Annotated in this window: 101 protein-coding genes, 1 tRNA gene and 1 pseudogene (1 of these 103 only partly in view); 37 read left to right on the top strand and 66 right to left on the bottom strand. The window is 68.5% G+C overall.

The window, feature by feature from the left end:
• From MUG78_RS06580 to MUG78_RS06500, 17 genes and pseudogenes are all read right to left on the bottom strand, one after another.
• A protein-coding gene (locus MUG78_RS06580) for a hypothetical protein (protein WP_246993375.1) crosses the window boundary here: on the bottom strand, nt 1-511 show its 5' portion. The gene continues 26 nt to the left of window position 1, outside the view; 511 of the gene's 537 nt are visible here — the first part of the coding sequence; the start codon lies at nt 509-511; the stop codon falls past the left edge of the window.
• Nucleotides 512-619: 108 nt separating this feature from the next.
• Nucleotides 620-2,089, bottom strand: a complete 1,470-nt coding sequence (locus tag MUG78_RS06575) for an alpha/beta hydrolase-fold protein (protein ID WP_372493283.1) — start codon at nt 2,087-2,089, stop codon at nt 620-622.
• 185 nt (nt 2,090-2,274) lie between these two features.
• Nucleotides 2,275-3,282 (bottom strand): alpha/beta hydrolase, encoded by a 1,008-nt coding sequence (locus MUG78_RS06570; RefSeq protein WP_246993373.1) that lies wholly within the window; start codon nt 3,280-3,282, stop codon nt 2,275-2,277.
• Between the two features lie 305 nt (nt 3,283-3,587).
• Complete coding sequence (locus MUG78_RS06565; protein ID WP_246993371.1) at nt 3,588-5,612, bottom strand: arabinofuranosyltransferase AftB family protein; 2,025 nt, start codon at nt 5,610-5,612, stop codon at nt 3,588-3,590.
• Entirely contained in the window at nt 5,605-6,516 is a 912-nt protein-coding gene (locus MUG78_RS06560) for a decaprenyl-phosphate phosphoribosyltransferase (protein WP_246993369.1), read from the bottom strand. The genes MUG78_RS06565 and MUG78_RS06560 overlap by 8 nt, the downstream gene beginning before the upstream one ends.
• A gap of 10 nt (nt 6,517-6,526) precedes the next feature.
• Nucleotides 6,527-7,129, bottom strand: coding sequence for a phosphatase PAP2 family protein (locus MUG78_RS06555; RefSeq protein WP_246993367.1), 603 nt, complete (start codon nt 7,127-7,129; stop codon nt 6,527-6,529).
• Nucleotides 7,110-9,026, bottom strand: a complete 1,917-nt coding sequence (locus tag MUG78_RS06550) for a glycosyltransferase (protein ID WP_246993365.1) — start codon at nt 9,024-9,026, stop codon at nt 7,110-7,112. The genes MUG78_RS06555 and MUG78_RS06550 overlap by 20 nt, the downstream gene beginning before the upstream one ends.
• Before the next feature lie 28 nt (nt 9,027-9,054).
• Nucleotides 9,055-10,245 (bottom strand): UDP-galactopyranose mutase, encoded by a 1,191-nt coding sequence (gene glf / locus MUG78_RS06545; protein ID WP_246993363.1) that lies wholly within the window; start codon nt 10,243-10,245, stop codon nt 9,055-9,057.
• A gap of 126 nt (nt 10,246-10,371) precedes the next feature.
• Nucleotides 10,372-12,075 (bottom strand): SpoIID/LytB domain-containing protein, encoded by a 1,704-nt coding sequence (locus MUG78_RS06540; protein WP_246993361.1) that lies wholly within the window; start codon nt 12,073-12,075, stop codon nt 10,372-10,374.
• 293 nt (nt 12,076-12,368) lie between these two features.
• Nucleotides 12,369-13,211 (bottom strand): annotated as a pseudogene (locus MUG78_RS06535) (HAD family hydrolase); the annotation flags it as partial.
• Nucleotides 13,208-13,987: a lysophospholipid acyltransferase family protein gene (locus tag MUG78_RS06530; protein WP_246993359.1), complete on the bottom strand. Its 780-nt coding sequence runs from the start codon at nt 13,985-13,987 to the stop codon at nt 13,208-13,210. The pseudogene MUG78_RS06535 and the gene MUG78_RS06530, both read right to left, overlap by 4 nt.
• 14 nt (nt 13,988-14,001) lie before the next feature.
• Entirely contained in the window at nt 14,002-14,784 is a 783-nt protein-coding gene (locus tag MUG78_RS06525) for a lysophospholipid acyltransferase family protein (RefSeq protein WP_246993357.1), read from the bottom strand.
• 34 nt (nt 14,785-14,818) lie between these two features.
• Nucleotides 14,819-15,538 carry an anti-sigma factor gene (locus MUG78_RS06520; protein WP_246993355.1) on the bottom strand — a complete coding sequence of 240 codons (720 nt, stop codon included), beginning with the start codon at nt 15,536-15,538 and terminating at the stop codon, nt 14,819-14,821.
• Entirely contained in the window at nt 15,528-16,085 is a 558-nt protein-coding gene (gene sigK / locus MUG78_RS06515) for an ECF RNA polymerase sigma factor SigK (protein ID WP_246993353.1), read from the bottom strand. Before sigK ends, MUG78_RS06520 begins: the two co-directional genes overlap by 11 nt.
• Nucleotides 16,086-16,174: 89 nt before the next feature.
• Nucleotides 16,175-17,482 carry an SAM-dependent methyltransferase gene (locus MUG78_RS06510; protein ID WP_246993351.1) on the bottom strand — a complete coding sequence of 436 codons (1,308 nt, stop codon included), beginning with the start codon at nt 17,480-17,482 and terminating at the stop codon, nt 16,175-16,177.
• Entirely contained in the window at nt 17,479-18,252 is a 774-nt protein-coding gene (locus MUG78_RS06505; RefSeq protein ID WP_246993349.1) for a DUF1365 domain-containing protein, read from the bottom strand. The genes MUG78_RS06510 and MUG78_RS06505 overlap by 4 nt, the downstream gene beginning before the upstream one ends.
• Nucleotides 18,249-19,583 carry an NAD(P)/FAD-dependent oxidoreductase gene (locus MUG78_RS06500; RefSeq protein WP_246996875.1) on the bottom strand — a complete coding sequence of 445 codons (1,335 nt, stop codon included), beginning with the start codon at nt 19,581-19,583 and terminating at the stop codon, nt 18,249-18,251. Before MUG78_RS06500 ends, MUG78_RS06505 begins: the two co-directional genes overlap by 4 nt.
• A 112-nt stretch (nt 19,584-19,695) precedes the next feature.
• Between MUG78_RS06500 and MUG78_RS06495 the strand changes: the two genes are divergently transcribed.
• A complete protein-coding gene (locus tag MUG78_RS06495; protein WP_246993347.1) occupies nt 19,696-21,042 on the top strand; it encodes a TIGR01777 family oxidoreductase in 1,347 nt (448 codons plus the stop codon).
• Between the two features lie 45 nt (nt 21,043-21,087).
• On the opposite strand, the gene MUG78_RS06490 is transcribed toward MUG78_RS06495, so the two are convergent.
• From MUG78_RS06490 to MUG78_RS06475, 4 genes are all read right to left on the bottom strand, one after another.
• Nucleotides 21,088-21,684 (bottom strand): lipocalin family protein, encoded by a 597-nt coding sequence (locus MUG78_RS06490; RefSeq protein ID WP_246993345.1) that lies wholly within the window; start codon nt 21,682-21,684, stop codon nt 21,088-21,090.
• Between the two features lie 89 nt (nt 21,685-21,773).
• Nucleotides 21,774-22,439 carry a fasciclin domain-containing protein gene (locus tag MUG78_RS06485; protein WP_246993343.1) on the bottom strand — a complete coding sequence of 222 codons (666 nt, stop codon included), beginning with the start codon at nt 22,437-22,439 and terminating at the stop codon, nt 21,774-21,776.
• A gap of 262 nt (nt 22,440-22,701) precedes the next feature.
• A complete protein-coding gene (locus tag MUG78_RS06480; RefSeq protein WP_246996873.1) occupies nt 22,702-23,406 on the bottom strand; it encodes an SDR family NAD(P)-dependent oxidoreductase in 705 nt (234 codons plus the stop codon).
• Complete coding sequence (locus tag MUG78_RS06475; RefSeq protein ID WP_246997168.1) at nt 23,376-23,573, bottom strand: SDR family NAD(P)-dependent oxidoreductase; 198 nt, start codon at nt 23,571-23,573, stop codon at nt 23,376-23,378. Before MUG78_RS06475 ends, MUG78_RS06480 begins: the two co-directional genes overlap by 31 nt.
• Before the next feature lie 266 nt (nt 23,574-23,839).
• Between MUG78_RS06475 and MUG78_RS06470 the strand changes: the two genes are divergently transcribed.
• Both MUG78_RS06470 and MUG78_RS06465 read left to right on the top strand, forming a co-directional pair.
• Nucleotides 23,840-25,426: a Rieske 2Fe-2S domain-containing protein gene (locus MUG78_RS06470; protein WP_246993341.1), complete on the top strand. Its 1,587-nt coding sequence runs from the start codon at nt 23,840-23,842 to the stop codon at nt 25,424-25,426.
• 1 nt (nt 25,427) lies between these two features.
• Nucleotides 25,428-26,612: a CaiB/BaiF CoA transferase family protein gene (locus MUG78_RS06465; protein WP_246993339.1), complete on the top strand. Its 1,185-nt coding sequence runs from the start codon at nt 25,428-25,430 to the stop codon at nt 26,610-26,612.
• A 9-nt stretch (nt 26,613-26,621) separates the two neighbouring features.
• Here the strand turns inward: MUG78_RS06465 and MUG78_RS06460 are convergent, their stop codons facing one another.
• From MUG78_RS06460 to MUG78_RS06445, 4 genes are all read right to left on the bottom strand, one after another.
• Nucleotides 26,622-27,278 carry an AMIN-like domain-containing (lipo)protein gene (locus MUG78_RS06460; protein WP_246993337.1) on the bottom strand — a complete coding sequence of 219 codons (657 nt, stop codon included), beginning with the start codon at nt 27,276-27,278 and terminating at the stop codon, nt 26,622-26,624.
• A 75-nt stretch (nt 27,279-27,353) separates the two neighbouring features.
• On the bottom strand, nt 27,354-28,190 hold the full coding sequence (locus MUG78_RS06455; RefSeq protein ID WP_246993335.1) for an MBL fold metallo-hydrolase: 837 nt from the start codon (nt 28,188-28,190) through the stop codon (nt 27,354-27,356).
• A gap of 9 nt (nt 28,191-28,199) precedes the next feature.
• The gene (locus MUG78_RS06450; protein WP_246993333.1) at nt 28,200-29,003 is read right to left on the bottom strand and encodes a CPBP family intramembrane glutamic endopeptidase; all 804 of its coding nucleotides are present in this window, start codon (nt 29,001-29,003) and stop codon (nt 28,200-28,202) included.
• Nucleotides 29,004-29,041: 38 nt separating this feature from the next.
• Nucleotides 29,042-29,767, bottom strand: a complete 726-nt coding sequence (locus tag MUG78_RS06445) for a DUF2470 domain-containing protein (RefSeq protein ID WP_246993331.1) — start codon at nt 29,765-29,767, stop codon at nt 29,042-29,044.
• Between the two features lie 111 nt (nt 29,768-29,878).
• Between MUG78_RS06445 and pheA the strand changes: the two genes are divergently transcribed.
• From pheA to MUG78_RS06430, 3 genes are all read left to right on the top strand, one after another.
• Nucleotides 29,879-30,811, top strand: coding sequence for a prephenate dehydratase (gene pheA / locus MUG78_RS06440; protein ID WP_246993329.1), 933 nt, complete (start codon nt 29,879-29,881; stop codon nt 30,809-30,811).
• A 1-nt stretch (nt 30,812) separates the two neighbouring features.
• On the top strand, nt 30,813-31,454 hold the full coding sequence (locus tag MUG78_RS06435; RefSeq protein WP_246993327.1) for a histidine phosphatase family protein: 642 nt from the start codon (nt 30,813-30,815) through the stop codon (nt 31,452-31,454).
• A 152-nt stretch (nt 31,455-31,606) separates the two neighbouring features.
• A complete protein-coding gene (locus tag MUG78_RS06430) occupies nt 31,607-32,533 on the top strand; it encodes a hypothetical protein (protein WP_246993325.1) in 927 nt (308 codons plus the stop codon).
• 133 nt (nt 32,534-32,666) lie between these two features.
• On the opposite strand, the gene MUG78_RS06425 is transcribed toward MUG78_RS06430, so the two are convergent.
• Together MUG78_RS06425 and MUG78_RS06420 are read right to left on the bottom strand one after the other, a co-directional pair.
• Entirely contained in the window at nt 32,667-33,014 is a 348-nt protein-coding gene (locus tag MUG78_RS06425; protein WP_246993323.1) for a metallopeptidase family protein, read from the bottom strand.
• A gap of 2 nt (nt 33,015-33,016) precedes the next feature.
• Nucleotides 33,017-34,132 (bottom strand): septum formation family protein, encoded by a 1,116-nt coding sequence (locus MUG78_RS06420; protein ID WP_246993321.1) that lies wholly within the window; start codon nt 34,130-34,132, stop codon nt 33,017-33,019.
• 56 nt (nt 34,133-34,188) lie between these two features.
• Here MUG78_RS06420 and serS point away from each other — a divergent pair, with 56 nt between their 5' ends.
• Both serS and MUG78_RS06410 read left to right on the top strand, forming a co-directional pair.
• Complete coding sequence (gene serS / locus MUG78_RS06415; RefSeq protein WP_246993319.1) at nt 34,189-35,445, top strand: serine--tRNA ligase; 1,257 nt, start codon at nt 34,189-34,191, stop codon at nt 35,443-35,445.
• Nucleotides 35,446-35,868: 423 nt separating this feature from the next.
• Entirely contained in the window at nt 35,869-36,960 is a 1,092-nt protein-coding gene (locus MUG78_RS06410; protein WP_246993317.1) for an LCP family protein, read from the top strand.
• Between the two features lie 16 nt (nt 36,961-36,976).
• Here MUG78_RS06410 and MUG78_RS06405 read toward each other — a convergent pair whose 3' ends face one another.
• The 6 genes from MUG78_RS06405 to msrA all read right to left on the bottom strand — a co-directional run bounded on the left by MUG78_RS06405 (nt 36,977) and on the right by msrA (nt 42,449).
• The gene (locus MUG78_RS06405; protein WP_246993315.1) at nt 36,977-37,942 is read right to left on the bottom strand and encodes a DUF5926 family protein; all 966 of its coding nucleotides are present in this window, start codon (nt 37,940-37,942) and stop codon (nt 36,977-36,979) included.
• A 38-nt stretch (nt 37,943-37,980) separates the two neighbouring features.
• Nucleotides 37,981-38,766 carry a glycerophosphodiester phosphodiesterase family protein gene (locus tag MUG78_RS06400; protein ID WP_246993313.1) on the bottom strand — a complete coding sequence of 262 codons (786 nt, stop codon included), beginning with the start codon at nt 38,764-38,766 and terminating at the stop codon, nt 37,981-37,983.
• A complete protein-coding gene (locus tag MUG78_RS06395) occupies nt 38,763-39,815 on the bottom strand; it encodes a DUF4328 domain-containing protein (protein ID WP_246993311.1) in 1,053 nt (350 codons plus the stop codon). Before MUG78_RS06395 ends, MUG78_RS06400 begins: the two co-directional genes overlap by 4 nt.
• Nucleotides 39,815-40,147 carry a rhodanese-like domain-containing protein gene (locus tag MUG78_RS06390; protein WP_372493281.1) on the bottom strand — a complete coding sequence of 111 codons (333 nt, stop codon included), beginning with the start codon at nt 40,145-40,147 and terminating at the stop codon, nt 39,815-39,817. The genes MUG78_RS06395 and MUG78_RS06390 overlap by 1 nt, the downstream gene beginning before the upstream one ends.
• A gap of 492 nt (nt 40,148-40,639) precedes the next feature.
• Nucleotides 40,640-41,719 carry a winged helix DNA-binding domain-containing protein gene (locus tag MUG78_RS06385; RefSeq protein WP_246993307.1) on the bottom strand — a complete coding sequence of 360 codons (1,080 nt, stop codon included), beginning with the start codon at nt 41,717-41,719 and terminating at the stop codon, nt 40,640-40,642.
• Nucleotides 41,720-41,729: 10 nt separating this feature from the next.
• Nucleotides 41,730-42,449 carry a peptide-methionine (S)-S-oxide reductase MsrA gene (gene msrA / locus MUG78_RS06380; protein WP_246993305.1) on the bottom strand — a complete coding sequence of 240 codons (720 nt, stop codon included), beginning with the start codon at nt 42,447-42,449 and terminating at the stop codon, nt 41,730-41,732.
• A gap of 151 nt (nt 42,450-42,600) precedes the next feature.
• On the opposite strand from msrA, the gene MUG78_RS06375 reads away from it, so the two are divergent.
• Both MUG78_RS06375 and MUG78_RS06370 read left to right on the top strand, forming a co-directional pair.
• A complete protein-coding gene (locus tag MUG78_RS06375) occupies nt 42,601-42,753 on the top strand; it encodes a hypothetical protein (protein ID WP_246993303.1) in 153 nt (50 codons plus the stop codon).
• Nucleotides 42,754-42,855: 102 nt separating this feature from the next.
• Nucleotides 42,856-43,485 carry a superoxide dismutase gene (locus MUG78_RS06370; RefSeq protein WP_246993301.1) on the top strand — a complete coding sequence of 210 codons (630 nt, stop codon included), beginning with the start codon at nt 42,856-42,858 and terminating at the stop codon, nt 43,483-43,485.
• 77 nt (nt 43,486-43,562) lie between these two features.
• Here MUG78_RS06370 and MUG78_RS06365 read toward each other — a convergent pair whose 3' ends face one another.
• The 3 genes from MUG78_RS06365 to MUG78_RS06355 all read right to left on the bottom strand — a co-directional run bounded on the left by MUG78_RS06365 (nt 43,563) and on the right by MUG78_RS06355 (nt 46,897).
• Nucleotides 43,563-44,039, bottom strand: a complete 477-nt coding sequence (locus MUG78_RS06365; protein ID WP_246993299.1) for an ABZJ_00895 family protein — start codon at nt 44,037-44,039, stop codon at nt 43,563-43,565.
• Between the two features lie 66 nt (nt 44,040-44,105).
• Nucleotides 44,106-44,858 carry an energy-coupling factor transporter transmembrane component T family protein gene (locus MUG78_RS06360; protein ID WP_246993297.1) on the bottom strand — a complete coding sequence of 251 codons (753 nt, stop codon included), beginning with the start codon at nt 44,856-44,858 and terminating at the stop codon, nt 44,106-44,108.
• Entirely contained in the window at nt 44,855-46,897 is a 2,043-nt protein-coding gene (locus MUG78_RS06355) for an ABC transporter ATP-binding protein (protein ID WP_246993295.1), read from the bottom strand. The genes MUG78_RS06360 and MUG78_RS06355 overlap by 4 nt, the downstream gene beginning before the upstream one ends.
• A gap of 162 nt (nt 46,898-47,059) precedes the next feature.
• Here MUG78_RS06355 and MUG78_RS06350 point away from each other — a divergent pair, with 162 nt between their 5' ends.
• On the top strand, nt 47,060-47,776 hold the full coding sequence (locus tag MUG78_RS06350) for a TMEM165/GDT1 family protein (RefSeq protein ID WP_246993293.1): 717 nt from the start codon (nt 47,060-47,062) through the stop codon (nt 47,774-47,776).
• Nucleotides 47,777-47,805: 29 nt separating this feature from the next.
• On the opposite strand, the gene MUG78_RS06345 is transcribed toward MUG78_RS06350, so the two are convergent.
• The gene (locus tag MUG78_RS06345) at nt 47,806-49,446 is read right to left on the bottom strand and encodes a TM0106 family RecB-like putative nuclease (protein ID WP_246993291.1); all 1,641 of its coding nucleotides are present in this window, start codon (nt 49,444-49,446) and stop codon (nt 47,806-47,808) included.
• 131 nt (nt 49,447-49,577) lie between these two features.
• On the opposite strand from MUG78_RS06345, the gene MUG78_RS06340 reads away from it, so the two are divergent.
• Together MUG78_RS06340 and MUG78_RS06335 are read left to right on the top strand one after the other, a co-directional pair.
• Nucleotides 49,578-50,291, top strand: a complete 714-nt coding sequence (locus MUG78_RS06340; protein WP_246993289.1) for a DUF6474 family protein — start codon at nt 49,578-49,580, stop codon at nt 50,289-50,291.
• Nucleotides 50,292-50,304: 13 nt separating this feature from the next.
• A complete protein-coding gene (locus tag MUG78_RS06335; RefSeq protein ID WP_246993287.1) occupies nt 50,305-50,799 on the top strand; it encodes a hypothetical protein in 495 nt (164 codons plus the stop codon).
• Between the two features lie 33 nt (nt 50,800-50,832).
• On the opposite strand, the gene MUG78_RS06330 is transcribed toward MUG78_RS06335, so the two are convergent.
• Nucleotides 50,833-52,386: a succinic semialdehyde dehydrogenase gene (locus MUG78_RS06330; protein WP_246993285.1), complete on the bottom strand. Its 1,554-nt coding sequence runs from the start codon at nt 52,384-52,386 to the stop codon at nt 50,833-50,835.
• A gap of 40 nt (nt 52,387-52,426) precedes the next feature.
• On the bottom strand, nt 52,427-52,909 hold the full coding sequence (gene rraA, locus MUG78_RS06325; RefSeq protein WP_246993283.1) for a ribonuclease E activity regulator RraA: 483 nt from the start codon (nt 52,907-52,909) through the stop codon (nt 52,427-52,429).
• 107 nt (nt 52,910-53,016) lie between these two features.
• On the opposite strand from rraA, the gene MUG78_RS06320 reads away from it, so the two are divergent.
• Nucleotides 53,017-53,247, top strand: coding sequence for an RNA-binding S4 domain-containing protein (locus MUG78_RS06320; protein ID WP_246993281.1), 231 nt, complete (start codon nt 53,017-53,019; stop codon nt 53,245-53,247).
• Here the strand turns inward: MUG78_RS06320 and MUG78_RS06315 are convergent.
• Entirely contained in the window at nt 53,244-53,765 is a 522-nt protein-coding gene (locus MUG78_RS06315) for a hypothetical protein (protein ID WP_246993280.1), read from the bottom strand. The two genes, MUG78_RS06320 and MUG78_RS06315, sit on opposite strands and share 4 nt — an antisense overlap.
• Before the next feature lie 487 nt (nt 53,766-54,252).
• Here MUG78_RS06315 and MUG78_RS06310 point away from each other — a divergent pair, with 487 nt between their 5' ends.
• Both MUG78_RS06310 and MUG78_RS06305 read left to right on the top strand, forming a co-directional pair.
• Nucleotides 54,253-54,816, top strand: coding sequence for a DUF4352 domain-containing protein (locus MUG78_RS06310; protein WP_308221338.1), 564 nt, complete (start codon nt 54,253-54,255; stop codon nt 54,814-54,816).
• A 77-nt stretch (nt 54,817-54,893) separates the two neighbouring features.
• Nucleotides 54,894-56,276 carry a serine/threonine-protein kinase gene (locus tag MUG78_RS06305; protein ID WP_246993278.1) on the top strand — a complete coding sequence of 461 codons (1,383 nt, stop codon included), beginning with the start codon at nt 54,894-54,896 and terminating at the stop codon, nt 56,274-56,276.
• An 18-nt stretch (nt 56,277-56,294) separates the two neighbouring features.
• Here MUG78_RS06305 and MUG78_RS06300 read toward each other — a convergent pair whose 3' ends face one another.
• Entirely contained in the window at nt 56,295-57,413 is a 1,119-nt protein-coding gene (locus MUG78_RS06300; protein WP_246993276.1) for a CaiB/BaiF CoA transferase family protein, read from the bottom strand.
• Nucleotides 57,410-58,597, bottom strand: a complete 1,188-nt coding sequence (locus MUG78_RS06295) for an acyl-CoA dehydrogenase family protein (RefSeq protein ID WP_246993274.1) — start codon at nt 58,595-58,597, stop codon at nt 57,410-57,412. The genes MUG78_RS06300 and MUG78_RS06295 overlap by 4 nt, the downstream gene beginning before the upstream one ends.
• A 144-nt stretch (nt 58,598-58,741) precedes the next feature.
• Between MUG78_RS06295 and MUG78_RS06290 the strand changes: the two genes are divergently transcribed.
• Nucleotides 58,742-59,770 (top strand): LacI family DNA-binding transcriptional regulator, encoded by a 1,029-nt coding sequence (locus MUG78_RS06290; RefSeq protein WP_246993272.1) that lies wholly within the window; start codon nt 58,742-58,744, stop codon nt 59,768-59,770.
• A gap of 112 nt (nt 59,771-59,882) precedes the next feature.
• On the opposite strand, the gene MUG78_RS06285 is transcribed toward MUG78_RS06290, so the two are convergent.
• Both MUG78_RS06285 and gltB read right to left on the bottom strand, forming a co-directional pair.
• On the bottom strand, nt 59,883-61,337 hold the full coding sequence (locus MUG78_RS06285) for a glutamate synthase subunit beta (RefSeq protein ID WP_246993270.1): 1,455 nt from the start codon (nt 61,335-61,337) through the stop codon (nt 59,883-59,885).
• Nucleotides 61,330-65,904 (bottom strand): glutamate synthase large subunit, encoded by a 4,575-nt coding sequence (gene gltB / locus MUG78_RS06280; RefSeq protein WP_246993268.1) that lies wholly within the window; start codon nt 65,902-65,904, stop codon nt 61,330-61,332. The genes MUG78_RS06285 and gltB overlap by 8 nt, the downstream gene beginning before the upstream one ends.
• 230 nt (nt 65,905-66,134) lie before the next feature.
• On the opposite strand from gltB, the gene MUG78_RS06275 reads away from it, so the two are divergent.
• The 4 genes from MUG78_RS06275 (at nt 66,135) to MUG78_RS06260 (ending at nt 70,428) form a co-directional block, all read left to right on the top strand.
• Nucleotides 66,135-67,139 carry an alpha/beta hydrolase gene (locus MUG78_RS06275; protein WP_246993266.1) on the top strand — a complete coding sequence of 335 codons (1,005 nt, stop codon included), beginning with the start codon at nt 66,135-66,137 and terminating at the stop codon, nt 67,137-67,139.
• A 174-nt stretch (nt 67,140-67,313) separates the two neighbouring features.
• The gene (locus MUG78_RS06270) at nt 67,314-67,913 is read left to right on the top strand and encodes a DUF937 domain-containing protein (protein WP_246993264.1); all 600 of its coding nucleotides are present in this window, start codon (nt 67,314-67,316) and stop codon (nt 67,911-67,913) included.
• Between the two features lie 50 nt (nt 67,914-67,963).
• Nucleotides 67,964-69,682 carry a DUF2207 domain-containing protein gene (locus MUG78_RS06265; RefSeq protein ID WP_246993262.1) on the top strand — a complete coding sequence of 573 codons (1,719 nt, stop codon included), beginning with the start codon at nt 67,964-67,966 and terminating at the stop codon, nt 69,680-69,682.
• A 173-nt stretch (nt 69,683-69,855) separates the two neighbouring features.
• Entirely contained in the window at nt 69,856-70,428 is a 573-nt protein-coding gene (locus MUG78_RS06260; protein ID WP_246993260.1) for a LemA family protein, read from the top strand.
• A gap of 28 nt (nt 70,429-70,456) precedes the next feature.
• Here MUG78_RS06260 and MUG78_RS06255 read toward each other — a convergent pair whose 3' ends face one another.
• A complete protein-coding gene (locus MUG78_RS06255) occupies nt 70,457-70,708 on the bottom strand; it encodes a hypothetical protein (RefSeq protein WP_246993258.1) in 252 nt (83 codons plus the stop codon).
• A gap of 60 nt (nt 70,709-70,768) precedes the next feature.
• On the opposite strand from MUG78_RS06255, the gene MUG78_RS06250 reads away from it, so the two are divergent.
• The gene (locus tag MUG78_RS06250; RefSeq protein ID WP_246993256.1) at nt 70,769-71,155 is read left to right on the top strand and encodes a YccF domain-containing protein; all 387 of its coding nucleotides are present in this window, start codon (nt 70,769-70,771) and stop codon (nt 71,153-71,155) included.
• An 18-nt stretch (nt 71,156-71,173) separates the two neighbouring features.
• Here the strand turns inward: MUG78_RS06250 and MUG78_RS06245 are convergent, their stop codons facing one another.
• A complete protein-coding gene (locus MUG78_RS06245; protein WP_246993254.1) occupies nt 71,174-71,689 on the bottom strand; it encodes a Rho termination factor N-terminal domain-containing protein in 516 nt (171 codons plus the stop codon).
• 223 nt (nt 71,690-71,912) lie between these two features.
• On the opposite strand from MUG78_RS06245, the gene MUG78_RS06240 reads away from it, so the two are divergent.
• The 4 genes from MUG78_RS06240 (at nt 71,913) to gdhA (ending at nt 75,694) form a co-directional block, all read left to right on the top strand.
• Nucleotides 71,913-73,040 (top strand): DUF6777 domain-containing protein, encoded by a 1,128-nt coding sequence (locus MUG78_RS06240; protein ID WP_246993252.1) that lies wholly within the window; start codon nt 71,913-71,915, stop codon nt 73,038-73,040.
• A gap of 114 nt (nt 73,041-73,154) precedes the next feature.
• Nucleotides 73,155-73,505 (top strand): hypothetical protein, encoded by a 351-nt coding sequence (locus MUG78_RS06235; RefSeq protein ID WP_246993250.1) that lies wholly within the window; start codon nt 73,155-73,157, stop codon nt 73,503-73,505.
• A gap of 142 nt (nt 73,506-73,647) precedes the next feature.
• A complete protein-coding gene (locus tag MUG78_RS06230) occupies nt 73,648-74,211 on the top strand; it encodes a DUF2812 domain-containing protein (protein WP_246993248.1) in 564 nt (187 codons plus the stop codon).
• Between the two features lie 139 nt (nt 74,212-74,350).
• The gene (gene gdhA, locus MUG78_RS06225; RefSeq protein ID WP_246993246.1) at nt 74,351-75,694 is read left to right on the top strand and encodes an NADP-specific glutamate dehydrogenase; all 1,344 of its coding nucleotides are present in this window, start codon (nt 74,351-74,353) and stop codon (nt 75,692-75,694) included.
• Between the two features lie 88 nt (nt 75,695-75,782).
• Here the strand turns inward: gdhA and MUG78_RS06220 are convergent, their stop codons facing one another.
• The 8 genes from MUG78_RS06220 to MUG78_RS06185 all read right to left on the bottom strand — a co-directional run bounded on the left by MUG78_RS06220 (nt 75,783) and on the right by MUG78_RS06185 (nt 85,922).
• The gene (locus MUG78_RS06220; protein ID WP_246993245.1) at nt 75,783-77,054 is read right to left on the bottom strand and encodes a PucR family transcriptional regulator; all 1,272 of its coding nucleotides are present in this window, start codon (nt 77,052-77,054) and stop codon (nt 75,783-75,785) included.
• A gap of 13 nt (nt 77,055-77,067) precedes the next feature.
• The gene (locus tag MUG78_RS06215) at nt 77,068-78,486 is read right to left on the bottom strand and encodes a phytoene desaturase family protein (RefSeq protein WP_246993243.1); all 1,419 of its coding nucleotides are present in this window, start codon (nt 78,484-78,486) and stop codon (nt 77,068-77,070) included.
• Nucleotides 78,483-80,291: a DUF3556 domain-containing protein gene (locus MUG78_RS06210; protein ID WP_246993241.1), complete on the bottom strand. Its 1,809-nt coding sequence runs from the start codon at nt 80,289-80,291 to the stop codon at nt 78,483-78,485. The genes MUG78_RS06215 and MUG78_RS06210 overlap by 4 nt, the downstream gene beginning before the upstream one ends.
• A gap of 129 nt (nt 80,292-80,420) precedes the next feature.
• Nucleotides 80,421-81,887, bottom strand: a complete 1,467-nt coding sequence (locus tag MUG78_RS06205) for a class I adenylate-forming enzyme family protein (protein ID WP_246993239.1) — start codon at nt 81,885-81,887, stop codon at nt 80,421-80,423.
• A gap of 141 nt (nt 81,888-82,028) precedes the next feature.
• Complete coding sequence (locus MUG78_RS06200; protein WP_246993236.1) at nt 82,029-82,877, bottom strand: acyl-CoA thioesterase; 849 nt, start codon at nt 82,875-82,877, stop codon at nt 82,029-82,031.
• Nucleotides 82,874-84,067, bottom strand: coding sequence for a thiolase family protein (locus MUG78_RS06195; RefSeq protein WP_246993234.1), 1,194 nt, complete (start codon nt 84,065-84,067; stop codon nt 82,874-82,876). The genes MUG78_RS06200 and MUG78_RS06195 overlap by 4 nt, the downstream gene beginning before the upstream one ends.
• A 174-nt stretch (nt 84,068-84,241) precedes the next feature.
• On the bottom strand, nt 84,242-85,009 hold the full coding sequence (locus MUG78_RS06190) for a hypothetical protein (RefSeq protein ID WP_246993232.1): 768 nt from the start codon (nt 85,007-85,009) through the stop codon (nt 84,242-84,244).
• Nucleotides 85,010-85,112: 103 nt separating this feature from the next.
• Nucleotides 85,113-85,922, bottom strand: coding sequence for a thioesterase family protein (locus tag MUG78_RS06185; protein WP_246993230.1), 810 nt, complete (start codon nt 85,920-85,922; stop codon nt 85,113-85,115).
• Nucleotides 85,923-86,168: 246 nt separating this feature from the next.
• Between MUG78_RS06185 and MUG78_RS06180 the strand changes: the two genes are divergently transcribed.
• The 3 genes from MUG78_RS06180 to MUG78_RS06170 all read left to right on the top strand — a co-directional run bounded on the left by MUG78_RS06180 (nt 86,169) and on the right by MUG78_RS06170 (nt 90,220).
• Entirely contained in the window at nt 86,169-87,482 is a 1,314-nt protein-coding gene (locus MUG78_RS06180) for a cutinase family protein (protein ID WP_246993228.1), read from the top strand.
• A 293-nt stretch (nt 87,483-87,775) separates the two neighbouring features.
• Nucleotides 87,776-88,867 carry a PE-PPE domain-containing protein gene (locus MUG78_RS06175; RefSeq protein ID WP_246993226.1) on the top strand — a complete coding sequence of 364 codons (1,092 nt, stop codon included), beginning with the start codon at nt 87,776-87,778 and terminating at the stop codon, nt 88,865-88,867.
• 267 nt (nt 88,868-89,134) lie between these two features.
• Nucleotides 89,135-90,220, top strand: a complete 1,086-nt coding sequence (locus tag MUG78_RS06170) for a cutinase family protein (protein WP_246993224.1) — start codon at nt 89,135-89,137, stop codon at nt 90,218-90,220.
• On the opposite strand, the gene MUG78_RS06165 is transcribed toward MUG78_RS06170, so the two are convergent.
• The 11 genes from MUG78_RS06165 to MUG78_RS06115 form a co-directional block, all read right to left on the bottom strand.
• Nucleotides 90,217-91,443, bottom strand: a complete 1,227-nt coding sequence (locus MUG78_RS06165) for a GNAT family N-acetyltransferase (protein ID WP_246993222.1) — start codon at nt 91,441-91,443, stop codon at nt 90,217-90,219. The two genes, MUG78_RS06170 and MUG78_RS06165, sit on opposite strands and share 4 nt — an antisense overlap.
• A gap of 571 nt (nt 91,444-92,014) precedes the next feature.
• Nucleotides 92,015-93,262 (bottom strand): IS256 family transposase, encoded by a 1,248-nt coding sequence (locus MUG78_RS06160; RefSeq protein WP_246993220.1) that lies wholly within the window; start codon nt 93,260-93,262, stop codon nt 92,015-92,017.
• A 273-nt stretch (nt 93,263-93,535) separates the two neighbouring features.
• Nucleotides 93,536-94,192 (bottom strand): DUF6308 family protein, encoded by a 657-nt coding sequence (locus MUG78_RS06155; protein WP_246993218.1) that lies wholly within the window; start codon nt 94,190-94,192, stop codon nt 93,536-93,538.
• 33 nt (nt 94,193-94,225) lie between these two features.
• Nucleotides 94,226-94,900 (bottom strand): hypothetical protein, encoded by a 675-nt coding sequence (locus MUG78_RS06150; RefSeq protein ID WP_246993216.1) that lies wholly within the window; start codon nt 94,898-94,900, stop codon nt 94,226-94,228.
• Between the two features lie 160 nt (nt 94,901-95,060).
• Nucleotides 95,061-95,780 carry a M48 family metallopeptidase gene (locus MUG78_RS06145; protein WP_246993214.1) on the bottom strand — a complete coding sequence of 240 codons (720 nt, stop codon included), beginning with the start codon at nt 95,778-95,780 and terminating at the stop codon, nt 95,061-95,063.
• The gene (locus MUG78_RS06140) at nt 95,767-98,892 is read right to left on the bottom strand and encodes a type I restriction endonuclease subunit R (RefSeq protein WP_246993212.1); all 3,126 of its coding nucleotides are present in this window, start codon (nt 98,890-98,892) and stop codon (nt 95,767-95,769) included. Before MUG78_RS06140 ends, MUG78_RS06145 begins: the two co-directional genes overlap by 14 nt.
• Nucleotides 98,885-99,829, bottom strand: coding sequence for a GIY-YIG nuclease family protein (locus MUG78_RS06135; protein WP_246993210.1), 945 nt, complete (start codon nt 99,827-99,829; stop codon nt 98,885-98,887). Before MUG78_RS06135 ends, MUG78_RS06140 begins: the two co-directional genes overlap by 8 nt.
• A complete protein-coding gene (locus MUG78_RS06130; protein WP_246993208.1) occupies nt 99,826-100,551 on the bottom strand; it encodes a TIGR02391 family protein in 726 nt (241 codons plus the stop codon). Before MUG78_RS06130 ends, MUG78_RS06135 begins: the two co-directional genes overlap by 4 nt.
• A complete protein-coding gene (locus tag MUG78_RS06125) occupies nt 100,548-101,648 on the bottom strand; it encodes a restriction endonuclease subunit S (protein WP_246993206.1) in 1,101 nt (366 codons plus the stop codon). Before MUG78_RS06125 ends, MUG78_RS06130 begins: the two co-directional genes overlap by 4 nt.
• Nucleotides 101,648-104,011, bottom strand: coding sequence for a type I restriction-modification system subunit M (locus MUG78_RS06120; protein ID WP_246993203.1), 2,364 nt, complete (start codon nt 104,009-104,011; stop codon nt 101,648-101,650). The genes MUG78_RS06125 and MUG78_RS06120 overlap by 1 nt, the downstream gene beginning before the upstream one ends.
• A gap of 354 nt (nt 104,012-104,365) precedes the next feature.
• Nucleotides 104,366-104,451, bottom strand: a tRNA-Leu gene (locus MUG78_RS06115).
• Between the two features lie 258 nt (nt 104,452-104,709).
• Here MUG78_RS06115 and MUG78_RS06110 point away from each other — a divergent pair.
• The 7 genes from MUG78_RS06110 to pknB all read left to right on the top strand — a co-directional run bounded on the left by MUG78_RS06110 (nt 104,710) and on the right by pknB (nt 114,234).
• The gene (locus MUG78_RS06110) at nt 104,710-106,089 is read left to right on the top strand and encodes an FHA domain-containing protein (protein ID WP_246993202.1); all 1,380 of its coding nucleotides are present in this window, start codon (nt 104,710-104,712) and stop codon (nt 106,087-106,089) included.
• A gap of 121 nt (nt 106,090-106,210) precedes the next feature.
• The gene (locus tag MUG78_RS06105) at nt 106,211-106,672 is read left to right on the top strand and encodes an FHA domain-containing protein FhaB/FipA (protein ID WP_246993200.1); all 462 of its coding nucleotides are present in this window, start codon (nt 106,211-106,213) and stop codon (nt 106,670-106,672) included.
• Nucleotides 106,669-108,108 carry a PP2C family protein-serine/threonine phosphatase gene (locus tag MUG78_RS06100; protein ID WP_246993198.1) on the top strand — a complete coding sequence of 480 codons (1,440 nt, stop codon included), beginning with the start codon at nt 106,669-106,671 and terminating at the stop codon, nt 108,106-108,108. The genes MUG78_RS06105 and MUG78_RS06100 overlap by 4 nt, the downstream gene beginning before the upstream one ends.
• Nucleotides 108,105-109,520 (top strand): FtsW/RodA/SpoVE family cell cycle protein, encoded by a 1,416-nt coding sequence (locus MUG78_RS06095; protein WP_246993195.1) that lies wholly within the window; start codon nt 108,105-108,107, stop codon nt 109,518-109,520. The genes MUG78_RS06100 and MUG78_RS06095 overlap by 4 nt, the downstream gene beginning before the upstream one ends.
• A complete protein-coding gene (locus MUG78_RS06090) occupies nt 109,517-111,004 on the top strand; it encodes a penicillin-binding transpeptidase domain-containing protein (RefSeq protein WP_246993193.1) in 1,488 nt (495 codons plus the stop codon). The genes MUG78_RS06095 and MUG78_RS06090 overlap by 4 nt, the downstream gene beginning before the upstream one ends.
• Complete coding sequence (locus MUG78_RS06085) at nt 111,004-112,326, top strand: serine/threonine-protein kinase (protein ID WP_246993191.1); 1,323 nt, start codon at nt 111,004-111,006, stop codon at nt 112,324-112,326. The genes MUG78_RS06090 and MUG78_RS06085 overlap by 1 nt, the downstream gene beginning before the upstream one ends.
• The gene (gene pknB / locus MUG78_RS06080; RefSeq protein WP_246993189.1) at nt 112,327-114,234 is read left to right on the top strand and encodes a Stk1 family PASTA domain-containing Ser/Thr kinase; all 1,908 of its coding nucleotides are present in this window, start codon (nt 112,327-112,329) and stop codon (nt 114,232-114,234) included.
• Between the two features lie 15 nt (nt 114,235-114,249).
• Here the strand turns inward: pknB and MUG78_RS06075 are convergent, their stop codons facing one another.
• Nucleotides 114,250-114,894, bottom strand: a complete 645-nt coding sequence (locus tag MUG78_RS06075) for an aminodeoxychorismate/anthranilate synthase component II (protein ID WP_246993188.1) — start codon at nt 114,892-114,894, stop codon at nt 114,250-114,252.
• 54 nt (nt 114,895-114,948) lie between these two features.
• Here MUG78_RS06075 and crgA point away from each other — a divergent pair, with 54 nt between their 5' ends.
• The gene (crgA, locus tag MUG78_RS06070) at nt 114,949-115,245 is read left to right on the top strand and encodes a cell division protein CrgA (RefSeq protein WP_246993186.1); all 297 of its coding nucleotides are present in this window, start codon (nt 114,949-114,951) and stop codon (nt 115,243-115,245) included.
• The last annotated feature ends 98 nt before the right edge of the window (nt 115,246-115,343 follow it).

Genomic DNA, 115,343 nt, shown 5'->3' with positions numbered 1-115,343 from the left:
CGATCAGCTTGTCCGCCTTGGCCCCCGCCTCGTTGTCGCTCTTGACCGACGGTCCGAGCCCGGCGCTCACGTAGATCTTGATCATCGCCGGGTCGGTCTTCTTGCCCTTGGCGTCGCAGACGTAGTAGCCCCAGGTGAGGGCGGCGTTGTTGTCCTCATCGCCGAGGAAGGCGACGTCGTCGCGTTTGAGCGCGGCGAGGTAGTCCTTGTCCTTCTCGCTCAGTTTCGAGTCGTCCGCCTGGCCGCCCGAGGGCTTCTCCGGCTTGGTGGCCGGGAGCGTGCTGGTCGCCTTCGACGCAGCCTCCGCCGCACTACTGGAGGCGGCGGCCTCCGACGGCGACACCGACGACGGCTCGCCCGACTCGGGCGCACTGCCCGAGATCATCGTCGTGGTGACGTCCTGATCGAGCGGAGAATTCGCCGTCGACGAATCCCCGCACGCGCTCAGCGAGATCGCCGCAGCGGCGATGGCAGCGCACCCGAGGACGCCGCGAAAGAACTTGCCAGTCATGGTGGAAAGGCTACCTTCCAAATCCGACCGCAGGTTCCCCCGAGGGGTACTCACCTGCATAAACACGGGAGAAACTCAGCGGATTATCACACTCGACGGTGAGCGGCGTCACGGCTTGGCTTCCACCCTCGCGCCGCCCTGCGGCGTCCAGGTGATCTTGCCGCGTTCGAAGGTGTTGAACTTCACCTTGCCGTCGCGCGAGGTGCGCTCGTCGCTGGTGGGCAGTCCGAGCCGATCGAAGGCCGTCACGTACGCGCCGCCGATCGCACCGGCGACTACCTTGGGACCGTCCGGTCCGGTGAAGATGCGGCCGTCGCGGAAGTCCTGCGCGTGCCCGCCGGGCACCGGGTACTGCGCCGTGAGGCACCCGCCCAGGCTGCGCAGCTGCTTGGCCTTCTTGAACGCGGGGCCCGCCTTGCAGGCCACCTTGTCGCCGGACAGCCCGAGAGCGCTCGCCGCCTGCGGCCACGCCTGCTTCATCTCGAACTCCCAGTAGGGCCAGGTGTGGGTGCCGGACGCGCGGTAGACCGCCTGCGCCGGAATGCCTTCCTTGTTCAGCTTGGTGGCGAACTGCTGGCTGGTGGAGCGGGCGAGGACCTCGAGGCCGACGCCGGAGTAGTTGGTGGCCAACAGCGGCAGTTCGCTGGGGCTGTCGTGCGGACCGACGACGCCGTTGCCGGACGAGATGTACAGGCTGGTCCCGCGCAGCTTGTCGACCAGCAGATACGGGTCGTGCTCGGCCCATGCCGGATCGCTCGGCGGACCGAACATCTTCATCGAGTCGTAGCCGCCGCCGTCCCGCAGCGCGAACTGGATGGCCTGCGGCATGCCGTACGAGGTGAGCTGCAGGATGCCGGAGTACGACGCCGCGAACTTGAAGAAGCCGGGGTTGCGCGCGGCCAGCATCATGGCCGCCGTGCCGCCCATGGACAGGCCCTGGACGCCACGAACGTCCGTGGACCGCCACTGGTCCTGCAGCAGCGGGGTGAGCTCCCTGATGAGGAAGGTCTCCCACTGGTAGTTCTTGCCGCGGTCGGGCTGCTTCCAGTCGGTGTAGAAGCTCGACTCGCCGCCGATCGGTAGCACCACGTTGACGTTCTTGTCCTGGTAGAAGCGCTGGATGTCGGTGTTGATCACCCAGCCGCTCTGATCCTCCTGCGCGCGGAGCCCGTCCAGGGTCAGCAGCTGGGGGAACTTGTCGCGCGGCTTGGCGAACCAGTCGCGGGCCAGGAGCAGCTGCACCTGGATCTCCTGCTTCATCGCCGGCGAGAAGACCCACAGCGCGACCCGGTGGCTGTCGTACCAGAAGGTCTTGGTGACCCGCGCGGCCTGGGCCGGCGCAGGTGCCGCAGGCGCGGGTGCGGCCGGGCGGTCGGCGGGCGCCGGACGATCCCCGGATCCCGGCGCGGGTGCGGCCGGACGGTCCGTCGGCGCAGCCGGAGCGGGCTGCGCAGGCTCGGCGCCGACGGGGCCGGCCACCGGCAGCAGCAGCGCCGCACTCGTCGCCGTCGCCATCAGCGCGGTTCGCAGCGTCGTACGACGACCGGTCACCGGTCGGCTCGTCGCCCTATTCCACATCGCCACGTCCCTGCTCCTTCACTGCGCCCATCACGGACCCCGATCGCTGTGCTCGCGGATCGCCCGCACACGACGATGCGAGGCGCTCCACGTGTTTTTGTACACGTGGAGCGCCTCGTTGTCCGTACGCCACGCTGTGGCGCATGTGAATTGTGTGACTAATGTTTCATAGCCACGTCACTGGATCAGTTGAAGAACCCGCGACGGTGCGCGTTCCAGACCATGTCCTGCCAGTAGCCCCACGCGTGGGTGCCGTTGGCGTAGTAGGTCATCGGGTTCAGGCCCTGCAGGCGAGCGCCACCCTCGAAAGCCAGCGCCTGCGTCAGTGCCAGGATCTCCAGCGGGGTGCCCTTGAAGAGGTCGTCGCCCACATTCTGCGGGTAGTTGTACTTGCCGAACAGACCGTTGCCCGAGCCGATGTACAGCTTGAGGCCGTGCATCCGGTTGATGAGCATGAACGGATCGTTCTGCGGCCAGCGCGGGCTCCACGGCGGGCCCCACATCGAGTCGACGTTCCACGGCGCCGGAGCGACGTCGAGCATCGCGACGCGCAGCATGGTGCGCATGCCGGGTGCGGTCAGGTAGTTGTAGCCCGAGAGCGAGGCGGCCGCGTAGAACAGGTCACGACGCTGCGCGGCGTGGGTCAGCGCGGCGTTACCGCCGGACGAGATGCCCATGATCGCGAACTTGCCGTTCTTGGTCGCGAGCTTCGGGACACCGCCGGTGCCCTTGCGCAGGTTGGTAGCGAGGCGCGTGATGACGCAGCCCCACTTATAGGTGCGCTGCTGGCCGTTGAAGTTCGACGGAGCATCCCAGTTGGTGTAGAAGCTCGCCGGGCCGCCGATGGGCTCGACGACGTTCACGCCGCGATCGGCGAGACGCTGGATGTTGGTCTGCTGCTCCCAGCCGCTGGTGCCGTACTCGGCACGCATGCCGTCGAGCATGATGACGGTGCGACGGTTACCGGGCTTGGACCAGATACGGACCTTCACCTTGCCGGGCGCCATGGACTTGTTGCCGAAGGCGCCGTTGGTCGGCATCCCGCAGGAGTCGGTCCAGTACGTCTTGCCGACGGCCGCGCTGGCTTCGCCGGTGCCAATCGTGGTGCCGATCAGGCCGACGGTGGTCGCCACGGCGATCAGGACCGCTGTCAGGCGACGGCCCCGCCACGGCTTCCTCTTAGCTTCACGCATTACTGCTCTCTTCCTTCGCTTACTCGATTGTCAGACCCTTCTCAGGTCCGACAACCGCCTCGTCCCGTGTCAGCAGTCTCCTGACTTGACACACGCCACACCCGTAACCGGATGGACGGAAGCCTATCCGCCTCGTTCCCACCACCGCAAAACAGTGACCTGGATCACAGTGTCGGTACTGGAATCAACGCCGCGGATCGCTCTCTGCATCACTGCGCACAGAGCCGTTCGCTATCAATACCATCGGGTAGCTGTGGAGCGACGTTACCGTTTCGAGATAGAAAATGCCCACTCAGTGAGCCGGATCACTTCTCATCCAGCTTGATCGGTTCCAAACCGCACCGCAAGATCTCGTACTCGGGCTGCCGCACGATCCGATAGCTGTTGAACTCGAAGGCCTGGCGCAGGTTGTGCCGGAACCGCGCGAACGACCACGTCTCCTTATAGGAGGCGAAGCGCGATTGAGTCATCGGGCACGTGAGCGCCACATTGGCCTGCCGCACCTCGATCGGGTCGATGTAGCCGGGCAGACCCGGACCACCCGCCACACCGCCGGTCTCCGCGATCACCCAGGCCGTCGGCAGATTCTTGTCGTGCCCGATACGTCCGTCCTCCAGACGCTCGGTGTGCGCGGCCAGCGGATAGGCCAGGCCCATCTGATCGATCACGCGGACGTCGAGCGGGGCGTTCATGCCCGTCATACCCAGGTTCAGGAAGTACAGGGTGGTCTGATTCCGCTTGTTCTCGGGCAGGTTCTTCCGGAGCTCGGCCACGTACCACTCGTCGTAGTTGCCGGAGGGCAGGATGATGCCGCCCTTCCCGTCGAGCTCCTCGATGCGCTCCATCATGGCGCGCATGCGCGGGTAGTCGAGATAGTCCTCGGCCGTGATCGGGTTCTCGTTGGCCATGTTCGCCACATAGAAGCGCCGCTCGTCGACGATGCCGTCGCGGCCGATGTCCATGCCGGCGTCGGAGAGGACGTTCTGCGAGATCGCCGCGGCCCACCAGACCGTGCCGCCGACCACCAGGATGATGAACGCGGCCGCGGCGAGTCGCCAGCGCGCGAGCGCCGTGCGCGCGCTCGTCGGGATGGTCGCCGGCACCACCATCAGCGGCAGCAGCAGAATGAACAGCGGGGCCAGCAGCACCCGGCCGTGCATGAAGTCGCCGCCCTGGCGCAGCCAGTACAGCGTCAGCAGGGTTCCGGCCACGGCCACGGTGATCACCACGGTGCTCGGCTGCTGCAGGCGCGCCTGGAAGTCGACCCATCGGGTGGCCCAGTTCCGGCTCTGCGAAGAGACCGGTTCCAGGATGTCCGGGATGTCGTCGGCGATGTGCGCGTGCGGGTCGATCTGCTCGGGATCGTGACTGCGCACGCGCGTGGCGATGACGACCGCGGCCACCAGCACCGCGAGGATCACCGGCAGCAGCAGGGTGTACGGACCGAACAGATTGCCCAGGTAGGTGAAGCCCTGGCCCCACTTGGCGCCGCTGGCGTCCTTGGCAATGGCCGGGTGCGGCACCAGAATCGCGTAGTAGCCCATGCGGAAGATCTGGTAGCCCACCGGCACCACCGCGGCGACGACGACCATCGACACCCGCAGCTTCCAGCCGATGGGACCGCAGAAGAGCACCAGCAGCACGAGGCCGCCGAGGATGGTGATCTCCGGACGGATCAGCGGGGCCAGGCCGGCGAAGAAGGCGAGGAACAGGAAGGCGGCGTTCGCGCGCCAGTCCGTGCGTTCGCGGTCGCGCATCGCCCAGGCCAGGAACAGACACCACAGACAGGCGATCCAGAAGATCACCAAGCCGTTCTCCAGGCCGCTGGTCGCGAAGTCGCGGGCCGGCGGCAGCGCGATGTAGACCACCGAGCCGAGCGGAAGCAGCAGCGTCAGGGTCTTGGCGCCCGCGGTCCCCGCACCGAGGAAGCGGTTGCCGTAGAGCCGCGCGGTGCCGTACATCGCGATCGGGATCGCGGCGACCGAGAGGATCAGAGCGACCCACAGGACCACGTACTCCAGCTGCGCACCGGTGACCCAGCCCCAGAACGACAGCAGATAGGTCCACGCGGTGGAGGTGTTGGCCTCCACCCGCTCGCCCGCGTTGAACACCGGACCGTTGCCGGCGTAGAGATTGCGGATGGTGCGGAGCACGATCAGACCGTCGTCGGCGATCCAGCGACGCTGCCACGCACCGATCGCGAAGAACGTCGTAACCAGAGCCGTACCGATGAGCCAGCTCAGGCCCGGGACGAGAAGACGTCGGTCAGTGCGCCACCGACGGCCGGTGCGGCTGTCGGTGGCGGTATCGGCCTCGACCTCATCAGCCATAGACGGCGACCGCCACGAAGACGATCCAGGCGATCGCCAGGAACTGCAGGATCCGGTCGCCGAGGGCGATCTCCTCCGGCTCGCCGGCCGAACCGCCGTCGACGTCGACCGCGTAGCGCAGGATCGCGACGGTGAACGGCACCATCGAGATGGCGTACCAGACGTTCTGGCTGTGCTGGCCGTCGAAGGCCCACAGTCCGTAACAGAGCACCACGGCCGTGGCCGAGAGCGTCCACACGAAACGCAGGTAGGTGGTGGTGTAGTACTCGAGCGACTTGCGGATCTTGGCGCCGGTGCGTTCGGCCAGCTGCAGCTCGGCGTAACGCTTGCCCGCCGCCATGAACAGCGAACCGAAGGCCATCACCAGCAGGAACCAGCTCGACAGATCGATGTCGGCGGCCACGCCGCCGGCGATCGCGCGCAGCAGGAAGCCCGAGGAGACGATGCAGATGTCGACCACGGCCTGGTGCTTGAGGCCGAAGCAGTAGCCCAGCTGCACCACCAGGTACACGCCGATGGTGACGGCGGTCTGCCAATTGGCGATGAAGGCGATGCCCACCGAGGCGGCCATCAGGACCACCGCCAGCACGTAGGCCAGGTTCCGCGGCACCACGCCCGCGGCGATCGGGCGGAATCGCTTGGTGGGGTGGGCGCGGTCGGCTTCCACGTCGAGCGCGTCGTTGACCAGGTAGATCGACGACGCCGCGAGGCAGAACGCCACGAACGCGATGCCGACGTTGCCCATCTTGGCGGCGTCGGTCAGCGAGTCGCTGCCCGCGGCCAGCGGTGCAGCCAGCACCAGGACGTTCTTGACCCACTGTCGGGGTCGCATCGCCTTGATCAGGCCGGTGGCCAGATTCTTCGGCGGCCCGGTGACGGCGCCCTCGATCGGCTCCTCGCTCATCTGCTGTTCCTCACTTGTTCGACGCCGACGGCGCGAGCCGATCGATGTAAAGCTTGTCTGCCGCGATGACCGCACCGGCACTCGCCGCACCGATCACTGCACCCGCCGCTACATCGGAAGGGTAGTGGACGCCGAGCACCAGACGAGAAAGCAGCATGGGGGCGACGAGGGTCGCGGGCAGCACAGCAGGCGGAAGTCCGGCGGCGCGGCCGAGCAGAATCGCGGCCGCGGTGGTCGACGTGGCGTGGCTCGACGGGAAGCTGAGCTTGCTCGGCGTACTGACGCCGACGGCGATCAGCGGGTGGTTCGGACGCTTGCGGCGGACCACGCGCTTGATGATCACCGACGCCGCGTGCGCGCCGAACGCGCCGACGCCGGCCTCGATGTACTTGCGCTTGCGGTCCTCGTCGCCGGCCCGGTGCGCGAGCAGGGCGCCGGCGGCGGCCAGCCCCATCCAGCCGAGCGCGTGCTCGCCGAGGTGGCTGAGCCCGCGCGCGGCGGGCAGCACGCCGGGGCGGCCGGACAACGCCGACTGCACGCCGATCAGCACCAGTTCTTCACCGCGCGGGGCGCGATCGGCGCCCGTCACCGGGTCAGTCGATTCCGTAGACACGTGCCCAACTCTCCTTGCTGCCCAGTTCCTCGTGTGCCGCGCGGTACTGCGCCCGCATCTCGTCGAACCGGTCGCGCAGCTGCTTCTGCAACTGCGCCGACTCCTTGGCGAGCTCGAGCATCTTGTCGCGGTCGCGTTGGCGGTAGACCACGCCGCGGCCGTCGGCGGTGGTGACGGTCACGCCGTCGACCCGGCCCAGCGAGAACCAGCGGGCCTCCACCGGCGGGTAGTTGGCCTGCGGCACCTCGTGATGACGCGGATCGGCCGGGCGGGCGTTGTTCACCACGGCGCCCAGCAGGGCCTTGACCTTGGCGACCGGGCCCTTGGGCTCGTTGACGCCGAGGTGGGTGGCCTCACCCGAGGTGCGCGGCAGATCTTCCGCCGACGGCAGAACCACCGCGTCCGGGTAGTTCTTGCGGATCCCGGCGATCTTGCCGAGCGCGGTCGGCAGGATCTCGCGAATGTGGAACGGACCGGCCAGGAAGTCGCGCATCGCCTCGTTCTGAATGGCGACCGTCGAATACTCCAGGCACAGCAGGTGCTTGGCGGTGGCCTTGGCGTGCGAGCTCAGGATCCCGGCGATCGGGCCGTCGGTGTACAGCGAGGCCACCACCAGCCGGTTGCGCAGGTGGAAGTAGGCCTGCCAGTCGATGGCGTCGTCCTTGTCCGACCAGGCCATATGCCAGATCGCGATGCCGGGGACGGTCGCCGTCGGGTAGCCGGCGCGATCCGCGCGCAACGCGTACTCCCAGTCGTCCCACTTGATGAACAGCGGCAACGGCAGGCCGATCTCCTCCGCGCACACGCGCGGGATCATGCACATCCACCAGCCGTTGCCGTCGACGTCGATCCGACGATGCAGGTTCTTGGAGTTGTCCCGGTCGCTCAGCGGGTACTTCGCGAAGTCGTGGTCGTACTCGACGAACGGCGCCGCGGTCCACATGAAGCGATGCCGGTCGATCACCTCGCCCATGCAGTGCAGGTGGCTGCGGTCCTGCAGGTTCAGCATCTGACCGCCGACCAGCATCGGCTTCTTGGCGAAGCGCGACATGGCGAGGGCGCGCAGGATCGAGTCGGGCTCGATCATGATGTCGTCGTCCATGTACAGGACGTACGGGCTGTCGGTGAGCCGCAGCGCCTCGAACATGATGCGCGAGTAGCCGCCCGAGCCGCCCAGGTTGCCCTGGTTGAAGATGTGCAGGCGATCGCCCAGGGCGGCCGCGGCCGCGGTGTAACCGGGCTCGTCGACCACCTTGCGGGTGCCCTGGTCGGGCATGATCACGGCGTCGACGACGGCGTCGACCAGCGGGTCCGACGTCAGGGCGGCCAGCGCGGCCACCGCATCGGTGGGCCGGTTGAAGGTGGGGATGCCGACGGTCACGTTGGCCGAGCCCGCACCCTCGGGCACCTCGATCGGCGCGTACCAGCCGGCCGCCACGATCTCGGTGGCGTCGGTGGTGGTGACGTCGAACCAGATCCAGCCGCCGTCCTCGAACGGGCCGAGGTCGGTCTCGTACTCGAAGACGCCGCGGCCGTTCGCGTCGACCTGGACCAGGTCGCCGCCGATGGCGATGCGCGAGCCGTCGATCTTGGACCGGTACAGGTCCACGCGGGCGTTGCCGATCACCTCGATGCGCAGCACCACCGACGTCAGCACCGTCCAGCGACGCCAGTAGGAGGCGGCGAAGGCGTTGAAGTAGGTGGCGAAGCTGACCTCGGACTCGCCGCCGAGCCGCACGCTGGTGCGGTCCGGGGCGTGCGCCCGCGCCTCGTTGCGATCGGATTCGACCAGGTACAGCGAACGCACGTCCAGCGGCTCACCCGGTCGGGGGAAGATCACGCGCTGCAGCAGCGAGGTGGCTCGGCTGTCGGTCGCGGCCAGGTCGGTTGAAGTCATCTATCGTGCTCCGTCATTCCGCATCGGGTCAGTCCGCCAGCGGTGTGCCGTCACGCAGGTGCGGGGCCAGCGTGTTGTCGAACATGGTCAGCGCACTGGCGATGGCCATGTGCATGTCGAGGTACTGGTAGGTGCCCAGACGTCCGCCGAAGAGCACGCCGTTGGCAGCCGTCTCGGCCTTGGCCAGGTCGCGGTAGGCGGCGAGGCGGTCGCGGTCCTCGGGGGTGTTGATCGGGTAGTACGGCTCGTCGCTCCCGTCCGCGAAGCGACTGAACTCGCGCATGATGACGGTCTTGTCGGTCGGGTACTCGGTGCGCTCGGGGTGGAAGTGGCGGAACTCGTGGATCCGCGTGAACGGCACGTCGGCGTCGTTGTAGTTCATCACCGGGGTGCCCTGGAAGTCGCCGGTGTCGAGCACCTCGAGTTCGAAGTCGAGGGTGCGCCAGCCCAGGTCACCCGCGGAGTAGTCGAAGTAGCGGTCCAGCGGTCCGGTGTAGACCACCGGCGCGGACGGGTTGGCCGCGCGCAGCTCGTCGCGGACGTCGAACCAGTCGGTGTTCAGGGCGACGGTGATCTTGTTGTCGGCCGCCATGTTCTCCAGCCACGCGGTGTAGCCGTCGACCGGCAGTCCCTCGTAGGTGTCGCTGAAGTAGCGGTTGTCGAAGTTGTAGCGCACCGGCAGCCGGGTGATGTTGCCCGCCGGCAGGTTCTTCGGGTCGGTCTGCCACTGCTTGGCCGTGTAGTGCTTGATGAAGGCCTCGTAGAGCGGGCGGCCGATCAGGCTGATCGCCTTCTCTTCGAGGTTGTTCGCGTCGGCGGTGTCGATCTCGCTGGCCTGCTCGGCGATCAGCGCCCGGGCCTCGTCCGGGCTGAAGTAGCGGCCGAAGAACTGCGACACCAACCCGAGGCCCATCGGGAACTGGTAGGCCTGGCCGTCGTGCATGCAGAACACGCGGTGCTGGTAGCCGGTGAACGAGGTGAACCGGTTCACGTAGTCCCACACCCGCTGGTTGGAGGTGTGGAACAGGTGCGCCCCGTACATGTGCACCTCGATGCCGGTGGTCGGCTCGGCTTCGGAGTAGGCGTTGCCACCGAGGTGGTTGCGTCGTTCGACGACGAGAACGCGCTTGCCGAGCTGGGTTGCGGCCCGCTCGGCCACGGTCAGGCCGAAGAATCCGGATCCGACCACGATCAGGTCGTAGGCACTGTTATCGGTCACAACAGACCAGGCTATCGGACGGAACCTGAGTGTTGACCAAGGCGCGGCGGCCGATGGAGGTGGAGAAAGATCACTCCCGCCGCCCGGAACGGGCGGCGGGAGTGGTCGTGCAGCGAAGAGCCGGCCTCAGCCGAGCGCGTCGGCGGTCGGGAAGCCCAGGACCGCCAGGCCACCGCGGTCGAGGTAATCGGTGAAGGCGTCACCCAGTAGCGCCTTGGCGCCGGTGAGCGGGCTGTAGTAGATCACGCCGTTCTCCAGGATCTGCACCAGGCCGTGCATGCCCTTGCCGTCGACCACGAGTTCCGGCTTGGCCACCGTGCCCGTCGATCCCTGCGAGTTGTCGCTGCGGTCCTTGGCCACCGTGCCCAGCGAACCCTGCGAGTTGTCACTGCGGTCCTTCGCGACCGTGCCCAACGAACCCTGCGAGTTGTCGCTACGATCCAACGCCACCTGCTTGGCGCCGAGGATGCCCAGACCGGCGGTGATCATCTGCTCGATGAGCGGGGTCAGCTGACCGGTCACATCGCTGAACTCGCTGAGCCCGAGGGCCGAGAGATCCGGCAGGTCACCGGACATCAGCGAGGTGAGCGGGCTCAGATCCAGGAAGTCCAGCAGGCCGCCGCCGCCCGGGTTCGTCGGGCCCACCGGTGGCTTGACGATCTTGGGCATGCTCTTCTGTCCGACCACGGAGAACCAGTCGGACTTGAGCTGCAGCTTCTGCCGCACCTCGTCGCCGGTGGCCTCCACGGTCCGGCTGCTGCCGACCACGCGGACCTTGCCCACGCGGCCGCTGCCCTCGCCGAGACCGTTGGCCTCGATCACTTCGAAGCTGCGGAGCGCGCCGACGCCGAACGCCGAAGCGATGCTGCCGGGACTGACCGTGGCGGTCCAGTTGTGGTTCGGGGAGACACGGTCGCCGGCGTCGACCACGGCCGGGAAGTCGCCGCCCGCGGTGTAGCCGCCGGTCGACGCCGAGAACTCGGTGAGCGCCGGCTTGCCGCCGCGCATCCGGACCTGACCTGCGGTGGCATCCGCGGCCCGATTGGTGCGGGGATCCTCGCCCGAGGCGCCGTGGTACACCTGCGACTGCTGGGTGTTGTTCATCTTGCGGCCCGCCGCGAGACCGGCCACGACGTAGGAGCGCGCCGCCACGGCCTGCGCCTTGAGCGCCTCGAAGCCGCCGGAGTCCGCCCACGCCGGGACCGACTCCTTGGGGATCACGCCCTTGACGTAGTCGTCGACCTTGACCTTGTTGGCCACCCCGTCCGGGCCGAAGCCCAGGGCGCCGCGGTACTTGCCGCCGTCGCAGAAGGTGAGAAGTTCATTGGCCGGGCGGTTGGGCCCGGCGTTGATCGGCTCCACCCACTGGGCGGGAACGGTCCGAACGACGGCGCCGTTGCACCCTTCGGTGATGGTGGCGTTGCCCCCGGACAGGCGCACTGCCTGTCCGGGAGCCACCGTCTGGCCAGCCACCTTGGCACCAGCGTCCGCGCGGACATGCACCGACTGCCGCTCGCTGAGCGAGACAGTGATGTCGGGGTTGTCCACCTTCCCCGCGGTCGTGTTGCCGTAGTAGTGACGCAGGATCTTGTCGGCATTCCAGCCTTGTTTGGCATAGCCGTAGGCGCCCCATTGGCCCATGCCGCGCCCGTGACCGTGACCCTTGCCGTTCAGAATCAGCGGAGAGTTCACGCTCAGTGCGACCCCCGTGTCCGGGAGCAACTGACTTCCACCCAGGGCGATTCCGCCGGCGGCCAACAACGGCGCCAGCCCCAGGGCGGCAAAGGTGAGAGTTCGCTTCTTAGCTCGGCCGGGTCGGGTCAGTGGCACTGTATTACCTCTTCGCGCGGGACCCCAGCTGCAGCCTGTGGCCCGTGTGATCAATGGGACTCATGTGACAGTAGTGATCACACGGCGAGGCGCACAAGCCGCCACGGTCACAACCGGGTCACGCTTGTCGAACACGCTTCGAACACCCCGGCGCCACTCCCGCTCCCTCCCGCCAACCCTCCCCGCGTGTCGCGACCCTGACTGCGCCTCGCGCTCGGAGCCCGGAAGCGAGGCGCAGGATCGGTCGCGACACGCCGGAGGGGCGGCCGGGGGTGGGGGTGGGGTGGGTTAGACCAGCGCTCGAGGACCTGGGCCAGGCCGTCCTGGTAGTTGGGCCGGGCCACTTCGTCGGCGGCGGCCAGGGCGGCTTCGTCGCCGTGGCCCATCGCCACGCCGAGGCCCGCCCAGACGAGCATCTCGATGTCGTTGGGCATGTCGCCGAAGGCGATCGGGGCCCGGCCGTCGACGTCGGTGTTGGCCGCGAGCCAGGCCAGACCGCTGGCCTTGTGGGTGTTCGGGACCGCGAGCTCGATCAGTCCGGTGCCGATCGAGTAGGTCACCTCGGCCAGACCGCCCAGGGCGGGCCGGAGCCGGGCCGCCATGTCGCGCGACGACATGCCGGGTACCCGGGCCAGCAGCTTCACCGCGGCCGCCTCGAACAGTTCATCGTCGCCGACCTGCACGTGGTCGGGGTTGAGCCAGGCGTGCTCGTAGCCCGCCGTCGCCACGAACTCCGGGGTGGCCGCGTCGCCGCGGCGACTGCCCACCGAGCCCACCCGCTCGGCGGCCAGACCCGCGCCCGGCAACCGTTCGGCGATCACCTCGCTCAGCGTGCGCAGCACCTCGGGCACCAGGGCGTTCACGTGCAGGATCTCGTCGGCGGCGACGTCGTAGACGATGGCGCCGTTGGCGCAGACGGCGTACCGGACCGCGGCCGACGAGTCGGCCAACTGATCGGCCACCTGCGGAATCCACCGCGGCGGGCGGCCGGTGGCCAACACCAACTCCACCCCGGCGCCGCGGGCCCGCTCCAGGGCGTTTCGCGTTCGGTCGGTCAAGCGCTCGTTGTCGTCGAGCAGCGTTCCGTCCACATCGGAGGCGATCATCGTCGGCGGTCCCCACGACTCGCGCGTCATCGACGTTTCCTTTCGTCTTCGGCGGCCTTCGCCGCACGCCGTCGGGCCTTCTCGGCTGCCTCGGCTTCTTCGATGGTCAGGGCCGCCCCCGGCGTCGGTGCGGAGCCGCCGAGCCGAGCGGGCAGCCAGTCGGCGCCGGTGGGCGCCTCCGGGTACTCCTCCTGGACCGCGCTCAGCAGCGCCGCCATCAGTTCCCGCAGATGCCCGGTGGCCGCGTCGACGTCGACGTCGGCTGGATATTCGAGCGGCGTCCCGAAGCGCACGTGGACCGGGATACGAGCGAACCCGATGCGCCGCCGGGTGCCCTTACTCCACTGCCGCTGCGCACCCCAGTGCGCGGCGGGCAGCACCGGCACCCCGGCCTCGGCCGCCATGCGCACCGCACCCGACTTGAACTCCTTGAGCTCGAAGCTGCGGCTGATGGTGGATTCCGGATACACCACGACGACGTTCCCGGCACGCAGCGAATCGACGGCCGCGTGGTACGCCGCGCCGCCCGCCGAACGGTCCACCGGGACCGACTGCGTGTGCGCCACCAGAAAACGCATCACCGGGACGTCGTTGAGCTCGGACTTGACCATGAAACGGCCGCGCCGACCGGCCCGCTTGAGCCCCAACGCCGGTGCGAGGAAGTCGGTGTAGCTGTTGTGATTGAGGGCCAGTACGAAACCGCCGGTCGCGGGGATGTTCGCCAGTCCGAAGTACTCGCGACGCATGCCTTGGGCACGCACCAGCGCCTCCGCGGTGAGCTCCAGTGTGCGATAGACCGGTTCCATGGCGACCCGCTGCGTCAGGCGTCTCCGGAGCTCTGCTCGCCGGCGGCCCGTCGAGCGGCCTTGGCCTCGGCGTCGGCCGCGTCCATCGCGTCGGCCTCGGCGAGGGTCGGCGCTCCGCCGCCCAGTCGGGCCGGCACCCAGAACTCGCCCGCGGGGTACGGGCCGTTCCACTCGGCGTACATCTCCTGCAGTTCCAGCAGCTTCGCCGACATGGACTGGTGCAGTCGCTGGGTGATCTCCTCGGCGGTGCCGGTCGGCGCAATCGGCTCGGCCACGCCGATGGCGATCTTGAAGTTGTTGCGCCCCAAGGCCTTCGGGTGACCCTTGGTCCAGATGCGCTGCGCGCCCCAGATCACCGTCGGGATGATCGGAGCACCGGAGTCGAGCGCCATGCGCGCCGCCCCCGACTTGAAGCCCTTGATCTCGAAGCTGCGGCTGATCGTCGCCTCGGGGTAGACGCCCACCAACTCGCCGTTGCGCAGGTAATCCACCGCCATCTGGTAGCTCTCGGCGCCGTTGCCGCGGTCCACCGGAATATGCCGCAGCGCCCGCATGATGGGGCCGCCGACCTTGTTGTCGAAGACTTCCTTCTTGGCCATGAAGCGCACCTTACGACGGCCCTGCAGGTGCGCGGGGATGCCCGCGAGCGTGAAGTCGAGGTAGCCGGTGTGGTTGATGGCCACCACGCCCGGTCCGTTCACCGGCACGTTCTCGACGCCGGAGATCTTGAACTTGAGGCCTTGGGCCAGCCACAGCGTCCGCGCTGCGCCGATCACCGTGTCGTATACGGGTTCCATGGCTGCCAGCCTAGTGCCCCGTGCTCGCGGGGCCTCAAGACAGCGGCAGGGTCGCGACGGGCTCGCCGATCATCTTGTCCGGGGTGGCCGCGTCACCGACGGTGAACGACACCGCGGTCGCACCGCCGATGTCGTGAATCACCGCGGTGGTCGACGGCGCGACGTCGGTCTCGGACATGGTGCCGGCCAGGCGCGGACCGTCGGGCCCGTCGAGCCACATCTGGTAGATCGTGCCGGGCGCCGGGCTCGGTACCTGGTTCATCACCAGAATGCCCTCGCCGGCCGTCGGCGAATAGGTGATCGTCGCCCGGCCTCCGGCGACGTCGCCGCTGGTGGTGCGCACGTCCGGTGCCGCGAAGATCTGCTCGGCCGTGGTCGGCGCGACCGGCTCGGCGTCGCCGCCGAGCGTGTACCCCAGCACCACGCCACCGGCGCCCAGAAGCACGGTGGCGGCCGCAGCGGCGGCGAACAGCCGGATTCGTCGAGGATCGCGCCGCGCCGGCTCGGCCGGAGCGGGAACGTCGTCGACATCCTCGAGGATCCGCGCGCGGAGAGCGGGCGGCGGCGGCACCGCGGTCGTCGCGCTGAGGTCGGCCAGGGCCTCACGGATCGACGCCACCTCCGCGTCGAAATCGGCGCGCTCGGCGGCCGGCGCCTCGCGCAGCGCCCGAAGCAGCCGCGCGCGTTCGACGTCGTCGAGCGCGTCCACGGCGAACAGCGCCGCGAGTTCGCGGGGGTCGAGATCATCGCTCACCGCCCAGACACCCCCTCAGCCTCTTCAGTCCGTCGCGGATCCGGCTCTTCACCGTCGGGAGTGCCACGGTCAGTTGCTCGGCCACCTCCCGATAGGTGAGGCCGTCGTAGTACGCGAGGCTGACCGCCTCCAGCTGCAGATCGGTCAGCGTGTCGAAGCAGTCGCGGGCCCGCTGCGCCTCGTCGCGCGCGAGCACCTCGGTCTCCAGGTCGCCGGTCTCGGCGACGAACTCGTCCCGGCCGTACCGCGATTCCCGGTCCGACGCCGACGTCTCCGCGCGCACCCGATCGACGGCACGACGATGCCCGAGGGTGAGCAACCACGAAAGCGGGCTGCCGCGCTCGGGACGAAAAGTTCCGGCGTCCCGCCAGACCTGCAGGTACACCTCCTGGGTGACCTCTTCGCTGTAACCCCGATCGCGGAGGACCCGCAGCACCAGGCCGTAGACGCGCGCGCTGGTGCGGTCGTACAGCTCGGCGAAGGCCGCGCGGTCGCCGTCGGCCACCTGGGACAGCAGATCCTCGAGTTCAGCGACGTCGGTGCTCACGTCTCGCTCTCTCTCGGGGCGCCCCGTCGGTCGCGACGGCAGCGGTGCAGTGCACCCCAGCCTATCCGGACCGAGCAGGGCGGTCATGACTAATCCGGCCCGCCGCGGGTCGCCGGCTTATCCAGTCGCAGCTGATAGACGTCCAAGTAGCCGGAGCGGAAGCCCGCCTCCGAGTAGGCCAGATAGAAGGTCCACATCCGCTCGAAGACGGCGTCGAAGCCCAGCCGGCCGATCGTCGCGGACTGGGCGAGGAAGCGTTCGCGCCACAGCCGCAGGGTGCGCGCATAGTGGCGTCCCATCGCGAGTTCATCGGCCATCGTCAGATCCGTCGCCGCGGCGACGACGTCGCGCAGGGCCTCGATCGACGGCAGCTGGCCGCCCGGGAAGATGTACTTGTGCACCCAGGTGTACGTCGATCCGGAGGCCAGCATGCGGTCGTGCGGCATGGTGATCACCTGGATGGCCGCCTTCCCGCCGGGCGCGAGGACCCGCTGCACGGTCTGGAAGTACTCCGGCCAGTATTCGCGGCCGACCGCCTCGAGCATCTCCACCGAGACCACGGCGTCGTACTCGCCGTCGACCAGCCGATAGTCGAGCAGGTCGACGCGGACCTGCTCGGCGTAGCCCGCGGCGGCGATGCGGGTGCGCGCCAGGTCGCGCTGCTCGCTGGAGAGCGTCAGCGACCGCACCCGGGCCCCGCGTTCGGCCGCGCGCAGGCACAGCTCTCCCCACCCGGTGCCGATCTCGAGCAGGCGGGTGCCCGGCCCCACCTCGGCCTGGTCCAGGAGGCGGTCGATCTTCGCGCGCTGGGCATCGGCCAGATCGCCCCAGGTCGCCGTATCGGCCGCCGCGTCGGTGCCGAAGTAGGCGCTCGAATAGCTGAGGGTCTCGTCGAGGAAGGCGCCGAACAGGTCGTTGGACAGGTCGTAGTGGCGCGCGATGTTCGACCGGGTGTTCGCGACGGTGTTGCGTTCGTCCTCCGGGTGTCCGGGAAGCACCAGCGAACGCAGTTTCTGCAGGGGCGCGGGCACCAGGTCGGCGACGCGCTCGGCGAACGGTGTGAGCACGCCCACCAGATCGTCGGTGGTCCAGTCGCCGGCCATGAACGCTTCGCCGAAACCGATCAGACCGTCCGATCCGATCCGCTGATAGAGGGCCTGCGGGTCGCGAATGATCATGCGCGGCAGCACTTCTCCCGAACGCGGGGAGCCCGACCGGGTTCGGTCTCGACGCGCCCGCGGGTATTCGATCGACACCGGGAGACGGCGGGTCGCCGTTGCGAAGAGCCGTGCCGCGGCCAGGGCGCGCAGCCGCCCGCCCCGGGGTGCGGCGACGTCCGGCCACCGCGCCGGATCGACGCGGACCTCGGCGTGGTTGCAGCAGTCGTTGATCGTCATCGGGTCTGTCCTCTCGGGGTGGTCAGGGTGGTCGGGGTCGTCGGGACTTCGGGTCGGGGCTGTACGCGGAGCCCGCGGGCCCACAGCCGGACGCCGTGGATCCGGATGCGCAGCGAGACCAGCCACGGGGCGAGCGGCGCGCGGAGTTGGGCACGCAGGACGGCGGCAGTCGTGGCCGGCTGCGCGACGCCGCGCAAGGTGGCGGTGAACGGCGGCTGCCCGGGGCGCTCCAGCGTGATCGCCACGTGCACGCGTCCGTCGGCGTCCGGTTCGGGGAGCAGCAGGCGATAGCTGCCGGAGACGTCGTTGAACGGGGAGACGTAGAACTCCTTGTCCACCGCGGCGCGGCCGGCGTCGTCGGTGTGAACGAGGTAGCAGTGCCGCTGGCCGTAGGTGTTGTGCACTTCGGCCACCACGCAGCGCAGAGCGCCGGAACTGTCGTGGCACCAGAACACCGACAGCGGATTGAACACGTACCCGGCCACTCGCGGCGACAGCAGCGCGGTGACCGGCCCGTCGACGGCGCGTTCACCCGTCGCGGCGAGGTACTCGTCGAGCCGCTGCCGCAGCGTCGCGCCTGGCGTGCTCGCCTGCGGGAAGTGGTCGTCGGCCCGGAAGCGGGCGGTCCAGCGCAGTCCGCGCGGCAGCACGGGGAGGCGGTCGACGTCGACCAGCCAGCTCAGGCTCGAATGCGCGAACCGATGGTCCACCGGTTCCCGGCGCGCATGTCGGATCCGGGTGTAGACCAGCGACGGCACCGGCGCGGTCATCGGGACACCTCCGTCCGTCCGAGAGTCGGCTCGTCCGGCCAGACCCCGCCGAACCGGCGAGCGGCCCGCTCCCCGGACGCGGCGCCGTCTTCGTGGAAGCCCCACCCGTGGTAGGCGCCGGCGAAGACGATCGCCGAGGTATCGATGTCCGGCAATCGCCGCTGCGCCGCGACCGACGTCGTGTCGTACACCGGGTGCTCGTAGGTCATCGACGCGAGCACCGTCGCCGGGTCGACGAGGTCGGTCCGCCCCATGGTGACCAGGTAGCGCGGCCGCCCCGGGGCCTCCGGGCCGTGCGGCAGGCGCATGAGCCGAGTGAGGTCGTAGGTCACGGCGACCTCGGAACCGTCGTCGCGGATCTGGTAGTTCCAGGATGCCCGCGCCCGCCGCGCTCGCGGCAGCAGCGTCTGGTCCGTGTGCAGCACGGCCGGCTTCGCGGCGTAACGCAGGTCGCCCAGCACCTGCGTCTGCAGGTCCGACGGCGAGGCGAGCAACGCCAGCGCCTGACCGGAGTGGGTCGCCACCACGGCGGCGTCGAAGGTGCACCGCTCCCCCGCCGCCGTCAGCTCCACGCCGCCGCCGACTTCGCGCAGCCCCGTCACCGGCGTGCTGCACGCGATGCGCCCGCCCCGCGCGCGGACCCGCGCGGCCACCGCCTCGACGTAGACCTGCGATCCACCGGTCACCGTCCGCCACTGCGGCGAACCGAAGACCGACAGCATGCCGTGGTGGGCGAGGAACTCGAACAGGTAGCGCGCCGGATACTGCTCGGCCGTGTCGGCATCGCACGACCACACGGCCGCGACCAGGGGGTACAGGAAGTTGTCGCGGAAGTAGCGGGACAGGCCGGCCCGCTCGACGAACACCCCGAGCGGCTCGTCGTCGCCGGGATCGTCGAGCACCGCCTGCGCGAGCCGGTGGAAGCGCTTCACCTCCGCGAGCATCCAGAGGTAGCGGCCGCGCGTCAGGTTGCGCCACGTCGGAAACAGCCCGGCGGCACCGAGCGCTCCCGCATATTCCAGGCCGGTGAGTTCGGAGCGGACCGACATCGACATGTCGGTGTCCCCGGTGGCCACGCCGAGGTGCTCGAAGAGTCGGAGCAGGGTGGGATAGGTCCGGTCGTTGTGCACGAGGAAAGCGGTGTCGACGGCCACGTCCGCGCCGTCCGGGGCGACGACCGTCTGCGTGTGCGCGTGTCCGCCCAGCCGGTCGTCGGCTTCCAGCAGCGTCACCTCGTGGCGCTGGGACAGGAGAAACGCTGAGGTCAGACCCGCGACGCCGCTGCCGATCACGGCGATCCGACCCGATGACGATGCCAAGCTGTGTTCCATCACGCGAAGGCATTCGGCGCCGACACCCAGCCGGATGGGTCCGTCCCATCCGCGCGGCTCGCGGTTCCGAATGCCCTGTGCACCCACCGCGCCAACGAGAGGATGTCCGACGATGAGCATCACGTATTCGAGCACCGTCGACGCGCCGTGCGAGGAGGTCTTCGCCTGGCACGCGCGGCCCGGCGCACTGCACCGTCTGCTGCCGCCGTGGCAGCCGATGCGCGCACTAACCGAGTCGTCGTCGTTGGCCGACGGCCGGGCACTGCTGGGTCTGCCGGGTGGGCTGCGCTGGTGTGCGCAGCATCGGGCCGACGACTATCGGCCCCCGCACCGCTTCGTCGACGAGCGGATCACCGTCGATGCGCGCACGGCTCCCGCCGCGCTGTCCGGCGGCTGGCGCCACGAGCACGAGTTCCTTCCGGAACCCGCAGAGCGGACGCGGATGACCGATCGGGTCACCACGGTGGTCCCGGGCGCAGCCCTGCGCTCGACGTTCCGGTTCCGGCACCGCCAGGTGGCCGACGACCTCGCCCGACACGCGCAGGCGCGCGACGCCGGCCTCGAGCCCCGGGTCATCGCGGTGACCGGGGCGTCGGGCCTGGTGGGCACCCAGCTGTGCGCCTTCCTGACCACCGGCGGGCACCGGGTGATCCGGCTGGTGCGGCGACCGGCGAACGGCCCCGACGAGCGAACCTGGAACCCGGACGCGCCCGCCGCCGACCTGCTGACCGGGGTCGACGCCGTGATCCATCTGGCCGGAGCACCGATCGCCGGTCGTTTCACCGATCGGCACAAGGCGGCGATCCGAGACAGTCGCGTCGGGCCCACGCGGCGGCTGGCCGAGCTCGCCGCCGCCCGCACCGGAGTGGTGTTCGTCAGTGCTTCCGCGATCGGCTTCTACGGTCACGCCCGTCCCGGCGAGGAACTCGACGAACAGGCCGCGGCCGGCGACGACTTCCTGGCACACATCGTGCAGCAGTGGGAGGAGGCCACCGCCCCGGCCGCCACGGCCGGGCTGCGCACCGTGCAGGTGCGCACCGGAATCGTGCAGAGTCCGCTGGGCGGCACCCTGGGACTGCAGCGGCCGATCTTCGCGGCCGGGCTGGGCGGACCGCTCGGGGGCGGCCACCAGGTCCTGTCGTGGATCGACCTCGACGATCTGATCGACGTCTATCACCGCGCCCTGTACGACGACGGTCTCCGCGGCCCGGTGAACGCCGTTGCCCCGCAGCCGGCCAGTGCCAACGAGTACGCCGACACGCTGGCGCACGTACTCCGTCGTCCCGCACTGCTCCGGGTCCCCGAGTTCGGCCCGCAGCTGCTGTTGGGCCGCCAGGGCGCGCGCGAACTGGCCCTCGCCGATCAGGCCGTGTTCCCCGCGATCCTGCACGAATGCGGGCACCGTTTCCGCCGTCCGACGCTCACCGAATGCCTCGGCCACCAGCTGGGCAAGGCCTGACCTTCTCGATCCCCGACCTCGTCGGCTAGTCCAGGGAAACGGGCTCTACCGCGACCTGGTGCAGAGCGGCACGATCTCACTGAGCCCGCCGGTGGTGGGCGAGGTGAGGTAGGTGCAGTCCGACTGCCCGGCCCGCGCGATCGCCGCGCGGACCGACTTCCACTGGCTGCGATCAAGGGCCGGCGTGCGGGAGAGCACGAAGCCCGACCGGCGACTCGGATCGGTCACCACCGCCCACGAATAGTCCGGGTCCAGACCCACCACGATGTAGTTGGGCACCGTCTCCGACTCTCCCCAGTTCGGGACGCCCGGAAACCGGACGCGGAGTTGGGCGCCGGTGGCACGGTCCAGGACCTTCGCCCGACCGGTGATGGTGTTGGGGGTGCCGGCCCAGGTGGTGCACGAATTCTGCACGCGCACTTCGCCGTTCCCGGCGAGCGAGTACTCGGCCTTGGTGTCGCGGGCGCACACGAGATTGAACGGCGCCGGCACCGCGGCGAGCTGACGCCACGTCCCCAGATACCGGTCGAGCTCCACCTTCGGCACCGGCTTCGGGCTGGCGGCCGCGGTGCCGACGCCGGCACCGGACAGCAGTGTCACGGCGAGCAGAGCGGACGTGAGGGTTCGACGAGCGATGCGCATGATGGGGTGCCTTTCGGTGAGTGAGGGACGACGACGGTGCGCGGCGTCGAGGCCGCGCACCGTCGTCGATCAGATCGTCGATTCCGCGGTCAGTTCTCGTCGGTCGGCGGCATCAGCACCTGGTCGATCAGGTAGACGGTCGCATTCGCCGTCTTCACGCCGCCGCAGATGACACTCGCGCCGTTGACCTTGGTGTCATCGCCGCTGCCGGTCACGGTGAGCATGCTGCCCTCCACCGTCTGGTGTTCGCCGGCCACCATGTCGGGCCCGGCTTGACCCGACACCACGTGGTAGGTCAGCAGCGAAGTGAGGGCGGGCGCGTCGGTCTTGAGCATGTCGAGGGTGGCGGCCGGCACCTTCTCGAACGCCGCGTCGACGGGTGCGAAGACGGTGAACTCACCGCTGTTGAGCGTGTCGACGAGGTTCACATCGGGGTTGAGCTGGCCGGACACGGCCGCCGCGAGCGAGGTGAGCATCGGGTTGTTCCCGACGGCGACGCCGAGCTTCTCGGTCGCCATCTGATCGAGCGATCCCGGGCCGGTGGGCACCTGCTGCGCGTAGGCGGCGCAGCCGGAGCCGATCAGTCCGGCCATCGCTGCGTCGGCCGGGGTCGTCATGTCGGACGTGGCCATGTCGGACATCATCCCGGTGGTCATGGTGCTGGTCGACGACGCGGTCGACGAGTCGTCGCTCGAACAGGCGGTCATGGCCGCGGCGACGGCGAGCGAGCAGCCGAGGACGGCCGCTTTGGTCATGGTGCTGCGTGTACCCATATCTCTCAAACTCCCTAGTCCAAGGCGCCGGCGGGTTCGTCGGCGCCGTCAGCAGTGACATGGGTCATTCGGATCGGCGCGCAGGCCGGATGGGTGCGGGAGAGAAGTTTTTTTCGCGCGGCCTACGCGGGGTCGAGCTCCGCCAAGGCGGCGGTCAGTCCGTCGGCCCCGCCCGGGTGACGCGATAGTCGAGAGGTCGGTCTCGTGGCCGACGCCGCGGTCCGCACCTCACGGCTCATGCGGATCATCGGAGGTACTCCTCCTCCACCATCGTGCGCATCTGCTCCGCGACGCGGCGGCGCGCGGTCTCGTCGAATCGCGTTCCATCCAGATAGTGCTCGGGGCGCTGCCGTCGGTCGTGCCAGAATCCGCCGGTGGGCGGGACGGGGTCGATCGCGAGGAGCCAGACCGCGGTGTCCGCGCCCTGCACCGGGCTGCGCAGCAGCGGTCCCGCGAACCTCGCGAAGCGGGGCAGCGCATCGTCGACGCCGGGGGTGTCGACCCAGCCCGGATGCATGCCCGCGACCATCACCCCGGCCGGGCCCCAGCGATCGGCCAGGAACGGCACCAGCGCCGTCTGGACGCGTTTGGATCGGGCGTAGGCCCGGGCCCCGCGGTACTCGCCGCGCCGGTAGTCGACGTCGTCGACCGGCAGTTCCGCGGTGTACATCCCACCCGACGACATGAAGACCACCCGCGCATCGGCGCTCTGCGCGAGCTGCGGCAGCAGCAACTCGGTGAGCGCGATCGGCCCGAGCACGTGCGTGGCCAGCGAGAGTTCGTGGCCGTCGGCCGACGCGGTGCGTTCGGGCGGCAGCACGCCGGCGTTGTGCACCAGCGCGTCCACCGGGTACTCGGCCAGGCGGGCGGCGAGGTCGCGGACCTGCTCGGCGGCGGACACGTCGCCCGGTTCCACGCTCACCCGCGCGCCGGGGAATCGTTCGACGATGCCGGCCGCGACCGCGTCGGCCCGCGCGCGGCGTCGGCCACCAGGATCGCGTGTGCACCGAGGGCCACCGCGCCCTCGGCGATCGCCGCGCCGATGCCCGACGTCGCCCCGGTCACCACCACGGTGCGACCGGTCAGGCTGCCCGGCGCGGGTCGTCGACGGACCACCCCGCGGCACGCCGCCGGAACCCCAGGCTCGAATAGCCCGGAATCACCGAACGGTCGAGCAACGTGTCCAGCACACCCATCGGTTCCCGCTTCCTCGACGACGTTCTCGTTCCACCTTTACCGTCGATCCGGCTACTCGGCCACCGCCTATGCGCGCGGAATCACAGGACGGGCGGCGGTGCGCGGACCTTAGTCCCGGGCGCGGCGTCATCGCGCCCGGATAGGCTGAAGGCACAGCCTTGCACTATCCGAAAGGTCCTCCCACCGTGCAGATCACCAGCATCGGCCATGCCGGCTTCCACATCGAGACCGCGGCCGGATCCATCCTCTGCGATCCGTGGGTCAACCCGGCGTACTTCGCCTCGTGGATCCCGTTCCCGGACAACACCGAACTGGACTGGAAGGCCCTCGGCGACTGCGACTACCTGTACGTCTCGCACCTGCACCGTGATCACTACGACGAGCGCAACCTGATCGAGAACGTCAACAAGGACGCCACCGTCCTCCTGCCGGACTACCCGGTGCCGGATCTGCGACGCGACCTGGAGCGGCTGGGCTTCCACAAGTTCGTCGAGACCACCGACTCGGTGAAGCACAAGGTCAGCGGCCCCAAGGGCGACCTGGACATCATGATCATCGCGCTGCGCGCACCGGCCGACGGCCCCATCGGCGACTCCGGCATCCTGATCGACGACGGCGAGACCGTCGTGTTCAACATGAACGACGCCCGGCCGGTGGACCTCGACGTGGTCGAGGAGGCGTTCGGGCACGTCGACGTGCACCTGCTCCAGTACTCGGGCGCCATCTGGTACCCGATGGTCTACGACATCCCCCGCAAGTCGAAGGCCAACTTCGCCAAGCAGAAGCGCCAGCGCGGCATGGACCGGGCGCGCAGCTACATCGAGCAGGTCGGCGCCACCTGGGTGGTGCCGTCGGCCGGTCCGCCGATGTTCCTCGACGACGACCTGTTCGTGCTCAACGACTTCAACACCGGCAGCGAATCGGACCAGGCCAGTATCTTCCCGGACCAGGCCGAGTTCCTGGAGCAGATGGTGACGCACGGGACCGACGACGGCGAGCGCCATCGCGGCCTGATGATGGTGTCCGGTTCGGCGGCGCAGTTCCGCGGCTCGGATCTGGTGGAGATCGACCACCCGTACCCGCCCGAGCAGGTCTTCGGCGAGCACAAGGCGGGCTACCTCGAGAAGATGAAGGCCAAGTTCGCGCCGATCATCGCCGCGGAGAAGGCCACCTGGGCGGCGCCCGACGGCGACCCGCTGCTGCCGCAGCTCAAGGCGCTGTTCGAGCCGATCATGGCGCAGTCGGACCTGATCTGCGACGGCATCGGCTACCCGGTGGGTCTGGTGGTCGGCGAGGAGACTTTCGTCCTCGACTTCCCGCAGCGCACCGTCCGGATGCGCGAGGACGGCGACGGCAAGTACCGCTACGGCTTCCGCATCGCCCCGGAACTGGTGCGCACGGTGCTCCGCGACAACGAGCCGGACTGGGTCAACACCATCTTCCTGTCCACGCGTTTCACCACCTGGCGCATCGGCGGCTACAACGAGTTCCTCTACACGTTCTTCAAGTGCCTCACCGACGAGCGCATCGCCTACGCCGACGGCTGGTTCGCCGAGGCGCACGACGACGACGCCTCGGTGGACCTGGACGGCTGGACCATTCAGCGCCGCTGCCCGCACCTGAAGGCCGACCTGAGCAAGTTCGGCGTGATCGAGGGCGGCAAGCTGACCTGCAACCTGCACGGCTGGCAGTGGGACCTGGAGTCGGGCCGCTGCCTCACCTCGAAGGGTCACGAGCTCCGCGCCGAGCGGACCGCGGCGGTCGAGAGCTGACATGACGCTGCCGTTGGACGGCTTCACGGTGGTGTCCGTAGAGCAGGCCGTGGCCGCCCCCCTGGCCACCCGCCAGCTCGCCGATCTCGGCGCGCGGGTGATCAAGGTGGAGCGGCCGGACGGCGGTGACCTCGCGCGCGGCTACGACGATGTCGTCGCGGGCACCGGCGCGCACTTCGTCTGGCTCAACCGGGGCAAGGAGTCGTTGGCCGTCGACCTCAAGGCGGCGGCCGGCCGAAAGCTGTTGCGCCAGTTGATCGACGACGCCGACGTCTTCGTCCAGAACCTGGCCCCGGGCGCCGCCGAGCGCCTGGGACTGGGCGCGGCGACGCTGCGCGCCGACCACCCGGAGCTGATCACCGTGGACATGTCGGGCTACGGCGTCGGCGGCCCGTATTCGCAGCGCAAAGCCTACGACATGCTGGTGCAGGCCGAGGCAGGCCTGATCGCGATCACCGGCACCCCGGAGACAGCGGTGAAAACCGGCATCCCCACCGCTGACATCGCGTCCGGAATGTATTGCGCCCAAGCGGTTCTGGCGGCGCTGCTGCGTCGATCCCGGACCGGCGAGGGCGCCCAGATCGAGGTGTCGATGCTCGAATCGACCGTCGAGTGGATGGGCTACCCGATGTACAGCCGCATCCACACCGGCGTCGAACCGCCGCGGATGGGCGTCGGCCACGTCTCCATCGCGCCGTACAACGCCTATCCCACCTCCGACGGCGAGATCCTGATCGGCGTGCAGAGCGAAAACGGTTGGCGCGCACTGATGTCCGACGTCCTCGGGCGGCCCGACCTCATCGACGATCCCCGCTTCGCCACCAACATCGACCGGGTCCGCCATCGCGATGAGTGCGATGCCGTGGTCGCCGCCCTCACCGTGGAGTGGACCGCCGCCGACCTCAGTGCCCACCTGGCCGACGCCGGCGTGCCCGCGGCGGCGATCAAGGACGTCGGCACCGCCGTCGAACATCCACAGCTGCGTGCCCGCGATCGCTGGCGCACCGTCGACACCGAACACGCGGCCGTCGAAGCGCTGCTGCCGCCGGCCACCTTCGCCGATTTCGAGGCACCGATGGGCGCCGTGCCCGCGCTCGGCGCGGACACCCGCACCGTATTGGCGTCGATGGGTTGCTCCCCCGACGAGATCGACGCACTGGTCGCGGACGGCGTCGTCGGCGACTGACCTGCCCGGTTACCGCGCGATGTCGATGACCAGTCGCGTCGGGCTGCTCAACGCGCTCACCGCCACGGCGGGCTGCGCGGCGCTCACGCCGATGAACGCCAGCTGCTGTCCCTCGAAGACGCCCTCCAGGTTCACCTGCGTGATCCCGCCGACCCCGGCCACCGGGTTCGGTCCGCTGTACTCGGCCACGCCCGTATCGCCGGGATAGCCGACGCCGATCAGGGTCACCGCGATGACGGCGCGGCCCGGCACGATCACCGGATCACCGCTGCCGTCCTGCCGCGGATCGTCGGTGAACTGCACCCGCCACCCCGGCGTCCCGACGCCGCCGAATTCGAAGACCACGCGGTCGAAGCCGTCGTGGCCGCCCACCCGGACATCGGTCACGGTGAGCCGCGCGTTCGTCGACGCGTCGTGCTGCACGGGCAAGGTGCCGGTGATCGGACTCTGGGAAGTCTGAGTCTGGGGATTCGGAGTCTGGGCAGTAGAGGCATCGTTCGCCGGTCCCCCGTTCGTCGGGGACGCCGTCTCGGTGACCGTCACGCTCACGACGGACTGCGAGCTCGTGGTCGACGACGAGGAGTCCGCGTCGTCACCGCAGCCGGTCAGCACCGCCGCGGCAACCGTGGCCGCCACCAGCCAGGTCCCTGCGCGCCGTGTGTTCATATCGAGAATTGTCCACCAGGAATCGGCATAATCGCTGGTAACGGCGCAACCGTGACCAGATAGCCGCGGTCGTCGCTATCGGCGCGCGACCTCGTCGAACTCGGCCAGGTACTGGCCCACGATCACTTCTTCCACGGCGTCGGCGTACCAGGGGCGTCGCCCGTCGAGGCGGTAGACCACACCGCGCCCGATCATCTGCTCCGCGGTCAGGCCCTGGGCGAGGAGGTCGCGGATCCGCGCACCGCGCTCGTCGACCGCAGCGGTGTGCCGACGCAGATCGGCGAGGTATGCGGCCCGGTCGGTGTACGGGCCCTTGTGGTGGTAGGTGGTGTAGACGGCGGCGTCGATCTCCGCGCAGCGCGCCAGACTGGTCCGCACGTCCGACAGCCGCGACTCCAGATCCGCGTGCAACGGCCCGAACGACGACAGGTCGACGTCGGCCAGGAAGAACACGTCGTCCGGTTCCACGAAGAAGCCGCAGTGCCCGCCGGTGTGGCCGGGCAGCGGGATCACTCGGATACGGACGCCGCCGCCGACGTCGATCACCGTGTCGTCGTGCAGCGCGGTGGCGTCGGGCCGCTCGGACCACCGGAACTGGCGGCGCAGCTCCTCGCCCATCTCCTCGGGCGGCGAGTCCATGTAGCGGCAGAACTCCGCCCACGACTGCACGGCCGGCAGATCCCGCTGGTGGATCTGCACCGGCGCCGATGTCTCGCCCAGGCCCACCACATGGTCCTCGTGGTAGTGGCTGAGCAGCACCAGGTCGGTCTCGACGGCGGGCGCCTCCAGCGAGGAGTCGATCTGCACGGTGGTGTCGCCGCCGTGCACACGCACGGGATTGCCGTACGGGTACGCGCCGTCGTTGGTGCCGCGCAGCAGCACCACATGCTCGGAGATCCGAACTTCTTCCATGCCGCGACCCTAGCCCGTGAGCCAAGTGAGCTGTGGGGCGAGCAGGGCGTAACCGAGGAAGGCGACGATGTCGATCGTGGCGTGCGCGATGATCAGCGGCCAGAGTCGCGCGGTGGCCTGGTACCAGCGCCCGAAGATCAGGCCCATCACCACGTTGCCCAGGCCGCCGCCCCAACCCTGATACAGGTGGTAGCCGCCGCGCAGCAGCGCCGAGGCGGCGAGGGCCGCGTTCTGCCCCACCCCGAGTTGGCGCAGCCGCACCAGGAAATAGGCCACCACGATCACTTCCTCACCTACCGCGTTGCCGATCGCGATGAGGACCAGGGTGATGTACTGCCACCACGGTCCGCCGGTGTCACTGGCCACCAGTTGAGCGTTGAGACCGAGCACTCGGGCCACCGCGACGAAGCCGAGGCCGGGCAGACCGATCAGCGCGGCGAGGGCCAGGCCGGGCGGAACGTCACGCCCCGACGGCTTCGCCATCCCCACCAGCGGCAGCCGAATCCCGCTGCGCCACAACAGATAGACGCCGAGGCCGCCGATCGCCATCAGCTTGGCGGCACGCATCAGCTGGGCGATCAGGTCCAGGATGCCCAGCTGAGCCTGCTCCGGATTGAGCGCGACCGTGGTCTGCGCGATGCCGCCGCTGAGCTCGGCGTCGATCAGCGAGATGAGCGCGCCCAGCGCCGAGAAGCCGAACGTCAGAATCCCGACGATCACCAGCTCCCAGATCAGCGCGCGCCGCTCCACCGGGTCGCGCACCACCGGCACGTCCGGTTCCGGTGCCCGCGCCAGCCGCGCCCAGAGACTCACGCGGCCAGCCTAAACCGCGCGGAGGTTCCGGGCGCTGATCAGTGCCCGGCAGCCAGCCGGTGCAGCGCGGCCGACAGGTCGCCGATCCCGGTGCACGGCCGTTCGAAGGAGAGCCGGACATCGTCGTCGGACGACGGCGTCTCCACCCGAAAGGTGATGCCGAACCGATCCAGCCCGAGCGGTCGGACGCGTCCGCGCCGGAGGTGTTCGGGGAACTGGTCGGCCAGCCGCGTCACCAGGTCCGGGTGGTCGGCGTCCAGGTGCGCCAGCCACTGGCCTTCGTACTCCCAGAACAGATCCGGCTCCGCCGACGAGAGCGCACTGGCCGGCACCGCGGACGCCCCGGTGGCGGTGGCGATCACCGCGTCGTCGACGGCCAGCCGCAGCAGGCAGTGACCGTGGCCCACGTCGAGGAGTCGCGCGTCGGGATGGTCGCCGGCGATCTCGACGGCCAGCTCCCGCTCGAACTGCGCCGGCACCCCGTGCACGCGACCGGACAGCCACACCAGCGACCGCACCCGTTCGCGCAGGCTGATCGGGGCGCAGTCGGCGAGCTCGAGCATCGCGGGCACACCGTCGCCGCCGACACCTGCCGGCCCCGGGACCAGCAGAAAAGCCTCGGTCTCGAAGAGGTGGACCATGGCCACCGCGGTCGGCGCGCGGCCGTCCACCGACAGGGTGCCCTCCTGCGCCCGCCGGCAAGCGGACTGGATACGCTCGGCATCGCAGGGCACAGACACTGCGCTGGACTGGGCTCCCGACATGGAGCCTCCCTTCGTCTTAGGTTCGCCTAACTAAGTGTTACCTAACCTAGAGGCTGGCCCGCGGCCCCGTCAACAGCTCGCGCGAAATCCGTCACCGACTACCCTGGGCTTGTGTCCGTCTTCGCATACTTCGGTCCCGCCGGAACCTTCACCGAGATGGCGCTGAACCGACTCCTCGAGCGCGGTGTGACCGGCGACGACGAGGCGGTGAGCACTGTGCCCGCCGACTCCCCCGCCGCCGCCGTCGCCATGGTCCGCAGCGGCGCCGCCGACTACGCGTGCGTGCCGATCGAGAGCTCATTGGAGGGCTCGGTGCCCGCGACGATGGACGCCCTGGTGCCGCCGCCCGGTGAGCACCGCGTCCAGGCGTACGCCGAGGTGACGCTCGATGTCGCCTTCACCATCGCCGCCCGCGAAACCCTGGCCCCCGACGAGGTGCGCACGCTCGCCGCCTATCCGGTCGCCTCCGCACAGGTCCGCGAGCAGGTGGCCGAACGCTTCCCGAACGCCGCGTTCGTGCCCGCGTCGTCGAACGCCGGTGCGGCGCAAGATGTTGCGCAGGGCTTGGCCGACGCCGCGGTCACCACGCAGATCGCCGCGGACCTGCACGGCCTGGTTTCGCTGGCGCGCGACGTCGCCGATTCACCCGACGCCCACACCCGCTTCCTGCTCATCGGTCGGCCCGGTCCGCCCACGGCGCGCACCGGCGCCGACCGGACGTCGGTGATCCTCGACCTCACCAACGAGCCCGGGTCACTGGTCACCGCGATGACCGAATTCTCTTCTCGTGGAGTGGATCTCACGCGCATCGAGTCCCGACCTCGACGACTCGGCGGCTCCGCGCAGTACCGATTCTTCCTCGACGCCGCCGGTCATCTCGACGATGCCGCCGTCGGCGAAGCTCTGCGGGCGCTGCACCGAGGCGCCGAGCGCGTGGTGTTCTTGGGCTCCTGGCCCGTCGATCGCAACGGTGCGGCCGGCGCGCCCACCGATCACGCGGAGAGCCTGCGCTGGTTCGCCGCACTCGAACAAGGGGATGACTGACATGGCTCGCCTTTTCCTAGTCCGCCACGGCGAGACCACCGCCAACGTGCTGCAACAGCTCGACACCGCCCTGCCCGGCGCGCACCTCACCGATTTCGGTGCGCGCCAAGGCATTCGGTTCGGCTTGGACAACCCACTGGCCGCACCGGCCGTGCTGCTGAGTTCGGTGGCCAACCGCGCGCAGCAGACCGCCGAACTGATCGCCTCCGCGTGGGACACCGACACCGCTGCCATCGACGACGTGCACGAGGTACAGGTCGGCGACCTCGAGGGCCGCAGCGACCGTGCGGCGCACGAGCAGTTCCGCGACGTCGTCCACGCGTGGCATCACGGCGACCTGGACGCCCGCCTCCCCGGCGGCGAATCCCTGGAGATGCTGCGCGACCGCTACGTCCCCGTGCTCGATCGCCTCGCCACCGAGAACCTGCGCATCGAGCAGCCCCGCGACGTCTACGTGGTCTCGCACGGCGCCGCGATCCGGCTGGTAGCCGCGCACCTGGCCGGCGTCGACCCCGAGTTCGCGATGCGCAATCACCTGCGCAACACCGACTCGGTGGAACTGGAGCTGACCGGTGAGGGCTGGCAGCTGGTCCGCTGGGGCGCGCTCACCGACTTCACCCCCGAAGACAACCCGCTCGGCTGACCTGCGCCGTCGTTCTCGGTTCGCCCCGTCGGTTTCAGTCGAAGCTGTCGGTTTCAGTCGAGGCTGTCGTTCTAGAACGACGGGTGCAGCCGAAACCGACGGTGTGCGCGTGGCGAGGGAACCGAACCGGCCACTCCCCGCGTCTAAGCGGCATGGACTTGCCCGTCGACCGCTTCGGTATCGTTCGCCGCTCCCTCGTGCTGCGCCACGGCCACTCCGATGATCTGCTCAAATCCCGGACTCGGTCCGGAGAGCTGATCCACCTCGGCCACGGCGCCTATGCGCCCGCGGTTTCGGTGTCCGACGGGCCCGGGTACGACGACGCCGTCTACCGCCTCCGCTGCCTCGCCTTCGCCACCGCTGGGCGGGGCGCCCCTCCGGTGCTGTCCCACCAGTCGGCGGCTGCGCTGCACCGGTTGCCCCTGCTCAAACCCGATCTCACCCGGGTGCACCTGCTCAGCGGCCAGTCCGGACGCGGTTATCAACGCCACCAGCGGCACCTCCATCCGGGGCACGCGCTCGACCCGACCGTCATCGACGCCGTACGCGTCACGTCCCTCGAGCGCACCGCGATCGACGTCGCCTGCATCGGCGACTTCGCGCAGGCCCTCACCGCACTCGACGGCGCGCTGCGCCTCGGTGCGACGCTCGACGGCCTCCGGACCGAGCTCGCCACCCGGCGCCGCCGCGGTGCGGCGATGGCTCAGCGCGCTCTGGAGTTCGCCGACGCGGGCGCCGAGTCGGTCGGGGAATCCTGGAGTCGCGCCCAGTTCATCCTGGCCGGGCTGCCGCCCGCGCAGCTGCAGGTGCGGTACCGGTGTCGGACCCGCTCCCCGCGCGTCGACTTCTCCTGGGGCGACCGCCTCGTCGGCGAATTCGACGGCATGGTGAAGTACGGCCGCACCTACGCCCGCCCGGGTCAGACCCCGGCGAGCATCGTCGCGGAGGAGAAGCGCCGGGAGGACGAGCTACGAGCGCTCGGGGTGATGGTGGTCCGCTGGCTCTGGGTCGACCTGGAGCAGGGACGCGTGGTGCCGGAGGTGCTGCGCTGGCTCCGCTACTTCGACCTCGTCGGCTGATCGGCTCCGTCGTTCTCGGTTCGCCCTATCGGTTTCAGTCGAAGCTGTCGTTTTCGGTCGAGGCTGTCGTTCTAGAACGACGGGTACAGCCGAAACCGACAGGTTCACCGGAAAACGACAGTGCGGAGGGCGGTCAGCCCCAGCCGTGGGCGTCGAGCCAGTCGTCGTCGATCCCGAAGTGGTGGCCGATCTCGTGCAGCACGGTGACCGCCACCTGCTGGCGCACCTCGTCGGAGGTGTGGCAGATCGACAGGATGATGTCGCGGTAGATCGCGATGGTGTCGGGCAGGCCGCCGTAGTCGTGCGTGCGCCGCGTCAGCGCCACGCCGGTGTAGAGCCCCAACAGGTTCCGGTTCTCCGGATTGAACGGCTCGATCAGGATCACCACGTTGTCCATGGCCCGCATGAGTTCCTCCGGCAGGAGGTCCAGGGCTTCCCCGACGAGGATCTCGAACTTCTCATCGGACATCTTGACCGCCACGGTCAACCTCCTGCGGGAGCCGGCGCTTCCCGATCGCTCGGTGTGTATCCCGGCGGCAACGGCACCGGTGTGGGCAGCGCTCGGCCGGGCGGACCCTGGGCCGGCGCGGACGGCATCTTGCCGTTGATGAACAGCTGTTCGCGGGCATCGCCGACCAACTTGGCGAAGCCGCCGCGGTCGGGCAGCGCGACGTAGCAGACCACGCGGCGGCTGCCGGCGTGCCAACTGACCTCGGAGATCACCGACCACTGCACGTTCAGGGTGGTCGCCTCGAACTTCTTCTCCCCGCCGAAGAACCGGTTGGTCTGGTTGGGGCAGATGGTCTTCAGGTACTCGTTCTGCGCGGCGACGGTGGGCCACGGCTTACCCGAATCGCGACCACCGAAGCGCTGCGACAGATCGACGACGCCCGTGGTCTGGAAGGCGTGCGGTACGGAGCAGTCCACGGGTTGCGTGGTCGGCTTGCGGGTGGCGTCGTCGAAACCGATGCACGTGCCGTCGGGCCACGCGAAGGACTGGTCGACCGTGGCGGCCGCGCCCGTGGTCTCCTGCTGCATGCCGTTGGGACCGGGCTCCTCGATACCGCACCGCAGGACACGCGCGCCGCGCTCCCACTGCGTCTTCGACGGATACATCAGGCCCACGGCCAGCCGCCCCTGCGGATCCAGCCCACCGTTGCCCAGGTAGCGGTCGACGAGCACGCCGCACTGTTCGTCGCGAACGGTCACGAACCGCTCCGGGCCGGGCCACGGTGCAGTGGGCCCGAACTCGGCGCCCGGGAACTGCTCGGTGTCGACGGTGCCCGCCACCTCGAAGCGGTGGGGCTGCTCGCAGGACACCTTGCTCGGCGTGCCCGCGGTGTCGTCGGCCCAGGTCAGGCAGTCGCCGGGTGCCGAGCGAGTGAAGTCGGTCTCGGTGTAGGAGTTGCCCTCGCCGATGACCGAGTCGCCGAGTCCGCCGGCCTCGGAGAATCCGCCGCGCCACGCGATCACACCGCCGGTCGCAGCTGCGCCGACGAGGACCGCCACCAACACCGTGACAAGACGGGTCGCCGACACTCGCCGGCGCACCGCGCCGGCGTCTTCGGGGCCCTGGGGCTCAAGTTCGGGATCACTCATCGTCGTCCATCATGCCTGGCGATCGGGAACGCTGCGCTCCGAGTAGGGTTTGAGTCGTGATTGACCTGAAGATTGCGCGGGAGAATCCCGATCTGATTCGTGACTCGCAGCGCGCCCGCGGCGAGGATCCGGCACTCGTCGACCAGTTGCTCGACGCCGACGCCACCCGGCGCAGCGCGATCGTCGAGGCCGACACCCTCCGCTCCGAGCAGAAGGGTCTCGGCAAGCTCGTCGGCAAGGCGCAGGGCGACGAGAAGACCGCCCTCCTCGAGCGCGGCAAGGAGCTCGGCGCGCAGGTGAAGGCCGCGGTCGCCAAGCAGTCCGACGCCGAGCAGACCTTCAACCAGGTGCACCGCGCGATCTCCAACCTCATCGCGCCGGAGACCCCGCCGGGCGGCGAAGACGACTACCGGGTGCTCGAGCACGTGGGCACGCCCACCGAGATCGCCGACCCGAAGGATCACCTCGAGCTCAGCGAGTCGCTGGGCCTGATCGACATGGCCCGCGGCGCCAAGGTGTCCGGCTCACGCTTCTACTTCCTCACCGGACCGGGCGCGATGCTGCAGCTCGGGCTGCTGAACATGGCCGCCGCGAAGGCCACGGCCGCCGGCTTCACCATGATGATCCCGCCGGTACTGGTGCGCCCCGAGGTGATGGACGGCACCGGCTTCCTCGGCGCCCACGCCGACGAGGTGTACCACCTGGAGCAGGACGACATGTTCCTGGTCGGCACGTCCGAGGTGCCGCTGGCCGGCTACCACTCCGACGAGATCCTCGACCTGTCCGACGGTCCGAAGCGCTACGCCGGCTGGTCCACCTGTTTCCGCCGCGAAGCCGGCTCGTACGGCAAGGACACCCGCGGCATCATCCGCGTGCACCAGTTCGACAAGGTGGAAGGCTTCGTCTACTGCAAGCCGGAGGACGCCGCCGCCGAGCACCAGCGTCTCCTCGACTTCGAGAAGTCGATGCTGGCCGCTGTCGACGTGCCGTACCGCGTGATCGACGTCGCGGCCGGCGACCTGGGCAGTTCCGCCTCGCGCAAGTTCGACTGCGAGGCCTGGGTCCCCACCCAGAACACCTACCGCGAGCTGACGTCCACCTCGAACTGCACCACGTTCCAGGCCCGCCGCCTCTCCACCCGCTACCGCGACGAGAACGGCAAGCCGCAGACCGCCGCCACGCTGAACGGCACGCTGGCCACCACGCGCTGGCTGGTCGCGATCCTGGAGAACCACCAGCAGCCGGACGGCTCGGTGCGGATCCCCGAGGAACTGGCCCGCTTCACCGGCTTCGAGGTCCTCGAGCCGCGCTGAGCGCGCTCATCCTCGCCACGTCGGTATTCTGGCGAGGATGAATCAGCCTCCGCGACCGCCCAACCGGCGGGTGCCCGGCGGATCGGGCCGTCCGCCGGAGGCCGTTCCCCCTTCACCCGACCGTCCGCGCCTCCCGCAGCCGCCCCGTCGGCCCACGCATGCGGCGCGCGGCCCGTGCCGCCTCCGCCGCCGCCGACGACGCGGCGGCAGCCGCAGCGTGTGGTTCCGCCCCAGGGTCAGCAACCACTCCCGGGTCAGCAACCGCCGCGGCGGCCGGTTCCCGAAGCTCCGCGCACCACCTACGCGCCCGGCCCCGCGCAGCGGCCCGCCCCGCAGGCCTGGTCGCGGGAACCGTCGGGTCGCCCCGCACCTGCTCCTGGTCCTGCACCCGCGGCGGAGCCCAGCCGCTATGCGCCGCGGCAGGTGCCCGAGCCCATCCCGGCCGCCGACCGGCCCGGCGAGCATGCCGGCCAACGCTCGTCGCGTGCCACAGTGCACGACAGTGGGAGCCGTCCCCCGAACGCACCCCCGGCCGCAAAACCCGGTCAAGCCGGCAAGCCGAAGCGCAAACGCAAGCGCCATCTGCTGCGCTGGTTCCTGGTGGTGCTGCTGATCCTGGTCCTGCTGCCGGTGGGCGTCCTGTTCTACTACGACGCCCAGCTGCATCGGGTCGACGCGCTCGCCGCATATGCGGGTCGCCCGGCGGGCACGCCCGGCACCACCTGGCTGATCGTCGGCACCGATTCCCGCGCCGATCTGACCCAGGACGAGAAGGACAAGCTCGCCACCGGCGACAGCGACGGCGCCCGCACCGACACCATCATGCTGGCCCACCTGCCGCCCAGCGGCAGCGCGATGCTGATCTCCATCCCGCGCGATCTGTACGTCCCGATCCCGGGCATGGGCAGCCACAAGATCAACGCCGCCTTCAACGAGGGCGGTCCGCAGCTGCTGGTGCGGACCGTCGAGGACCTGTCCGGCCTGCGTATCGACCACTACGCCGAGATCGGCTTCGGCGGCTTCGACCGTCTGGTCGACGCGGTCGGCGGGGTCCAGATGTGCCTGGACCAACCGTTGCGCGACCCCAAGGCCGGACTCCGCCTGAAGGCCGGCTGCCAGACGCTCAACGGCGCGCAGGCGCTGGGCCTGGTCCGCACCCGGGCCTTCCCGAACGCCGATCTCGAACGCGTGGTGAACCAGCGCAAGTTCCTCACCGCGCTGATGCACCGCGCGATGAGCCCGAGCGTGCTGCTCAATCCGTTCCAGCTGTTCCCGTTCCTGAACGGTGCGGTGGCCGCGCTGACCGTCGCCGACGGCGACCACCTTTGGCATCTCGCGTGGCTCGGCTACAAGCTCACCGGCGACACGGTCACCACCACGGTCCCCACCGGCGGAAGCACCTACACCGACGACGGCGACTCGCTGGCCACCGACCAGTCGACGGCGGACTTCTTCGACTACCTGCGACGCGGCAAGCCGGTCCCCACCGACCTGCTCAGCGAGGGCGGCGCCTGATCAGGCGCACCCGCGCTCAGCGCAGGGTGACCTGTCGGCCCAGGATGCCGGCCCGCGAACCGCGTTCTGCCGCAGTGAGATCCGCGTCGTCGGCCAGGGCCTCGCCGAACCACTCGTCGAGCTGCTGCAGGCCGTCGTACCACTCCTCGTGGTGGCGTTCGTTGTCCAGATCGAAGACCGGGACCACCAGGCCGTGCGTGCGGAACGAGCCCGCGAAGCGGGAGCCCTCGCCCATCGTCAGCCGGCCGGCCGCGTGCAGTCGTGCCATGGCCTTCATCAGGGCGTCCTCGTCTTCGGGTCGCACCCAGCGCAGGTGGGCACGCTCGCCCGCATCCACCCACCACGGTGCACCCAGTCCGCTGTTCGGGGTGAGGCGCGCGGTCGGCATGATCGTCTCGTTGGCCCGCCCCAGCATCTGCTGGATCTGCGGGGTCACCTCGGCGTCGTCGGCGAACCACCACGAGAAGTCCTGGTAGACCACCACATCGAGGGCTGCGGTCGGGTCGACGATGTCGGCCAGTCCGCGCTCGGCGTCGCCGCCGCGGTACTCGCTCCCGGGCTCGGCCGAGGCCGCCCAGGTCAGCGCCGTGGCCACCGAGGCCGCGAGGTCCGCGGGCTCGGGGTCGGTCTGCAGGCCCACCAGGCCCTGCGTCACCTTGCCGTCGACGCCGCGGGCAGCGCCGCGCTCACCCCAGGTCGCGGCATCGCGCGAGCGCACGAACGCCCCGCCGGCACCCGGCAGGATGGTCGCGAAGTCCACTTCGTTGGCCGCCTCGAAGCCGTCGGCGAACCTCACCTGGGCGGTGGCCGAGGCGACGAAGGCCCGGAGCGCGACCAGGTCGCACTCGGCCGCCGGCAACGCCTCGAACGGCCGGGCGGGGGGCGCCAGCGCCGCCGCCTGCCGCGCCTTCCGGGCCGCGACGCGCTCCGCCCGGTTACTACCCGGGCGCGGTCCGCTGTTGCGCTTGCTCTTCTTGGCCATGGTTCAGCCTCTCCCTACCGAAATCGAGGTCGACGGTGTCAGTCGACGGTCACCAGCCAGTCACGCACCCGAGCGGGATGATTGGTCGCGATCCAGCGCACGCCCAGATCCGCGCACAACTGCACGTCATCACGTTCATCGACGGTCCACGCGTACGTTACCCGTCCCCCGGCGGCGGCCTTGTCGACCAGGTCCGGGTGTGTCCGCAGAGTCGCCACCGACGGCCCGATCCCGGTGGCGCCGACGGCGGTGGCCGCGCCGGTGGTGAGCCCGCGGGCCGTCTCGCCGAGCAGGATGGTGGGCAGCATGGGCGCGGACCGTCGGATCCGCCAGACACCCGACGCCGAGAACGAGATGACCACCGCACGACTGTGATCCGCCGACGGCGGGGCACCCACCTTGAACTCGTGCAGGGTCTCGAGCAGGCGCTGCTCCACCAGGCTGCCGAAGCGCACCGGATGCTTGGTCTCGATGAACAGGCGGACCGGCCGGTGCCAGTCCAGCGTCAACTCCAGCAGTTCGGGCAGCGTCAGCACGGTGGCCGACGCCCCGCTGTGCCAGGACCCGAAGTCGTACTCGCGCAGCTGATCCAAGGTCAGCTCGCTCACCACGCCCGTACCGTTCGACGTCCGGTCGATGGTGCGGTCGTGCACGCACACCAACTGGTGGTCGGCGGTCAGCCGGACGTCGCACTCCAGGCCGTCGGCGCCCTCCCGCAGCGCGGCCTCGTAGGCCGCGAGCGTGTGCTCGGCGTGATCGGCCGACGCCCCGCGATGGGCGACGACGGCCGGTTTGCCCGAGCGGGACACCCCCGAGGTGCTCACGCGGCCACCACGAACCGTCGGGCCGGCGCCACCGACGGGAGGTCGGTCGCCACCAGCCCGTCCAGGCGCGGGACCAGCCAGGCGACGAAGATCCCCGACGCCACGAACGTGACCAGGGTGGCGACCATCGCGTCGGCGCCCACCTGGATCGACCCGCTCGACCACGCGACGATCCGGTAGACCAGCGCGATCAACGCGAGGCCGCTCACCAGGCACCAGGCCACCGCGACCCGGTTGATCGCCGGTCGGACCCGGGCGGCCTGCGCGGGACCGACCGCGGCGGCGGCCTCCAGCAGCAGCAGCGGTGCGGTGAGCACGTTGACGAACGGAAGCACCGCTCCTGCGATGATCAGCCGGCGCCGGCGCGGATCACTGGTCTCGACGGTCTTGTACGACCGCTCGCGCGCGGCCAGGAGCCACCGCGTGAACAGGAACAGGCCCCACACGGCCGCCGCGACGGCCACCGCACCGGAGATCAGCAGCAGCCACAGGCTCGCCAGATCCAGCCAGTACGGAATGGGATGGCTGCGGTTGAACATCAGGATGCAGTAGCGGAGCAACTGCAGAGCTGCAGCCACCGCGAGAACCGGCCAGATGATCTGCAGGGCCCACCGCAGGCGCGCACCGGGGCTCTTCGCCTCGCGATCGTCGTCGCCCGGCGGGAACACCACGTCGCGCAGGCCCCACCGCGGCACCTCGGTGTACCGCGGGGTGCCGATCCGAGCCGCCGGACGCACCGGGCGCGCCGGAGGCAGCGTGTTCAGGGGTCGATGCGCCACCCACCGCAGCCGAGCGCGGGTGGTCTGCGGCTGCGGCCGACCGGCCGGGCGCGGTCGTTGCGGCACGCGGGCCGACGGCTGCCCAGGCGGGTACTGGGTCGGCGGGTACTGGGTCGGCGGGGATTGGGCAGGCGCGGACTGCGCGGGCGTCGGGACGGCGCGGCGGGTCTGCGCGTCGAGCACCGACAGCTTTCCCCCGCATCGCGGACACGTGGTCCGGCCCGGCAGGTGATCGGCCTGGATCTGGCACCGCAGGCAGACGTCGAGCATCAAGTCGGTTCGCCCATCCCCGTCTCGACGGCCTTGCCCGCGGCCTCCCAGGCCACCATGCCGCCGGTCACGCAGGTGCCGTCGATGCCGCGCATCGCCAAGTACTGCAGCAACCGGAACGACCGTCCGCTGGTCCGACAGATCACCAGAAGGTCGCGGTCGAGGTCGATCTCGTCGAGCCGTCCGGGGACGTCGTCCAAGGGGATGTGCAGCGCGCCGCGCACGTGCCCTTCTTCCCATTCGTAGTCCTCGCGGACATCCAGAAGGACGCGGTCGTCAACATCGGTGAAGTCGTCCGGTAGCCCGGCGACGTCGATCTGCTCGATGTCCATGCTCACGTCTCCCATGTTCCCACAATCCGCGACGAGCTTGGCGGTGGTCACCGCGACCGACGGGGTTCCGGCGACCCACTCGGGCTTCGACGGCCGGTCGCGACCGGCACCGGTTTCTAGCACATCGGAGGGAGACGATCGCGGCAGACCGTCCCGTGCGGGCCCACAAAGTTTTCCACAGGCCGCGTTTCCCACAGTTATCCACACGTCTGTCCAATTTCCCCGGATGGTGTGAACAACCCTGTGGATTTGTGGACAACACCTAGGTAAAAGTGCCAAAGCTGACGGTTTCCTCACATTTTCGCACGATTTTCCGGCCCTGGGTCATCAGCCGGTTACCACCCGGTTCGCGTCCGTACACCTTCGGAGATCCGTCAAGCCCTGTGGACAGCGTGTGGACAACACGCCGCCCGACACTCTCAAGTTCCACTTTCGAGTTGCGCGTGTCGCTCCGATGCGCTGTTCCTCCGAACAGTGGACAGCCGTGGAGAATCACCGCGCGGCGAAGTCGGCGAGAGCGGCCGCTTCCCGCTCCACCTCGGCGCGCTGCGCGGGTTGCACGTCCACCAGTTCGGTCAACTCCACGCGCCCCTCGACCAGTTGCCAGGTCCCGACGAGACGTCCGTCGACGAGCACGAAACCCGGCGACCGGCCGTTCGGTGTCACCGTGGCGCGATAGACCTCCGGCGCGGCGATCCGATCGCGGTCCGCGTTCGCCACCAGCACCTGATCGAAGGGCGCGATCAGCCGGACCGGCGCCGCGACCTCGCCGTCGACCAGCGACAGGCCTTCGAGGTCGTACAGTTCGCCGCCATCGGGACCGACGTAGGTGACCACCTCCCAGTCGGCGTCCATCGCCTTCAGAAACGGCGTCAGACCGGTCAGTCCGGTCCAACCGGCGATGGCTTTCGCCGAGGCCGGTCCGAAGCCGCGCAGGTACATGCGGATCAGGTCCTTGCGCGCCTCGTCGTCGGTCACGGCCGGTTCGCCCGGCCCGATCCAGTCGTCGAGGAGCCGGAACGCCGGGGCGCCGCTGCGTCCCCACAGGCCGCGCGGCGGGGTCTGCACCAGCGGCAGACGTCCGCGCACCACCGCGGCCAACGCCTCGGCGGGCACCTGCGGCCAACGCCGATTGAGCGCCGCACGCAACGCCGCACCCGACAATCCGTCCTCCGCGGCGTGCTCGGCGAACTCCGTGCGGGCGAGGGCCACCACCTCGTCGACGTCGACGTCGCCCAGTCGCGGCAGATGGGTACGTGCCAGGGCGGCGTCGAACACCGCCTGCACCGCGGGCCGAATCCATCGGGCGTCGAGCGCATCCATCAGGAAGACGGTGCCGCGCTGCAGCGGCATCCGCACGGTCTCGCGGTCGAGGAGCAACTCGTCGAGTTCGCCCGGGTCGAAGTCGGCGATCCGCGACCACAACGCGAAGAACGGTGCCTGCGGGTCCTGGGCCTGCAGTCCCACGCACCGGTCGATCACTTCGATGGCGTCCTCGTCCGCGCGCTCGAGGAGATGCTGCCGGTGCAGCAGGGTGCGATTGGCCTGTTCGGCGCTGACGCGAGCGGCCACGCGGACGACCTCAGCCCGCGGTCGGGAAGGTGAGTCCGGTGGACGCGTGGCAGCGATATCCGTGCGGATTGTGGTGCAGATACTGCTGGTGCACCGGTTCGGCGTAGTAGAAGTGGCCGTCGCCCACCACCCTCAGCTCGCCGATCTCGGTGGTGACGGGCCCGAACCCGGCGGCGGCGAGCACCGGCGCGAAGCGCTGTGCGGCTGCGGCAGCGGCTTCCGCATCGGCCACGGTCGAGGTGTAGATCGCCGAACGGTACTGGGTGCCGACGTCGTTGCCCTGGCGCATCTCCTGCGTCGGGTCGTGGATGGTGAAGAACAGCGCCAGCAGGTCCTCCACGCTCACCTGCGCGGGGTCGAACACCACCAGCGTCGCCTCGGTGTGGCCGGTCTGCGCGGTGCAGACCTCCTCGTAGGTGGGGTTCGGGGTGTAGCCGCCGACGTAGCCCACCGCCGTCGTATAGACGCCCGGAACCTGCCAGAAGATCTCCTCGACGCCCCAGAAGCAGCCGCCGGCCAGCACGATCGTGTGAAGGGGCGCGGGCCACCGGCCGACCCCGCCGTGCGCGAACGTGCCGTCGTCGTCCGCCGCACCGCGCAGCGGATGCCCCAGGACCGCGTGCACCGCCGGGATCGGCAACGCCTCGGCACGGCCGGGCAGGGCCTTCTCCGGGCTCACCATCACGCGTTTGACGTCGGCCGCAGCCATGATCCGATCGAAGAGGCTCATGGCGTCCAGGGTACGGAAAAAGCAGGTCGACCCGCGTTTGGCACGACGACCGCGCCTGGGTAGGCTCACCGATAGAGCCGTCGGTGTGATCCGCCTCACTCGGGTCGCACTTCGGTCCGCGGCTCTGACGAGGGGAAAGCGAGCCGACCAGATGAGCACCACCCGACCGACAACGCAACGCTCGATGGAACGCGCCGAAGAGGCCGCGTCGTCGCACGATTTCAGTCTTGCGGCCCAATGCGCGATCACCGCCGTCAGTATTGTGGGGATCGTCCTGTTGATCGTGGGCGTCGCGCTCCTTTGACCGCTTCGCACAGACTCCGCCCAGGCAGTTGCGAACCTTCCGGGGTTGGGGAAGTGTAGAAACTGGACTTAATCCGGAAAAACAACCGAAGAGAGGAAGATCGTGGCTGAATACACCCTGCCCGAACTCGATTACGACTACGGCGCTCTGGAGCCGCACATCTCCGGCAAGATCATGGAGCTGCACCACAGCAAGCACCACGCCACCTACGTCGCCGGCGCGAACACCGCCCTGGAGAAGATGGCCGACGCTCGCGAAGCCGGTGACATCGCAGGCAAGGTCTACGGACTGTCCGCCAACCTGTCGTTCCACCTCGGTGGTCACACCAACCACTCGATCTTCTGGAAGAACCTGTCGCCCAACGGCGGCGGCGAGCCCACCGGCGCGCTGGCCGAGGCCATCGGCACCGACTTCGGCGGCTTCGAAGCGTTCAAGGCGCACTTCACCGCGGCAGCCACCACCCTGCAGGGCAGCGGCTGGGCCATCCTCGGCTACGACACCATCGGTGACCGCCTGGTGATCCAGCAGCTGACCGACCAGAGCGGCAACACCTCCGCCGCCCTGATCCCGGTCGTCATGCTGGACATGTGGGAGCACGCCTTCTACCTCGACTACCAGAACGTGAAGCCGGAGTACGTCAAGGCCTGGTGGAACGTCGTCAACTGGGACGACGCGTCCGAGCGTTACGCTCGCGCCACCAGCCAGGGCAAGGGCCTCATCGTCCCCGCCTGACACGCAGCACTGCACGACGACCGACGGCGGTCACCTTTCGAGGTGGCCGCCGTCGCCGCATCGTCGGGTACCCGGGGCTAACGCCCCTTCGCAGCCTGCCGTTGGAGGTACTTGTGCCGGTTGGCCAGTGCACGCTTGGGCCAGCCGGCGTAACCCGCCCAGATCACGAGGAACGTCAGCACCACACCCACTACCAACGCCACCGTCAGGATCCCGGGCATGTCACTCAAGAAGGCGTCGTCGTACATCAGCACCAGCACCACCAGGACCACCAGACTCCACGCCACCGAGACACCGAACGACCACCAGATGAGCCACCACTTCTCGTCGTTGGTCGGGACCCTCAGGTGGTCTTTCACAAAGACGTCGATGGCCGTCATCACCGCGAACAGCGGGACCAGCAGGCTCACAAAGGCCACGTCGGTGTCGAGCAGCGACTCCAGCATCGCCATGAACAGGGACGCCAGTACGGCAACTCCGACGAATATGCCGAGATATTTCCACAGCGAGATCTTGCCGCCGGGCACGGACAGGCCATCGGGCTGATCGGTCATTCGTACTCCCCTAGATTCTCGCAGCTCCGCGTAACCCGGTGCGCCCCTGCGCACTCACCGTCGACCCTAGAGCAGCACGGTCAGCGTGATGGCACCGGCGCACGCGAGCGCGGTCAAGACCAGCGCGACCACGTCGGCCCTCCCCGGCCGGGACGGGTAGGCGGTCAGCCGACCGGTGCCGCCGCGCGCGGTGATCGCCTCGCCCATCTCCGCGGCCCGACGCATCGCCGAACTCATCGCCGCGACCACCATGTCGATGATCGACATCTCCGCCGACGGGTGCCCGGAATTGGCGTTCGACGTGGGGCGCAGGCGATAGGAGGCGCGCAGCATCCGCATCTCCTCCATCAGCAGCGGCAACCCACGCAACGACAGTGCGATGCAGACGGCCCACTCGTCGACCGGCAGCCGCAGCAGGCGCAGCGGCGCCATCAGCCGGGCGATCGCCGGGGCGATCTCGGCCATCGGCGTGGTCCACACCACCATGATGCTCATCGCGAGCACGATCAGGCCCAGGGCCGTGCCGCGCAGGAAGGTCAGCACACCCGCGCCGCCCGAAGAGACCGCGGTGACCGCCATGCCGACCCCGATCAGGGCCCAGAACCACCAGGGCGGCCGCGGGATCGCGCCCATCGGGATACCCGCAAGCAGGGCGAAGATCACCACGAACAGAGCCACGAACGCCAGGCTCGGCCAGGTCGGCAGCACCCAGGTCATGACGCCCAGGGTCAGCACGATGATCAGCTTGGTGCCGGCCCACAGTCGGTGAATCACCGAGTCGCCGGGGAGTTGCCGCAGGGGCGGGGTGCGCAGGGTCATCGTCGTGCCTCCAGAACGCCGGCGACCAGTTCCACTCGCCGGTTGCAGACGCGGTCGAGGGCTTCCAGATCGTGCGAGATGATGATGATTGTGATGCCGCGGTGGCGCAGCCCGGCCAGCACGTCGAGGACCTCCTCGCGCGCGCCCGGGTCGAGACCGGCCAGCGGCTCGTCGAGCACCAACACCTTGGGCTCGGACGCCACCAGCGAGGCCAACACCACGCGCCGCATCTGGCCGCCGGACAGCGAGTCCACGCGGCGCGCCGCGATCTCGCGCGGCAGGGCCACCAGGTCCAGGACGCGGGCCACCTCGAGAGTGCCGACCGATTCGCCGCCGACGGCCATGATCTCGTCGCTCACCGTGGTCTTCTGCAACTGCAGACGCGCGTGCTGGAAGCCGAGGCCGATGGCGCCGATCTGCTCCGTCATCGGTGCGCCGTCGAGCACCACTTCCCCGCTGCTGGGCGCGATGAGACCGGCGATGATCCAGGCCAGGGTGGTCTTGCCGGAGCCGTTGCCGCCGACGATGAGCACCCCGTCCCCGCGATTGACCACCAGATCCACCCGGTGCAGCGCGGTGACCTCCCACGGCGAACCCGCGAGGTAGGTGTGCGAGACGTCGTTGATCTCGAGCAGCGGCTCGCCGTAGTGGACGGCGGGCAGCACGGGCGTGTGCGCCTCGGGCCGCATCCAGTCGGGATGGTGCGTCACGATCCGCCCGGCTTCCAGGTGGATCACCCGGTCGGCGGCGCGCGCCTCGGCGTCGCGATGGGTGATCAGCACGACGGAGATGCCGCGTCGTCGAGGCAGGTCGGCGAGGATCTCGATGAGTTCGCGACGGCCCTCCGGGTCCACCATCGAGGTGACTTCGTCGGCGATCAGCAAGCGCGGCTCCCGGGCCAGCGCCGCCGCCACGGCCAGCCGCTGCTGCTGGCCGCCGGACAGGTCCGACGTCTCGCGCTCGGCCAGCCCGGAGAGACCCACCTCGGCGAGCAGGCCCTCGACGTCCACTTCCTGGTCGGCCGGAAGACCCCACACGAGGTCGTCGGCGACGCGCGAGCCCAGCATCTGAGCTTCCGGCCGCTGCAGCACCATGGCCGTGCCGCCGCGCCGACCGAGGCCGGGGTCGCCCGGGCGGTCGATGACGCCGATGGTCGCGGGCGTGCCTGCCAGCAGCTTGGACAGCGTCGACTTCCCCGAACCGTTGGCGCCGACGACGGCGACGAACTCGCCCTGGATGAGCGTCAGGTCGATGCCGGTCAGGACGTCGACCTCGGTGCCGGGATAGCGATAGCCCACCCCGACCATCCGTAGCGGAAGAGGATCGACCGCCTCGTCGACCTCCAGGTCGCGATGCGATTCCAGGGTGTCCTGCATCTTGATGTGGGCCAGGCGGTTCACCACGCCCTTGAGGATCCACCAGGCCACCAACAACGACAGCAACGTGCCGACGGTGCCCGACACCCACAGCCAGATCCACCAGTGATCGACGATGTTCCGGGCCAGACCGGCGAACCAGTCGCCCACCCCGGAGATGTCGGCGCCGACCCGCTCACCGACCCAGACGACGGCTTTGCCGACGCCCTCGATCAAGTTCTTGAGCACTTCCAGCGCGAGTTCGCGCAGCGGCACCAGCACCCACAGCACCAGCACGGAGAACGACGCCATCACCGGCGCGACGATCAGCGACGCCGCGGTGAGCACCGCGAGGCCCCCGCCGCGACGTTTCACTTCGCCGACCACTCCGCCGACCACCGCGGCGGCCAGCACCGACAGCGCCGCCCCCATGCCGGCCACGGCGAAGGTCACCGCGGTGGAGGTGACCGAGGCCGCCACGACGGCGCGCGGGCGAGTGCGGGCGGCGACCAGCGCGATCGGCACCGGCGCGAACAGGCCGGCGGCGGTCGCCATCGGAATCACCGCGGCCACCACCACCGCCACCACCGTCAAACCCGACAGGATCGCGACGATCGCGATCTCCAGCGGGCGCAGGGGTCCGGTGATCGCGCGGGCACGCAGATCGGGGGTCGAGGATGTCACCCGGCCATTGTGCCTGGTGTGTTCCACCGACCCGCAAAACGCCGCACCGCCGCCACCAACGGGTCCGGGTGGCCGAAACCCCGATTATGGCCCTCCGACCTGCGCAGATGTGGCGGTGACGAGTGTTGCGACCGGTATCCAGCGCTGCCTAGCCTGACCTCCATGATGACCGCGACTCTCCTGGGATTCGGCGTGATCTTCGTCGCCGAACTCGGCGACAAGTCGCAGCTGATGGCCCTGACCTACGCCATCCGGTACCGCTGGTGGGTGGTGCTGAGTGCGATCCTCGTCGCAACCACACTGGTCCACGCCATTTCGGTGTTCTTCGGCCACTTCCTCGGGGCGTCGATCCCCACCGACCTGATGTCGGTGGCCGGCGGCCTGGCGATGCTCGCCTTCGCGCTGTGGACTCTGCGCGGCGACGAACTGTCCGACGACGAGACCTCCCGCGCCGCGCGGGTCAGCGGCTCGGTCTTCCTAGCCGTGATGAGCGCGTTCATGCTGGCCGAACTCGGCGACAAGACCATGTTCGCCACCATCACCCTGGCCACCGACAACAACTGGCTCGGCATCTGGATCGGGTCGACGATCGGCATGGTCGCCGCCGACGCCCTCGCCATCGCCGTGGGCCGACTGCTCGGCAAACATCTGCCCGAACGCGTCATCGCGCTCGTCGCGGCTGCGCTGTTCTTCGGCTTCGCGGTCTGGCTGCTGGTCGACGGCCTGATCGGCGCCGGCACACCGCTGCTGATCGGCACGCTCGTCGCGGTGGCCGCGATGCTCGCCATCGGTACCGCGGTGATCGTCGCGACCCGTCGTCGTCGTGCCCGGGAAGCCGCGATGTCGACACCCGAACCCGTCGACACCTCCGTCCACTGACCTCGGCCGACGGCTGAATCCCCCAGCGGTCAGCCGAGGAGTTCGGGCACGGTCGGCAGGCGCAGGATCTGCTCGGACGTCAGCCACTCGCGCAGCACCTTGGTGGCCTGCACATCGTCCTCGTTGTACCGCAGCAGCCGGTCGCGCTGGCTCACGTCGGTGACGCCGCCGTCGAGACCGACGGCCGCCGCGTACCACTCCATCGACGCCTCGCCGCTGGCCTCGGCGTCGTGCCAGGAGAAGCCGGCGACCGGTGCGATCCGCTTGAGACCCTTGCCGTTGGGGCAGATGAAGTTGCGGTTCACCGCGACATAGATGTCCACCCACTCGTCGGAGGCGATGAACGAGTCCACCTCGGCGCGCGTCGGGACGCCGGGGAGTCCGGCGAACCGGTCCGCACTGGCCCGCAGCCACCGGTTCTCGGCCTGCTCGGAGTAGCAGTAGGCGGCGAAGGTCTTCCCGGCCTCGCGGGCCAGACGACGACGCTCGGTGAGCCACGACCAGAAGCGGCCGAAGGCATGCCCCTCGTCGAACGTCGGCAACGGATCCCAGGTGACGAAGGGCAGGTACTGGGCGCCGCGCTCCGGCGTCGAACGGTCGGTCAGGAGCGTGCCCCACAGGTAGGCGCCGCGCTCCCCGTAGCTCTCCATGTCGACGTCCACCTCGATGTCGGCGCGGTGCACCGCGGGCCGGTCGAGTCGTCGGACCAGGGGCACATCCAGTCGACGACAGTTCGCCGCGACCACCGCATCCAGGAAGGCCAGGTTGCCCGGCCAGTCCGGCGGCGCGTCGCCCCGGTACTCGGCCAGCTGTTCCACGGTGGTGATCCCCGCGGCGGTGAGTGCCGCGGTGCCGGTGCCGCCGACCACCAGGCTCACGTCGTCGGCCGCCACCAGCTGCGCTTCGCACTGCGGCCACCAGTCGCAGCTCCGGCACTCGTTGATGCGGCGGGGGATGGTGGCGATCGTTCCCTCCGCCACCGCACGACGACGCGCGAAGGTCGCGTCGTACTCGTCCATCACGGCTCCGAGGGGCACGACGAGCATGCAGTCGGCGTCGACGCCGATCACCACACCCACCCAGTCGGCGCGATCGTCCGACGGCGCCAGACCCGCCGCCTCGAGCATCGCGGCCAACTGCGCCAACCGCAGCGCATCGCGGCGGTTGCTCCGCACACTCCGCGTCGCGTCGGGCGCGGGCCGCCAGGGCCCGAGCGGGCTGGTCTGCAGCGTGATCGGAACCTCCGGATCCCGTTCGCCCTTCACCGGGGTGGTGATCCGGTGGTTGACGATGATCATCGGCAGGTAGCCGTTGCCGCTGCGGATCAGCGCCTCGGCATGTCCGCGCCGGCCGGCCTCGACATCGGCCGGCAGCGCGGCGGTGAAGATCCAGTCGACCTCGTCGGCGCAGGCCTGCATGGTCAGTTCGGCGCGGCGGCGCTGCGGCAGATCGTCGTCGATCACGACGACGGTGGCCGGTTCCGACTCGAGGAGGTCGCGGAGTTGCTCGACGACCTGCGCGCGGTGGGCTTGCGCGGCCTCGATCCGGCGGCGTGCCTCGGGCGTCTCCAGCGCCTGCGCTCCGTCGCCGGCTGCGCGCGCTGCGGAGTCCAGCGCCAACCGGTGTTCGCACCCGGCCAGGTCTCGTGCACCGAGGACCGCTGAACCCACCTGCCGCCTACCTCTCATTCCGCTCATCACCGATGTGGCAACGCTGCGCCACCGTCTCATTCCCTAGAGACACTATGCAATGCTGGTATCAGTCAGGCGCTGCGCGCCGGTCTTCCGCAGGAAAGGACACCATGGGTCTCTTGTCGTCCCGCCGGGCCTCGCGCGTGCAGCGCAAGGCCGAAGCCAAGATCCGCAAGGCGGAAGAGAAGGCCGTCAAGACCCGCGTCCAGCTGGAAGCCAAGGTCGGCGCGCAGGAAGAAGCCAGGCGCCACAAGAAGGCGTTGAAGACCGAGCACAAGTACCAGGCCAAGGCGCACAAGGCCGAGCGCAAGACCACCAAGAGCGCGGGCAAGGCCCAGCAGAAGGTGGCCGCCGCCGAGGCGAAAACCGTTGCGGCACAAGCGAAAGTCGCCGAGAAGCAGTCGCTGCTGAATCCGGCGAAGGTCCGTCGCTACCTGACCGTCGGACGCATCCTCGCGCCCATCGCCGGGCCGATCCTGTACCGCGGCGCCGTGGCCGCGCGCTCGGAGATCACCGCGTTGCAGGCACGCCGGGCGGGCGTTCCCGCCGCGACCCTGACCCAGTTCGGCGGCCCCAGTGCCGCCCTGCGCGCCCGCATCTCCACCGCCCAGGAGACCGCGCAGAAGGTGGGCGAGGCCGACTCGACGCCGGAGAGCGCCGCCTTCGTCAACACCATGCTGGGTCGGCTGAACAATCTGGTGGTGGCCGCCGATGCCGCCGACACCATGCCCCCGGCGCAGCGTCGTGCCGCGCAGCGGGCGATCAGCAATGAGCTGACCGCGATCGACAACGATCTGCTGGCCCGCCTGAACGTCCACCCGTAAGGAGACGCCCACCGTGGCCGACAACGAATCCACCGCGCCCATCGGCCGGAACGACGACGCCGAGCCGACCCCGGCCGCTGAGCAAGCCCCCGCCGAGAAGGCGCCCGCCAAGAAGACTCCGGCGAAGAAGGCCCCCGCCAAGAAGGCTCCTGCCAAGAAGGCCCCGGCGAAGAAGGCCCCTGCCAAGAAGGCGGCGCCCGCCAAGGCGCCGGCGAAAAAGGCCCCTGCCAAGAAGGCGGTCCCAGCCGCGAAGGCGGTGCCGCCGGCCGACGAAGCTCCTCAGACAGAAGCTCCCACGGCGGAAGCCCCGAAGCCCGCCGCGCCCGCGGCACGGCCGGCCGATTCGGTCGCGCAGGCCGATGCGGCGCGCGAGGCGTTCACGCAGCTGCGGCGCACGTCGCCCACCCAGCTGCCGGGCGATCGGATCACCCCGGGCATGGTCGCCGCGCTGGTGGCCGTCATCGCGCTGATCGTGGCCATGACACGACGCTGCCGCCGACGCGCCTGAGCCAGCGCGCGTCGACGGCAACAGCCGGTCGGCTTACCGACCCGGCAGGTACTTCAGGGTGCGGATCGCCAGCGGCGTCAGCTTGAGGAAGACGTTGCGCGGCACGCCCGCCATCCCGTCCAGGCCGATGAAACGCTGGGCGGCGATGGTCTGCGGTTCGGTGTACTTGTGCAGACCCTCCTCGCCGTGGCGGCGACCCACACCGGACTTGCCCATGCCGCCCATCGGCGCGGCCGTGGAACCCCAGGCCGCGGCGTAGCCCTCGTTGATGTTCACGGTGCCGGCGCGCAGGCGCTCGGCGATCCGCTGCGCCAGAGCGCTGCTCCCGGCGAAAACGCTCGCGTTGAGGCCGTACTCGGTGTCGTTGGCGCGCTCGACGGCTTCGTCGATCGAGGCCACCGGGTAGATCGACACCAGCGGGCCGAAGGTCTCGTCACGGAAGCACAGCATGTCCTCGGTGACGTCGGTGAGCACTGTGGGGGCATAGAAGAACGGCCCGAGGTCGGCGCGCTTGCGGCCGCCGGCCAGCACCGTCGCACCCTTCGACACCGCGTCGTCGACGTGCTCTTCCAGCGTCTTCACCTGGTCGGCGGAGGCGAGCGAGCCCATGTCGGCCGACAGGTCGTAGCTGGCCGAGAGGTTCATCTTCTCGACGTAGTCGGCGAACTTGCTCGTGAATTCGTCGACGATCGACGCGTCGACGTAGATCCGCTCGATCGAGATGCACAGCTGACCCGAGTTGGAGAAGCAGGCGCGAGCGGCGCCCTCGACGGCGCGGTCGATGTCGACGTCGGCGGTGATGATCATCGGGTTCTTGCCGCCGAGCTCCGCGGAGAAGCCGATGAGGCGCTTGCTCGCCTGCTGCGCCAGCAGCGCGCCGGTGGCCGAGGAGCCGGTGAACATCAGGTAGTCGGTGTTCTCCACGATGGCCTGGCCGATCACCGAACCCGGCCCGGGGACCACGGCGAACAGCTCGCGGGCCAGACCCGCCTGGTACAGCAGCTCGGCCAGGGCCAGCGCGCAGTACGGGGTGTTGCTGTCCGGCTTGATCACCACGGCGTTGCCGGCGACGAGCGCGGCGACCGCGTCGGACACGGCCAGGGTCAGCGGGTAGTTCCACGGGCTGATCACGCCGACCACGCCCTTGGGCTGGAAGCGGACGCGAACGTCGGTGGCGCCCGGGATCATGCCGGGCACCTTGCGCTCGGCCAGCATCTTGGGGCCGTGGGTGGCGTAGTAGCGCGCGGTGAGCGCCACGTCCAGGACCTCTTCCTGGGCGTAGATGCGCGCCTTGCCGGTCTCGGCCTGCGCGATGTCCATCAGCGCGTCGGCGTTGTCGTACACCAGCTCGGAGAAGCGGCTCAGCACGGCGGCACGCTCGGCAGCGCTGCGCTGCGACCACTCGACCTGCGCCAAGCGGGCACGCTCGACGGCCAGCTCCAGGTCCTCGACCGCGGCCACCGGGATGGTTGCCATCTCGGCGCCGCTGAAGGCTTCGAGTACCGGCTTGGCCGGGCGGTCGGCGGGGTCGTCGATCGCCGCGAGGGCGGCCAATCGCTTGAAATACGCGGGGGTGGGCTTAGCCATGGTTCTTCTCCAGTTCAGGTGGGAAACGGGCTGGTGCGCGTCAGGGCGTCACGACGACGATGCCGTCGTCGTCGGAATAGAGGTGGTCGCCGGGGGTGAAGACGATGCCGCCCAGCTCCACCGGCACGTCGCGCTCGCCGACCGCGGTCTTGGACGACTTGCGCGGGTTGGTGCCGAGGGCCTTCACGCCGATGGCCATGGTGCCGATGGTCTTGGCGTCGCGGATGGCGCCGTTGGCGACGATCCCGGCCCAGCCGTTGCTGCGGCCCAGTTCGGCGATGATGTCGCCGACCAGCGCGGTGTGCAGCGAGCCGCCGCCGTCGATCACCAGGACACCGCCCGGGTTCGGCTCGGACAGGATGGACTTGAGCAGCGCGTTGTCCTGGAAGCAGCGCACCGTCGTCACCACGCCGACGAACTCGCGGTTACCGCCGTACTGGGTGAACTGGGTGTCGCAACTGCGGACGTCGTCGCCGATCTGGTCGACGAGGTCGGCGGTGGGCGTGAATTCGATCGCGGTCATGACACCGAGTGTAGGCCGGTCACGACGCCGACTGTACCGCCCGGTAACACACGTCACCGCGGTGATGCGGTCAGCAGAGGCGGGCCGGGCGGGCCGCCCGGGGCACAATGGGCCGGGTGGACGACATCGAGATTCGCGACGACAGCATCCGCCTGGGCCAGTTCTTGAAGCTGGCCAGTCTGATCGAGACCGGCGCCGACGCCAAAATGGTCCTCGCCGACGGGCTCGTCACCGTGAACGACGAGCTGGAGACCCGCCGCGGACGGCAGCTGCACGACGGCGACGTGGTGGAGATCGGCGGAATCAGCGTGCGCGTGCGCACGGCACCGAGCAGCTAGCCGGTCGCCCCCGCGGCCACCGGCGGGAGCGCGCACATCTGCGCGCCTTCGAGTCGTCGGGCCAGTGCGAACCACAGCAGCAGCAGGGCGGCGACCGCCAACACCGGCTGCAACGGCGCGAACCAGGCCAGCGCACCGGAGTAACCGAGCGCGAGCAAAGCGATCTTGTTGCACACCGGGCAACCGACGGCGAACCAGGTGAGGCCCGCGCCGAGGATGCCCCAGCGCCCTTCCCGATCGGTCTGCTCCACCGCGGGCGCGTCCTTGTCCATCACATAGGTGGCGGCGAGGAGACCCGCCAGCACCGCGGTGAGAATCCACACCGGATAGTTCCACGCCGTCGGCGGGATCTCCCGGCTGAACAGAGAGTTGGGGATCAGCACGGTCGCCAGTCCGACGAGGACCAACATCACGGCGGCCACCAGGAACGCCACCACGGCTTGCCGGAGGGTCGCGGCGCGAAGCGCGGCGACGATCGAGCCGGGCGAACGACGGAACGTGGCGAGGACAGACTTCACGCCTCCACTGTGCCCGAATCAGACGAACAGCGGCGGCGAGGACTCACGCAGCGCGGCGCAGGCGACGGAATTCTTCCGTCGTCACCAGGCGCTCGCGGTCGGCGGCCAGGGACCGCGGGGCACGGAGACGTCCCCACACGGTGCGGGCGACCTCGCGTCCAGAGCGCCGTCGACCCCGATCGTTGGATAGCGATGACATGGCTCTCCTCCCCGGAACTTCTCCGACGTGCTGTTGGCCGGTATGTCGTGCTCCGGCCGTCGAACGTTACCCGCGCGGGCGGCCCCGGCGCGTCGCCTGTGGCGCGCCGCACGACGGACCGCGAGCATGTCGGCCGTTCGGACGACACGCCGACAGTGTCGGAGGCATCACATATCCTCCAGCATGTTCCAGATCACGCTCTGGCCGTCAGAAGAAGGAAACACATGACGACTCCTCCCCCGCCCGGCACACCGCCTCCGGCTACTACCGCCCCCGGCCCCTCCGCCGGTGAAGAAGAGCCGCAAGTGGCTCTGGATCGTCCTCGGAGTCCTGGTGGTCATCGGCATCATCATCGGCGCAACCAGTGGAGGCGAAACCGCCGAGGACTCCGCCGATTCCTCGTCCAGCACGTCGGAAAACGGCAACAAGTCCGACGACAAGGGCAAGACCGCCGGCCTCAACACCCCGGTGCGCGACGGGAAGTTCGAATTCACCGTCACAGGCGTCGAGTCGGGCTTGTCCGAGGTCGGCGACAACCCGTACCTCACCGAGCAGGCCCAGGGCCAGTTCGTGGTCGTCACGCTGACGGTGTCCAACACCGGTGACAAGCCCCAGTCGTTCAGCCCCAGCGAGCAGAAGCTGAAGGACAGTCAGGGTCGCACCTTCGAGAGCGACTCCACCGCGCAGATCGCGTTGGGCGACACCGACATCGCGGTCTGGGACAGCATCAACCCGGGCAACAGCGTTGACGTCAAGCTGGTCTTCGACATGCCGAAGGACGCCACGGCCCAGAGCCTGGAGCTGCACGACTCCATGTTCTCCGACGGTGTGACGGTCAACCTGACCAAGTAGGACGAGTCGAAGTGTCCGCGACCGACCCCAGCCTTGGGGTCGGTCGCGGTTCTCGCATCGAGGGAGAAGCAACCTTCATGACCAGCGCCATCGCCGGCTATAAAATCGTGCGCCCGCTCGGCGCGGGCGGCATGGGTCAGGTGTTCCTGGTCGAGCATCCGCGTCTGCCGCGCCGGGACGCGCTGAAACTGCGGCCCGTCGCGCTCTCCCGAAGCGACGACTTCACCGCCCGCTTCGCGCGCGAAGCGGACCTGCTCGCGCAGCTGTCGCACCCCAACATCGTCACCGTGTACGACCGCGGTGAGCACGACGGCAGCCTCTGGATCGCCATGGAATTCGTCGACGGCACCGATGCCGGCGCCCTCGTGCAGTCGCGGGGTCCGCTGCCCGTGGATCTGGTTCTGCCGCTGATCGCCGGGGCGGGCGCAGCCCTTGACTACGCGTGGCGCACCCAGAAGGTCACCCACCGGGATGTGAAGCCCGGCAACATCTTGGTCTCGTGGGATCGCGACGCGAACCCTCCGGAGCTCGACGCCGTGAAGCTCGCCGACTTCGGGATCGCCAAGGCCGCCGAGGAATCGACGTCGCTCACCGCGACCGGCATGACCATCGGCACCATGTCGTACATCAGTCCCGAAGCGATCGACGGTTCTCCCGTCGACAACCGGTCGGACATCTACTCGCTGGCCTGCACCGCCTACCACCTGCTCGCCGGCCGTCCGCCGTTCACCGAGACCTCGATCTCGGCGCTCATGGCAGCGCACCTGCACCGACCGGTCCCGCCGATCTCCACCGTGGCACCGCACGTCCCGGCCGGGTGGGACGCGGTCTTCGCACGCGCACTCGCCAAGGATCCGGCCTCGCGCTACGGCGCCTGCGCCGAGTTCGTCGCGGCGCTCTCCGCCGCCGCCCAACCCAGTGCGGTGCCCGCCGGCGGCCCGGCGTACTCCCCGACCCTGGTCGGCTCCGCACCGGCCGTGCGCCATGCGCACACCACGACCACCGGCCGCAGCCAATGGCTTCTGCCGGGGGCCGTCATCGTCGCCGCCATCGCGCTCGTGGCTGCGGGCACCTTCGTCTTTCGCAGCGGGCAGTCGGACAACTCCGCCTCGACGGTTGCGGCACCGTCGAGCACCCACACGGTGACGACCACGACGACGCCGAGCACCCCGACGGTCCAGGCTCAGACTCCGACCGAGACGGTCACCGTGCCGGTCACGCCCGCACCGGTCGAAGGTCAGCCGTGCGGTGCCGATCAGTTCGACGACTACTCCGACGACGGCACGCTCTACTGCAGCGCGCTGAACGAAGCCTGGACCGACCTGACGCATAAGTCACGCCCGGCTGTCGAACCCGGATCGAGCTGCGACGAACCCGGCGCCCGGGCGCAGATCGCCCGAACCGAGGCGATCGGCACCTGTCGGACCGGGCCGGGCGGCACCCTCATCTGGGATTGGTGACCGTAGCCGCCGCGTGCCTCAGCTTTCGCCGAGCCTCGGGGGCGCCGACCGGTAGGTGGCCGGCGTCTCTGAGAAGGTGATCGGGTGCGCGACGGTCCGCACCGGGCCGTCGCGCCGCGGATCGTCGATCTCGACGATCGGCGCCAGGCCGAGCCGCTCCGCGAGGGCGAACGCCTCCCCGAGGTCGTTCACCGGACCGCACGGCACGCCCACCGCGGTGAGGCGGCCGAACCAGCCGTCGGCGGTGTCCGCGGCGAGCAGCGGCGTCAACCCCTCGAGCAGTGCGCCGCGGTGCGCCACCCGTTCGGTGTTGGTGCCGAAGCGCGGGTCGTCGGCCATCGCGGCGGCGCCGAGTTCGGTGACCAGCGCGCGGAACTGACGGTCGTTCCCGACGGCCAGCGCCAACGCCCGATCGGCGGTCGGCACCAGTTCGTAGGGCGCGATACTCGGGTGCTTGTTACCCATCGCCCGCGGGACCACGCCCGCGCCCACGTAGCCCGACGCCTGATTGACCAGGGCCGACAGCAACGACGACAGCAGGTTCACCTCGATGCGCTGACCGCGGCCGGTGGCATCCCGGTGCCGCAGCGCCGCCAGGATCCCGACCGCTGCGTGCAGCCCGGTCACCACGTCGACCAGCGCGACGCCCACCTTGGTCGGCTCGTCCGGCGACGGCCCGGTGACGCTCATCAGGCCGCCGACCGCCTGCACCAGCAGGTCGTAGCCGGGCAGGTCGTTGTGTCCGCCGAAACCGGTGATCGAGCAGTAGACCACTCCCGGGTTGGCCTCGGCCACCGCCGCGTAACCCAGACCCAACCGGTCCATGGCGCCGGGCAGGAAGTTCTCCACCACCACGTCGGCGCGCGCGGCGAGCTCCCGGGCGGCTGCGAGATCGTCGTCGTCGCGCAGGTTCAGCGCTCGCGAGATCTTGTTCCGGTTGGCCGCCTGAAAGTAGGTGGCCTGCCCGTGGGCGAACGGCGGGCCCCACGAGCGGGTGTCGTCGCCGCCGTCGGGCCGCTCCACCTTGATCACCTCGGCGCCGAGGTCGGCGAGCAACATGGTGGCGTACGGACCGGCCAGCACTCGACCGAAGTCGGCGATCACCAGGCCGTCGAGCGCGCCCGCGGTGTCGGTCACCGGAAGGCCGAGGCGCCGGTGAGAGCGCGGCCGATGCTCAGCTGGTGCACCTCGGAGGTGCCCTCGTAGGTGAGCACCGACTCGAGGTTGTTGGCGTGCCGAATCGCCGGGTACGCGAGCGTGATGCCGTTGGCCCCCAAAATGGTTCGGCATTCGCGCGCCACCTTGATGGCCTCGCGGGTGTTGTTCAGCTTGCCGAGGCTGACCTGTGCCGGCTCCACCTCGCCCGCATCCTTGAGCCGTCCGAGCTGGTACGCCAGCAGGTGGCCCTTACCCACCTCCAGCGCCATGTCGGCGAGCTTGGCCTGCGTCAGCTGGTAGGCGGCGAGCGGCTTGTCGAAGACGAGACGGGTCGACGCGTAGTCGACGGCGGTCTCCAGGCAGTCGCGCGCGGCGCCGATCGCGCCGAAGATGATGCCGAAGCGCGCCTCGTTCAGGCACGACAGCGGACCGCGCAGACCGGCGGCCTTCGGCAGCATCGCCGACTCGGGCAACCGCACGTTCTCCAGGACCAGCTCGGAGGTCACCGACGCGCGCAGCGACATCTTGGCGCGGATCTCCGGCGCCGAGAAGCCCGGCGTATCGGTGGGCACGACGAAGCCGCGGATGCCCCGCGAGCCCTCCTCCAGGTCGGTGTTGGCCCACACCACGGCGACGTCGGCGACGGAGCCGTTGGTGATCCACATCTTGGTGCCGTTGAGCACCCAGTCGCCGCCGTCGCGGACGGCCCGGGTGCGCATGCCGCCGGGATCGGAGCCGAAGTCGGGTTCGGTGAGACCGAAGCAGCCGATCGCGTCACCGGCCGCCATCTGCGGGAGCCAGTGCTCCTTCTGCTCCTCGCTGCCCCAGTGGTGGATGGCGAACATCGCGAGCGAACCCTGCACCGACACCAGCGAGCGGATACCCGAGTCGATGGCCTCCAATTCCAGGCAGGCCAGCCCGTACGACACCGCGCTCATGCCGGCGCAGCCGTAGCCCTCCAGGTGCATGCCGAGCACGCCGAGGCCGCCGAGCTCCTTCGCGAGCTCACGCACCGGGATCCGCGCCTCGTCGAACCAGTCGGCGATGTGCGGACGGATCTTCTCGTTGCCGAACTGCCGGACGGTGTCCCGGATCTGCCGTTCGTCGTCGTGCAGGAGGGTGTCGAGGGCGAAGAGTTCGGTGACGGTGCGCGTGTCGGCCATGGCGGTTTCCTTCTCCGGTGCGAAAGCTGTAGCGCACGGCCGCGACGATCTCGCAATCCTTTGCGCAATCGATTGCGCCGTGTTGAAATGAGGTTAACCAGCCACGCACCATCGGGTCAATCCCCACCACCGAAAGGCCCCGAGATGTCCGCATCCAGGCGCAGCGCCCGGCCGCCGACGATGAAGGAGATCGCCGACCGCGCCGGGGTGCACACCTCGACGGTGTCGCGGGTGCTGCGCCAGACCGAGCCGGTCGACGGCTGGTCGGACTCGGCGCTCCGGATCCGTGCGGTGGCCGACGAACTCGGCTATCGCCCCAATCTCTGGGCCGCGAGCCTGCGCACCCGACGCACCACCACCATCGGCGCGGTGATGCCGCGGCTCACCGACGGCGTGGTCGCAACCATCTATCAGGGCGCCGAGGAGGCCGCGCGCACGGCGGGCTACTCGCTGCTGCTGAGCAGTCCGCCCGACCACCCGGCCGATCAGCGCGCCGCCATCGACCTGCTGACCGGCCGCCAGGTGGACGGTCTGCTGCTCAGCAGCCTGCACAGCCCCGCCGCCGAGTTCGTGGCCGACCTCGGGCTCTCGGTGCCCGCCATCGCGCTCAACCGGCATGCCGACTCCGGGCTGCCGTACGTGGGCGGCGACGACCACCTCGGCGGCGTGCTCGCCGGCCGGCACCTACTCGACTGCGGCTACCGCCGCCCGGCCGTGGTGGGCGGTCCGCCGCACGCCACCACCGGCAACGACCGCCTCGCCGGGTTCGTCGCCGCGATGGCCGACGCCGGCGTCTCGCTCCAAGCCGAGCACGTCACCCACACCGCCTTCGACGTGGCCGGCGGCATCGAGGCCGCCCACCGCCTGTTGGACGCCCCCGCCCCGCCGGACGCGATCTTCGCGGCCAGCGACTCCATCGCGATCGGCATCCTCGGCGTCGCCCGCGACCGAGGCCTGTCCATCCCGGATCAGCTCGGCCTGGTGGGCTACAACGACATCCCGGTCGCCGCCCAGCTCCCGGTCCCGCTGACCACCGTCGTCACGCCCGCCCACGAGATCGGCGCCGCCGGCGTCCGACTGCTGCTGGAGAACATCGCCCACCCGGACGAGCGGCCCGCCGACGTGATCCTGCCGGTGGAACTGGTCCCCCGCGGCTCCACCGCACCGCAGTAGAAGACCTAGACGGTAAAACAACGGCGTCCTGGCGGCCACCGATGGCATATATCCATCGGCGGCGCTCAGGACGCCGTTGTTTTACCGAGCTGGGCAGGTCAGACCGTGCGGGTCAGCGCTGCGCCACCTGGGTCGGGACGATCGGAGCGGGGAGCTCCGTGCTGCTCATCAGGTACTTGTCTACGCCTGCGGCCGCGGCGCGGCCCTCGGCGATCGCCCACACGATGAGCGACTGCCCGCGGCCGGCGTCCCCGGCAACGAAGACTCCGGGGACGCCGTTGGCCCCGAAGTCCTCGCCGCGCGCGACATTGCCGCGCGGGTCATAGGTGACGCCCAACTTGTCGAGCAGGTCGCCGCGCTCCGGGCCGACGAAGCCCATCGCGAGCAGAACCAGGTCGCACTCCAGGTCGAAGTCGGTGCCCTCGACTTTCTCGAAGCGGCCGCCCACCATCTGCACCTCGTGCGCACGCAGGCCGGTGACCTGACCGTTCTCGCCGAGGAACTGTTCGGTGTTGACGCTGAAGACGCGTTCGCCGCCCTCTTCGTGCGCCGACGACACCCGGTACATCAGCGGGTACAGCGGCCACGGCGTCGAGTCGGCGCGCTCGGCCGGCGGGCGCGGCATGATCTCGAACTGGTGGACCACCTCGGCACCCTGCCGGAGCGAGGTGCCCAGGCAGTCGGCGCCGGTGTCGCCGCCGCCGATGATGACGACCTTCTTGCCCTCCGCGGTGACCTGGTCGGGCACCGTGTCGCCCACCGCGGCACGGTTGGCCTGCGGCAGGAACTCCATGGCCTGGTAGATCCCGGTGAGCTCGCGCCCGGGGATCGGCAGATCGCGGCCGATGGTGGAACCGACCGACAGGACCACTGCGTCGTACTGCGCGCGCAACTCCTCCACGGTGAGGTCGACGCCCACGTTGACGCCGGTGCGGAACACCGTGCCCTCGGCCGTCATCTGCTCGAGGCGACGGTCGATGATGCGCTTCTCCATCTTGAACTCGGGGATGCCGTACCGGAGCAGCCCGCCGATCCGATCGGCGCGCTCGAAGACGGTCACCGCATGCCCGGCCCGGGTCAGCTGCTGGGCGGCGGCCAGTCCGGCCGGGCCGGAACCGATCACCGCGACGCTGCGACCGGTCGGCTCGGACGGCAGCACCGGGACCACCGAGTCGTCGTCGAAGGCCTTTTCGATGAGCTCCACCTCGACCTGCTTGATGGTCACCGCCGGGGCGTTGATGCCCAACACGCACGACGCCTCGCACGGCGCCGGACACAGCCGCCCGGTGAACTCCGGGAAGTTGTTGGTGGCGTGCAGTCGTTCGATGCCGTCGGCCCACCGCCCGCGGAAGACCAGGTCGTTCCACTCCGGAATCAGATTCCCGAGCGGACATCCGTTGTGGCAGAACGGGATTCCGCAGTCCATGCACCGGCTCGCCTGCTTCTGCAAGGTGCCGTGGTCGAACTTGTTGTAGACCTCGTTGAAGTCGCGCAGTCGAAGTTCGACGGGACGCCGGGTGGGCGTCTCCCGTTCGGTGTACTTGAGAAAACCTCTCGGATCAGCCACGAGCCGCCTCCATGATCGCTTCGTTCACATCTCGTCCGGTGCGCTCGGCGACGTCGATGGCGACAAGCACTCTCTTGTAGTCGCGGGGCATGACCTTCGCGAACTTGGTCTGGGCCACGGCCCAGTTGCCGAGGATCTTGGCCGCCACCGGCGACCGCGTCTCGTCTCGGTGCTCGGTGAGCATGGCCTGCAGGTAGGCCAGGTCGTCGGCGTCGGGGACCTCGCGGTCCACCAACTCGGTGTTGAGGTTGCCGGCCAACTCCCCCTTCGGGTCGTAGACGTAGGCGACGCCGCCGGACATGCCGGCCGCGAAGTTGCGGCCGGTGGTGCCGAGAACGATCACGCGTCCACCGGTCATGTACTCGCAGCCGTGGTCACCGACGCCTTCGACGACGGCCTGCACGCCCGAGTTCCGCACGCAGAACCGTTCGCCCGCCACACCTCGCAGGAAGATCTTGCCTGCGGTGCCGCCGAAGCCGATCACGTTGCCGGCGATGATGTTCTCCTCGGCGAGGAAGCCCGCGGGGGCGTCCACCGACGGGGCGACCACGATCTTGCCGCCGGACAGGCCCTTGCCGACGAAGTCGTTGGCGTCACCGGTCAGGCGCATGGTGATGCCCGCCGGCAGGAAGGCGCCGAAGCTGTTGCCCGCCGAGCCGGTGAGCGCCACCGAGATGGTGCCCTCCGGCAGTCCCGCCGCACCGTAGGCCTTGGTGACCTCGTGCCCGAGCATGGTGCCGACGGTCCGGTTCACGTTGGTGATCGGCGTCTCGATGTGCACGCGCGTGCCCGACTCGATGGCCGACCGGGCCTTGGCGATGAGCTCGTTGTCGAGCGCCTTGTCCAGACCGTGGTCCTGCGTGCCGGAGCAGTACAGGTCCTGGTTCATGAACGGCGACTCCGGCTGCGCCAGGATCGGCGACAGGTCGAGCCGACCGGCCTTGGCGTCCTTCCAATGCGCGACGGCCTTGGTGGTGTCGAGTGCCTCGACCTGCCCGACGGCCTCCTGCAGGGTGCGGAAACCCAAGCGCGCCAACAGCTCTCGCACCTCCTCGGCGATGTACAGCATGAAGTTCTCGACGAACTCCGGCTTGCCGGTGAAGCGTTCGCGCAGCAGCGGATTCTGCGTCGCGACGCCCACCGGGCAGGTGTCGAGGTGGCACACGCGCATCATGATGCAGCCCGAGACCACCAGTGGAGCGGTGGCGAAACCGAACTCCTCACCACCGAGCAGCGCCGCGATCATCACGTCGCGACCGGTCTTGAGCTGACCGTCGACCTGCACCACGATCCGGTCGCGCAGACCGTTGAGCAGCAGCGTCTGCTGGGTCTCGGCCAGGCCGATCTCCCAGGGCGCGCCGGCGTGCTTGAGCGAGGTCAACGGGCTCGCGCCGGTGCCGCCGTCGTGCCCGGAGATCAGCACCACGTCGGCGTGCGCCTTCGAGACGCCGGCCGCGACCGTGCCCACCCCCAGCTCGGAGACGAGTTTCACGTGAATCCGAGCGTCCGGATTCGCATTCTTCAGGTCGTGGATCAGCTGAGCCAGATCCTCGATCGAGTAGATGTCGTGGTGCGGCGGCGGCGAGATCAGGCCGACGCCCGGCGTGCTGCCGCGGACCTCGGCGACCCACGGGTACACCTTGTGCGGGGGCAGCTGACCGCCCTCGCCGGGCTTGGCACCCTGCGCCATCTTGATCTGGATGTCGGTGCAGTTGGTCAGGTAGTGGCTGGTCACGCCGAACCGACCCGACGCCACCTGCTTGATGGCACTGCGCCGCGAGTCGCCGTTCTCGTCCCGGATGAAGCGGCGCGGGTCCTCCCCGCCCTCACCCGAATTCGACCGTGCGCCAAGGCGATTCATCGCGATGGCCAGCGTCTCGTGGGCTTCGGCGGAGATCGAGCCGTAGCTCATCGCACCGGTGGAGAACCGCTTGACGATCTCGCTGGCCGGCTCCACCTTGTCGATCGGGATGGGGTCCCGGTCGCCGAAGTTGAAGTCGAACAGGCCGCGCAGCGTGCCCAGGCGGGTCGACTGATCGTCGACCATCTTGGTGTACTCCTTGAACACGCTGTACTGCCCGGTGCGGGTGGAGTGCTGCAGCTTGAACACGGTGTCGGGGTTGAACAGGTGGTACTCCCCCTCCCGACGCCACTGGTACTCGCCGCCCACCTCGAGCTCGCGGTGCGCCCGCTCGGAGGCCCGCTCGGTGAAGGCGAGATCGTGGCGCGCGGCCACCTCGCCGGCCACCTCGTCGAGCCCGATGCCGTCGAGCTGGCTGCGCAGGCCGGTGAAGAACTCGTCGACCAGGCCCTGGCTCAGGCCGATGGCCTGGAACAGCTGGGCCCCGTTGTACGACGGCACGGTGGAGATGCCCATCTTGCTCATCACCTTGAGCACGCCCTTGCCCGCAGCCTTGATGTAGTTGGCGCAGGCGGTCGGGTAATCGATCGCCAGCACGCCGGTGTCGACCAGGTCGTCGATCGACTCGAAGGCCATGTACGGGTTGATGGCGACGGCGCCGAAGGCGATCAGCAGCGCCATGTGGTGCACCTCGCGGGCATCCCCGCTTTCGACGACGATGCCGGCCCGCGTCCGCGTGCGCTCGCGCACCAGGTGGTGGTGCACCGCCGCGGTCAGCAGCAGCGACGGGATCGGGGCGAGCTTCTCGTTGGACTCGCGGTCGGACAGCACGATGATCTGTGCGCCGTCGGCGATGGCCGCCGACACCTGCGCCCGCACATCGTCGAGGGCGCGACGCAGACCCGCGCCGCCCTCGGCCACCGGGTACAGGCCGTGGATGTGCGCCGACGGGAAACCCGTTGCGGTGCCGTCGATGTCGACCAGTCGGGACAGTTCTTCGTTGTCCAGGATCGGCTGGCTCAGCACGATCTGCCGGGCCGACTCCGGGCCCGGGTGGAGCAGGTCGCGCTCACCGCCGAGCCGCTGCCCGATCGACGTGACGATCTCCTCGCGGATCGCATCCAGCGGCGGGTTGGTCACCTGCGCGAACAGCTGCTGGAAGTAGTCGAACAGCATGCGCGGTCGCGCCGACAGCACCGCGATCGGGGTGTCGGTGCCCATCGAACCGATGGCTTCGGCGCCGGCGGCCGCCATCGGCGCCACCAGCATGCGGAGGTCCTCATTGGTGTAGCCGAACAGCTGCTGCCGGTGCGCCACGCGGTCGTGGTTCATGAACACCTTCGGGCGCTCGGGCAGATCGGCCATGTGGATCTGGTTCTCGTCCAGCCACTGCTGGTACGGGTGCTCGCCGGCCAGGCCGTCCTTGAGCTCCTCGTCGCCGACGATGCGGCCCTGCGCGGTGTCGACCAGGAACATCTTGCCCGGCTGCAGGCGCTGCCGGGAGACCACCTCGGACGGGTCGATGTCGAGGACGCCGACCTCCGAGCCGAGCACCACGAGGCCGTCGCGGGTGACCCAGATGCGGGAGGGCCGCAGGCCGTTGCGGTCGAGCACGGCGCCGACCACGGTGCCGTCGGTGAAGCAGACCGACGCCGGTCCGTCCCAGGCCTCCATCAGCGCCGAGTGGTACTCGTAGAACGCCCGGTGCTCGGGCTTCATGGTCTCGTGCCGCTCCCAGGCCTCGGGCACCATCATCAGGACGGCGTGCGGCAGGCTGCGGCCGCCGAGGTGCAGCAGTTCCAGCACCTCGTCGAAGCGCGCGGTGTCCGACGCGCCCGGCGTGCACACGGGGAAGATCTTGTCGGCGGCACCGGCGCCGAAGACGTCGGCGTCGATCAGCGCTTCGCGCGCCCGCATCCAGTTCTCGTTGCCGGTGACGGTGTTGATCTCGCCGTTGTGCGCCACCCGACGGAACGGATGGGCCAGCGGCCACGACGGGAACGTGTTGGTGGAGAAGCGCGAGTGCACCAGGCCCAGCGCGCTCTCCACCCGGTCGTCCTGCAGATCCAGGTAGAAGTCGCGCAACTGCGGCGTGGTCAGCATGCCCTTGTAGACCATGGTCTGCCCGGACAGGCTCGGGAAGTAGACGGTGTCGCGGCCCGGACCGTCCTGTCCGGCGCCCTTCTCGCCCAGCTCGTACTGGATGCGCTTGCGCACCACGTAGGCCCGTCGTTCCAGGTCCATGCCCGACGCGCCGCCGAGGAACACCTGGCGGAAGGTCGGCATGGCGTCGCGCGCCAGGGCGCCCAGCGACGCGTCGTCCACCGGGACCTCGCGCCAGCCGAGGAGCACCAGGCCCTCGGCGTCGACGATCTTCTCGACACCGGCGACGGCGTCGACCACATCGTCGGCGGCCTGCGGCAGGAAGGCGATACCGGTGGCGTACTCGCCCTCCGGCGGCAGCTCGAAATCGACCACGGCGCGCAGGAACCGGTCGGGCACCTGCAGCATGATGCCGGCGCCGTCACCGGTGTTCGGCTCCGCGCCCGCGGCACCGCGATGTTCGAGGTTGACCAGTGCGGTGATCGCCTTCTCGACGATGTCCCGGCTGCGACGGCCGTGCATGTCGACGACGAAGGCCACGCCGCACGCGTCGTGTTCGTTGATGGGGTCGTAGAGCCCGACGGGCCCCGGCAAGTGCATCATGGATCTGCCTACTCCGTACGCCACGCTGCGCACTCATACGTACTGGAGAAGTCCCGGAAGAATCAGCGCGAATCGCACCGCCGGGGAGATCAGCTTCATTGCTGGCCCGCTCGGAAGAACCGAGCGCAGTAGGTCAAGTCTGCCACGCCGCGGCGACCGGACGCAAAATCGGCTGGTGATCCCGCCGAAACCTGCCCGCAATGAGGCATTTCCGCCGTAGCGTCTCAAGGGTGAGCAGCACAGAGGTCTCCGACGGTCTGGCCGGGCGCGGCTCGCTGCGCGCCCGCACTCTCAACGGCTACGCCTGGCGCGCAGCGCGCCCGATGATGGGGGTGGTCAGCCGCGTACCGCTGGTGGGTCCGGTGGCCCTGACCACGGTGCGGCCGGCCCTGAACAGCTCGCTCGCCGCCATCAGTCCGGTGCCGCGCGGCACCCGCACCACCGCGATCAAGACCCGGTACGACGACGGGCACGTGCGCGGCGAGTGGGTTCACGAGGCCGACCGTCACGGCGGCGCGCTCCCGAATCCGGCCTCCGGCCGCAGCATTCTGTACTACCTGCACGGCAGCGGCTACCTCATCTGCTCGCCGCGCACCCACCGCGGCCTCGTCGCACGCCTCACCCGGCGCACCGGCATCGGCGCGTTCAGCCTCGACTACCGCCTCGGACCCCGCCATCGCTTCCCGGCCGGCGGCGACGACGCCATCCGCGGCTACCGCTGGCTGCTGAATCAGGGCTTCGCTCCCGAGCAGATCATCGTCGCCGGCGATTCGGCCGGCGGCCATCTCGCGCAGGACCTCATCGCCGCCAACCATCGCGACGGGATTCCGCAGCCGGCCGCCATGCTGCTGATCTCCCCGCTGTACGACCCGTCGTTCGACATGGCCTGCGCACTGGAACGCACCGGTGTCCGCGACCCGCACATCGACGCCGTCGCCGCTCAGCGGCTGCTCCGCATGTACGTCGGCGGAGCTTCCGGCGCACACACCCGGATGCGGGTGGCGCTGACCCCGGACATGACGATCCCCGACACGCTGATCCAGTACGGCGCCCGCGAGGTGATGGCCGACGACGCCCGCGCCATCCACGCGAACATCCTGGCCGCCGGCGGAACCTCGGAGCTGCAGCAGTGGCCCGGTCAGGGGCACGTGTTCCAGATGTTCCCGTACTTCACGCCGGAGTCGCGCAAGGCCGTGCGACAGGCGAAGGACTTCCTCGACCGCCACGTCCGCTGACCCTGCTCAGACACCCCGATACGTGGGCCGACGGTGCCCTGCAGGTGTGGGGACCCGTTGCGCCACCGGCGATTTCACTCTCCGCACCGCGCCGCCCGCTGCCTAGGAGCACGCCCACCACGGAACCTCTCGGTTGCAACCGAATCGCCGTGTCGCCGTGGCAGAATCCGAGCCATGGCTGATCTCAACGGACTGCTCGACCGTCTGCCCCTGGACCAGCTGGCCGCCCAGACCGGCGCCAGCACCGACGACATCCGCGCCGCCGCGGCCCAGGCGCTGCCGAGCCTCGTCGCGGGCCTGGCCGCCCAAACCGGCGACGAGGCCTCCACCGCGAACCTCGCGGGCGCGCTGGCCCAGCACGACAACGACCTCGCCCAGGGCGAGATCGACCTCGCGCAGGTCGACACCGCCGACGGCGAGAAGATCGTCGGCAAGCTGTTCGGCGACCAGACCGACACCGTCGCCCAGGGGATCAGCGGTGCCGTGCCCGCCGCCGGTGTGGACCAGGGTCTGGTGCAGAAGCTGCTTCCGCTGCTGGCTCCGATCGTGCTCAGCTTCGTGATGTCGAAGTTCGGCGGCAAGTCGTCGACCAGCGGTCAGGCCTCCGGCGGCGGCCTGGGTGATCTCCTCGGCGGGATGCTCGGCGGCGGCACGCAGAGCAGTGGCGGCCTCGGCGGCGGTCTGGGCGACATCCTGGGCAGCGTCCTCGGCGGCAAGGGCGGCGGCAACAATCCGCTCGGGTCGATCCTGGGCGGCATGCTCGGCGGCAAGTAGTCTGACTCTCCCGTTCGCCGACCGGTGGCGGAACACCTAGGAGCGAGTCTATGAAGCGCGTGCTCTTGTCGTTGGCGGCGCTCGTGATCACCTTCATCGCCATCTTCGTGCCCGCCTTCGGCTTCACGTCGTCGTCGGATTCGGTGAGCGCCGACCCGGTGGTGGTGACCGACTACAAGGCCGACGTCACCGTCCACCGGGACGGCTCGCTGGACGCCGTCGAGACGGTCACCGCGGAATTCCCGTACGGCCGACACGGCATCTTCCGCTTCTGGGACGTGGCCGACGCCGCCAACCGGGGCGTGCGGTATCCGCCCACGGACATCTCCATCACCGTTGACGGCACCGCGGTGCCGTTCGACCTGAGCTGGGAACAGAGCAACCGGTTCCGGGTCGCGAAGATCGGCGACCCGGACCGCTACGTGACTCCCGGCTCGCACACCTACGTGATCAAGTACCGCGTGGAGAACGTGCTGGCCCCGGGCAACTCCCCGCCGGGCCGCAACGACACCTCGAGCTGGGGCAACGACGACGCCTCCCGCCTGATCTGGCGCGTCGTGGCCGACGGCTGGCAGATGACCATGCTGCGCACCGAGAGCACCATCCGGCTGCCCGCCGAACCGCTCGCCTTCACCTGCGCCACCAACCGCGGCGTCGAGTGCACCATCACCGCACCCGATGCCACCACCCGCGTCGTCACCACCGGGCAGCTCGCGCCGATGACCGGTGTCGCGGTCCGCGCCGACCTACCCTTCGCCGCGCCCGACCGGACCGTGCTGCCGTGGTCCATCCGCTTCGATCCGGTCTTCGGCCGTTCGGTGACCGGCCTGATCATCGCGCTGGTGCTGTCGCTGGTCACCTTCGGCCTCGGCCTCTGGTGGACCCTCCGCAGCCGGGAGTCGGCACCGTTGATGCCGGTCATGTACGGGCCGCCGGAGGACCCGCAGGTCTCCGGGGCCGTCCTCGGCCCCGCCCAGACGTTCTTCGTCGCCAACGAGACCATGCCCAAGCGCGCGCTCGTGGCCACGCTCTTCCACCTCGCCGAGATCGGCGCGGTGCGCCTGGACCGCAACGGCAGCGACTGGACGGTGACGTCGACGGTCTCCCCCGAGGTCGACCGCCGTCTCGACGCCGCCGACCGCGCTCTGCTGCAGAGCCTCGGGCTCGGCACCGCCGGCAGTTCATTCGACGCCGACGGCTCGGTGTCCGCCGGCCGCGCCCTGAACGGCGCGCAGAAGTCGCTGGCCAGCACGGTCAAGATCTGGGGCTCGTCCAGCGGCACCGTGAAGCACAGCGGCTCGGAGAACCTCGGCCGCGTCGCAGTGCTCTTCGCCCTGTGCATCGCCTTCGTCCTGGCCGTCTTCCGCTTTGTCCCGGCCACCATCTGGGCCCTGCCGCTGGCGGCGTTCGCCATCGGCGGCGCGGGACTGTGGGCCTCCGGGGTCGGGACCCGTCGGACGCGACTCGGCCGCCAGGTGTGGTCCCGCGCCTCGGGCTTCGAACGCCTGCTGTCGACGCGCTCCAATCAGGAGCGGCTCGACTTCAGCGCCCGCAAAGAGCTCTACACCCAGTACATCCCGTACGCGATCGCCTTCGACTGCGCGGACGCCTGGGCCGACAAGTACCGCTACAGCACCGGCGCGGAGCCGCCCGAGCCCCTGTGGTTCGGCGGCGGCTTCTACGCCGGGCACGGCGTCGGCGGCTTCGGGGCGGGCGGATCCGCCTTCGACAGCTTCGAATCGAGCCTGTCGTCGTCGTTGTCGGCCTGACACCGCCTCCCAGTCGTCGTCGGGCAGTGGTGGTGGCGGCGGCGGTTTCGGCGGCGGCTTCTCCGGCGGGGGCGGCGGCGGTGGCGGCGGCGGCTCGTGGTGAGTCGGCCTCGGCGGGCACCCGCGCACAACACGCATACTGACAGTCCCTCCCCTATCGAAAGAGGAATCCCATGGTCATCGTGATCATCGTGCTCGCCGTCGTCATCGGCCTCATCGTCCTCGCGGGCGTGATCGGCGTCGTCGGCTTCAACAAGCTGCGCAAGGCCGACATCACCTGCGAAGAGGCCATGGGCGGCATCGACGTCCAGCTGACTCGTCGCGCCGACCTGATCCCGAACCTGGTGAACACGGTCAAGGGCTACGCGGCGCACGAGGCCGGCGTCCTCGAAGCGGTGACCGCTGCCCGCGCCAGCCTCCAGCACGCGGCACAGGGGTCGAGCGTCGCAGAGAAGGCCGCCGCCGAAGCGCAGATGGGCGGCGCCCTGGGCCGACTCTTCGCCGTCGCCGAGAACTACCCGCAGCTGCAGGCCGCCCCGAACTTCCGGGCGTTGCAGACCGAGCTCGCCGAGACCGAGAACAAGCTGTCCTTCGCGCGGCAGTACTACAACGACGCCGTCTCCCGCCTGAATCAGGCCGTCAAGACGCTGCCGTGGATGCTGTTCGCGCCGATGTCCGGCGTGAAGGCCCGCGAGTTCTACCAGGCCCCCGTCGGCCACACCCAGGCCCCGAACGTGCAGTTCTAGTCGGGATCCGGTGCCGGCCGGTTACTCGTCAGGGTTCCCAGCGCTCGCTGCGGGAGGGATAGCGGACACGCAGAACGCTGTAGAGGTAGGTGGTGACCAGCCAGGTGGCCGCCGCACCGAGGAACCACCAGAGCCACCCGTTCAGCAGCGAATCCCGCACCGCGGCCACCACCCACAGAATTCCTACGAAGACGGTCACGATGGTGGCGACGAAACGCAGTACCAAGACAATGGTGGCAAGCGTCGACCACAGCGCTTCCCGCGCCACCTGTGAGCCCATTGCTTCACCCTAACGCGCAGGCTTCACCCGCTGATCGCGGGTGCGGCGCACAATGAAGTGATGAAGACGATCCTGAACATTCTCTGGTTGGTGCTCTGCGGATTCTGGATGGCCATCGGTTACGTGGCCGCGGGAATCATCTGCTGCATTCTGATCGTGACCATTCCGTTCGGCATCGCGTCCTTCCGGATCGCGAACTACGCGCTCTGGCCTTTCGGACGGACCGTGGTGCGTGATCCGAGTTCCGGTGCGCCGTCGACGATCGGCAACGTGATCTGGCTGATCTTCGCCGGCATCTGGCTCGCCCTCGGCCATATCGCCACCGGGATCGCGTTGTGCATCACGATCATCGGCATTCCGCTGGGCATCGCCAGCTTCAAGATGGTGCCGGTCTCGCTGCTGCCCCTGGGCGCGCAGATCGTTCCGGCCGACGACCCGCGCGCGTAGTTCCCCAGCTGGTAGTTATCAGCCGAGGGCAGCGAGCAGCTCGGCCTTCTTCATGCTCGAGTAGCCCTTGATGCCCTTGGCCTTGGCCTCTGCACGCAGTTCCGCCACGGTCTTGGCCTTCGCACCGGCGGGCTTGGCGGCGGGGGTCTTGGCCGCGGGGGTCTTGGCTGCGGGGGTCTTCGGTGCCGCCTGGGCCTTGGCCGCGGTGACCTGCTTCTTGGCGACCGGCTTGTCCAGCGCCGGCTTCTTCGGTGCCGCGCTGATGGCCGCCGCTTCCTCCTTCTTGGGAGCTTCCTTCTTCGGGGCTTCCTTCTGGACTGCGGGCTTTGCGGTCGGCTTCGGAGCCGACTCGACGGCGGGCTCGGCGGCCGCCTCCGACGTCTTCGGAGTCACCGCGGGGGCTGCCGCGGCCGGCTCGGAATTGCGATTGCCGCCCACCACCGGAAGGGCATCGCGCAGTGCCATGACTTCTTCGGTGAGGCGACGGATCTGCTCCTCGAGGCGCTTGATCATCTTCTTCGGTCCACTGCTCATGTCTGCCCTTTCAGCGTGCGAGTCGGAATGCTGCGAGCCCTTCGGCCACAGCCATTGTGACCCGCGGTCGCGCGAATGTGCAGCACCGACGTGGCCGGATTCGTCGACGTCGCGTGTCCCTCCAATGAGGGAAATACCGCCGAAGCGCTAACCCAGCACGCGCATCACACGATGTGTAGATGAGGCCAGCCCGGTTCTTCCGTCGCTCACAAGGAGTCCAGCCATGACGTACCCGCCGATCCCACCTGGTATCCCACAGCCCGGCCACGGCCCGATGGATCCGACCACCGCGGCGCTGGCTATCGAGCGACGACGCAGTTCCCGCCGACTCACCATCATCCTCGCGGCGACGGTGGTGGTCTTGGCGATGATCCTGGCGGTCGCCGCCAATCAGGTGTTCTTCGCCAAGACCGGCAAATCCCTGATTCCCGGGCTCACGCTGCGTGCCGCGAACGACGCCGGACCCGATCCGTTCACCCAACCGGTGACGCTGGTCAATCGGGCCCAACCCGTACGCCCCGCGGTCCAATCCGCCCCGGGCAACGGTGTCCGCCTCGTGAACGGCACCACCCCCGGCTTCTACGGCACCACCGGCACCGCGGCCTGCGACACCGCCTCACTCGGCAATCAGCTGGCCGCCGATCCCGCGGCCGCCCGCGCCTGGGCGTCGGTCCAGGGTATTCGGACCGTCGACATCCCCTGGTACCTGAACTCCCTCAGCCCCGTCGTGCTGACCGCCGACACCTGGGTCACCAATCACGCCTACCGCGGCGGCGGCGCGTCGCCGTTCCAGGCGGTGCTGCAGGCCGGCACGGCGGTCTTCGTCGACGCCGCCGGCGTACCGCGCGTGGTCTGCGCGTGCGGCAATCCCCTGCGTCCGCCGGCCGCCGCACCGATCGGCGGGTACCGCGTCACGGGCGATCCGTGGCCCGACTACACCGTCAACAACATCCACCGCGTGACCTACAACAACACGTACGTCACCAACAACACCACCGTCGAGGCGACTCCGGAGCAGACCACCGTCGTCGCGCCGACCCTCACGCTGACCGATCTGAACGTGAACCAGCTGGTCGATCAGGTGGTCGGCGACACCATCGTGCTGCCGGACACTCCGCCGCCCGGCCTCCCGGACTTCCGCTCCCAGGCACTGCAGAACAATGCGGCCCCCTCCTTCGAATCCGACGAGGCGGCGCAGGAGCAGGGCCTCGCCGGTGCCGGCGACACTGCGGCGGCCCCGGCTGTCACCGAACGCGCCGAGAGCAACGGCAACAACCCCGAAAACACTCCGGTCGATCCGAACACCCCGACTTCCGGCGCACCCGACACCGCACCTACTGACGCCCGATGACCGACGCCGCCGACACCCCGGCCCGGCGACCCGTACGCCCCGGCGGCCACCGTCTTCGACGGCAGCGGCGACGCCATCGGTTCGCTCACCTACCGGGAGGTCGACGGCCGCGAGGTGACGTGCGAGCTGCCCGCTCAGTTCGAGGGCACCGCGGTGACACCCACCAACAGTGACTGCGCGCTCATGTTCAGTCCGGACGACCTGTTGTCGGCCCAGGTGAACGCCGCGGTGGCCGCCGACGGCAACCGTGTCTGGAAGCTCACGCCGGTCGGCCGCACCCAGTCCATCGAGGTGCTGCGCGCCCAGTGGCAGACCCTTGCCGCGCCGTCGACCCCCGAAACCCCGACCACCGAAACCCCGACGACCGAAACCCCGACCACCGAAAGCCCCACCACGGAGACCAGCGAGCCGTCGACGTCGACCAGCGAAACGGCCCCGACCTCGGGCGCGGTGCCGTCGTCCTGACCGGGCGGGCGGTGCCGCACCACACCCGCGGCCGGGAGAGACGTTGCTTACCTTTCGTCTCATCTCGCTTGCCAACGGCGACCGAGCGAGCCGACAGTGGAAACTGAAACACGTTATCCCGCTGTGGATTTGGAGGTCTCCGATGACTACTACGGCATGGCTGGCGTCCGTACGCCATCTCGCTCCGGGCTCGCTCGAGCGCTACCTGGAGAACCAGGCCGCTCGCGGTCGGCACCTGCACGACGTCGACGTCTGGAGCCCGCTGCGGCTTCGCTTCAACGACGGCGAGCCGGCGCAGGTCCGGTACGTGGTGGATCGTCGTGCGAATCCGGCGCCCGCCGACTACTACACCTTCCGTGAGGATCGCGGTTGGGACCACGTCGGCGCCGTCGGTCCGCTGCACGTCTGGCGGATGGAGTACGTCGGCGAGCGACCGGTCGGATTCATCAACGACGAGGTCTACCGCAACGCCCACCGCTGGAGCCTGAGTCTGGGCATCCTCGCGGCCGTCACCCTCCTCGGCGCCGTACTCCTGGGCATCGTCTCCGCGATCGATCCGGTCGACGGCGCATCTCCGCGCGACTTCTGGGCCCCGGCGATCGCTCTCGCCGCGGTAGGCGTGATCGCCGCGGTGCTGTCGGTGCAGTTGGGCCGTGGGGAACGGCCGACCGCGGCCGAACGCTTCCCCGAACTGGTCCATCACTGATCCTCGCGACCACCCGATCCGCGCCCAGACCGGGGTCCGATTGTCGCCGGTGGCGTCCGCGCCGATAGAGTTCTAGCGGAAATGCCCGGCCTGCGCCGGGTGACGACAGCTGCGTCTCTGCAGCGAAGGAGTTGTAATCGTGAGCGAATTGGGTGGTCCCCTCGAGGACGTTTTCGACGTTGTGATCCGACGGAACCCGGGTGAGCCGGAATTCCACCAGGCGGTTCGGGAAGTCTTCGAGTCTCTGAGCCCGGTGATCGACCGGCATCCCGAGTACCTCGACGTACTGACCCGCATGTGCGAGCCGGAACGCCAGATCATCTTCCGCGTGCCGTGGACCGACGATGCGGGTCGCGAGCAGATCAACCGCGGATTCCGCGTCGAGTTCAACTCGGCCCTGGGCCCCTACAAGGGCGGCCTGCGGTTCCACCCCTCCGTGAACCTCTCCATCGTGAAGTTCCTCGGCTTCGAGCAGATCTTCAAGAACGCGCTCACCGGCCTGCCCATCGGCGGCGGTAAGGGCGGCTCCGACTTCGACCCCAAGGGTCGCAGCGACCTCGAAGTGATGCGGTTCTGCCAGTCGTTCATGACCGAGCTGTACCGCCACATCGGCGAGTACACCGACGTGCCCGCCGGTGACATCGGCGTCGGCGGCCGCGAGATCGGCTACCTGTTCGGCCAGTACAAGCGCATCACCAACCGCTACGAGTCCGGCGTCCTCACCGGCAAGGGCCTCACCTGGGGCGGCTCGCAGGTGCGTCCGGAAGCCACCGGCTACGGCACGGTGTTCTTCGCCTCGGACATGATGAAGGCCAAGGGCCAGGACTTCGCGGGCAAGAAGGTCCTCGTGTCCGGTTCGGGCAACGTCGCCACCTACGCCATCGAGAAGATCCACCAGCTCGGCGGCACCGTGATCGCCTGCTCGGACTCCTCCGGCTACGTGGTCGACGAGAAGGGCATCGACCTCGAGCTCCTCAAGGAGGTCAAGCAGGTCCGTCGCGGTCGCCTGAGCGAGTACGTGGAGCTGCGCGGCAACGGTGCCACCCTGGGCACCGACAACAGCCTGTGGCACGTCCCGGCCGACGTCGCGCTGCCGTGCGCCACCCAGAACGAGCTCGACGCCGACGACGCGTCCGCGCTGGTCCGCAACGGCTGCCTCGTGGTGGCCGAGGGCGCCAACATGCCGACCACCCCGGACGCCATCAAGGTGCTCCAGGCGGCCGGCGTGAGCTTCGCTCCGGGCAAGGCCGCCAACGCCGGCGGCGTGGCCACCAGCGCCCTGGAGATGCAGCAGAACGCCTCGCGCGACTCGTGGAGCTTCCAGCACACCGAGGAGCGCCTGCGCAAGATCATGGGTGCCCTGCACGACAACTGCCTGGCCACCGCCGACAAGTACGACGCACCGGGCAACTACATCGTCGGCGCCAACGTCGCCGGCTTCGTCCAGGTGGCCGACGCCATGCTGGCCCTGGGCGTCATCTGATATCCGACTGCACCACGACGACGCCCCGAGCCGCACGGCTCGGGGCGTCGTCGTTGTCATCGGGCCCGTCGGCCGACAGGCCGCGCAATCAGGTCGCCAGCACCTCGGTGCCCAGGTACTCGCACACCGTCAGCGCCAGCGCCAGATCCATCCGATCGTGTCCGTCCGGGAGGATTTCGACGGCTTTGCCGATGCGGTACTTCACGGTGTTGCGGTGCAGCATCATGCGCTCGGCGGTGCGCACGTGGCTCTCGCCGTGTTTGAGGTATTCGGACATGGTCTCGCGCAGCACCTGGGCTCCGGCGTTGTCCCCGGCGAGCGGGCCGAGGATCTCCCGCACCCACGCGCGGGTGGAGGGCAGGTCGCGCGCCATCATCGAGACCACCGCCACCCCGCGATCGCCGTACCCGACCACCGCCGGTTCTTCGCGCGGCACCGCGGTCGCGACCTCGTAGGCCGCCCGCGCCTGCTGGTGGGAGCGACGAAAGCCGACGAGCCCGGGGCCCGGCAGACCCAGCGCCAGACGCAGATGCGCGGGCAGCGTCATCCGCGACTCGACCGTCGCGGTGTCCACCGCCGGTGTGCCCGGCCCGAGCGGAATCCACATCCACACGGTGCTGCGATCGGTCGCGGTGACGATCGGCGGCGCCACCGCGCGCACAGCTGACGCCAGAGTCCTCGCGGCACGATCGATCTCGGTGAGGACCACGGACGAGTCGGCGCTCCACAGGATCACTGCCTGGTGGGTGACATCGAGGCGGTATCCGGTCTCCGCCTCGAACGCCTCCGCTTCGACTTCCATCGACGACGAACCGTCGTCGACGAGGAGCTGGTTGACCGCCGACGACAGGACGCCGCCCTCGGCCCCGATCCAGCGCACGCGTTCGGTCTCGTACGCGTGGAAGACGTACTGGGTGATCCAGTCGATGTACTCGAACAGCACCACTGCCACGTACTTCGCGACCCGCACCGCGATCCGCTCGCTCACATCGATCTCGGAGAGAACATCCAGCGCGAGTTTGTTGAACTCGAACTCGCCGGTGCGGTAGGCCCGCATCAACGAGTTCGAGGGCACTTCGCGCTGCGCGAGCCGCAGCGCATACTCGACGGCCGCGGTGGTCGGCTGCAGATTGCTGATCGGGATGTCGTTGGACAGCACGTGGTTGATCGTCGTGATGTTGCCCTCGACGCTGGCCCGCAGCAGCGTCACCAAGACGGGGTCGCCGTCGAGGTGATCGATCTCGAGCATCCGTGCCGACATGTCGTCGACCATCTGCTGTTCGACGTCGCGCAGACGGCCGGCGACGACGCCGAGTACCTCGCGGAACTCGGCGTCGTCGTCGGCGATCGGCTGACTCACGAGGGCCACTCGGTCATCGGCGCCCGATCGAGCGCAGCGCGGAGTCGGCGGCGTGCATGCCGCACAGGCCGTGGATCCCGGCGCCCGGCGGCGCCGACTGCGAGCACAGGTACACCCCGTCGACCCCGGTCGCGTACGGGTCCAGTGCCAGCCGCGGCCGCAGGATCGTCTGCAGTCCGGTGTTGGCGCCGCCGATGATGTCGCCCGCGGCGTAGTTGGGGTTGTACTGCTCCAGGGCCATGGTGCCCGTCGAGGTGGTCGCCACGATGGTGTCGCGGAAGCCGGGCGCGAACCGTTCGATCTGCCGGATCACCGCCTCGGTGGCGTCACCGTCGAACCCCGGCGGCACGTGGGCGTACGACCAGATCGGGTTCAGGTCGCCGCTGCTGCGGCTCGGATCGGCCAGATACTGCTGCCCGACCAGGACGAACGGGTTCTCCACCAGCACCCCGGCGGCCCGCTGCTTCTCGGTGTACGCGACCTCGGCGAGGTCACCGCCCAGGTGCACGGTGCCCGCCCGGGCCGACTCCGGGTTGCGCCACGGAATGTCCCCGCGGATCACGAAGTCCACCTTGAAGGCCGACGACCCGACGCGGTAGCGCCCGTAGGCCTTCGCGATCCGGTCCGGCATCCGGTCGCCGTACAGCGACAACGCCTGCGATGCCGACAGATCCAGCATCACCAGGTCGGCATCCGGAATCTGCGAGCGGTCCGAGATCATCACGCCCGTTTCGATGGTGCCGCCGAGGTCGAGCAGCGCATCGGCCGCCGCCCGGGTGATCGCGCCGGAACCGCCGACGGCCACCGGCCAGCCGAAGCGGTGCCCACTCGCGGTGATCATGATGCCCAACGCCGCCGTCATCGGCGTATCCAGTCGGGTGAAGCCGTGCGCGGCCACACCCGCGTACAGCGCTCGCGCCGCAGGCGTGGCGAACAACCGCGCCATCATCGTGGCCGGCAGCAGCGCCCGCGGCCCGAACGCCGCCAGCCGGAACGGATGTCGTGGCACGTTGACGATCGGCCGCAGCAGGTCCGGCGCCAGCTCGTCGAAGCCCCGCACGATGTCGCCGAAGGCCAGCTTCCAGCGCCGTCCGTCGACGCCGAGGCCGGCGGCGGTCTCCTCGATCGACTGGTGCAGAACGCCGATGTCGCCGTCGTCGAGCGGGTGGGTGCAGTCGATCTCCGGCCACGCCCACTGAAGGCCGTAACGGTCGAGCCCGATCTCCTGCCAGAACGGGGAGCCCACGCCCAGCGGGTGCACGGCCGAGCAGTGGTCGTGGATGACACCGGGAACCTCGAGCTCACCCGAGCGCGCGCCGCCACCCACCTCGTCCCGGGCCTCCAGGACGGTGACATCGACGCCGGCGCGGGCGAGCCGGAGACCGGCGGCGAGCCCGTTGGGCCCGCCGCCGATCACGACAGCAGTCGTCATGACAAGCGCACTCCGCCGCGGCGGGGAGCATTCTCACTGCGCCAGTGGACGTCGATCGGGATGGGGCCGTCGGCGAGCCACGGCTGTGCCTCGACGGCGTCGCGCACGTTCCAGCGACCGCGTTCGATCACGCCCAACGCAGCGTCGATCACCATGTAGTCCTGCTTCCATCGGTGGATCGGCTGGGACTCGACCCAGACAACCGTGAACTCGCCGGGAGCGAAATTGCAGCGCCGCTGCAACGCCTCGATCATACGGTGGTTGTGGAGGTGGCCCTCTCCGAAGTTGAAGCCGACCAGCGAGTTGCAGGCGAACTCCGCCTCCCGGATCGTGTAGGCGTCGATCTCGTCACCGAACTCTCGGTACAGCACCGAGAACAGGCCGCGGCCCTGGCTGTGCAGCGAGCGCCAGGCGATGGTCTGCTGCATGGTGATCTCGGCGGCCTCGGGGCCGTAGTCCGCGGTCAGCTGGTCGATCTGGTTCACGGTGGGCCGCACCACGTGCTGATTCAGCTTGTCTTCAGCGCCCGGAGTGAAGGCCCACAGGGCCGACGCCCAGTTGCCCGCGTACTGACGCATGGACGGCAGGAACGAGACCAGATCCGGGCGCAGGTTGCCCAGCACCGGGAACACCAGTAGCGCGATGACGATGCCGACGGTGAGCCAGCCCGAGCTCATGTCGGCGACGCCGAAGCCCTCCCAGGCCGGGAAGCCCCAGAACAGGAACACGGAGGCGAAGGCGAACAGGACGTTCCATTCCAGCGGCACGGCCAGCGGGAAGGTCGAGAAGATGAACAGGTGGAAGCAGACCATCAGGATGACGGCGGCCAGCGTCAGCCACTTGTTGACCGACAGGAGCAGGACCAGCGGGGCCGCGATCTCGACGATGGTGCCCAGCACGTGGCCCTGGAAGCTGGCCGCGCCCGAGGAACGCAGATCGGTCGGGAAGTTGCGGTAGTTGGCGCGCTTGAGACGCTTGATCGTGAGCCACGGCGTATTGGAGATCATCGGCGGAATCACGGCGGTGAAGTGCAGACCGATCTTGGAGATACCGGCGCAGATCCACACGATGACGATCAGCAGCTTCAGCGCGACGATCATGTCGACGAACGGCAGGAACGCGAAGAAGATCACCGCGGGCAGGTACTGCTCGGCGCGAGCTGCCAGGAAGATCGTCTTGTCGCGCAGGCCCAGCAGCACCCAGATCGCCATCAGCGGGAAGAGCACCACGGGGTTGATCAGGCCGTGCGCGGGGTCGATGTGCAGCGGCGAGTTCGCCATCGCATCGGTGAAGCTGGTCGACTCCTTACCCGGCAGCACGATCGCCACCAGCAGGTTAATCAGGAAGGCCGCGTACAGCACGACGTCGAACACGGTGCGCGTGTCACCGCGAGTGCCCGGCACGGTGTCCGGCCACGGTGGCAGCCGGATGGTCTGCGGACGCAGCCAGAACAGGATGCCACCGGTCATCGGCTTGAACTTGCCGGCCAGCGGGCCCCAGGAACCGGCGACGCCGACGCCCTCGACGAACACCGTCCACAGGATGAGCTTCTGGTAGACGATCGGCTCGTTCCACCATTCGCTGATGTGCAGCGGGTTCAGCCCGGAGGTCAGGGTCGCCAGCGACACACCGCAGACGATGTACAGCAGCGCCACCTTCACCAGGTAGATGACGTGCACCACCTTCGCGGTGCCGAAACCGTAGTCGCCCCAGTGGGTGGCGAGGATGCGGATCCGTTCGGACAGCGGTAGCTGTCGGAACGTCGCCGGATCGACCGGCGGGAAGTCTCCTTCGGTGAAACCCATTGTCGTGCTCTCCTCTTTCGGATTGTCGCGGCCCGGCGGCTTCCAGCCGGTGCGGGCAGGGGTCATCGCGCCGAGAGCTGCTCGGCGTCGGGTGGGTGTTGATCGGGCTGGCGTCGGACGACGCCGCGGTCAGACGGCGGCGGCCTCGGCGCTGCGGCGCCGCAGGGCGGGCTTGTCGATCTTGCCGACCGGATTGCGCGGCAGTTGCTCGACGATGTGGATCCGTGCGGGCCGCTTCACCTTGGCCAGCCGGTCCTCGACGAACGCGGCCAGGGCCTCGGCGGTGACGTCGGCGTTCGGGTAGGTCACCACATAGGCGACCGGCACTTCACCGAAGAACGGATCGGGGGCGCCGATCACCGCGCACTCGAGGACGCGGGGCTCCGCCGACAGCGCGGCCTCGATCTCCTTGGGGTAGATGTTCTCGCCGCCGCGGATGATCATGTCCTTGATCCGGTCGACGATGCGCAGGTAGCCGTCCTCGTCGAAGGTGCCGACGTCACCGGTGTGCAGCCAGCCGTCGACGATCGTCTCGGCGGTCGCCTCGGGCCGGTTGAGATAGCCGCGCATCACCGCCGGGCCGCCGATGAGCACCTCGCCGCGCTCGCCGGTGGGCACGTCCTCGCCCGTCGCGCCGACGATCCGGATCTGCTGACCGGGCATCGCCGGACCCACCGTGCCGAGCTTGCGCACGCCGTCGATGGGGTTGCAAGCCGAGGCGCACGTGCCCTCGGTGAGCCCGTAGCCCTCGACGATCGGGATGCCGAAGCTCGCCTCGACCTTCTCCAGCAGTTCGCGGGAGATCGGCGCGGCGCCGCAGACGGCGAAGCGCAGCGAATCGGTGGCACCCGCGGGGATGTCACCGCGCGAGACGAGCATCGCGTAGATGGTGGGGACCGCGGAGAAGTAGGTGGGCTTGAGGCGTGCGACGTCGTCGAAGAAGCGGCTCGCCGAGAAGTGGCCGGTGATACTCGCCTGTCCCCCGGCCATGATCGGCGTCAGGCAGCTGACCGCGATCGCGTTGACGTGAAACAGGGGCAGGATCAGCAGCGCGTGCCCGTCCGCGCCGACCTGGAAGTGCTCGCCGGCGGCCCGAGCGAAGAAGTGCAGATTGTCGTGGCCCAGTCGCACGCCCTTGGGCTGCCTGGTGGACCCCGAGGTGTAGATCAGCAGCGCGTCGTCGGCGTCGGTCGGCGCCGTGGGAGGCGTCCAGGCGGCGCTCGGCACCGTCGCCAAGGTCTCGACGTCGACAAAGGTGCGCTTCGCCGCGTCACCCACCGGCGCGGCGGCCACCACGACCTTCGCGCCGGAGTCGGCGAGTTGGTACTCGGCCTCATGGTCGGTGAAGCCGGGGTTGACCGGGGTGCCGACGGCCCGAAGGCGCCAGGCCGCGCTGAGGACCACCAGCAGTTCCGCCCGGTTGGGAAGGAACGTCGCGATCACATCGCCGGGTCCGACGCCCAGTCCGGCCAGTTGCTCGGCGACCGCTTCCACACACTGCGCGAACTGCGCGTACGTCAGTTCCAACCGATCGTCGCGGACACACGGCGCGTCTCCTCGATACGCCAGGTCCCACGCGAAATACGTGCCTGTCACGGTCAACACCTTTCGTAGTCGGTTGTGACCATTGACACTATGGAGCTTTGCGGCACGGCGAAACGGCCTGCAGACACGAACTATCGGCGGGACTTTGTACCCGGAGCACAACCACCGAAGGGCCCGGGGTTCGCCGTGCGCTCACGACTGGGCGAACAGACCCTCCTGGGTGAACGATCCGACGCAGCGGCCGTCGACGGTGAAGACGTCGGCCACCACCAGCCCGCGACCGTCCGACGACGACGGAGAGCGCTGCGCGTACAGCAGCCACTCGTCGGCGCGGGCCGGCCGGTGGAACCACATCGCATGGTCCAGCGACACCGCGCCCCAGGGCCGGTCGCCGAGGTGCTCGCCGCCGACCGGGACGTCGTGTGCGGCGAGTCCCGCCGCCAGGGCGGTGATGTCGGACATCAGCAGCGCCCAGGCCGCGTGCGTGACGGGCTGGTCCGGCAGCGGACCGGCCGCGCGCAGCCAGGCCATCGTCGTGCCGTCCGGCGGATCCGGGACCAGCCGGAAGTCGGCGACGTTCATCGTCGACCAGATCTCGGTGAGGCCGCCCCACTGCTCGGCCCAATCCGCCAGCGTCGGGCACTGCTCGGGCGGCGGGACCGTCGGCATCAGCGCCTGATTGGCGACTCCTTCGCTGGGCGCGACGACCGAGACCATGGCCGTCGCCAGCACGCGGCCCGCCTGCTCGGCGGTCACCGATCGGTTGGACAGTCGACGGCCGTCCCGGGTGCGCGTCACCGCGAACTCCACGCGGTCCTCGGAGTTGCCGGGTGCCAGGAAGTAGACGTGCAGCGAACGCGGCTGCGCGGGCTCGGGCACGGTGCGCGCGGCGGCCACCAGCATCTGCGCCAGCAGTTGCCCGCCGAATAGCCGTCGGGCGCCGAGGTCGATGTTGTCCGCGGTGAACCGGTCGTCGTCGATCTCGGTCAGCTCGAGCGCTGCGAGCGCGTTGGTCAGCGGAGACACGGGCGTCGGCTTCACACGCGCCGCACCACCACGGCGGCGCCGAGGCCGAGGCCGCCGGGGATCGCCAGCAGGGCGAACTCGCCGTCGACGCGCGCGAGCTGATCGAGCGCGTTGACCAGCAGCGACCCGCCACTGGCGCCGAGCGGGTGGCCGGTCGCGACGGATCCGCCGTTCGGGTTCACCCGGGCCGGATCCAGGTCGAGTTCGCGGGTCAGCAGCAGCGGGGACACCGCGAACGACTCGTTCGCCTCGATCACGTCCAGGTCGGCGGCGGTGATCCCGGCCCGCTCCAGCGCGTCCCGGGCGGCCTGCACGCCGGCGGTGAGCCGCGGCGAGCGCACCGCGGTCTGGGTGGCGGCGACGATCTCGCCGATCGGCGCCGTACCCAGCGTCGAGCCTGCCGACCCGGAACCGAGCACGGCCGCCGACGCGCCGTCGCACAGCTGCGGCGCCGTCCCGACGGTGTGCAGTCCGCCCTCCGGGCGCAGCGAGTCGGGGAGTTGCCGGGCCACCAGGTCCCACGAGGGATCGTCGCCGAACAGCGTGGCCAAGGCGGCGAACCCGGCCAGGTCCGCGTCTGGACGGGCGCCCTCGTCGCGCGCGAGGACCACCGTGTCCCCGGGCCTGATCGGGATGACCGAATCCGACATCGGGGCCGCCGCGGCACGCTGGTGCGAGCGCACCGCGTAGGCGTCGAGCTCCTCGCGCGTGAAGCCGGCATCCGCGGCGGTGAGGTCGGCGGCGACGCCGATGGTGACGTACCCGGTCGCGTCTTGCAGCTCGCCTTCGAAGGCGAAGCTCGGCTTATCGAACAGCATCGGGACCCGCGACATCGACTCCACGCCGCCGGCCAGCACCACGTCGTTCATGCCCGACGCCACCTTGGCCGTCGCGGTGCCGATGGCATCCAGCCCCGAGCAGCACAGTCGCGAGACCACACCGCCGGGAACAGTGTCCGGCCACTGCGCCCACAGCGCCGCGGCGCGGGCGATGTCGCCACCCTGCTCACCGGCCGCCGTGCTGGTGCCGATGACCATGTCATGGACCTGCTCGGGATCCAGCCCGCGCTCCCGCAACGCCCGCAGCAGCGTCGCGAGCAGCTCGTAGGCGGGGACGTCGGCGAGCGTGCCGCCGGCGCGCTTCACCCGCCCCTTCGGGGTGCGGACGGCGTCGTAGACGAAGACCTCCGAGGCGAACTGAGACACAGCGAGTCCTTCCGAGAGCGCTTTAGTTAGCAGTGTGACTGTCGCTACTATAATAGACAGAGTTACTGTGCACGACTTTCGCGAAGTCCCGGTCGGCAGCGGTGTCCGTACCCCGCGATGCCGAAAGCGGGGGCGGCCCGCTGATCTGGGCCGCCCCCGCTTTCGCGGGTACGACTAGTCGGTGCCGTTCGCGACGCGGTTGACGGCGGCAACGAAGACATCGTTGAACGCGTCGTCGTCGATCTCAGCGCCATTGGCGGACATGTACTGGACCGACACCTGGTAGCCGTTCACCTCGGCGAAGCCCAGCAGAGCAGACGACTTCACGGTGGTGCCGGAGATCTTGGTGGTGGTTTCCTGCTCCACCACGAGAGCCTCATCCGCCTTGGTCTTGGGCGCCTTCTGCACCTTCTGCTTCACCGTCGCCGTCGCTCCGGCGGTCTGCCCCTCGGTGAACATCATCTCGAGGTTGGCGCACTTGCCGGTGACCGACTTGCGCTGATCGTCCATGCTGATCTGCTGCGGCGCCACCGACGTGCTGAGGCTCGACGTGCCCTTGGTCGCCACGGCCAGGCCGATGGTCTCCAGGTCGATGGATTCCGGCAGCAGGCTCAACTGCACGCACGACGACGGCTCGATCTTCACGCCCTTCATCGCCGCGAGGACCTGGTCGGTCGCCGCCTTCAGCTGGCCCTGCGGGATCTCCTGCGCCACGAAGCCCTTCGGGAACTCGTCGGCGGGCAGCACCAGTTCCTTCGCATCACCGGTGAGCTTCGTCGACGTCGCGGTATTCGCGGTGGTCGCACCATCGGACCCGGTGGTGGTCGCGGCCGACGACGAGTCGTCGCTGCTGCTGCAGCCGGCCAACGCGATCACCGCGCTTCCCGCGATCAGCAGGCCGCCGAGCCGTCGGATCGGATTCTTCTGCACACGCACCGTCATCGCGGCACCCCTCTTCCGTGGATCAGCAGCATCCCCACTGAACACCGCCCCCCGGTGATTATGACCTACGCCTCAGTGCGCCCCGGACTGCACACCGCCGGAGCTACTGGGGATCCTTGAAGTAAACCAGCTGGTGCGTGGTGGCCAGCAGCACCGCGTCATCGCCTGCACCCGACCAGATCTGACCGTCCTGATCGAAGTGACCGTTTCCGAAGCGGACGCCGCGGGCGGTGATCAACAGGTGGTCGCTGCCCTGCGCGGTCAACTCGGCCGGCGTGGCGTGGAAGTAGGTGGTCAGGGAGATCGTCCCGGCCGGCATGAAGGTGCCGTGCCGCAGGAAGGCGCGCGGGTAGAAGCTGTCGGCGATCGAGGCCAGCGAGGGGTAATCCAGCGACCGCTCTGGCACGTCGCGTAGCCAGAGCGTCGACGTCGAGTCGTCGCTGGCGCCGTCGTTCAGGCCGCCGACGACGAACCGCATGTCGTAGTTGTTCGCCCACGCGATGAAGTCGGGGAACCCCTGGGCGGCCACCTCCTCGACGGGCGGCGCGGCCGGCGGACGGGGCTCGGTGCTGCCCCACGTGGGGCGGTGCAGACCGAAGACCGCGCTGCCGGTGGACACCGTCGTACCGTTCTGCACGATCCGGATGACCCAGTGCTGGTTGGTGCGGTTGGTGCGGATGATCTCGGTGTGCAGGTCCCAGTCGCCGTCGGCGATGGGTGCCGCATAGTTCAAGGTCAGCGCCAGCGGCTCGCCGAGCACGTCCGGATGCTGCTGGAGGGCGTGGACCACCGTGGCCGCGGTGATGCCACCGAACGGACCCACCATGTTGGCGTACGCCGCATGGGTCGTCGCATGGAAGACGCCGGCCTCGCCGACGGTCACCGCGATCGCTTCGTCGAGTACATGGCTCATCCGTCGAACCCTACCCATCGCAAACCCTCCGGCGGCACCCCGCACATGTCAAAAGCAGGTCCGAAGTCATGGGTTTGCGCCAAATCTGTGCCGCTCAGGGCCGGTACGGGCACGGATTCGCCAAACCTACCGCTCATGAGGTATCTACATCACAAAGAGATACGACTGTGTGCCGGATCTCGATTGACAGAGATCCCCCGCGCAAACGGCCCCGCCCGCGCGCGCAGTTTGAGAAGAGTACGACCGATGTCCAGAAACACGGACTCCGGGCACGGCCGCGACCGACGAGGAGCCAGGTGGCTCCTGCTGCTGACGACGCTGCCGATGTTGATCATCACGGCGTTGGCGCTGCCGGTCGGCGAGGCCCGGGCGGCGCGCGCCTGCCCGCCTTCGCAGGAGTTCGCCGTCGGCGGCGTGGGCGACACGCAGAGTCGTTTCGTCCCGGGTGCCGCCGGGGCCACCCGCATCGCGTACACCGCCTCGCTGGCACCCGTCGGACTCACGCCGGGCGACGTCTCGGCGCGACAGGGCGAAGCGGCCCTGAACGCAGCGGCCCGGTCGTTTCGCGACCGCTGCCCGGAGAGCGCCATCCACGTCACCGGCTACAGCATGGGTGCGCTGGTCGCGGGGAACGTGCGGGACAGCTGGAACCGCGACCCGAAGATGCGCGTGAACACGTCGTTCACCCTGATCGCCGATCCCCGGTCCGACCACGGCGCCATGGCCAAGCTGCCCTCGGTCATCCCCGGCTTCACGCACACGGGTCGACGACCCTTCAGCACCATCCCGACCAGCTCCGTGTGCCGGTCCGGCAGCGACTTCATCTGCTACGTCGGCGATCCGACGCGGAATCCCCTCCCACTGATCGCCGGCGTCCTGGGCTACCTCACCGGGGATCACACCTATCGCAAGAGCGAAGTGACCGACACCCCCGGCGATCACCTCGTCGAGACCGCGACGCTCAGCGCCGGTCGGATCCTCCTCGCCGTGCTGATCCCCCAGTTCCCACTGCTCGGAGTCCTGGCGGCGCTCCCGGCGCCAGAGGAAGTGGAACCGCTGTTGGTGGTGGCGCAGGAGATCGCGCGCACCGTCGCCCCCGACCTGGTTCCGCCCGCGGAACTGTCCCTGGTCCGCTACATCCCCACTCCGCTGCGCGACTACCTGCCCCCACCGCTGGCGAACTCGGTGCCCGACGAGATCGGCGACATCGTCCTACCGGCGATCCCCACTCGCTTGGATGAGTTGGTGCAGCTACTCCTCGTCGTCCCCGGGGTGCTGACCACCGATCCACGCACCGACAGCGACCAGACCGCCGGCTTCGAGACGATCCTGCGGTTGCTACGCGCCACCGCGCCCACCCCTGCCCAGAGCACAACCGCCCGCGAGCGCTGGGATCGATCGAGCCTGCAGGCCGGTGCGGTCACTGCCGGACCCGCCCCCGTCGACGGCTGCGGCGCCGGAGCCCGACCGAAGGCATCCTGCGGTCAGTCCCTCAACGCCCCCGCGGTGATCAGCGGCGGTGGCCCCCAGGGCTACCGACCCCCAACCGACGACCGGTAGCGCCGCCGGCACGCAAATCTGTGCCATCGGGAAGCGTCGAACTGCGCCAACATTAGTTGGGTATTCAAGTATTTGTAAGGTAATCCTTGCCTACTTCACAGTAATCCACTATTAATGACGTAGCGACAGGTCCATTCGTTCGAATGATTTTGTCGGACAAGGGAATTCGACTATTGGCTCCAGCGCCCTCAGAGCGTGCGGCAGGTGTCTCGGTCGAACTCCCGGGTCGTGCCTGCCGCCCCTGATAGCCCGTACTGCACCCGATGTCCCGCCCGCGAGGAGACGCACGACCCATGTTGACAACGACCCGACCCGGGCATGCCGATGTCCATCGACGCTCGTGGCGGCCGAGGACCCTGGCCCTCGCGCTCCTGCTGTCGGCGATCGCCCTGACGCTGAACGCGCCGGTGGGCGCCGCACACGCGACCGGCACGTGCCCGGCCACCAAGAAGTTCGTTGTCGGCGGCGTCGGCGACACGCGGAGCGCCTGGGTGCCGGGCACGTCCGGTGCCACCCGTATCGGATACTCGGCTTCGCTCGCGCCCATCGGCTTCGGCCCGGGCGACGCTTCCGCAGCACAGGGCGCCGCAGCGCTGAACTCGGCGGCGCGGGGGTTCCGGAAACGCTGCCCCGACAGCGCCATCCACGTGACCGGTTACAGCCTCGGCGCACTCGTGGCAGGCAACGTCCGGGACAGCTGGACCCACGACGCAAAGATGCGGAACAACACCTCGTTCACGCTCATCGCCGATCCGCGCGCCGAGCAGGGCGCGATGGCCCAGCTGCCGTCGCTCATTCCGGGCTTCACCCACACCGGTCCGCGACCGGCGAGCAGCATCCCGACCAGCTCCATCTGCCGTTCGGCGGCCGACTTCATCTGCTTCGTCGGCAACCCCGCGGAGAATCCGCTGCCGCTGATCAACGGCCTGCTGGGCTATGCATTCGGCGATCACACCTATCGCAGCGGCGAGGTGACCGATGAGCCCGGCGCACACGACGTCGCGGGCCCGACCCGGATCGGCGCACCGGGCGAGGTCGCCACCGTATTACCACTGCCGTTGCCGGTGGAGGTGGCGCTCGCCGTGCTCCCGTCGCCCGCCGAAGTGGAGCCGGTTCTGGCGCTGGCCCAGGACGTGGCGCGCGACGTGGCACCCGGCATCGTGCCGCCGGCCGAACTGTCGCTCACCCGCTACATCCCCACTCCGCTGCGCGACTACGTGCCTCCGCCGCTCGCGGACGCGGTGCCCGAGCAGATCGGCGACGTGGTGCTCCCAGCGCTGCCGGCCCTCCCCTCGGCCCCGTCTCCGCAACCACGTTCCGAACCCGTCACGGCAGCGTCGTCTACCGTGCTTCGGGCCCTGCGAACCGCGCTCACGCAGCAGTAGCGACGCCACACCCACAGCGTCACACCCACGACGCCACACCCACAGCGTCGCATTCACGGCGGCGGTCCGAGGATTCTCTCGGACCGCCGCCGTGCATCCGGGGGTCCTCACCAACGCTCCTGACAGAGTTCATTGTCAGTTAACGAAACGGCGATTCAGCGGCGACACGGCGTCGGTATCTCTATAGCGGCAAAGGTTCATCTCCCGCGGATGGGCTTGTCCGCCAAGGGTTTTCAGCGACCCGTCCGCCCCGAGGAGATACCGCCCATGACTCGATCAACGACTCTCGAATCACCCCACCGTCGATCCTCCGCACGCTGGGTGGCCGTGCTGGCCCTGGCGCTTCTGGCGCCCGCCGCGACTGTCGCGGGCACCCTGACCGCCGGATCCGCCGTGGCCGGTGGCTGCCCGGACACCAAGGAATTCGCGGTCGGCGGCGTCGGCGACACCCACGGGCAGCACGTGCCCGGCGCCCCGCGCGACGCGACCGGCATCGTCTACCCGGCCTCGCTCGCCCCCGTCGGCTTCACCCCCGGCGACGTCTCCGCCGCCCGCGGTGAACGTGCCCTGAACTCGCAGGCCCGGGCGTTCCGAGCGCGCTGCCCGGAGAGCGCCATCCACGTGACCGGCTACAGCTTCGGCGCCCTGGTGGCCGGCAATGTCCGCGACGACTGGAACCGCGACCCGAAGATGCGGCAGAACACCTCGTTCACGCTGGTCGCCGATCCGCGCGCCGACCACGGCGCGATGGCCAAGCTGCCCTCGGTGATTCCCGGCTTCACGCACACCGGTCCGCGGCCGGCCGGTGCCATCCCGACCAGCTCCGTCTGCCGGGCCGCCGCCGACTTCGTCTGCTACGTCGGCAACCCGCTGGAGAATCCGCTGCCGCTGATCAACGGTCTGCTCGGCTACGCGGCCGGCGACCACGGGTACCGCCGCAGCGAGGTCAGCGACGTCCCCGGCGAGCACACCGTCGCCGGTCCCACGCGCGTCGGCGCACCCGTCGACCTCGCAGCGACCGACGGCAGCGAGCCCGCCCCGCTGCTGTCGTTGGAGGTGACCGTGCAGGTGAACCTCGCCGTGCTGCCGAATCCCGCCGAGCTGGAGCCGGTACTCGCCGTCGCCCAGGACATCGCGCGGACCGTCGCGCCCGAGCTGGTGCCGCCCGCGGAGGTCTCCCTCACCCGGTACATTCCGACGCCGCTGCGCGACTACGCGCCGCCGGTGCTCGCCGGAGCGGTGCCCGAGGAACTCGGCAGCGTCGTGTTGCCGCCGCTGCCGACGATCCGCGAAGCCCACGCGGATGAAACCCCACAGGCCGCAGCCCAGCAGACCGCGCCCCAGAAGTTCTAGAAGAACACTCCCGCGTACGGTTCGCGGTCGACGCGGAACAGCCGGTCGAGCCGCTCGACCGCCGCCGGATCGGCCACGTCGATCCGGCCCGCGGCGGCCAACCGCCACCAGCGCGTCCCGCCGAGGTACGTCGCGGCCAAGTCGGACACCGACACGGTGACCGCGGCCGGGGTGTCGGCGGCGACGCGGACCGCGCCGTCGGCGCCGATGCGGTACACGCCGTCGTTCTGGGGCAGCAGCCTGTCGTGCACCGCGAGGTGGACGGGTTCCGCGTCGCCATAGGTGCGCGCCGCGAGCGCGGCGGCGACATCGGCCAGTCGCAGCCAGGACTCGTCGCGCACCGGGCCGAGCGTCACCGCGCGTTCGTCGACGAACAGCAGCGGGAGCGGATCGTCGAGCGCCAGCGTGCCGACGGTGACGGTGTCCACCAGGTCGAGTTCCAGCAGGTGCCGCCACAAGCCGCGGTGGGCACCCGGGTTCAGCGCGACCAGCTCGGTCACCTCGATGGTCTTGTCGTCGCTGGTGAACCAGCCCGCGGTGTCCAGCGGCCGGTACATCGCGTAGCCGTCGTCGACGCCGTCGGTGCTGTGCACCACGAGGTAGCTCGGGCTCTTGTATTCGGCGGCGCGCAGTTCCCACTTACGCCACCAGACGTCCGCGCGCGAGACCGCCCCGTTCTGAGCCGCGCGCGCCGCGATCGGGGCCATCACCGCCACCCCGCCGTCGTCGGCGAGGCGCACGTTGCCCGGGCCGGGGCCGTCGTCGACGAAGCGGGCCGTCTGAGTGTCGATCCGCGCCGACCGCACGTGGCTGGCGATGCCGTAGCCGAAGCGGCCGTAGATGCCGCCCTCACTCGCGCGCAGCGTCGCCACCGATTCCCCGGCCGCCGCGGCAGCGGCGAGCTGCGTGCGCATCAGCGCGGTGACCACGCCTCGACGACGATGCGTCGGCAACACCCCCACCTGACTCACCGCGGCGTGCGGCACCCGCACGCCGCCGGGCACCGTGAGCTGCGTGGCGTAGGAGTTGGCGCTGCCGACGACCTGCTCGCCGTCGAATGCGGCGAGGAAGCGGCCGGGTTCGGACACGTCGACCGGATCGAACGGACCGAACTCCAAGCCCACCATCGCGCGCTTGAACACCGCGTACGCCTCGCGCACCAGATCCGGCTCGGTCACGACCGCGACGTCGGTCCCACGTGCGCGCCGTTCACCAGGGTTCATCGTCGTCTCCTCCATCCGCCGGGCGTCTGGTCGTGAACCTTACTGCCCGCGGACTTCGCGACCTCGGTGCGCGGATCCGGCGATGATCAGGGCGCTCTGAATGCCCAGTGTCGGCGTCAGTCGAGCATTCTCAGTCCCAACTTCCCCTGGTCGATGTAGTTCTCCTCGATGTATCGATCGCGTACTCGGTGATCTCGAGGAGGGCGTCGCGGTCCACCTGCGGGTGGCCCATGACCTCCACCATGTTCCGAGCCCAGATCCGATTGGTCTCAGTCGGCCACCGCCTCCGCCAGGTCCGTCGTAAAGGAGAGTCAGCGCTGCCGTCTGGCGCAGTCACCAGGCGACTGCACCAGACGGCAGAGTGCCCGGACAGGGCCGTTAACCCACGAGAGCTCGCGGGTTAATGGCCATTAACCCACGGTTGCGCTGACGAGAACAAAAAAGAGGTCAGATTGCAGTTCTGCAATCTGACCTCTTGATGGTGAGTGGTGCAGACAGGGAGGCCAGGCGTCATGACGGAGGGTCAAGTCCCGAGTAGTGGTGTAGCGCTGCGATCCTTCGTTGGTGCTGGTTAAGCGCTGAGTTCGTGGGTGGTGTCGGCGTTTACCTCGATTCCGGTGTCGGGGACTGGGGTGAGTCGGCTTTTGGCCAGGATGTCCAGGCCGAGGTAGCGGCGGCCTTCTGCCCATTCGTCGTTCTGTTCGGCCAGGACTGCGCCGACCAGACGGACGATCGCGTCACGGTTGGGAAAGATCCCAACGCTGTCGGTGCGGCGTCGGATCTCCCGGTTGAGGCGTTCGTTGGGGTTGTTCGACCAGATCTGCTGCCAGAGTCCTTCGGGGAAACCGGTGAAGGCCAGGATGTCGGCCCGGGCGGTGTCGAGGTGATCGTGCGCGTCAGGCAGTTTGGTGTCGACGTAGTCGAGCAGTCGGTCGAACTGGGCGTTGACTGAGTCGGCGTCGGGCTGGTCGTATACCGAGTGCTGCATCGCTTTGACTGCCGGCCACAGACTTTTCGGGGTGACGCTCATCAGGTTCGCCGCGTAGTGGGTGCGGCAGCGTTGCCATGCTGCCCCGGGCAGGTTCGCTGCGATCGCTTCGACGAGGCCGGCATGAGCATCGCTGGTTACCAGCCGGACTCCGGTCAGGCCGCGGGCGACCAGGTCGGCGAAGAAGCTGTTCCACGCCACTGTGATTTCCGCGGTGGCTACCTGCAGGCCCAAGACCTCTCGGCGCCCGTCGGCGTTGACCCCGGTCGCGACCAGCACGACCGCGTTGACCACGCGACCACCTTCACGGACCTTCATCGTCAACGCGTCCGCGGCGACGAACGTGAACGGGCCCGCTTCACTCAAGGGGCGGTGCCGGAACTGCTCGACGTGCTCATCGAGATCAGCGGCCATCCGCGAGACCTGTGGCTTCGACAGCGAGTTGATCCCCAGTGTCTTGACAAGTTTGTCCATGCGGCGGGTGGACACCCCGGCGAGGTAGCAGTCAGCGACCACGGTGATCAACGCTGCTTCGGCGCGTTTGCGGCGCTCGAGCAGCCATTCCGGGAAATACGTGCCCTGCCGCAGTTTCGGGACAGCGACATCGATCGTTCCGACCCGAGTATCGAGGGCGCGGTGCCGATACCCGTTGCGCTGGTTGGTGCGCTCAGCTGATCGCTGCCCCCATTCAGCGCCGCAAACCGCGTCGGCATCAGCGGAGAGAAGGGCGTTGATCACAGCTTGCAGCAGCTCGCGCATCAAGTCCGGCGACGCATCGCTCAGGGCTTGGCTCAGCAAGCCCGAAGGGTCGACAATGTGTGGTGCGGTCATCGTGATGACTCCGTTCGAGTGGGTTGTAGGAGATTCCTCGAAGGATCACACGGTGACCGCTCCCGCTGACGAGCAACGACACGCTGCTCGTCATGATCCCGGTCACCGGGCTACACCACTCTATGGGGCACTACTCTGCGCCGCGCTCCGTCGCGGCGCGTTCGATGACTGCAATTGCGCGAGGTCTGCTGCGCGAGGTCTGCTGCGCTTAGCCTCCGAGCGCCCCAGCCATGACCACCGACTATCAGGCGGATGTCCACGAGCAAGACCCAGTCAGCTACGGACGCGACCGCTGCCCTGCATCCACACCAATACGTCAAATACTCGGATAGTGCTGATGTCTTCGCCGATGCTGGCGGTCTTGCGGAGCTCGTCCAAGTGCCGGGCCAGGCAGTGGTCGTCGGCCTTCAGTGCGGCCTGGAGGTTCTGGTAGAAGGAATGTCGGCCCGGTACGTGACCAACGGTCCTGGTCACCACCGAATCGATCACCGGGAGCAGGCGCGGGCGCTTACGCGCTAGGAGCTTGCTGGTCTTCGTAGGGCCGACGCCGAGGTTGCCTCGAACGTGGGTCCACAGCTCGTTGGCGACGGCAAGAACATTCTCGTCCGCATCGACGAGGTTGACGTCGGTTGGAAGCCGTCGTAGCAGGGCACTTAGGTGTTCGCGGTAGCCCGGGTCGGTATCTCCGAGGATCCGAAGGGCAGCGTCGCCCGGGACGGTGACACCGAGCAGGGTGATCGCCACTAGGTCGTCGGTAGTGAACACGTCCGCGGTCTCGGGGCGGTCACCGCCGGCAGCGAATCGCTCGAAGTGGGAGCCGCTGTAGAAGCGATCCCCATCTTGATCGAAGTAGGTTCGTAGGACGTCGACGGCCTTGTCTGCGTGATCGGCGTCGAGGATCGGCGGGAGTCGCATGCCGTCGATGGTCATGCTCAGACGGTACTGGCCGATGCGCCCTGCCCTTCAGGATGACGACGGAGCGACGGGCTCCTGATCCTCCTGGTGGAGCAGGCGTGCGAAGTACAGCGTGAGTTGACGCAGGATGTCAGTGCTGGGCAGCTGCCAGGTCCTCAGTTCGAGCGGCTCGCCCGGGACTAGTGGTTGGAGCGCGGGCACGACGTTCCAGAGGTGTGTCACCGCTGTCCTGCACACGTGACGGGTCGCGTCGCTCTCGGGTGGGCCGCCCGTGACGGTCAGCAGCATGCAGCCGATCTCAATCGTGGTGAAGTGGTACTGCTCGATCGATTCGATGTCGTCGACCACACGTCGTAGCGGGACAGGTGCATATCCGCGGTGGGTGTGGTCGCGCCAACTCGGGTCGAGCCGTGTCAGGGTCACGACCCACTCGTCCGGCGCGTCACCTCTGCGCAGCGATGCGCGGTCTGCTGCGGCGATGGGCGGGCTGTCGCTGGCTCGGGCCTCGGCCATCTGAATTACGGCAGCGGTCTTGGCGGCCCACAGCCGCACGATGTCGGCTTCGTCGGCGGTCACCGTGGCCGCGCCCGCGATGAGGCGGCGCAGGATCGGATTGGCCAGGACTTCCAGGGCGCTCATCCAGCCGTTGTTGCAGTCCGTGCAGACGGTGCGAACCGTCACGTCCATCAGGCTGGTCGGCCGATGGTGTTCTGTGTACTTCATGCCCGCAACATCCGGGCCGGAGCCCTGGGTGAAGGTGTGGTCGGTCGCCTCGGCGACAGTGTCGCGGAGTGAACGAGGTAGGACGTGTTCTTTGCTGAGTCGGACTTCGGGGGCAGTGCGACCGCACATGTCGCAGGGGCGGGCCGTCACGCCTACGCCGTCACCAGGTCTCATCCGCGAGCGGTGCGTCGTTGAGCTGATCGCGTCGGCTGCGCCAGTCGGGCAGATGGGCGTCCATGAGTGCGGTGAAGGTCGGGCCGTGGTTGCGTTCGAAGTAGTGGGTCATCTCGTGGACGACGATGTACTCGAGGCAGTCGGGGTGCTTCTTGGCGAGCTCGACGTTCAACCAGATGTGCCGGGTTTCGCGGTTGCACGAACCCCACTTGGTTTTCATCCGCTTGATGGTCCACTTCGGGACAGTCACGTCGAGCTTCTGTTCCCAGCCGGCAATGAGTCCGGGGATCGCTTCGCGGAGCTGCGCGCGGTACCACTTGTCGAGCTGGTCGAGTCGCTTGTCCTGCGACGTTCCGGCGGGGACGTACAGGACCAGTCGGTCGCCGTTGAGCTCGAAGTGCGCTCGCCCTGGTCGTTCAACGATCTTGAGGCGGCGACGGATCCCCCACACGTAGTGGGATTCTCCGGTGACCATCTCGCGTTCGGTCTGGCGTTCCACGGCCTGCAACTGTTCGCGCTGCCGCTTGATCCACGCGAGCCGGCCGACCACAGCAAGGCGGACTTGGTCGTCGTCGAACCTCGTCGGCGCAGCGACACGAACACGCCCGGCCGGCGGGTGCACGGTGATGTGGAGGTTCTTGATGTCCTTGTAGACGACGTCGACCTCTATACCGCGGACCGTGAGATACGCGTTAGCGGTACTCATCCCGTGCTTTCACCAGCTCGAAGAGCTCGTCGAGGCGGTCGAAGTCGGTAGGCAGGATCTGACGGAGCGCTCGTTTGACGCGTTTCTCCTTCATCGTGTTGCCGACCCAGTCGTGCGGCTTACTGGTCATCACGGCGTTGTCGACCTGGATTGCCATCGCCGGATCTGGCCAGCCGAAATCGACCAGTGCTCGCTGGGCGCCGTTGCTCGCCCAGTCCGGGTACTGCTCGTGGGACTCGCCGGTGCCGAGTTGCTTGGCTGCTTCGAGTAGTTTCGCGAGGTATGCCTGGTAGTCGAGTGCTTCCTGGCGGCGCTGCTCGATGAGGGCGTCCAGCAGTGCGCTCATCGTGTCGTAGTACTTCGGGTTCATCGCGTGCTTGTCGACGATGATCCGGCGCATGTTGTTGGCGATCGTCTCGGCCACGGCTTCGGGGTCGTTCTTGATCCCAGGTGGGAGCCGATCGATGGCACCCTCTCCCAGCTGGGTGATCAGTTCGATGAGTCCGGTGTCGGCGAAGTCGGACACCACCTGGGAGGCGCCGGCCTGAATGTAGGTGTCCAGGAGGAATCGCATGCCGGCTTCGTACTGCTTGAAGTCGACGTTCTCGCCGGCGCCGAGTTTCACTTCGGCCCGCACGTCCACGTAGTGCGCGATCTCCGCCTTGATCTTCTCGGCTTCTGTGGCGGTGTAGCCGGCCTCGGTCATGTCGTTCGCGAGGTTCCCGTAGGCGCGGGTCACGGCCGCGACGGCCTTGTACAGCTGGACTCGTTTGGGTTCGTTGTCCTTGATCTGCTGGGCGTTGCCGGGCTCCATCGCACAGAAGTACTGCTGGTATTGGAGCGTGTTCCTCGGCGGGAGGACGGGTTCCACCAGCGCCCGGATTGTTTCCAGCGCGTCGTCGAGGACTTCGCGGGCCTGGGTCACCCGATCGCTGAGCAGGCCGTCGATGTCCTCCTTCTCGTAGCCTTCGAGCGCCCCGGAGGTGTAGTCGGTGATGGCGGTTTCGAGGGAGTTGAACAGGTCTTGGTAGTCGACGATGTAGCCGTAGTCCTTGTCATCGCCGTCGAGGCGGTTGACCCGGCAGATGGCCTGGAACAGACCGTGGTCCCGCATCTTCTTGTCGATGTACAGATAGGTCGCGCTGGGCGCATCGAATCCGGTCAGGAGCTTGTCGACCACGATCAACAACTGCATCTGGCCCGGGTTCTCGATGAACTGGCGTTTGACGTCGCGTTCGAACTCCTCGACCCGGGTGACGGCCTTGTCGGCGGGCTCGTCGAAGTAGTCCGCCAACATCCGCCGGTACGTCTCGTACTGACGGATCATCTCCGTCTTCCCAGCACCGGAGTCTTCCTCCGCGATGTCACTCGGACTCGGGACGTAGCTGGTGACGATCGCGCAACGCCCAGCAAACCCTGCCGCGACGAACAGCTCGTAGAACTTACACGCCTGGGAGATCGACGACCCGACCAGCATCGCATTGCCGCGACGATCGGCCAGCCGCGGTTTCGTGGCCATGTCTTTAAGGATGTCGGCGACGATCTTCTCGGCCCGGGACTTGCTGGTCAGGACCTTCTGCATGGTGCCCCACCGCTTCTTGAGTTCCGCCTTGGACAGGTCGGTCATGTTCTGGGTGTTCGCGTCGAACCATTCGTCCACAGCCTGCGGCGAGTCGAGCTGCTGATCGATGTTGCGGGCCTCGTACCGCAGGTCCAGCACGACGCCGTCGGCGACGGCCTCGTCGAACTTGTAGGTGTGGATGAACGAACCGAACGTCTCCATGCTGGTCGCTTTGTCTGCCTTCAGCAGCGGGGTGCCAGTGAAGCCGATGAACATCGCCTCGGGCAGCAGGGCCTTCATCGCGGTGTGCATCTTGCCCGACTGGGTGCGGTGGGCTTCGTCGACGAAGACGAAGATGTTGCCCTTGGCCTTGAAGTCCTTCGGGATCCGCGCGTGCAGTTCCTTGATGAACTCGGCGGTCGCCTCGTCGTCCTCGTTGTCGGTGTCGGCGGCACGGAACTTGTGCACCAGCGAGCAGATCAGCCACTCTTCACTGGCGTTGAGGGTGCTGATCAGGTCGGCGCCGCTGCTGGTGCGATAGATCTGCTCGTTGACCCCGTTGAAGACCTTTTCGATCTGTTCGTCGAGTTCGGTGCGGTCGGTGATCAGCAGCACGCGAGCGTCGGGTTGGTTTTCCCGGATCCACTTCGCCAACCACACCATCGTCAGGCTCTTGCCCGAGCCCTGGGTGTGCCAGATGATGCCGCCCTCGCGCTGGGCGATGCGGTCCTGCGCTGCTTTGACGCCGAAGTACTGGTTGTGGCGCGGGCCCTTCTTCACACCCGCGTCGAAGACGATGAAGTCGTGGATCAGTTCCAGCAGGCGCGGCTTGCTGCACATCTGCAGCAGTGCCCGATCGAGCGGGCCGTCGATGTTCTCCTCGTCGGTTGAACCGTCTGCGGCGGTTGAGCCTGTCGAAACCTCCTTCCACTCGAGCCAGTACTTCTCCGGCGTGTCGATGACGCCGTAGCGCAACCCCTCGACGTCGTTGCCCGCGAAGACGAACTGCACGGTTGAGAAGAACGACCGGATGAACTCGGGCTTCTGATTGCCGATGGTCTGCCGGATACCTTCCGAGACCGCGACTTTCGAACGCTTCAGTTCCAGAGTGGCCAGGGCAAGACCGTTGACATACAGCACCATGTCCGGGCGCTTGGTGTGCTGGCCCGCGACCGTGACTTCCTCGACGACCGCGAAGTGGTTGGCCTCGGGGTTCTTCCAGTCGATCAGCCAGACAGTCTTGGTCTGCTCACCGACGCCCGCCTTGACCTTCACGCCGTAGCGCAGCAACCCGTAGACGTCGCGGTTGGCCTCGTACAGGTCGTGGCCGGCACCGACCGAGGCAGCCTTGTCAAGCTGATCGAGGGCACGGTTGATGAGGTTGTCGTCGTAGCCGCGGGTACGCAGATTCTGCGTCAACAGCTCGGTCTCTAGGTTGGAGTTGTGCTCGCGGTACTCCCAATTGCCGAGGTACTCATAGCCGAGATGGTCGCGAAAAAGCGCTACAACGCGCTCTTGGGCTTTGCGTTCAATCTGCCCTACATCACTCATTGCTCACCTCCTGTCTCATTGCCTCCTCGACTCCTTCGGTTTCCCACTGCCCATAGCTTGTCTGGGTGCCCTGAACCTGCCAGTCCTTGCGGCCATTGGCGGCGCGGCCGGCGACGATGGTAGCCGCCGCACTCGGACTAGAAAACACATGGTTGCGAGTGAAGCGCATCGCCGAGCCGTCGGGTATCGGGACGAGCGTGCCGTCGTGCTCCAGCCTCGCCCGCAGACTGGTGTAGCTGTGACTCTCTCCTCCGGTCCACTTCAGGCGTGCACTGGAGCCTTCGAACACCGTGAACTCGCCGTCGACCTCCTGAGCGGTCGCGGTGATGCCCAACTTCTTCAGTGTCATCTCGAACAGCGGCGAATCCGTTCGGGTTTCGGAAACTTCGGAGCTCGATCCCACCGAAGTCGTTTGTGGAGATCGGAAGAGATTCACCCCGAGCACCGGAAGCACGATCTTGGCTTGCTCGATGAAGTACTCCATGTCCGACACGTCAGCTTCAGGCAGGACGATCGGCGGCGGTTTGGTGCCGTTGGTAAGCCGGGCTCGACTAGCCTGCAGAGCGAGCTCGATGAATCGGCTTTCCAGATAGCGGGCGTGCGCCTTGGTCAAATTGGCGTCTTTGCTGGTCAGCACGATGGCTCGATCCCAGAAGTCTTTGCCGTTCTGGTCTTCCGAGCGAGCGTGCTGATACAGGCGCTTGCTGACGTCGTCACCTTCGCCGATATAGGCCATTTGCCCGCCGAGGCTGTTTGGGTCATCTCCGAGCAGGATGTAGATGCCGGTGCGAGTCGCCTCAGGACGCTTCAAGAGTGCTGCAAGGTCCGAACGCGGAGCAGCCACAACATGACCGGTCCAGTTCATGATCTCGGCCGTCAGCAAACCACCCGGCGTGCCATCAGCCAGGAACAGGCGAACCGATTTGCCGGCGCTCACGAGGCAGCCTCCACGCAAGACTGATCAACCCAGCGAGCCAGCACACTGAGGGCTGCGAGGTACTCCAGCGCCTCCTGCTCAGAGAGCTCCTGGTCAACCTCATGACTGAGCGGGTTACGAATACCCGCGAACACACCCTCAGCGAGAGCCATGGCACCACGCTGCACCGACTTGTAGGTGTCGCTACCGTCGTCTTTCATGCGTCGGAGTCGGGCCACACCAGCCTTCGGTTGGTCCGTCGAGAACGCCTGCTTGAACAGGTTCGTCTCACTTACGTCACGACGACCGACCTTGTTCTGCGTCTCGGCATTTACTTTCCGAATCGCGCCACCGACTGCTTCGCGGTAGTGGCCAGACTGCCAGAGCGACTTGGCGCCCTCCCAGATCCACGGATGAAGTTTGGCAGCAGAGAGTTCCGGAGCGTTCTCGCCGAGGTTCTCCCGAACTTCCTCGGCGCGAACAAGCTCCTCGCGGGCTCGAATCGATGCTTCGTAGTGGACTGACCACTTCTGTCGGTCCTTCTTTTGCACGTCAGTTCGCCAAGTTGGAACGACTCGATCAAGGATCTGTTCTACGACTTGGGCGCGCTTGACGATCTCGTCCTCGGAGACAGCTGTTTTGTAGCTATGGAATCCAATTGATCTTGGCGGAGAGGGTACGTAGGTCACCGCGGTGGCCTGGATAAAATCATCAAGTTGCTCGATTGCCCACTCGATATTCATGACACAGCCTCCAACGGCAAACGCGTGCGGCCAGTCAGGAGCTGCTGCATCATGCCAGCCTTAATTGCTCGAGCCTTCGCGAGTCGGGATTTGAGCGTAGCCACTTCCGCCTCTGCATCGTCTAGGAAGCAGACAATGGCATCTTGCTCGTCACGAGAGGGTAGCCGAAGCTGAAAGTTCTTGAAGGTAGGCAGCCGAAGGGAATCCACGGTCGCCTTGACACTGTTTTCCATAGCGTGCACGCCGAAGTACTGGCGCATGAAGTAGTAGATGAACCGACCACTCGCATTTGGCGCGAAGTCGCTGATCTTGTACACCCGCTGGTGCACTTCGAACTTTCCGTTGATGTAATGGAAGATCGACCCGATACCGCCCTCGCCCGGAACGAGGATGGCCTCGCAGTCGTACGAGTACGAGTCGATCCGCTCGACGGTTGCAGATCTGACGAAGAAGGGATACTTCCCGCCAGCCTGCTTGTCTTGGTTGTTTCTGAAGCCGGTCTTGATTCGTGCGACGTTGCCGAGAGACAACTCGCTCCACGGCGAGGCGAACCCAGGAAGGCGCGCGCGGCCGCTCAGGAGCTGCTGCATCATGCCCTGCTTGATCGCCTGCTTCTTGGCGATGAGGCGTTCGAGGGTGGCGATCAGGTCGTCGACGTCGTCAACCGCTTGAACGATGCGGTCCTGTTCAGCTCGCTCAGGCAGAGGGATCCGCATCCCGGCGATCGTTTCCATGCGAACGGAGTCGACCGATGACTTGGCCGTCAGCGACTCGATCCGCGCAAGAAAGTTCCGGCTGAACTGGTGGAAGAAGTACCGCCCCGACACGTCAGACCGGAAGTCGCTGATTCGGTAGACCCTCTGGTGGTAGTCGAACTTGCCATCGATGTAGTGGAAGACCTTGCCTGTGCCGACACCATCGCCGGCCGTCAGCACAGCTTCACCGTCGAACGACCAGGAGTTGATGCGCTCGACTTTCTGACTTCTGACGAAGAACGGATACTTGCCGCTCGTGACGCGGTCCTTGGTGTCTTTGGCTCCAGTTCCGATTGACGCAAACGACCGAATCTCTTCTTCGGGCCACGGTGCAAGAGTCATCACTCGACTCCCATCGCGGCGAGATGTCCCGCAACCTTGGCTTCGAGGTTCACAAGTTCAGTATCAAGATCGCCAACCGTCTCGGCATATCGTTCGCCGAGCTGCTGAATGCGCGCAACCAGGTCGAGCGTCAGTGCTTCGACTTCGTCCGAGACGCGGTGCACGACGGTCGTCCGCCACTTGTCGTCGAGTACGAGCGTCTTGACGTCTTCCTCGGTCAGGTCGCCGTACTTTTTGAGGGTGGCGAGGTCGAGTTCCACCTGGGCTTCCTTGACTGCCTTCTTGGCGGCGGCTTCGGTGTTGTACAACTTGGTTGCGTGCTGTAGTGTCTTGATCTCGTCGGGATCGCCGGCGGTCTTGATTGCCTTCAGTCGTGCGGTGACGAGGGCTTTGGTGATTTTGTCGTCGTCCATGGCATCGGCAAGTAGTCCGTCTTCGACGGCGTGTTCTTCGACGTACTCCTCGACGGTGCGGGTGGCTTTTTCGGCCGCGGCGGTGAGGTTGTCGATGGCGGTCTGTTCGTCGGCGAAGTAGCGCGCCACGATCAGTGCTGGCGGGATGAGGTCCATCTTGTACTTGGTGGCGCTACGGCCGGAGCCGACAACGAGGTCGGGCGTCTCGGAGAGCTTGCGCTCCTTATCCTCGATGGTCTTGCGTGGCTTGGCGGCGTTCAGCCAGCCGTCGGCCATAACCAGGTAGACGTCGTCGTGCATCGTGTCGTGCCAGTAGGTCATGAGTTGCTCGTAGACGTCGTACTCGTCGAGCAGCGGCATCGGCTTGAAACGTACCAGCAGGTCGTCGCTGATGGTCGCGATGAGGTCGTTCGGCTTCGTGTCGGCTGTGATGCCGGCCAGCGTGTCGCGGTGCGTGGCAAACCAGTCCTCGACAATGCTGGTCGCTTCATCGCGGAGCTTATGGAAGCCGGGTGCGTCGAAGATGGCTTGCTGCACGGTGCTGACGTCGATAGCGAGGTCGCTGTAGCCGGGGCGATTCGGCGCGAAGATCTGGCTGCGGAGCTGTGGGAACGCGTCCCAGTAGTGCTGGAGTGCGTCGAGGTCGCGGTCGGGGATGCCGCCGTGCAGGTGGGCGCTGAGGTCTTGTAGGTCTTCGGGGTCGGAGGAGTCGATGTAGCGCGGGATGTTGAGGTTGTAGTCGTTTTTGGCGTCGGCGATTTCGCTCATGGGCACCATGCGCGAGTAGCGGTCGATCTCGATCTGCTTGTTGAAGGTGTCGACGATTTTGTGGATGTCCTGGCTGCGTAGGCGGTTCTTGTTGCCGTCTTTCATGAAGCCCTTGGATGCGTCGATCATGAAGACGCCGGTGCGAGCCTGGGCGTTCTCTTTGTCGAGGATCACGATGCAGGCCGGAATGCCGGTGCCGTAGAACAGGTTTGCCGGTAGGCCGATGATGCCCTTGATGAAGCCCTGCTTGAGCAGGCGGGTGCGGATGGCGGCCTCAGCGTTGCCGCGGAACAAGACACCGTGCGGCAGGATGATCGCTGCCTTGCCGGTGCTTTTCAGTGAGGTGAGCGCGTGCAGCAGGAAGGCGTAGTCACCGTTCTTCTCGGGCGGCCGGCCGTACTCGAAGCGGCCGTAGTCGTTCTCGAGGCCGTTGTTCCAGGACTTCACCGAGAACGGCGGGTTCATGACGATGTAGTCGAACGTCCGCAGTTGATCGCCCCGGGTGAACTGCGGGCTGGTGATGGTGTCGCCCTTGGCGATGTCGGCGATCTCGTTGCCGTGCAGGATCATGTTCATCCTGGCCAGCGCCCAGGTCGCGTTGTCTTTTTCCTGGCCGTAAATCGTCATACCGCGCGGCGCCTCATCGGCGGCTTTGAGGAGCAGCGAACCGGAGCCACACGCTGGGTCATAGACGGTCTGGTCCTGACTGGTGGCCGGACCGATGCCGACGACCTTGGCGAGGATGCGCGAGACCTCGGCGGGCGTGTAGAACTGCCCCTTGGATTTCCCCGACTCGGTGGCGAAGTGGCGCATCAGGTACTCGTAGGCGTCGCCGAGCAGGTCGTCGCCCTCCGCACGTGACCCGCGGAAGTCCAGGTCGTTGAAGATGGTGACGAGTTTGGAGAGGCGGTCCTGCATCTCCTTGCCCTTGCCGAGCTTTTCTGCATCGTTGAAGTCAGCCTGGTCGATCACGTTGCGCAGATCGTTCGCTTCGGCCAGGCGCGCGATGATCTTGTTGAAGCGGTCGCCGATCTCCTTGTCGCCCTTGGCGGCGAGCATGTCGTCGAACGAGCCCCCCGCGGGAACCTCGATGAGGCTGTTCACGTCGGTCTTGGCCTTGTCGGACACGTACTTCACGAACAGCAGCGTCAGGATGTAGTCCTTGTACTGACTGGCATCCATACCGCCGCGCAACTGGTCACAGCTCGCCCACAACGACGAATACAGGTCCGACTTCTTTAACGCCACAGGTCTTCGACCGCACTTTCAGTCCACGGCACCTGATCAGCCGGAAACATCTCCCACCAATCGACAGCGCACATCTCTACCCGCCGGCCAACGGTCGGCACGTAGTCAGAGCATGCCACCACCCTGCGACGTTCCGGAGGCAACGGGCCGTCGTCAGGGGACTTCGATGCGAAGAGTCCCCCTGACTACACACTTGTGCAGTGAGCCATGAAGGCATGTCGAAAACAAAGAGGTCAGACTGCATTTCTGCAATCTGACCTCTTGATGTGATTCATCCTGAACCACTCATGGTGGGCGAAGGGGGACTTGAACCCCCACGTCCCTAAGGACACTGGCACCTGAAGCCAGCGCGTCTGCCATTCCGCCACTCGCCCGTGGCTGTCGCTCGCTCGACGTTGTCTTGCTTACGACTTGACCGAGATTACACGGCGGAGCGCCCAAGCGAAAATCGGCGACAGCTCCAGGCGCTGACCAGCAACGATGTGAGGCGGCGCAGAAACCGCAGCCCGATACGAGAGTGACCAGCGGTGCGCCTGAGAGGCCGCAAGAAGCACGTCGGAGCTTGATCCCGGTAGCATTGACCCTTAACACGAGCACGTGGACACGCTGACGACCGACTGGAAGGAGCACTCGTGGGTCTTCTCGACCGATTCGAGCGCAAGCTCGAGTCCGCCGTCGACGGCGGCTTCGCGCGGGTCTTCGGCGGTCAAGTGGCTCCGCAGGAGATCGAGAACAGTCTGCAACGCGAAGCCGAGGCCTCCGCCGAGGATCTCGGCGACGGTGCATCGCTGGTGGCCAACAGCTACGTCGTGACCCTCAGCTCCTCCGATCTGGACCATGTCGGTGACGAGTACGAACTGAACCGGAAGATCTTTTCTCGCCACCTCGAAGACTTCATCCGTGACAATGGGTGGCAGACTTACGGCCCCGTCGTCGTAGAGTTCGATCAAGTGGACGCGCTCCATACCGGTCAGTTCCGCACGCGCGGGGTCATCGATCCCGATGTGCGCCCCCGTCCGGTCCCGCCGCGGCCTGAACCGGCCCTACCATCCGAAAGCCCGAACCGAGGAGCTCCCGAAATGACCAACCCACCCGGCAACGACGGCCAGTACCCGGGCTACGGCCAGCAGGGCGGCTACGACCAGCAGCAGTACGACCAGCAGGGTCAGGGTTACGGACAGCAGCCCCAGTACGGTCAGCCCGCCGGAGATCAGGGCTACGGGCAGCAGGGCTACGACCAGTACGGTCAGCCGCAGCAGCAGGGTTACGACCAGGGCTACGGCCAGCAGCCGGCATACGGTCAGCAACCCGGTTACGACCAGCAGCAGGGCTACGGCCAGCAGCCGGCCTACGGTCAGCCGCAGGGCTACGACCAGCAGCAGGGCGGCTACGACCAGGGCTACGGCCAGCAGCCCCAATACGACCAGCAGCAGGGCTACGACCAGGGCTACGCACAGCAGCCCGGTTACGACCAGCAGCAGGCCGGCTACGACCAGGGCTACGCGCAGCAGCCGCAGTACGACCAGGGCTACGGCCAGCAGCAGGGCTACGACCAGCAGGCCTACGCCCAGCCCGGCTATGACCAGCAGCAGGGCGGCTACGACCAGCAGCAGCCCCAGTACGACCAGCAGCCCGGCTACGACCAGTACGGTCAGCCCGCGTACGAGCAGACCGCTTACGCGCAGCCCGGCTACGGCCAGCCCGCCGCGGGCGGCGGTCAGGCGCCGGCCACCATCACGCTGGTCCTCGAGGACGGCAGCAACCGCACCTACGCTCTGCGCCCCGGCTCCAATGTGATCGGCCGCGGCCAGGACGCGCAATTCCGACTCCCGGACACCGGCGTCTCGCGCCGCCACGTCGAGGTGCGGTGGGACGGCCAGAACGCCATGCTCAAGGATCTGAACTCCACCAACGGCACCACTGTCAACGGCCACCCGGTCAGCGACTGGAACCTGGCCGACAACGACCAGATCCGCCTGGGCCACTCCGACATCACGGTCCGCTTCCAGTAGTCAGCAGCCCATAGAATGCGGTCGGGGCCATTCGACGCCCCGGCCGCGTACTGCATCGAAGCGTTGGTGCATGCCGCCGGAACCCCCGGCAGCACAGATTTCACGGGAGGTGAAACGCGAAATGCAGGGAATCGTCCTTCAATTCACCCGTTTCGGGTTCCTGATCCTGTTGTGGCTCTTCGTGTACGCGATCATCCGCTCGATGCGCAACGATCTGTCGTCGGCCGCGGGGCAGCGTCGTCCGTCGGGCGGCGGCGGCTTCCGCGAACGACGTCGCGCCTCCGGCCGCGGTAGCGCCCGCTACCTGGTGGTGACCGCCGGCGCCCTCGCCAACACCCGCATCACGCTCGGCGACCAGCCGGTCCTGATCGGTCGGGCCGACGACTCCACCCTGGTGCTGTCCGACGACTACGCCTCGGAACGCCATGCACGACTCTCCAAGCGCGGCGACGACTGGTACGTGGAGGACCTCGGGTCCACCAACGGCACCTTCCTCGACCGCGGAAAGGTGACCACCGCCGTGCGAGCCCCCCTGAACACGCCTATTCGGATCGGCAAGACCGTGATCGAGCTCCGGTCGTGACCCTCGGCCTGCGCTATATCGCGCAAAGCGACCGCGGCCTGGTCCGGTCCAACAACGAAGACTCCGCCTACGCCGGCGCCCGTCTGCTGGCGCTGGCCGACGGCATGGGCGGTCACGCGGCCGGCGAGGTCGCCAGCCAGCTGGTGATCCAGGCCCTGCGCACCCTCGACGACGACGAGCCCGGCGGCAACCTCCTCGAGGCGCTCGACGCCGCGACCCGGCACGGCAACGAAGCGATCGCCGCGCAGGTGGCACGCAACCCCGAACTCGACGGCATGGGCACCACCCTCACCGCCATCCTGTTCGCCGGCACCAAGATCGGCCTGTGCCACGTCGGCGACTCCCGCGGCTATCTGCTGCGCGACGGCGTCCTCACGCAGATCACCCGCGACGACACCTTTGTCCAGAGCCTCGTCGACGAGGGCCGCATCACGGCCGAGCAGGCGCACACGCACCCGCAGCGATCGCTGATCATGAAGGCCCTCACCGGCCAAGAGGTGGAACCGACCCTCACCATGCGCGAGGCCCGCGCCGGCGACCGCTACCTGCTGTGCAGCGACGGTCTGTCCGACGTGGTGAGCGACGAGACGCTCGCCGAAACCCTGTCGTCGGTGGCCGACCTCCCCCAATGCGCGAACCGCCTCATCGAGCTCGCCCTCCGCAGCGGCGCCCCGGACAACGTCACCGTGGTGCTGGCCGACGTCGTCGACAACGAGTTCGGCGACTCCCGACCGATCCTCGGCGGTGCCGCGAGCGGCGACGATCAGGCCGGCTACACCCCGGACCCGTCGACCGCCGCCGGGCGCGCCGCCGCGCTCCGGCCGCCGCCCACGCCCACGCAGCGTCCGACGATCAACGACGAACCGCCGACCGCCGACCGACACCGCCCGTGGCGACCGGCCCTGCTGCTGATCGGCACGCTTCTCGTGGTGGGCGCCCTGATCACCGCGTTCTTCGTGGTGCGCGCGCAAGCCCTGTCCAACTACTTCGTCACCGCCGACGGCTCGTCGGTGGTGATCCACCGCGGCACCCCCGGCGGCATCCTGTTCCTCGACTTCAACGAGCCGTCCGAGAAGGTGTGCGTCACCAACCTCGATCAGGACAAGCCCGACGTCACCTTCGTCGACGTCGATTCGGCGACGGTCTGCGACCCCATGCGCGTCGCCGACCTCACCGGCGTCGGCCAGACCACCGTCGAGACCATCAGCATCAAGAATCAGCCGCGGGCCGAGATCCACGAGACGGTGCGCACGCTCGAGTTCCTGCCGCTGTGCGTGAGCCCGACGCCCGTCCCGGACCCCAACGACACCTCGCCGGAACCGAACCCGCGCACCTCCGAGCGCCCCACCTCGAGCGCGACCAGTGCGCCGGAGTCCAGCCCGGCCGCCCCGACCGTCGACGACGAAGGTCGCAAGACCTGCCGGGAGCCCCGGTGACCGATACTCCCGCTCCGCACGCGCCCGCCGCGGCACCGGCCGATCGCAGCCGCACCACCGAACTGGTGCTGCTGCTGTGTGCCCTGGTGCTGGTGACGGTCGCGCTGCTGATCGTGGAAGCCGCGCAGGCGCAGGAGATCTCCTGGGCCCTCGCGAAGTACGTCGGGGCCTACGCCGCGCTGTTCGCCGTCGCCCACCTGGTGATCCGACGGTTCGCCCCGTACGCCGATCCCACTCTCCTGCCCGCGGTGGCCGCGCTCAACGGCATGGGCCTGGTCATGATCCATCGCCTCGACCTGGGCACGGCCCGCACCGACGAGCTGATGGAAGCCACCGAGCGCACCTACAACGCCGACCAGCAGCTGCTGTGGGCGGCGGTGGGCATCCTGGCCTTCGCCGCCACCCTGATCCTGCTGCGCGATCACCGCACGCTGGCCCGCTACGCCTACACCCTGGGTCTGGCCGGCCTGATCTTCCTCGCCTTGCCCGCGATCCTGCCCGGGTCGTCGATCAACGGCGCCAAGATCTGGATCAAGACCCCGCTGTTCAACATTCAGCCCGGTGAGTTCTCCAAGATCCTGATCATCATCTTCACCGCCGCGTTCCTGGTGTCCCGCCGCGACCTGTTCACCAATGCGGGCCGCCGGTTCCTCGGCATCGACTTCCCGCGCGCCCGCGACATGGGACCGCTGCTGGCCGCCTGGATCATCGCGCTCGGCGTCCTCGTCTTCGAAACCGACCTGGGCACCTCGCTGCTGATCTTCGCGACCGTGCTGACCATGCTGTACATCGCCACCGAGCGCGTCAGTTGGCTGATGCTCGGCGTCGGACTGTTCGCAGTCGGCGCGATCGTGGCGTACCAGCTGTTCAGCCACCTCCAGGTCCGCATCCAGGTGTGGCTGGACCCGTTCGCGGACTTCTACAACACCGGAAACCAGGTGGCGATGAGCCTGTTCGGGCTGGCCACCGGTGGTCTCTTCGGGACCGGACTGGGTTCGGGTCGTCCCAACATGGTGCCCTTCGCCAACACGGACTTCATCATGAGCGCGTTCGGTGAGGAACTCGGTCTCGTCGGTCTCGGCGCGATCTTCATGCTGTACTTCATCTTCGTGATGCGCGGCCTGCGCACCGCGATCAGCGTCCGCGACAGTTTCGGCAAGCTCCTGGCCGCCGGCCTGTCGGTGACCATCATCGTGCAGCTGTTCGTGGTCTTCGGCGGCGTCTCCAAGCTGATCCCGCTGACCGGCCTCACCTCGCCATTCCTGTCGTACGGCGGCTCGTCGCTGCTGGCCAACTACATCCTGTTGGCCCTGCTGATCCGGATCTCCAACGCCGCCCGCGAACCCGACGTGCCCAAGGCACGCCCCAAGGCGCCGGTCACCGCGCTGCCCACCCAGGTGGTGCGCAAGTGAACCGTCCCATTCAACGGGTGTCGATCGCGGTGATCGTCATCATCGTGCTGTTGCTCGGCAACGCCACCTACGTCCAGGTGTTTCGGGCCGACGCCCTCCGCAACGATCCCCGGAACCTCCGCGTCCTGTTCGACGAGTACTCCCGGCAGCGCGGCATGATCGTCGCCGCCGACGGCACGGTGCTCGCGCGATCGGTGCCCAGCGGCAATCGCTTCAAGTACCAGCGGCAGTACCCGACCAACCCGAACGCATTCGCGCCGGTCACCGGTTTCTACTCGCTGCGCTACGGCGCCGACCGCGGCCTGGAGGCCGCCGAGGGTCCGTTCCTCAGCGGCAGCGACGACCGCCTGTTCACCCAACGCTTCGCCGACATGTTCTCCGGCCGCGATCCGCGCGGCGGCAACGTCGTGACCACCATCGACCCGCGCCTGCAGACGACGGCCTTCGACGCGCTGCGCAGCGGCCAATGCGACGGTGTGTGCCGCGGTGCCGTCGTCGCCCTGGAGCCGGCCACCGGCAAGATCCTGGCGATGGTCTCCACCCCCAGCTACGACCCGAACTCCCTGGCCACACAGGATTTCGCGGCAGCCGAGCGGAGCTGGAACGAGCTGACCGACGAGGACATGCCGTCGCGGATGACCAATCGCGCGATCGACGAGCTGTATCCGCCCGGCTCCACCTTCAAGGTGGTGACCACCGCCACCGGGTTGGCCGCCGGACTCTCGCCGAACACCCGTCTGACGGCCGCGCCCACCTTCCCGCTCCCGGACTCCAGCGCCTCCCTGCCGAACAACAACGGCGAGGCCTGCCCGGGCTCCACCGGCGGCACGGTGAGCCTCACCCAGGCCTTCGAATACTCGTGCAATACCGCGTTCGCGCAGTTGGTGACCGAGAAGCTGCCCGGCAATCCGTTCGACGCCTTCATCGGCACCGCGAAGAAGTTCGGGGTCGGCGAGAACCCGCCGGGCATCCCGATGCACGTCGCCAGTTCCACCGTCGGCGATCTCGGCGACGACAAGGCCGCCCTCGCGCAGTCGTCCATCGGCGAGCGCAGCGTCCGCGTCACGGCCCTGCAGAACGCGGTGATCGCCGCGACGGTGGCCAACGGCGGCATCCGGATGCGGCCGTACCTGGTGGACAAGCTGCAGACGGCCGATCTGCGGACGGTCTCGACCACCACGCCGTCGTCGGTCAATCGACCGATCAGCGCCGAAGAGGCCGACTCCATCGCGGAGATGATGGTGAAGTCCGAACAGCAGACGTACCAGTCGCAGTCGGGTATCGCCTCCAAGACCGGAACCACCGATCCGAACCGAAGCGGAAGCGCGTACGCCTGGTACATCGCCTTCGCTCCCAGCTCGAACTCCCGAATAGCCGTCGCCGTAGTGGTGGAGAACGGAAACCAGGGAGCCGAATCCTATGGCGGCGTGATTGCCGCGCCGATTGGACGCGCAGTGTTGAATGCTTATACGGGAGGTAACTGATGAGCCTGCAGAACGGCACCATCATCGCCGACCGGTACCGATTGGTCCGACTGATCGCCACCGGCGGCATGGGCCAGGTGTGGGAGGCCCTCGACACCCGCCTGGGACGACACGTGGCGGTCAAGGTCCTCAAGGCCGAGTACTCGAACGATCCGACCTTCCTGGCCCGGTTCCGCACCGAGGCGCAGACCACCGCGCGCTTGAACGACCCCGGCATCGCCAACGTCTTCGACTACGGCGAGACCCCGGACCGCAACGGCGGTGATCCGCTCGCGTACCTGGTGATGGAACTGGTCGACGGCGAACCGCTGAACTCGGTGATCACCCGCATGGGCACGCTGTCGCTGGCGCACACCCTGGACATGCTGGAGCAGACCGGCTGGGCGCTGCAGGCCGCACACATCCAGGGCCTGGTGCACCGCGACGTGAAGCCGGGCAACATCCTGATCACGCCCACCGGGCAGGTCAAGATCACCGACTTCGGCATCGCCAAGGCGGTCGACGCCGCACCGGTCACCCAGACCGGCATGGTGATGGGCACTGCCCAGTACATCTCCCCCGAGCAGGCCACCGGCGGCGAAGCGACCGCCGCGTCCGACGTCTACTCGCTCGGCGTGGTGGGCTACGAAGCGCTGACCGGACAACGCCCGTTCGTCGGCGACGGTCCGCTCACCGTGGCGATGAAACACATCCAGGACCCGCCGCCCCCGCTGCCGGACACCGTCCCGGCGCCGGTCCGCGAGCTGATCGCGATCACCCTGGCCAAGGACCCGCAGCAGCGCTATGCGACCGGTGGCGAGTTCGCGGAGGCCGTCGCCGTGGTCCGCAGCGGTCAGCGTCCGCCGGTGCCGCGCGGCGGTGTCGCCGCGGGCACCCGTCCGCCGACGCGTGTCGCGACCGCCCCGGTCGCCGCCCCGACCTCCACGCCGCCTCGGCCGCCCGCGACGTCGCCGGCGCCGATCGTCGACGACAGTTGGAGCACCGGGCACAAGGTGCTGGCCGCCGTCGCCGGTCTGCTGCTGCTGGCCGCGATCGGCTTGATCGGATACTGGCTGGTGGATTCGTCGGGGTCGTCGAACCGGGAGAACACCACCCCGTCGGTCTCCACCCAGACCGAGACCACCGTTCCGGACCGGACGACGACGCTCACGCGCACCACCACGCAGAGCCCCACGCCGACCACCGAGACGTCGGAACCGGACGAGCCCTCGGATACTCCCACCAGCGAGGAACCGGAGCCGACCGCACCGCCGGAGACCACCACGCCGCCCAATCAGCTTCCCGACTGGATCCCGCAGATCCCCGGTATCGGCGGTCGATAGATGGATCCGGAAGAACTGCTCTCCGATCGCTACCAGCTCGGTGAGACGCTGGGCTTCGGCGGCATGTCCGAGGTCCAGTTCGCCCGGGACCTGCTCCTGCACCGGGACGTCGCGATCAAGATCCTGCGACCGGATCTCGCCCGCGACCCGATGTTCTACCTGCGTTTCCGACGCGAGGCGCAGAACGCGGCGAAGCTGAACCATCCGACGATCGTCCAGGTCTTCGACACCGGGGAGGCCGACACCCCCGAGGGTCCACTGCCGTTCATCGTGATGGAGTACGTCGACGGCGAGACGCTGCGCGACATCCTGCGCGCCAACGGTCCGATCGCCGCCCGCCAGGCGATGACCTGGATGGCCGACGTCGCCGCGGCGATGGACTTCTCGCACCGCGCCGGGATCGTGCACCGCGACATGAAGCCGGCCAACGTGATGATCGACCATCACGGCGCCGTGAAGGTCATGGACTTCGGCATCGCCCGCGCGATGGACGACACGTCGGCCACGATGACCCAGACGTCCGCGGTGATGGGCACCGCGCAGTACCTCTCGCCCGAGCAGGCGCGCGGCATCAAGGTGGATCCGCGCAGCGACATCTACTCGATGGGCTGCGTGCTGTTCGAACTGATCACCGGTGAACCTCCGTTCACCGGCGACTCGCCGATCGCCGTCGCCCACCAGCACGTTCACGAGGATCCTCGACGGCCGTCGCAGGTGAACCCGGACGTCGCACCGGAACTGGACTCCGTGGTCATGAAGGCCATGAGCAAGAACCCGGCGAACCGCTACCAGACCTCCGCCGAGTTCCGGTCCGACCTGATCCGGGTGCTGGCCGGCGGCAAGCCGCTCGCGCCGATGCTCCTCGACGACGCCGACGACCTGCTCGACGAGCCCACCCGGGCCGTCGCACCGGTCAGCGGTCGTCGGCGCGCCGATGCTCGCCACGCCCGCGCCACCGAGTACGACGGCGCGCTGCCCCTGCACCGTCGTCGCGGCGCGAAGGCGGCCATCGCCCTGATGCTGGTGCTGGTGCTCGGCATCGGGCTGTTCGCCTGGTCCCCGTGGAACAGCTCGGGCGAGCAGATCGCGGTGCCCGGAGTCACCGGGCTCGCGGCCGACGCCGCGGAAGAGAACCTGGAACAGGCAGGCTTCCGCGTCAAAACGCTGAAGGAGGCCAGCCTGGAGGTGGCCGAAGGCAAGGCCACCCGGACGGCACCCGGCAACTCCGTGCCCACCCGCAAGGGCTCGGAGGTGACGCTGTACATCTCCTCCGGTCCCGAACGGCGCACCATTCCCGACCTGCGGCGCAAGAGCGCCAAGGAAGCCACCGACACGCTGCGCAAGCAGGGCTTCACCGAGGTGAAGACGCAGGAGACCGACTCGACCGCCGCACTCAAGGGCAAGGTGGTCCGAACCACCCCAGCCACCGGCAGCTCGGTCGCGGTCAACAGCACCGTCGTCGTCTTCATCGGCACCGGCCCCAAGGAGGTCTCGGTACCGGACCTCACCGGCCAGACCGAGGCTCAGGCCCGGACCACGCTGGAGCAGATGGGCCTGGAGATGGTCGCCGTAGCCGGCGACTCGGAGCGCCCCGCCGGACAGGTGGTCTCCAGCTCGCCGAACACCGGGCAGACCGTGGATGTCGGCAGCGTGGTGCAGGTGACCATCTCGCGCGGCAACCAGTTCGTGGTGCCCGACCTGCGCGGCAAAACCGTCGAGCAGGCCAAGAGCGCCCTCACCGCAGCGGGCTGGCGCGACGGCACGCTGACCGCGACGCAACGACCCGTCGGCCTCGGATCCGCCAACGACGGCAAGGTGATCTCGCAGTCGCCGGCCGCCGGCACCCCGATGAAGAAGGAAGACTCCGTCTCCGTGGTGATCGGACGATCCAGCCTGCTCCCCGGCTAGACCGCCTCCCTGGCGCTAATTGCCGAGGGCTCCGGCGACCTCTGCCTCGAGGGCGGCGATCGTCCCCTCCGGCACGTCCAGCCCGCAGACCCGCAGCCAGTTCGCCAGCATCCGGTGCCCGCCTTCGGTGAGCACGCTCTCCGGGTGGAACTGCACCCCGTGAATCGGCAGGTCGCGGTGGCGCATGGCCATCACGATGCCGGTCTCGGTGCGGCCGGTCACGGTCAGCTCGTCCGGAATGGTCTCCGGAAGCACCGTCAGCGAGTGGTACCGGGTGGCGACGAACGGATCCGACAGTCCGGCCAGGACTCCCTCGCCATTGTGGGTCACCAGCGACGTCTTGCCGTGCAACAGTTCCGGTGCGCGGTCGACGGTGGCCCCGAAGGCCGCCCCGATCGCCTGATGCCCCAGGCACACGCCCAACAGCGGAGTTCCGGCGGCGGCTGCGATCGGAATAATCGGCATGGTCGCGCCCGCACGCTGCGGCGTGCCCGGTCCCGGGGAGAGCAGGATCCCGTCGTACTCGGCGACGACGGCGTCGAGGTCAGTCAACCGGTCGTCGTCGTTGCGCCAGACGTCGGCGTCGACCCCAAGCTGGCCGAGGTATTGCACCAGGTTGTAGACGAAGCTGTCGTAGTTGTCGATGACGAGAATGCGCACGGTGCAAGGTTAGCGGGTTCCCGCTGGTCGGGTCCGCTGGGTTACCGTAGGAGTATGCCTAAGTCAAAGGTGCGGAAGAAGACCGACTACACGATCAACACGGCGAGCCGCACGCCGGTGAAGGTCAAGGCGGGCCCCTCGGGTGTCCTGTACCAGACCGTCATGTTCGGATTCATGCTCGCCGGCCTCGCCTGGCTGCTTGTGTACTACTTGGCCGCCTCCAGCGCCACCAGCGCGCTCGGCAAGGAAGGCCAGATCCTCCACTGGATGTTCAATCTGGGCTCGTGGAACCTGCTGATCGGCTTCGGTCTGGGTGTCGTCGGCCTGTTGATGACCATGGGATGGCGCTGACCTGCGGAAATATCGTCACAGCGAGAGTGAATGACATGTGTGTAATTCATCCACAGTGTGGAAATCACATGTGCGTAACTTATCCCCATGTGGGTAAC

The organism is Gordonia alkaliphila, assembly GCF_023017165.1.
In the GTDB taxonomy this organism is placed as follows: Bacteria; Actinomycetota; Actinomycetes; order Mycobacteriales; family Mycobacteriaceae; genus Gordonia; species Gordonia alkaliphila.
The sequence above is the reverse complement of the archived record's forward strand: the minus strand, read 5'-3'. Positions and strand labels throughout refer to the sequence as shown.

Bases quoted from the DNA above. Each gene is read 5' to 3' on its own strand.
- MUG78_RS06575 (WP_372493283.1), bottom strand. From the start codon at position 2,089: ATGTGGAATAGGGCGACGAGCCGACCGGTGACCGGTCGTCGTACGACG.
- MUG78_RS06570 (WP_246993373.1), bottom strand. From the start codon at position 3,282: ATGCGTGAAGCTAAGAGGAAGCCGTGGCGGGGCCGTCGCCTGACAGCG.
- MUG78_RS06565 (WP_246993371.1), bottom strand. From the start codon at position 5,612: ATGGCTGATGAGGTCGAGGCCGATACCGCCACCGACAGCCGCACCGGC.
- MUG78_RS06560 (WP_246993369.1), bottom strand. From the start codon at position 6,516: ATGAGCGAGGAGCCGATCGAGGGCGCCGTCACCGGGCCGCCGAAGAAT.
- MUG78_RS06550 (WP_246993365.1), bottom strand. From the start codon at position 9,026: ATGACTTCAACCGACCTGGCCGCGACCGACAGCCGAGCCACCTCGCTG.
- MUG78_RS06530 (WP_246993359.1), bottom strand. From the start codon at position 13,987: ATGGAACCGGTCTATCGCACACTGGAGCTCACCGCGGAGGCGCTGGTG.
- MUG78_RS06525 (WP_246993357.1), bottom strand. From the start codon at position 14,784: ATGGAACCCGTATACGACACGGTGATCGGCGCAGCGCGGACGCTGTGG.
- MUG78_RS06510 (WP_246993351.1), bottom strand. From the start codon at position 17,482: ATGACGATCAACGACTGCTGCAACCACGCCGAGGTCCGCGTCGATCCG.
- MUG78_RS06505 (WP_246993349.1), bottom strand. From the start codon at position 18,252: ATGACCGCGCCGGTGCCGTCGCTGGTCTACACCCGGATCCGACATGCG.
- MUG78_RS06500 (WP_246996875.1), bottom strand. From the start codon at position 19,583: ATGGAACACAGCTTGGCATCGTCATCGGGTCGGATCGCCGTGATCGGC.
- MUG78_RS06495 (WP_246993347.1), top strand. From the start codon at position 19,696: ATGAGCATCACGTATTCGAGCACCGTCGACGCGCCGTGCGAGGAGGTC.
- MUG78_RS06490 (WP_246993345.1), bottom strand. From the start codon at position 21,684: ATGCGCATCGCTCGTCGAACCCTCACGTCCGCTCTGCTCGCCGTGACA.
- MUG78_RS06485 (WP_246993343.1), bottom strand. From the start codon at position 22,439: ATGACCAAAGCGGCCGTCCTCGGCTGCTCGCTCGCCGTCGCCGCGGCC.
- MUG78_RS06465 (WP_246993339.1), top strand. From the start codon at position 25,428: ATGACGCTGCCGTTGGACGGCTTCACGGTGGTGTCCGTAGAGCAGGCC.
- MUG78_RS06460 (WP_246993337.1), bottom strand. From the start codon at position 27,278: ATGAACACACGGCGCGCAGGGACCTGGCTGGTGGCGGCCACGGTTGCC.
- MUG78_RS06455 (WP_246993335.1), bottom strand. From the start codon at position 28,190: ATGGAAGAAGTTCGGATCTCCGAGCATGTGGTGCTGCTGCGCGGCACC.
- MUG78_RS06445 (WP_246993331.1), bottom strand. From the start codon at position 29,767: ATGTCGGGAGCCCAGTCCAGCGCAGTGTCTGTGCCCTGCGATGCCGAG.
- MUG78_RS06435 (WP_246993327.1), top strand. From the start codon at position 30,813: ATGGCTCGCCTTTTCCTAGTCCGCCACGGCGAGACCACCGCCAACGTG.
- MUG78_RS06430 (WP_246993325.1), top strand. From the start codon at position 31,607: ATGGACTTGCCCGTCGACCGCTTCGGTATCGTTCGCCGCTCCCTCGTG.
- MUG78_RS06420 (WP_246993321.1), bottom strand. From the start codon at position 34,132: ATGAGTGATCCCGAACTTGAGCCCCAGGGCCCCGAAGACGCCGGCGCG.
- MUG78_RS06405 (WP_246993315.1), bottom strand. From the start codon at position 37,942: ATGGCCAAGAAGAGCAAGCGCAACAGCGGACCGCGCCCGGGTAGTAAC.
- MUG78_RS06395 (WP_246993311.1), bottom strand. From the start codon at position 39,815: ATGCTCGACGTCTGCCTGCGGTGCCAGATCCAGGCCGATCACCTGCCG.
- MUG78_RS06390 (WP_372493281.1), bottom strand. From the start codon at position 40,147: ATGGACATCGAGCAGATCGACGTCGCCGGGCTACCGGACGACTTCACC.
- msrA (WP_246993305.1), bottom strand. From the start codon at position 42,449: ATGAGCCTCTTCGATCGGATCATGGCTGCGGCCGACGTCAAACGCGTG.
- MUG78_RS06375 (WP_246993303.1), top strand. From the start codon at position 42,601: ATGAGCACCACCCGACCGACAACGCAACGCTCGATGGAACGCGCCGAA.
- MUG78_RS06365 (WP_246993299.1), bottom strand. From the start codon at position 44,039: ATGACCGATCAGCCCGATGGCCTGTCCGTGCCCGGCGGCAAGATCTCG.
- MUG78_RS06360 (WP_246993297.1), bottom strand. From the start codon at position 44,858: ATGACCCTGCGCACCCCGCCCCTGCGGCAACTCCCCGGCGACTCGGTG.
- MUG78_RS06350 (WP_246993293.1), top strand. From the start codon at position 47,060: ATGATGACCGCGACTCTCCTGGGATTCGGCGTGATCTTCGTCGCCGAA.
- MUG78_RS06340 (WP_246993289.1), top strand. From the start codon at position 49,578: ATGGGTCTCTTGTCGTCCCGCCGGGCCTCGCGCGTGCAGCGCAAGGCC.
- MUG78_RS06330 (WP_246993285.1), bottom strand. From the start codon at position 52,386: ATGGCTAAGCCCACCCCCGCGTATTTCAAGCGATTGGCCGCCCTCGCG.
- rraA (WP_246993283.1), bottom strand. From the start codon at position 52,909: ATGACCGCGATCGAATTCACGCCCACCGCCGACCTCGTCGACCAGATC.
- MUG78_RS06320 (WP_246993281.1), top strand. From the start codon at position 53,017: ATGGGCCGGGTGGACGACATCGAGATTCGCGACGACAGCATCCGCCTG.
- MUG78_RS06305 (WP_246993278.1), top strand. From the start codon at position 54,894: ATGACCAGCGCCATCGCCGGCTATAAAATCGTGCGCCCGCTCGGCGCG.
- MUG78_RS06295 (WP_246993274.1), bottom strand. From the start codon at position 58,597: ATGGCCGACACGCGCACCGTCACCGAACTCTTCGCCCTCGACACCCTC.
- MUG78_RS06290 (WP_246993272.1), top strand. From the start codon at position 58,742: ATGTCCGCATCCAGGCGCAGCGCCCGGCCGCCGACGATGAAGGAGATC.
- gltB (WP_246993268.1), bottom strand. From the start codon at position 65,904: ATGATGCACTTGCCGGGGCCCGTCGGGCTCTACGACCCCATCAACGAA.
- MUG78_RS06270 (WP_246993264.1), top strand. From the start codon at position 67,314: ATGGCTGATCTCAACGGACTGCTCGACCGTCTGCCCCTGGACCAGCTG.
- MUG78_RS06265 (WP_246993262.1), top strand. From the start codon at position 67,964: ATGAAGCGCGTGCTCTTGTCGTTGGCGGCGCTCGTGATCACCTTCATC.
- MUG78_RS06260 (WP_246993260.1), top strand. From the start codon at position 69,856: ATGGTCATCGTGATCATCGTGCTCGCCGTCGTCATCGGCCTCATCGTC.
- MUG78_RS06255 (WP_246993258.1), bottom strand. From the start codon at position 70,708: ATGGGCTCACAGGTGGCGCGGGAAGCGCTGTGGTCGACGCTTGCCACC.
- MUG78_RS06250 (WP_246993256.1), top strand. From the start codon at position 70,769: ATGAAGACGATCCTGAACATTCTCTGGTTGGTGCTCTGCGGATTCTGG.
- MUG78_RS06245 (WP_246993254.1), bottom strand. From the start codon at position 71,689: ATGAGCAGTGGACCGAAGAAGATGATCAAGCGCCTCGAGGAGCAGATC.
- MUG78_RS06240 (WP_246993252.1), top strand. From the start codon at position 71,913: ATGACGTACCCGCCGATCCCACCTGGTATCCCACAGCCCGGCCACGGC.
- MUG78_RS06230 (WP_246993248.1), top strand. From the start codon at position 73,648: ATGACTACTACGGCATGGCTGGCGTCCGTACGCCATCTCGCTCCGGGC.
- MUG78_RS06215 (WP_246993243.1), bottom strand. From the start codon at position 78,486: ATGACGACTGCTGTCGTGATCGGCGGCGGGCCCAACGGGCTCGCCGCC.
- MUG78_RS06210 (WP_246993241.1), bottom strand. From the start codon at position 80,291: ATGGGTTTCACCGAAGGAGACTTCCCGCCGGTCGATCCGGCGACGTTC.
- MUG78_RS06190 (WP_246993232.1), bottom strand. From the start codon at position 85,009: ATGACGGTGCGTGTGCAGAAGAATCCGATCCGACGGCTCGGCGGCCTG.
- MUG78_RS06185 (WP_246993230.1), bottom strand. From the start codon at position 85,922: ATGAGCCATGTACTCGACGAAGCGATCGCGGTGACCGTCGGCGAGGCC.
- MUG78_RS06180 (WP_246993228.1), top strand. From the start codon at position 86,169: ATGTCCAGAAACACGGACTCCGGGCACGGCCGCGACCGACGAGGAGCC.
- MUG78_RS06175 (WP_246993226.1), top strand. From the start codon at position 87,776: ATGTTGACAACGACCCGACCCGGGCATGCCGATGTCCATCGACGCTCG.
- MUG78_RS06170 (WP_246993224.1), top strand. From the start codon at position 89,135: ATGACTCGATCAACGACTCTCGAATCACCCCACCGTCGATCCTCCGCA.
- MUG78_RS06165 (WP_246993222.1), bottom strand. From the start codon at position 91,443: ATGAACCCTGGTGAACGGCGCGCACGTGGGACCGACGTCGCGGTCGTG.
- MUG78_RS06160 (WP_246993220.1), bottom strand. From the start codon at position 93,262: ATGACCGCACCACACATTGTCGACCCTTCGGGCTTGCTGAGCCAAGCC.
- MUG78_RS06155 (WP_246993218.1), bottom strand. From the start codon at position 94,192: ATGACCATCGACGGCATGCGACTCCCGCCGATCCTCGACGCCGATCAC.
- MUG78_RS06150 (WP_246993216.1), bottom strand. From the start codon at position 94,900: ATGAAGTACACAGAACACCATCGGCCGACCAGCCTGATGGACGTGACG.
- MUG78_RS06145 (WP_246993214.1), bottom strand. From the start codon at position 95,780: ATGAGTACCGCTAACGCGTATCTCACGGTCCGCGGTATAGAGGTCGAC.
- MUG78_RS06140 (WP_246993212.1), bottom strand. From the start codon at position 98,892: ATGAGTGATGTAGGGCAGATTGAACGCAAAGCCCAAGAGCGCGTTGTA.
- MUG78_RS06130 (WP_246993208.1), bottom strand. From the start codon at position 100,551: ATGAATATCGAGTGGGCAATCGAGCAACTTGATGATTTTATCCAGGCC.
- MUG78_RS06125 (WP_246993206.1), bottom strand. From the start codon at position 101,648: ATGACTCTTGCACCGTGGCCCGAAGAAGAGATTCGGTCGTTTGCGTCA.
- MUG78_RS06120 (WP_246993203.1), bottom strand. From the start codon at position 104,011: ATGGATGCCAGTCAGTACAAGGACTACATCCTGACGCTGCTGTTCGTG.
- MUG78_RS06105 (WP_246993200.1), top strand. From the start codon at position 106,211: ATGCAGGGAATCGTCCTTCAATTCACCCGTTTCGGGTTCCTGATCCTG.
- MUG78_RS06085 (WP_246993191.1), top strand. From the start codon at position 111,004: ATGAGCCTGCAGAACGGCACCATCATCGCCGACCGGTACCGATTGGTC.
- pknB (WP_246993189.1), top strand. From the start codon at position 112,327: ATGGATCCGGAAGAACTGCTCTCCGATCGCTACCAGCTCGGTGAGACG.
- crgA (WP_246993186.1), top strand. From the start codon at position 114,949: ATGCCTAAGTCAAAGGTGCGGAAGAAGACCGACTACACGATCAACACG.